At 60.2% G+C, this 90,716-nt stretch carries 73 protein-coding genes and 5 pseudogenes; 41 read left to right on the top strand and 37 right to left on the bottom strand.

Annotated features, from left to right (window positions below; genetic code table 11):
- Positions 1-37: 37 nt before the first annotated feature.
- Positions 38-1,224, bottom strand: a pseudogene (locus EIEH_RS05075) (ISL3 family transposase).
- A 1,118-nt stretch (positions 1,225-2,342) separates the two neighbouring features.
- Between EIEH_RS05075 and EIEH_RS05080 the strand changes: the two are divergent.
- Both EIEH_RS05080 and EIEH_RS19250 read left to right on the top strand, forming a co-directional pair.
- Positions 2,343-3,287, top strand: coding sequence for a LysR substrate-binding domain-containing protein (locus tag EIEH_RS05080; protein WP_015870546.1), 945 nt, complete (start codon positions 2,343-2,345; stop codon positions 3,285-3,287).
- Between the two features lie 197 nt (positions 3,288-3,484).
- Positions 3,485-3,625 carry a hypothetical protein gene (locus tag EIEH_RS19250; RefSeq protein ID WP_015870547.1) on the top strand — a complete coding sequence of 47 codons (141 nt, stop codon included), beginning with the start codon at positions 3,485-3,487 and terminating at the stop codon, positions 3,623-3,625.
- Between the two features lie 128 nt (positions 3,626-3,753).
- On the opposite strand, the gene trhP is transcribed toward EIEH_RS19250, so the two are convergent.
- From trhP to EIEH_RS05120, 7 genes are all read right to left on the bottom strand, one after another.
- Positions 3,754-5,121 (bottom strand): prephenate-dependent tRNA uridine(34) hydroxylase TrhP, encoded by a 1,368-nt coding sequence (gene trhP, locus EIEH_RS05085; protein WP_015870548.1) that lies wholly within the window; start codon positions 5,119-5,121, stop codon positions 3,754-3,756.
- Positions 5,122-5,342: 221 nt separating this feature from the next.
- Positions 5,343-5,684, bottom strand: coding sequence for a YegP family protein (locus tag EIEH_RS05090; RefSeq protein WP_015870549.1), 342 nt, complete (start codon positions 5,682-5,684; stop codon positions 5,343-5,345).
- Positions 5,685-5,830: 146 nt separating this feature from the next.
- Positions 5,831-6,535: an envelope stress response regulator BaeR gene (gene baeR / locus EIEH_RS05095; protein WP_172468379.1), complete on the bottom strand. Its 705-nt coding sequence runs from the start codon at positions 6,533-6,535 to the stop codon at positions 5,831-5,833.
- Positions 6,536-6,658: 123 nt separating this feature from the next.
- Positions 6,659-8,032 carry an envelope stress sensor histidine kinase BaeS gene (gene baeS / locus EIEH_RS05100; protein ID WP_015870551.1) on the bottom strand — a complete coding sequence of 458 codons (1,374 nt, stop codon included), beginning with the start codon at positions 8,030-8,032 and terminating at the stop codon, positions 6,659-6,661.
- Positions 8,033-8,351: 319 nt separating this feature from the next.
- Positions 8,352-11,432 (bottom strand): multidrug efflux RND transporter permease subunit MdtC, encoded by a 3,081-nt coding sequence (gene mdtC / locus EIEH_RS05110; protein ID WP_015870552.1) that lies wholly within the window; start codon positions 11,430-11,432, stop codon positions 8,352-8,354.
- Positions 11,429-14,557 carry an MdtB/MuxB family multidrug efflux RND transporter permease subunit gene (locus EIEH_RS05115; RefSeq protein WP_015870553.1) on the bottom strand — a complete coding sequence of 1,043 codons (3,129 nt, stop codon included), beginning with the start codon at positions 14,555-14,557 and terminating at the stop codon, positions 11,429-11,431. The genes mdtC and EIEH_RS05115 overlap by 4 nt, the downstream gene beginning before the upstream one ends.
- Positions 14,554-15,780, bottom strand: coding sequence for an MdtA/MuxA family multidrug efflux RND transporter periplasmic adaptor subunit (locus EIEH_RS05120; RefSeq protein WP_015870554.1), 1,227 nt, complete (start codon positions 15,778-15,780; stop codon positions 14,554-14,556). Before EIEH_RS05120 ends, EIEH_RS05115 begins: the two co-directional genes overlap by 4 nt.
- A gap of 300 nt (positions 15,781-16,080) precedes the next feature.
- Here EIEH_RS05120 and ppnP point away from each other — a divergent pair, with 300 nt between their 5' ends.
- Entirely contained in the window at positions 16,081-16,368 is a 288-nt protein-coding gene (gene ppnP, locus EIEH_RS05125) for a pyrimidine/purine nucleoside phosphorylase (protein WP_015870556.1), read from the top strand.
- Positions 16,369-16,487: 119 nt separating this feature from the next.
- Here the strand turns inward: ppnP and EIEH_RS05130 are convergent, their stop codons facing one another.
- Complete coding sequence (locus EIEH_RS05130; RefSeq protein WP_015870557.1) at positions 16,488-16,919, bottom strand: NUDIX hydrolase; 432 nt, start codon at positions 16,917-16,919, stop codon at positions 16,488-16,490.
- A gap of 16 nt (positions 16,920-16,935) precedes the next feature.
- Positions 16,936-17,847 (bottom strand): recombination-associated protein RdgC, encoded by a 912-nt coding sequence (rdgC, locus tag EIEH_RS05135; protein ID WP_015870558.1) that lies wholly within the window; start codon positions 17,845-17,847, stop codon positions 16,936-16,938.
- 120 nt (positions 17,848-17,967) lie between these two features.
- Here rdgC and mak point away from each other — a divergent pair.
- The 3 genes and pseudogenes from mak to EIEH_RS05150 all read left to right on the top strand — a co-directional run bounded on the left by mak (position 17,968) and on the right by EIEH_RS05150 (position 19,869).
- Positions 17,968-18,874, top strand: a pseudogene (gene mak / locus EIEH_RS05140) (fructokinase).
- Between the two features lie 73 nt (positions 18,875-18,947).
- Positions 18,948-19,415, top strand: coding sequence for a GyrI-like domain-containing protein (locus EIEH_RS05145; RefSeq protein WP_015870559.1), 468 nt, complete (start codon positions 18,948-18,950; stop codon positions 19,413-19,415).
- Between the two features lie 106 nt (positions 19,416-19,521).
- A complete protein-coding gene (locus EIEH_RS05150; protein ID WP_015870560.1) occupies positions 19,522-19,869 on the top strand; it encodes a DUF1294 domain-containing protein in 348 nt (115 codons plus the stop codon).
- Between the two features lie 12 nt (positions 19,870-19,881).
- Here EIEH_RS05150 and EIEH_RS05155 read toward each other — a convergent pair whose 3' ends face one another.
- Positions 19,882-23,583: an AAA family ATPase gene (locus EIEH_RS05155; RefSeq protein ID WP_015870561.1), complete on the bottom strand. Its 3,702-nt coding sequence runs from the start codon at positions 23,581-23,583 to the stop codon at positions 19,882-19,884.
- On the bottom strand, positions 23,580-24,812 hold the full coding sequence (gene sbcD / locus EIEH_RS05160; RefSeq protein ID WP_015870562.1) for an exonuclease subunit SbcD: 1,233 nt from the start codon (positions 24,810-24,812) through the stop codon (positions 23,580-23,582). Before sbcD ends, EIEH_RS05155 begins: the two co-directional genes overlap by 4 nt.
- A gap of 191 nt (positions 24,813-25,003) precedes the next feature.
- Here sbcD and phoB point away from each other — a divergent pair, with 191 nt between their 5' ends.
- Positions 25,004-25,693, top strand: coding sequence for a phosphate regulon transcriptional regulator PhoB (gene phoB, locus EIEH_RS05165; protein WP_015870564.1), 690 nt, complete (start codon positions 25,004-25,006; stop codon positions 25,691-25,693).
- A gap of 20 nt (positions 25,694-25,713) precedes the next feature.
- Positions 25,714-27,027, top strand: a complete 1,314-nt coding sequence (gene phoR, locus EIEH_RS05170; RefSeq protein ID WP_035608934.1) for a phosphate regulon sensor histidine kinase PhoR — start codon at positions 25,714-25,716, stop codon at positions 27,025-27,027.
- Between the two features lie 14 nt (positions 27,028-27,041).
- On the opposite strand, the gene ppx is transcribed toward phoR, so the two are convergent.
- The 5 genes from ppx to purM all read right to left on the bottom strand — a co-directional run bounded on the left by ppx (position 27,042) and on the right by purM (position 33,169).
- Positions 27,042-28,571 (bottom strand): exopolyphosphatase, encoded by a 1,530-nt coding sequence (gene ppx, locus EIEH_RS05175; protein ID WP_015870565.1) that lies wholly within the window; start codon positions 28,569-28,571, stop codon positions 27,042-27,044.
- A gap of 12 nt (positions 28,572-28,583) precedes the next feature.
- Entirely contained in the window at positions 28,584-30,689 is a 2,106-nt protein-coding gene (ppk1, locus tag EIEH_RS05180) for a polyphosphate kinase 1 (RefSeq protein ID WP_015870566.1), read from the bottom strand.
- A 134-nt stretch (positions 30,690-30,823) separates the two neighbouring features.
- Positions 30,824-31,366 (bottom strand): spermidine N1-acetyltransferase, encoded by a 543-nt coding sequence (speG, locus tag EIEH_RS05185; protein ID WP_015870567.1) that lies wholly within the window; start codon positions 31,364-31,366, stop codon positions 30,824-30,826.
- A gap of 110 nt (positions 31,367-31,476) precedes the next feature.
- Positions 31,477-32,115 carry a phosphoribosylglycinamide formyltransferase gene (gene purN / locus EIEH_RS05190; protein WP_015870568.1) on the bottom strand — a complete coding sequence of 213 codons (639 nt, stop codon included), beginning with the start codon at positions 32,113-32,115 and terminating at the stop codon, positions 31,477-31,479.
- A gap of 10 nt (positions 32,116-32,125) precedes the next feature.
- Positions 32,126-33,169, bottom strand: coding sequence for a phosphoribosylformylglycinamidine cyclo-ligase (purM, locus tag EIEH_RS05195; protein ID WP_015870569.1), 1,044 nt, complete (start codon positions 33,167-33,169; stop codon positions 32,126-32,128).
- Between the two features lie 271 nt (positions 33,170-33,440).
- Between purM and upp the strand changes: the two genes are divergently transcribed.
- The 3 genes from upp to hda all read left to right on the top strand — a co-directional run bounded on the left by upp (position 33,441) and on the right by hda (position 36,397).
- Positions 33,441-34,067, top strand: coding sequence for a uracil phosphoribosyltransferase (upp, locus tag EIEH_RS05200; protein ID WP_015870570.1), 627 nt, complete (start codon positions 33,441-33,443; stop codon positions 34,065-34,067).
- Positions 34,068-34,171: 104 nt separating this feature from the next.
- Positions 34,172-35,449, top strand: a complete 1,278-nt coding sequence (gene uraA / locus EIEH_RS05205) for a uracil permease (RefSeq protein WP_015870571.1) — start codon at positions 34,172-34,174, stop codon at positions 35,447-35,449.
- 231 nt (positions 35,450-35,680) lie between these two features.
- Entirely contained in the window at positions 35,681-36,397 is a 717-nt protein-coding gene (gene hda, locus EIEH_RS05210) for a DnaA inactivator Hda (RefSeq protein WP_015870572.1), read from the top strand.
- A gap of 50 nt (positions 36,398-36,447) precedes the next feature.
- Here the strand turns inward: hda and arsC are convergent, their stop codons facing one another.
- Together arsC and bepA are read right to left on the bottom strand one after the other, a co-directional pair.
- Positions 36,448-36,801 carry an arsenate reductase (glutaredoxin) gene (gene arsC, locus EIEH_RS05215; protein WP_015870573.1) on the bottom strand — a complete coding sequence of 118 codons (354 nt, stop codon included), beginning with the start codon at positions 36,799-36,801 and terminating at the stop codon, positions 36,448-36,450.
- Between the two features lie 61 nt (positions 36,802-36,862).
- On the bottom strand, positions 36,863-38,344 hold the full coding sequence (gene bepA / locus EIEH_RS05220; protein WP_015870574.1) for a beta-barrel assembly-enhancing protease: 1,482 nt from the start codon (positions 38,342-38,344) through the stop codon (positions 36,863-36,865).
- Positions 38,345-38,590: 246 nt separating this feature from the next.
- On the opposite strand from bepA, the gene EIEH_RS05225 reads away from it, so the two are divergent.
- The gene (locus EIEH_RS05225) at positions 38,591-39,670 is read left to right on the top strand and encodes an AI-2E family transporter (RefSeq protein ID WP_015870575.1); all 1,080 of its coding nucleotides are present in this window, start codon (positions 38,591-38,593) and stop codon (positions 39,668-39,670) included.
- Positions 39,671-39,713: 43 nt separating this feature from the next.
- Here the strand turns inward: EIEH_RS05225 and bcp are convergent, their stop codons facing one another.
- Together bcp and EIEH_RS05235 are read right to left on the bottom strand one after the other, a co-directional pair.
- Positions 39,714-40,184: a thioredoxin-dependent thiol peroxidase gene (bcp, locus tag EIEH_RS05230; protein ID WP_015870576.1), complete on the bottom strand. Its 471-nt coding sequence runs from the start codon at positions 40,182-40,184 to the stop codon at positions 39,714-39,716.
- A 17-nt stretch (positions 40,185-40,201) separates the two neighbouring features.
- A complete protein-coding gene (locus EIEH_RS05235; protein ID WP_015870577.1) occupies positions 40,202-40,759 on the bottom strand; it encodes a glycine cleavage system transcriptional repressor in 558 nt (185 codons plus the stop codon).
- Between the two features lie 146 nt (positions 40,760-40,905).
- On the opposite strand from EIEH_RS05235, the gene dapA reads away from it, so the two are divergent.
- From dapA to ypfH, 5 genes are all read left to right on the top strand, one after another.
- Positions 40,906-41,787 carry a 4-hydroxy-tetrahydrodipicolinate synthase gene (gene dapA, locus EIEH_RS05240; protein ID WP_015870578.1) on the top strand — a complete coding sequence of 294 codons (882 nt, stop codon included), beginning with the start codon at positions 40,906-40,908 and terminating at the stop codon, positions 41,785-41,787.
- Between the two features lie 16 nt (positions 41,788-41,803).
- Positions 41,804-42,844, top strand: coding sequence for an outer membrane protein assembly factor BamC (gene bamC / locus EIEH_RS05245; protein WP_015870579.1), 1,041 nt, complete (start codon positions 41,804-41,806; stop codon positions 42,842-42,844).
- Positions 42,845-42,992: 148 nt separating this feature from the next.
- The gene (gene purC / locus EIEH_RS05250) at positions 42,993-43,706 is read left to right on the top strand and encodes a phosphoribosylaminoimidazolesuccinocarboxamide synthase (protein WP_015870580.1); all 714 of its coding nucleotides are present in this window, start codon (positions 42,993-42,995) and stop codon (positions 43,704-43,706) included.
- A gap of 584 nt (positions 43,707-44,290) precedes the next feature.
- Positions 44,291-46,252 carry a tRNA(Met) cytidine acetyltransferase TmcA gene (locus tag EIEH_RS05255; RefSeq protein ID WP_015870581.1) on the top strand — a complete coding sequence of 654 codons (1,962 nt, stop codon included), beginning with the start codon at positions 44,291-44,293 and terminating at the stop codon, positions 46,250-46,252.
- A gap of 111 nt (positions 46,253-46,363) precedes the next feature.
- Positions 46,364-47,050 carry an esterase gene (ypfH, locus tag EIEH_RS05260; RefSeq protein WP_015870582.1) on the top strand — a complete coding sequence of 229 codons (687 nt, stop codon included), beginning with the start codon at positions 46,364-46,366 and terminating at the stop codon, positions 47,048-47,050.
- A gap of 13 nt (positions 47,051-47,063) precedes the next feature.
- Here the strand turns inward: ypfH and EIEH_RS05265 are convergent, their stop codons facing one another.
- The 4 genes from EIEH_RS05265 to EIEH_RS05280 are packed head-to-tail and all read right to left on the bottom strand — an operon-like array spanning position 47,064 to position 49,421.
- A complete protein-coding gene (locus EIEH_RS05265) occupies positions 47,064-47,261 on the bottom strand; it encodes a YpfN family protein (RefSeq protein WP_015870583.1) in 198 nt (65 codons plus the stop codon).
- Positions 47,258-47,935 carry a M15 family metallopeptidase gene (locus EIEH_RS05270; RefSeq protein WP_015870584.1) on the bottom strand — a complete coding sequence of 226 codons (678 nt, stop codon included), beginning with the start codon at positions 47,933-47,935 and terminating at the stop codon, positions 47,258-47,260. Before EIEH_RS05270 ends, EIEH_RS05265 begins: the two co-directional genes overlap by 4 nt.
- Positions 47,932-49,065, bottom strand: coding sequence for a succinyl-diaminopimelate desuccinylase (dapE, locus tag EIEH_RS05275; RefSeq protein ID WP_015870585.1), 1,134 nt, complete (start codon positions 49,063-49,065; stop codon positions 47,932-47,934). The genes EIEH_RS05270 and dapE overlap by 4 nt, the downstream gene beginning before the upstream one ends.
- A complete protein-coding gene (locus EIEH_RS05280) occupies positions 49,062-49,421 on the bottom strand; it encodes an ArsC family reductase (protein ID WP_165798039.1) in 360 nt (119 codons plus the stop codon). The genes dapE and EIEH_RS05280 overlap by 4 nt, the downstream gene beginning before the upstream one ends.
- A 304-nt stretch (positions 49,422-49,725) precedes the next feature.
- Between EIEH_RS05280 and EIEH_RS05285 the strand changes: the two genes are divergently transcribed.
- Positions 49,726-52,839: an autotransporter family protein gene (locus EIEH_RS05285; protein WP_015870587.1), complete on the top strand. Its 3,114-nt coding sequence runs from the start codon at positions 49,726-49,728 to the stop codon at positions 52,837-52,839.
- A 268-nt stretch (positions 52,840-53,107) separates the two neighbouring features.
- Here the strand turns inward: EIEH_RS05285 and acrD are convergent.
- Positions 53,108-56,223, bottom strand: a pseudogene (gene acrD, locus EIEH_RS05290) (multidrug efflux RND transporter permease AcrD).
- Between the two features lie 335 nt (positions 56,224-56,558).
- Here acrD and EIEH_RS05295 point away from each other — a divergent pair.
- Complete coding sequence (locus EIEH_RS05295; protein WP_015870588.1) at positions 56,559-56,867, top strand: winged helix-turn-helix domain-containing protein; 309 nt, start codon at positions 56,559-56,561, stop codon at positions 56,865-56,867.
- Between the two features lie 77 nt (positions 56,868-56,944).
- Here the strand turns inward: EIEH_RS05295 and narP are convergent, their stop codons facing one another.
- Together narP and narQ are read right to left on the bottom strand one after the other, a co-directional pair.
- A complete protein-coding gene (narP, locus tag EIEH_RS05300; RefSeq protein WP_015870589.1) occupies positions 56,945-57,592 on the bottom strand; it encodes a nitrate/nitrite response regulator protein NarP in 648 nt (215 codons plus the stop codon).
- Positions 57,593-57,647: 55 nt separating this feature from the next.
- On the bottom strand, positions 57,648-59,348 hold the full coding sequence (gene narQ / locus EIEH_RS05305; protein ID WP_015870590.1) for a nitrate/nitrite two-component system sensor histidine kinase NarQ: 1,701 nt from the start codon (positions 59,346-59,348) through the stop codon (positions 57,648-57,650).
- A gap of 333 nt (positions 59,349-59,681) precedes the next feature.
- On the opposite strand from narQ, the gene napF reads away from it, so the two are divergent.
- The 7 genes from napF to napC are packed head-to-tail and all read left to right on the top strand — an operon-like array spanning position 59,682 to position 65,661.
- Positions 59,682-60,200, top strand: coding sequence for a ferredoxin-type protein NapF (napF, locus tag EIEH_RS05310; protein ID WP_015870591.1), 519 nt, complete (start codon positions 59,682-59,684; stop codon positions 60,198-60,200).
- Positions 60,200-60,466, top strand: a complete 267-nt coding sequence (gene napD / locus EIEH_RS05315; protein WP_015870592.1) for a chaperone NapD — start codon at positions 60,200-60,202, stop codon at positions 60,464-60,466. Before napF ends, napD begins: the two co-directional genes overlap by 1 nt.
- A complete protein-coding gene (gene napA / locus EIEH_RS05320) occupies positions 60,463-62,952 on the top strand; it encodes a nitrate reductase catalytic subunit NapA (protein ID WP_015870593.1) in 2,490 nt (829 codons plus the stop codon). Before napD ends, napA begins: the two co-directional genes overlap by 4 nt.
- Positions 62,953-62,963: 11 nt before the next feature.
- Positions 62,964-63,716 (top strand): ferredoxin-type protein NapG, encoded by a 753-nt coding sequence (gene napG / locus EIEH_RS05325; RefSeq protein WP_015870594.1) that lies wholly within the window; start codon positions 62,964-62,966, stop codon positions 63,714-63,716.
- Entirely contained in the window at positions 63,716-64,582 is an 867-nt protein-coding gene (gene napH / locus EIEH_RS05330) for a quinol dehydrogenase ferredoxin subunit NapH (RefSeq protein ID WP_015870595.1), read from the top strand. Before napG ends, napH begins: the two co-directional genes overlap by 1 nt.
- Positions 64,579-65,031: a nitrate reductase cytochrome c-type subunit gene (napB, locus tag EIEH_RS05335; RefSeq protein ID WP_015870596.1), complete on the top strand. Its 453-nt coding sequence runs from the start codon at positions 64,579-64,581 to the stop codon at positions 65,029-65,031. Before napH ends, napB begins: the two co-directional genes overlap by 4 nt.
- A 9-nt stretch (positions 65,032-65,040) precedes the next feature.
- Entirely contained in the window at positions 65,041-65,661 is a 621-nt protein-coding gene (napC, locus tag EIEH_RS05340; RefSeq protein WP_034163536.1) for a cytochrome c-type protein NapC, read from the top strand.
- A 59-nt stretch (positions 65,662-65,720) separates the two neighbouring features.
- On the opposite strand, the gene rpiB is transcribed toward napC, so the two are convergent.
- Positions 65,721-66,212: a ribose 5-phosphate isomerase B gene (gene rpiB, locus EIEH_RS05345; protein WP_015870598.1), complete on the bottom strand. Its 492-nt coding sequence runs from the start codon at positions 66,210-66,212 to the stop codon at positions 65,721-65,723.
- Between the two features lie 303 nt (positions 66,213-66,515).
- On the opposite strand from rpiB, the gene EIEH_RS05350 reads away from it, so the two are divergent.
- The 9 genes and pseudogenes from EIEH_RS05350 (at position 66,516) to EIEH_RS05390 (ending at position 76,695) form a co-directional block, all read left to right on the top strand.
- Entirely contained in the window at positions 66,516-67,631 is a 1,116-nt protein-coding gene (locus EIEH_RS05350; protein WP_015870599.1) for an erythritol/L-threitol dehydrogenase, read from the top strand.
- 39 nt (positions 67,632-67,670) lie between these two features.
- Positions 67,671-68,927 carry an MFS transporter gene (locus tag EIEH_RS05355; protein ID WP_035608953.1) on the top strand — a complete coding sequence of 419 codons (1,257 nt, stop codon included), beginning with the start codon at positions 67,671-67,673 and terminating at the stop codon, positions 68,925-68,927.
- 19 nt (positions 68,928-68,946) lie between these two features.
- Complete coding sequence (locus tag EIEH_RS05360; RefSeq protein ID WP_107775176.1) at positions 68,947-69,711, top strand: GolD/DthD family dehydrogenase; 765 nt, start codon at positions 68,947-68,949, stop codon at positions 69,709-69,711.
- 37 nt (positions 69,712-69,748) lie between these two features.
- Positions 69,749-70,751: pseudogene (locus EIEH_RS05365) on the top strand (dihydroxyacetone kinase subunit DhaK).
- A gap of 5 nt (positions 70,752-70,756) precedes the next feature.
- Positions 70,757-71,410 (top strand): dihydroxyacetone kinase subunit DhaL, encoded by a 654-nt coding sequence (gene dhaL, locus EIEH_RS05370; RefSeq protein WP_015870605.1) that lies wholly within the window; start codon positions 70,757-70,759, stop codon positions 71,408-71,410.
- 105 nt (positions 71,411-71,515) lie between these two features.
- Positions 71,516-72,478, top strand: coding sequence for a sugar-binding transcriptional regulator (locus EIEH_RS05375; RefSeq protein ID WP_015870606.1), 963 nt, complete (start codon positions 71,516-71,518; stop codon positions 72,476-72,478).
- A gap of 239 nt (positions 72,479-72,717) precedes the next feature.
- Positions 72,718-73,305: a GDP-mannose pyrophosphatase NudK gene (nudK, locus tag EIEH_RS05380; protein ID WP_015870608.1), complete on the top strand. Its 588-nt coding sequence runs from the start codon at positions 72,718-72,720 to the stop codon at positions 73,303-73,305.
- Positions 73,306-73,492: 187 nt separating this feature from the next.
- Positions 73,493-75,772 (top strand): NADP-dependent oxaloacetate-decarboxylating malate dehydrogenase, encoded by a 2,280-nt coding sequence (gene maeB / locus EIEH_RS05385; protein ID WP_015870609.1) that lies wholly within the window; start codon positions 73,493-73,495, stop codon positions 75,770-75,772.
- 119 nt (positions 75,773-75,891) lie between these two features.
- Positions 75,892-76,695 (top strand): ChaN family lipoprotein, encoded by an 804-nt coding sequence (locus EIEH_RS05390; protein WP_035608941.1) that lies wholly within the window; start codon positions 75,892-75,894, stop codon positions 76,693-76,695.
- Here EIEH_RS05390 and EIEH_RS05395 read toward each other — a convergent pair.
- From EIEH_RS05395 to amiA, 3 genes and pseudogenes are all read right to left on the bottom strand, one after another.
- Complete coding sequence (locus EIEH_RS05395) at positions 76,681-77,133, bottom strand: YaiI/YqxD family protein (RefSeq protein WP_015870611.1); 453 nt, start codon at positions 77,131-77,133, stop codon at positions 76,681-76,683. The two genes, EIEH_RS05390 and EIEH_RS05395, sit on opposite strands and share 15 nt — an antisense overlap.
- Positions 77,130-77,902: pseudogene (gene hemF / locus EIEH_RS05400) on the bottom strand (oxygen-dependent coproporphyrinogen oxidase). The gene EIEH_RS05395 and the pseudogene hemF overlap by 4 nt, the downstream one beginning before the upstream one ends.
- A gap of 87 nt (positions 77,903-77,989) precedes the next feature.
- Positions 77,990-78,862, bottom strand: coding sequence for an N-acetylmuramoyl-L-alanine amidase AmiA (gene amiA / locus EIEH_RS05405; protein ID WP_015870613.1), 873 nt, complete (start codon positions 78,860-78,862; stop codon positions 77,990-77,992).
- A 337-nt stretch (positions 78,863-79,199) separates the two neighbouring features.
- Here amiA and EIEH_RS05410 point away from each other — a divergent pair, with 337 nt between their 5' ends.
- From EIEH_RS05410 to EIEH_RS05420, 3 genes are all read left to right on the top strand, one after another.
- Positions 79,200-79,625: a GNAT family acetyltransferase gene (locus EIEH_RS05410; RefSeq protein ID WP_012847991.1), complete on the top strand. Its 426-nt coding sequence runs from the start codon at positions 79,200-79,202 to the stop codon at positions 79,623-79,625.
- 190 nt (positions 79,626-79,815) lie between these two features.
- Complete coding sequence (locus EIEH_RS05415; RefSeq protein WP_015870615.1) at positions 79,816-80,394, top strand: RpoE-regulated lipoprotein; 579 nt, start codon at positions 79,816-79,818, stop codon at positions 80,392-80,394.
- A gap of 146 nt (positions 80,395-80,540) precedes the next feature.
- On the top strand, positions 80,541-81,440 hold the full coding sequence (locus EIEH_RS05420) for a Dyp-type peroxidase (RefSeq protein WP_015870616.1): 900 nt from the start codon (positions 80,541-80,543) through the stop codon (positions 81,438-81,440).
- Positions 81,441-81,547: 107 nt separating this feature from the next.
- On the opposite strand, the gene crr is transcribed toward EIEH_RS05420, so the two are convergent.
- The 5 genes from crr to cysZ form a co-directional block, all read right to left on the bottom strand.
- Complete coding sequence (crr, locus tag EIEH_RS05425) at positions 81,548-82,057, bottom strand: PTS glucose transporter subunit IIA (RefSeq protein ID WP_015870617.1); 510 nt, start codon at positions 82,055-82,057, stop codon at positions 81,548-81,550.
- Between the two features lie 48 nt (positions 82,058-82,105).
- Positions 82,106-83,833 (bottom strand): phosphoenolpyruvate-protein phosphotransferase PtsI, encoded by a 1,728-nt coding sequence (gene ptsI / locus EIEH_RS05430; RefSeq protein WP_015870618.1) that lies wholly within the window; start codon positions 83,831-83,833, stop codon positions 82,106-82,108.
- 53 nt (positions 83,834-83,886) lie between these two features.
- Positions 83,887-84,144, bottom strand: coding sequence for a phosphocarrier protein Hpr (ptsH, locus tag EIEH_RS05435; protein ID WP_015870619.1), 258 nt, complete (start codon positions 84,142-84,144; stop codon positions 83,887-83,889).
- A 375-nt stretch (positions 84,145-84,519) separates the two neighbouring features.
- Positions 84,520-85,479: a cysteine synthase A gene (gene cysK / locus EIEH_RS05440; protein WP_015870621.1), complete on the bottom strand. Its 960-nt coding sequence runs from the start codon at positions 85,477-85,479 to the stop codon at positions 84,520-84,522.
- 152 nt (positions 85,480-85,631) lie between these two features.
- Positions 85,632-86,411 carry a sulfate transporter CysZ gene (cysZ, locus tag EIEH_RS05445; RefSeq protein ID WP_015870622.1) on the bottom strand — a complete coding sequence of 260 codons (780 nt, stop codon included), beginning with the start codon at positions 86,409-86,411 and terminating at the stop codon, positions 85,632-85,634.
- Between the two features lie 274 nt (positions 86,412-86,685).
- On the opposite strand from cysZ, the gene zipA reads away from it, so the two are divergent.
- From zipA to EIEH_RS05460, 3 genes are all read left to right on the top strand, one after another.
- A complete protein-coding gene (gene zipA / locus EIEH_RS05450) occupies positions 86,686-87,603 on the top strand; it encodes a cell division protein ZipA (protein WP_035608944.1) in 918 nt (305 codons plus the stop codon).
- Between the two features lie 68 nt (positions 87,604-87,671).
- Entirely contained in the window at positions 87,672-89,699 is a 2,028-nt protein-coding gene (gene ligA / locus EIEH_RS05455; RefSeq protein WP_015870624.1) for an NAD-dependent DNA ligase LigA, read from the top strand.
- A gap of 141 nt (positions 89,700-89,840) precedes the next feature.
- Entirely contained in the window at positions 89,841-90,506 is a 666-nt protein-coding gene (locus tag EIEH_RS05460) for a 3-phytase (protein WP_015870625.1), read from the top strand.
- Positions 90,507-90,716 lie beyond the last annotated feature (210 nt).

Raw genomic sequence — 90,716 nt, forward strand, 5'->3', positions numbered from 1 at the left:
TCATAAATGCCTGGCCATGGGCCGGGCTTTTTTTGGTTCATCGCGCTTTACCGGGGAACGCTGCTTTTATCTTCAGGAAGAAGTCGTCGTTGTCCCGGTATCCATAAGCCATACGCTGTATTACCTTAATTTTATTATTCATCCCTTCGTATTCAGATGATGCTGCGCGCTGGCTATAATCCCGCTTACATACCCTTTCAGCTTGTCAGCGAACTGTTTTGGCACCTTTATGCCGCTTTCCTGTGATTGCCTGTACCATTCACTCCAGCGCTGTCTTGCTTCCTGCTCATCCGGGGCATACCACAGCTCTTTCTGGGCCGTCCTCATGACATAGACCGTATTTAACGGCCGGTGGGCCTCCAGCAACTCTGACAGCGTTACTTCATGCCCTTCCGGCTGGTTCTCCTGATTGCGCAACAACAGCCAGCGGCTGCGTTTGATGACCTGCCGGGCTTTCGGGTCACTTCGTCACTGGTTCGCTTGGTCGCCCCTCACACGGTCAATGACCTCACGGCCGAACTTCGCCACCACGTGGAACAGATCATAGACCCCCGTGCCTGCGGACAGTGCTCCCTGAACTCCAGATCGAAGGCGGTATTCATCTCCCTCGCCACCGATTCAATGGCGGCATACCCTTCCGGTCCCAGCCGGGTGAAGAAGGGGCGGAGAACTGCCCGGCTTCGCCCTTCTCCCACCCACAGCACCTGCTGTGTATCGCGGCATCGGCTACCACAGTCGCGTAACGGTGTCCCTTAAATAGGGCGAACTCATCTATCATGAGACGGCGGAGTGAATGTCGTTGCGGTTCGCGACCTTCCCGCTGCATACGCCGGTAATCGATGTTGTTTACAGTATGCCAGTGCAGCCCGATCAGTCTGGCTACGTGCTTAATAGGAAGCAAACGAACCCGCGACTCAACCCAAGTGGCTAACGCGGTGGTATCGCAGGTAGCCAATCGATTTTTTCGGTTGTGATGCCACAGAGCGGACAGCGTAAACGACGAACAGGAACATCCAACCAGACCTTCCAGTGAAGTCACTCCCGCACTCTGATACGGCGCAGGGAGGTATCGTGTATCCCGCAGGCCTCCCGGTTACAGCGTCGACAACAGGCAGGGTGTGAAGGCAGGTGTTCAAGACGAATTAGCAGAGTATCAGGGGCGATTTCAGAGTAGCATATGATGCTGAATCCTTTCCAGAAAAGCGAAGTCAGGTTAGCATTCATGGTGACGGCAGTTTTGGACGTTTGGGGTGTTTTTTGGCGAAGACAAACCTAAACGTTCTTACTGCCATTTTCTATTAGTTCACGCTAATCTGCGATGAACCTTTTTTGCATGCGCAAATCTCTACCAGTAGTGACGAGCCGTAAAAAGCCCATTTACCTTACCGCCGCGCAGTCTTATCTTCCTCCGTCCCATCGTGAGCCACGGTGTCGGCGCACCCTATCGGTAGAGATATGAGATGGCAGGAGCACGACGATGGCTACGGGGAGTTTTAGAACCTATCCCGTTAGGCTATTTGATTTGCCATTTTTTCCCTGGGCCGTGCTCACAATCCTCACGTGCTGCGTCCGCTCCGGTTGTTGCGCGCTGTCCGTGACCAAACTGGCTGCAACAATATATCCCTTCTGGGATAGGTTCTAAGGATAAATGGCGGGAGACGGTAATCTGGTAATATTCATTTGTGGATGCCATTAGTGTGATGCTGTATTCCTCTTTACGTCGAAATTATAACATAAGCCTTGCTGTATGGCTTTGATGGGATGATTCTGGTATGCCTCTTTCCATTGCGGGTAAAAAGGCGTCGGTATTTTTAACGGATTCATAGTGTGGCAGCACTTTATTTTTATCAAAATAGCTGATTTTTACGTTTGTACTGCTGCTCTGCATTTTAACCATATCGCCTACTTATTATAGGATTTATCCGTAAAAATAACGCATCAGGTATGTTAATCGACGTGCGAGGACATCAGTCGCTGGTCACAGCTTATCTCAGTTCGGGCTGTACGACGTACCTTCCGCAAAAAGGGGGACGGGCTATTCTCAACTGCCAGATGCATTGGAATTATCTTAATTTATTGCCTAATTCACGCCGCGCTCTGCTACCCGTACGCACTATTGCGTGCAGATAAGTTAGTCTGTTCTCTATAGAATGTATTCATAAAATAAATTATGTGTGATACATATACACTGTGCATGCATGTCGATACTATTTTAACGAGACGGATACAATTGATCTCACGGTGATAACTACACCTATTGAGTTATTAGTGTGAATGTATAAGCTGTCCTGAAATGGTTAATATGAATAAAATCGCTTAAAACATAAGGATGGTGTATTTATATGGAGCGTTCTAATCACAGTAATTTATTGCATTTAAAGGGGTTCGATCTCAATCTGCTGACTGTATTTGAGATGGTGTTTTTACACAATAGTGTTAGCCGCGCGGCGGCGGCGATGGGCACCACGCCATCGGCGGTGAGTCAGTCACTGCAAAAGCTGCGTCAGCACTTTGACGATCCGCTATTTATCCGCGCAGGCAAGGGGATTTCACCAACGGCGCTGGGCGTTTGCCTGCATGATCAGATCGCCCAGGGGCTGTCGCTGATTGAAAATACCCTCAATGCGACGCTTTCCGCCAAGCAGCGTCGCAAGTTTGTCGTTTTCGCCCCCTGCTGCGTGGCGCTACAGGTGCTGCCCGCTGCCGTGAGCGCCCTTGAGCGTCTTGGCGTCGGATATGAGCTGCTGCACTACAGTGAGTATGCGGATTATCATCCGCATACCATTGCTGAGCAGCTGCTGAATTTTCGCAAGGCCGACGTGGTGTTCAGCACGACGCCGGTGACGGCGCATGCGGTGCACTGCCTGCCGTTTGCGAACGAACCACTGGCGCTGGTATGCCGCGATGGGCATCCGCGCCTCGGGGAGGCGTGCAGCGAGGTTCAACTGAGCGGAGAGCGGTTTGTGATCCTGCAGCGCGCCCATAGCGACGGGGATCGCTTTGCATTTTTGCACGGTGGTCGGGTGGTACTGCGCTCGGACTCCTTTATCTCGATTCTGGGGGTGGTCAGCCACAGCGATCTGCTGACGGTTTTGCCGCGGGAGGTCGCACTGCGCTACGGTGCATCCTTTAAACTGCGGGTGGTGGAGACGGCATTTGCGATCCCGCCGATCTCACTCTATCTTACCTATAACAAGCTTTCCCTGCGCAACCCCGAGTTCCGTAATCTGCTTGACGTGCTGATGGACACCGTCTCCCTGGGGGGCATGGTGCCGCTGACGGCATGAGCCGACACGTTCCTCTCGCGGTGCCAGCCCGTGATGAGGAGCCTGCCCCGCAGGCCTATTTTTAGCTGAACGGATTCAGTTATTCCTGATTATTTCTGCGTTGTGGGATAAATAAGTAATTAGTAGTGAGTGTCTTTTTGATTTGATAAATGTGAAATACTGATGAATATATTTCGTCATGGAGTAAAGAAAATATAATGTTCATCATTCTGGCGTTGTCTTTAAATGTTTCGATTAAAAATCAGCAGGTTGTGATTGAATTTCCAGGTGATGTTTATTCTTTTAAAAAAAGAAAACCAGCCCAAGGGAGATTGGGCCGGCAAGGAGGTGGTTCCTAGTATTGCTGTTTCGTTATTGCTTTTTGTTTGACAATAATAACCATGAAGAGGTTACTTTAGTGTGATCGTCATCGGGTATTATCAAAAAAATAAAAAAAGCCGGAATGATTCCGGCTGAGGGCTGAACATTATTGGACGTGAGGGTTACGGGTGCTGGCGCCCGTAACCTGTAGGTTACGCATGAGCAGGGCATAGGCCAGATCGATCTCCGCCGGTAGCGGAATATAGACAGTATGTCCGTTGCCCGGCGCGACGTCGGTCGGCTGGCCCTGTCTGTCGCGCAGATCGTCCAGGGTGAACTGAATATTGCCCTGCGGCGTCATCAGCTCCAGACTGTCACCGCGGGAAAATTTGTTTTTCACCAGCACTTCAGCATAGCCATCGCGGCGTTCGCCGCTGAGCTCGCCGACAAACTGCTGGCGCTCGGAGACGGAGTAGCCATAGTCGTAATTCTGCTGATCTTCGTGTACGTGGCGACGCAGGAAACCCTCGGTATAGCCGCGGTGCGCCAGCGACTCCAGGGTGGTCAGCAGGCTGGGATCGAAATGCTTGCCGGCCACCGCGTCATCGATCGCTTTTCGGTAAACCTGCGCCGTGCGGGCGCAGTAGTAAAACGACTTGGTGCGCCCCTCAATTTTCAGCGAGTGCACCCCCATCTCCGTTAGACGCCCCACGTGCTGGATGGCGCGCAGATCTTTTGAATTCATAATGTAGGTGCCGTGCTCGTCCTCAAAGGCGCTCATATACTCGCCTGGACGCATGCTCTCCTCCAGCATGAAGACCCGCTCGGTCGGCGCGCCGATGCCCAGGGTGGGTTCCACCTGCTGCACCGGGATCGGCTGGTGCTGATGTACAATATTGCCGACCTCGTCCTCTTTGCCTTCCTGCACCTTGTATTCCCAGCGGCAGGCGTTGGTGCAGGTGCCCTGGTTGGGATCGCGCTTATTGATATAGCCTGACAGCAGGCAGCGTCCGGAATAGGCCATGCACAGCGCGCCGTGGACGAACACCTCCAGCTCCATCTGCGGCACCTGTGCGCGGATTTCGGTAATCTCCTCCAGTGACAGCTCGCGCGACAGGATCACGCGGGTCAGCCCCATCTGCTGCCAGAATTTTACCGTTGCCCAGTTGACTGCATTAGCCTGTACCGACAGATGAATGTCCATCTGCGGAAACGCTTCACGCACCATCGAGATCAGACCAGGGTCGGACATGATCAGGGCATCCGGCCCCATATCGATGACCGGTTTGAGATCGCGCAGAAAGGTTTTCAGCTTCGCGTTGTGCGGCGCAATATTGACTACCACGTAGAACTTTTTGCCCAGCGTATGGGCTTCCTGAATACCCAGTGCCAGGTTTTCATGGTTGAACTCGTTGTTGCGTACGCGCAGGCTATAGCGCGGCTGGCCAGCGTAAACCGCGTCAGCGCCATAGGCAAAGGCGTAACGCATGTTTTTCAGCGAACCGGCCGGGGACAGTAATTCCGGAGTAAACATAGATGGCTCTCTTGTTCTGATCACAGGTCAGGCTGCAGCGCAGGGTATATCTCATCGGACGTGAGCGCTGGCGTCACGTGCGGTGAGGGGCCCCTAGGGGCTTGCAGTAAAGGCGGGCATTATAGAGAGTTGGTGCGGGCAGTACAATCAAGGCCCCGTCGGCACGGAGCCTTGTCGATGCTGCGCCGCCCCCGGCAGAAAAGCGCTGGCGTGAGCTCCCGTCACTGCCCGTGACTCAGATCGCGGATATCGCGGGTCTGGGCATTTTTTTTAACGGACTGGATCCCTTTACGGGCGGCGCTTTCGGAACTGTAGTGCTCGCTGTGACCGATCACCTGATGGTTCTTGGCCTTGAGCAAAAAGTAAGGTTGTTCTCCCTCACCGCACAGCTCATATTGTGTCTCTTCGGCGGCGTTGCTCTGCACGCAGAGAATGCCGTTTTCGACCGAGGCGTGGGAGGCATACATTTCACTGCTGAGGATCACCTCGCCGTTACTGGCCTTGAGGTTGAAATGAAACCGCCCGTTGAGAGTGCGTTTGATCTCGTAATAGCCCATTGTCATGGGTATCTCCTTGCCTGTGTTACGATAACGAATCCGCCATCGCCATGTGGCGAATGGCGGATTATGGCGGGATACTGCCCAAGAGTAGTATAGCGTCCATCGGCGTGAGTGCTGAAATGGTACGTATCGCCACGGCGGGAGAGGCTTCAGGTGATGATGCGGCAGGGGGCCCCCTCCCAGCGGTAACCGACGCCATACACCGAGCGGATGAGTGGCTCGTCGCCCTCGACAGGCTCAAGCTTGCGCCGCAGATTTTTGATGTGGCTGTCGACGGTGCGATCGGTGACCACCCGGTAGTCGTCATACAGGTGGTTGAGCAGCTGTTCGCGGGAGAACACGCAGCCCGGCTGGGTTGCCAGGGTCTTCAGCAGACGGAACTCTGCCTGGGTCAGATCCAGTAGCTGCTGGCGGTAGCTGGCCTGAAAACGGCTTTCGTCGATGAGCAACGGCGTCGGCTCTGACAGGGTATCCTGTAGCATACAGCGGCGCAGAATCGTTTTTACCCGGGCGACCACCTCGCGCGGGCTATAGGGCTTGCAAATATAGTCATCGGCGCCGATCTCCAGCCCCAGCAGGCGATCTATCTCTTCGATCTTGGCGGTGACCATTACGATCGGCACCTCAGAGGTGCGTCGGATCTCGCGACATAGCGTCAGGCCGTCGACGCCAGGCAGCATCAGATCCAGCAAAATCAAATTGCAGAGATGCTCCTGCAGGTAGGGCAGCACCTCATCGCCCCGGCTCAGCCAATGGGGGCGATAACCGGCGGCGATCAGATAGTCGATCAGTAGCTGACCCAGCTTGGGCTCATCTTCAACGATCAGGACGCGTGCACCCTGCGGCTCGGGCATCAGCGGGGTGGTGGCAAGCATATTCATCGTTCTACTCCCGGTTAGGCATCATCAGGTTAAGGCTTGAACGGCGCTGGCGCACCGGGCGGGGACATCGCGGCGCCGACGGTGGCCGCACGGCTTTTACGGTGGCGCCTCCAGCGGCAGGGTTACGGTCATCGCGACGCCACCCAGTGGCGAGTGGCTGGCGCTCAGGCGGCCGCCGTGGGCAGCGACGATATTCTGGCAGATGGACAGCCCGAGCCCCGATCCCCCGCTGGAGCGGCTGCGTGAGCCCTCCGTGCGGTAAAAGCGCTCAAAGATATGCTGCAGCTGCTCTGTACTGACTCCCGGCGCGCTGTCCTGCCAGCATAGCGTCAGCGTATCGCTACTCTTCTGCCCCACGATCTGCAGTTCGCCGCCGCTGTCGGTGTAGCGTAGACTATTTTCCAGCAGGTTGTTAAACATCTGCAGCAGACGGTCGGGATCGCCGAACACCCGGGCCTCGTGCGGCAGCCGCAGGGTCAGACGGATCCCTTTGGCGGCCAGCCGATCGCGAAACGCGCCGGCGGCGGCCTGCACCAGAGCGCTCACCTCGATGGGGCTTTTACGGTAGGCCAGGGCGCCGGCGTCGGAGAGCGACAGCTGGTGCAGATCGTTGACCAGCTTGGTCAGGGTGCTGACCTCTGCCTGCAGCGAGGTCAGTGAGTCGGGGGTGAGGCGTCGCACCCCATCCTGCAGCGCCTCCAGCTCTCCGCGCAGCACCGCCAGTGGCGTACGCAGTTCGTGGGAGACGTCGGCCATCAGCGCCCGGCGGATCTGTTCGTTGCGCTCCAGCGTAGTGGCCAGCTGATTGAAGTCCTGCGCCAGTCGACCCAGTTCGTCGCGGCTGCTGACGTCGACGCGGGTGGCAAAATTACCGGCGGCCAGCTGGTGCATGGCGTCGATTAGCCGTTTGACCGGCGCCAGCATGCCGCGTGATAGCAGCAGGGTCACTGCCGCCGCCAGCAGGGTCGCCAGGGCGACGATAAACCAGCTGGTGCGGCGCTGCTGGCGATCAAAGTTGATATCGGTATTGCGCGTCAGGCGTTCGGGCGGGGTCGTCAGCACCCAGCCGACGTCGCGCCCCTGATAGCGTATCGCACTGCGGATACCGTCGTTCGGCAGGCTTCCCTGCGGGCCGACCAGGCGCCGTCCGTTGGCATCAATGACCCAAAACGGCGTGCGCCAGCCGTGGGGGGGCAGGCTGCCGTGCAGATTGCTGCTCTGTTCGATATCGCGCATGATTCTAAAGATCATCCGCTCATTGTGGCGCAAAAAGCTCCAGTTTCCTTCGCGGGCGTACAGGGTCTCCAGTTCGCTGGCCATCAGCTGCACCCGCTGCTCATTGCCGTGACGGATATAGTCGATAAAGCCGCGCTCAAAGCTGACGCGCACCCCCCAGTGCATGATGATCAGCACCAGAATGCAGGTGGACAGGATGGCCAGAAAGAGTTTGGCGGAAATACCCAGTCTCATGATTTCTCCTTAGGGGGACATCGGTGGTATCGGCGCCGATGGCCGTTTGCCGCCGGGGCCAAAAGCGGCGTGGGCCAGGCGATAATAACGGTGGTAACCCGATAGACCAAGATAAAGGCGCGCAGGACGATCGGTGCGCCTGCGGCGTGGAGGGCGCCCATCATCCGGGCTGCCCCCTGCCCCCGGTGGGGCTGACCGCAGGACACCCCGGCCGCCGGGCGATCACCGGCCGTGTGCCGAGCCCCGTCGGTGGCCGCGCGGGTCTGCCGTCCACGGGCAGATATGCGGCGCTCAGGCATCGCGACCCGCCTTTGTGGGCTCAGTACGCCAGCGGCGGCAGGGCTTTCTGCCGACTGAATCGGGCACGCAGCTTCTCCATATACAGGTAGACCACCGGGGTGGTATACAGCGTCAGGATCTGGCTGACCAGCAGGCCGCCAACAATGGTGATACCCAGCGGCTGACGCAGCTCGGCGCCGTCGCCGTAGCTGAAAGCCAGCGGCAGCGCGCCGAACAGGGCGGCCAGCGTGGTCATCAGAATCGGGCGAAAGCGCAGCAGGCAGGCCTGATAGATAGCGTCGCGGGCGCTCAGGTGCTGCTCACGCTCTGCCGTCAGGGCAAAGTCAACCAACAAAATGGCATTCTTTTTTACCAGTCCGATCAGCAGCATGATGCCGATCAGCGCGATCAGGCTAAAGGGCGCGTTGAACAGCATCAGCGCCAGCAGGGCGCCGACCCCGGCCGACGGCAGGGTCGACAGGATGGTCAGCGGATGGATATAGCTTTCATACAGAATGCCCAGCACGATATAGACCGTGGCGATGGCAGCCAGGATCAGGAGCAGCTGGCTGCTTTGCGCCTGCTGAAACAGCAGGGCGGTCCCGGCAAAGGTGCCGCGCAGAGAGGGCGGGGTGCCCAGGGCGGTCATGGCGTGCGCAATGGCGTCGCTGGCATCGGAAAGCGAGCCGCCCGGCGGCAGATTGAAGGAGATGGTGGCCGCGGCACTCAGCCCCTGGTGGTTAACTGACAGTGGCGCGTTGGCCGGCAGCCAGCTGGCGAACCCGGACAGCGGGATCGGCTGCCCGGCCTGATTGATGATAAACATCTTATCCAGCGCCCGCTCATCCTGGGCATAGCGCGGGTCGACCTCCATCACCACGTGGTATTGGTTAAGCGGCTGGTAGAGGGTGGAGATTTGGCGTTGACCAAAGGCATTGCTCAGCAGCGTGTTGACCTCGCTGACCTTGATCCCCAGCCGCGCCATGGCCGGGCGATCGTAGGTCAGCAGCATCTCTGTCCCTTTGTCCTGCTGATCGGTGCTGACATCGGTTAGCTGGGGCAGGGCGGCGAGCGCCTTGCGTACCTGTGGCTCCCAGTGGCGCAGGACGGCGAGATCGTCCGACAACAGGGTGTACTGATAGCTGGCGTTGCCCTGGCGCCCGCCCGCCCGGATATCCTGTACCGCCATCAGAAACAGGTTCGCGCCCGGTTCATGGGACAGCCTGGTACGTAGACGGGCGATGACCTGTTGGGCATCCTGTTTCCGCTCTCCCAGCGGCTTAAGGGCGATAAACATCATCCCGCTGTTGACACGGGTGCCGCCGGTGAAGCCGGTGACGTTGTCTACATCGGGATCGGCCCGCACAATGTGCATAAAGTCCTGCAGCTTACCGCGCATGGCCTGAAACGAGATGCTCTGATCGGCCTGAATAAAGCCCATCAACCGCCCGGTATCCTGCTGGGGGAAGAAGGTCTTGGGAATGCTGATATATAGCCAGATGTTTAACCCGATCACCGCCAGCAGCGTCAGCAAGACCCAGCGGGCGTGATCCAGCGTCCAGTTCAGGGAGAGGGCATAACCCCGCTGCAGCAGCGCTGACAGGCGGCGTAGGGCCGTCGGACGCATCCCGCCGTCGGTGTGGCGCGGACGCAGCAGGCGGGCGCACATCATCGGCGTCAGGGTCAGCGCGATCAGCAGTGAGATGGCGATGGAGGCCGACAGCGTGATGGCGAACTCATGAAACAGGCGTCCGGGAATGCCGCCCATAAACAGCAGCGGAATAAAGACGGCGGCCAGCGACAGACTGATGGAGAAGACGGTAAAGCCCACCTCACGTACGCCGGCCAGCGCAGCGCGGTGGGGGCTGAGGCCATCCTCAATGTGGCGGGCGATGTTTTCCAGGACCACGATGGCGTCATCCACCACGAACCCGCTGGCGATGGTCAGGGCCATCAGCGACAGGTTGTTCAGACTAAAGCCACACAGATAGATGGCGGCACAGGTACCGATAAGCGAAACCGGCACCGTGACTGCCGGGATCAGCGTGGCGCGGGCGGAGCGCAGAAACAGGAACACCACCAGGATCACCAGGGCGATGGCGATAGCCAGCGACTGTTCGACCTCGCGCAGGGAGGCGCGGATGGTCGGGGTTCGATCCTGGGCGATATCCAGGGAGACCCCACCGGGAAGCAGCGCTTGCAGCGCCGGGAGATCGCTGCGCAGCCGATCGACGGTTTCAATGATATTGGCATCGGCACTGCGGCGGATCATGATGAGGATCGCCGGCTGGCCGTTGCTCATCCCGGCGTTGCGGACATCCTCAACGCCGTCGCTGATCCGGGCGACATCCTGCAGCCTGAGCGGCGCGCCGTCGCGGTAGCGGATGATCAGCGGGCGGTACTCCTGTGCTGTCATCAGCGCATCGTTGCTCTGCACCTGCCAGCGGCGCCCGTCATCGGCGACAGCGCCCAGCGGGCGGCGGACGTTGGCGCTGGCGATGGCCTGACGCACCGTATCCAGCGAGGTTCCCTGATTGAACAGGGCGTCGGGATTGAGATCGATGCGCACCGCGGGCAGGGAGCTACCGCTGACCGAAACATCGCCGACGCCGTTGATTTGGGCGATTTTCTGCGCCAGACGGGTGGAGGCCAGATCGTAGAGATCCCCCTGGCTATACTGCGCCGAGGTCAGCGTCAGGATCGCGATGGGTGCGTCGGAAGGGTTGGCCTTGCGGTAGCTGGGGCGTGACGGCATGCCGGAGGGCAGCAGACTCTGGGCGGCGTTCAGCGCGGCCTGAACATCGCGCGCCGCGCCGTCGATATTCCTGTCGAGATTGAACTGTAAAATGATGCGGGTTGTGCCCAGACTGCTGCTGGAGGTCATCTCATTGACCCCGGCGATGCGTCCCAGCGCCCGCTCCAGCGGCATCGCGACCGAGGCGGCCATGGTCTCTGCCGAGGCGCCCGGCAGGGAGGCACTGACCATGATCACCGGAAAATCCACCTGTGGCAGCGGCGCGACCGGCAGCAGGCGTAGGCCGAGCAGTCCCACCAGGGTGATCGCCAGCGCCAGCAGGCTGGTGGCCACCGGGCGGTTGATAAACAGGGCGAAGCCGCTCATCGCGCAGGGACTCCCTGTGCCGGGCGGTGGGTGTTACGCGCCAGCCGATCGAAGGCCAGGTAGATGACCGGGGTGGTGAACAGGGTCAGGATCTGGCTGACGATCAGCCCGCCGACCATACAGATCCCCAAGGGTTGACGCAGCTCCGCTCCGACTCCCTGGCTGAACATCAGCGGCAGGGCGCCCAGCAGGGCGGCCAGGGTGGTCATCAAAATCGGACGAAAACGCAGCAGGCAGGCCTGATAGATGGCGTCGTGCGGTGTCATGCCCTGCGTGCGCTCCGCCGCCAGGGCGAAGTCGATCATCATGATGGCGTTCTTCTTTACGATGCCGATCAGCAGGATGATACCGATGATGGCGATCACATCCAGCGCCTGTCCACTTAACATCAGCGCCAGCAGGGCGCCGACCCCGGCCGACGGCAGGGTCGAGAGAATGGTGATCGGGTGAATAAAGCTTTCATACAGGATCCCCAGCACGATATACATCGCCACGATGGCCGCCAGGATCAGCCACAGGGTGCTGTCCAGCGCGCTCTGGAACGCCAGGGCCGCGCCCTGGAAGTGCAGCGTCATGTTGGCTGGCATCCCGATGGCGCGCCGGGCAGCGTCGATTTCGGCGATGGCCTGCTCCAGCGTGTAGCCGTCGGGGACGTTGAAGGAGAGGGTCGCCGAGGGAAACTGGTCGAGGTGGTTTATCGCCAGCATGCCGTGGCGTTGCTCAACGGTAGCGATGCTGGCCAGCGGAATGGCGCTGCCGTCGGCGGCGGTCAGGTAGATGCGCTGCAGCGCCGTCAGGCCATCCTGATGGGCGCGCGCCTGCTCCAGTACCACCCGGTACTGGTTGGACTGGGTATAGATGGTGGAGATCAGGCGCTGGCCAAAGGCGTTATACAGGGCATTGTCAACGTCCTGCATCGCGATACCAAGGCGGCTGGCGCTGTCGCGGTTGACGTTGACGTATGCCACCAATCCCTGATCCTGCCAGTCGCTGTTCACCTCTTTCAGCATCGGTGACCGGGCCAGCCGCGCCTGCAGGCGCGGCACCCAGGTCTGTAGCTCATCCAGCGACATGGCCTGCAGGGTGAAGGGATAGCGCGCGCGGCCCGGCAGGGTATCGATGGTCATGTCCTGTACCGGCTGCAGATACAGCGAGATGCCGCCGACCCGGGCCGCCAGCGCCTGCAGGCGGGGGATGATGCGATCGATGCGATCGCGGCGGTCAGCCAGCGGTTTTAAGACGATCTGCAGCCGCCCGCTGTTGAGGGCCGGATTGACGCCGTCGACGCCAACAAAGGCGCTGACGCTGGCCACGTCCGGATCGCGCAGTAATGCTTCGCTCAGCTGACGCTGGCGCTCGGCCATGGCACTGAAGGAGATCGATTGTGGGGCGTACACCGTGCCCTGGATCAGGCTGTTATCCTGCTGCGGGAAGAATCCCTTGGGAATGATGAGGTAGAGCAGCACCGTCAGCATCAGGGTGGCGACGGCGACGCCCAAGGTGAGCCGCGGATGGCGTAGGGCCAGGCGCAGCGCGCGGCCATAGCCCGCGATCAGGCGCTGGAACTGCCGCTCGCAGGCCAGTGAGAAGCGATTCTGACGCCGCAGGCTCTCCTGGCTCAGCAGACGGGCGCACATCATCGGCGTCAGGGTCAGGGAGACGACGGCGGAGATCAGGATCGCGACCGCCAGCGTGACGGCGAATTCGCGGAACAGTCGACCGATAATATCGCCCATAAACAGCAGCGGGATCAGTACGGCGATCAGGGAGAAGGTCAGCGAGATAATGGTGAAGCCGATTTCACCGGCGCCTTTCAGGGCGGCGCGCAGGGGAGGATCGCCGTTCTCCAGATGACGCTCGATGTTTTCGATCACCACGATGGCGTCGTCCACCACGAAGCCGGTGGCGATGGTCAACGCCATCAGCGTCAGGTTATTGATCGAAAACCCCAGAAAATACATTGCGGCGAAGGTGCCGATCAGCGACAGCGGCACGGCGACGCCGGGGATCAGGGTTGCGGGCAGGTTACGCAGGAACAGGTAGATCACCATCACCACCAGCGCGACGGCCAGTAACAGTTCGTGGAGAGTGTCGCTGACGGAGGCGCGAATGGTCTGGGTGCGGTCGTTCAGGACGCTGATGCTGACCGAGGCGGGCAGGCTTTCGCGCAGCTGCGGCAGCTGGGCCAGCACGGCATCGGCGGTGGCGATGACGTTGGCACCGGGCTGGCGCTGTACGTTGATGACGATGGCCGGATGATTATTGGCCCAGGCGGCCAGCTGAGTGTTTTCCGCCCCTTGCTCGACGCTGGCGATATCGCGCAGGTAGACCGGCGCGCCGTTACGGTAGGCGACGATCAGATGTTGGTACTCCTGTGCCGACCTCAGCTGATCGTTGGCGTTCAGGGTGATGGCTCGGGTTGGCCCGTCCAGGCTCCCCTTGGGAGAGTTTACGTTGGCGCTGGCGATAGCGCTGCGGACAGCCTCGCTGCTGAGGCCATAGGCCGCGGTGGCGGCGCCGTTCAGGCTGATGCGCACTGCCGGGCGCTGGCCGCCGGCCAGGGTAACCAGCCCAACGCCGCCGACCTGTGCGATCTTCTGGGATATTCGCGTCTCCACCAGATCTTCGACCTGCGGCAGGCTGAGGGCATCGGAGACCACCGCCAGCGTCAGGATCGGCGGATCGGCAGGGTTGACCTTACTGTAGATCGGCGGGTAGGGGAGATCGTTTGGCAGCAGATTGGTTGCGGCGTTGATCGCCGCCTGCACCTCTTGCTCCGCGACGTCCAGCGCCAGCGACAACTGGAACTGCAGCGTGATCACCGATGCGCCGCCGCTGCTCTGTGACGACATCTGCTGCAGGCCGGACATCTGGCCGAACTGGCGCTCCAGCGGGGCGGTGATTGCCGAGGCGGTTACGTCGGGGCTGGCGCCGGGATACAGGGTGACCACCTGAATGGTCGGGTAGTCGACCTGCGGTAGTGCCGACACCGGCAGGGCGCGGTAGGCGACCAGACCGGCCAGCAGTATGGCGATCATCAGCAGGGTTGTGGCGACCGGGCGAAGAATAAACAGACGCGAGGGGCCACCGCCGTGCGCAACGGGGGAAGAGGGCGTCTGGCTCATGGTTGTTGGGTATCCTCTTGGTCTGCCGCGGCGCCAGGGCGGCGCGCGGCGATGATATCGACCCGGGCGTCTTCTGTGAGCCGGTCGATACCGTCGGTGACCACCTTTTCACCCTCATCGACCCCCTGCAGCACCACCAGACTCTCTCCGTCGCGTGCGCCGACGCTGAGGCTGCGCTTATGCACCCGGTTCCCGGCGTCGACTACCCAGACAAAGCGCCCCTCGCGACCGGTCTGCACCGCCGCTGCAGGAATCAGCAGCACCGGCATCTGGCTGGCGACCTGCAGGCGCAGGTTGACGAACTGGTTGGGGAACAGACGATCGTCCTGATTCTCGAAGCGGGCCTTGATCTTCAGGGTCCCGGTCGCAGTGTCTATCTGGTTGTCCAGGCTGAGCAGATGGCCCGTCGCCAGGCGCTGGCGATCGCTGCGATCCCAGGCTTCGGCAACCAGTGTTCCCTGATGCTGCAGCGCCTGTTGCAGGCGGGGAATATCCCCCTCCGGCAGGGTGAACAGCACGTCGATGGGGTGGGTTTGGGTCAGCACCACCAAGCCATTGGTATCCGCGCTGCTGATATAGTTGCCTTCATCGACCTGACGGAGGCCGGCGCGACCATCGCCCGGTGCCCGGATACGGCTGTAGTCCAGCTGTAGCTGGGCGTTGTCCACGTTGGCGCGATCGCTGACCAGACTGGCCTGTGTCTGGGTGACCAGCGAAGCCTGGGTATCCAGCTCCTGGCGTGAGACCAAATTATCTTTGGCGAGACGCTGATAGCGCGCCAGATCGCGCCGGGCATTGTCCAGCAGTGCCGTATCGCGCGCCAGCGCCCCCTGAGCCTGCTGCAGCTGGATCAGGAACGGGCGTGGGTCGATTTCGGCCAGCAGATCGCCGGCCTTTACCTGCTCTCCCTCGCTGAAGTGCAGCTTCATCAGCTGGCCATCGACCCGGCTGCGCACGGTCACGGTATTGGAAGCGGTGACGGTGCCCAGCCCGCTGAGGTAGCTGTCCTGCTCGGCGCGGCGTACGGCCGCCGCCTGCACGGGGATGGCCTGTGTCATGCCGCGCCCCGGCTTGGCACCGCTCTGGCGTGCCGGGCTTCCACTTGCTCCAGAGGGGGGGGCTGCAGAAAAGCCCTGCCAGGCGACCGCGCCCAGTAGGAGCAGGATAATCAGCAGCCCGCAGAGTCTGGCGCGTCGGGAAGAGAGTGCGGATAGGAGGCTCATGTGACGGTAATTCTCCTGCAGGTGCCCGAGGGGCGGTATCCATGATGAAAAGAGGCTGACCGGGGAGTTGGGCGCAACCCCGCATCAGGCGTATGTGTATTGTAGCCTTTTGAGGTGGAGGCAAAATGGAGGAAATATGAAAATCGCGCGCCACAATGGAAAATTGCCGCGCATCGGTGCTTTTTTGGCCGATCGTCGCGCGCGCCCGCGCTGGCGATCGCACCCTGGAGAAACGGCGCGTGACAGCCCCCGTTTTTTTGACCAAGATGAGACGACCACTCACGTTAAAGAGGCCACACTATGCTGAATGTTAATGAGTATTTTGCAGGGAAAGTGAAGTCGATTGGCTATGACAGCGGCAGTATCGGCCGCGCCAGCGTGGGAGTGATGGAAAAGGGCGAGTATACCTTTACCACGGATCGGCCGGAGGAGATGACGGTGGTGACCGGCGCGCTGCGCGTGCTGATCCCCGGTGCCCCGGACTGGCAGGTGTTTACTCCGGGAGAGACCTTTTTTGTGCCGGAGCGCAGCGAATTCAACCTGCAAGTCGCGGAGCCCAGCGCCTACCTGTGCAAGTATCTGAGTTGATCATCTGACAAGCGGGGGCTCCGCCCTCAGCCCATTCGACTGACCCAGACGGCGATACCCGCCACTGGGTCCTATCCTATGCGCGCCAGCGCCGCTCACGGCCCGTTACGGCACCCGCCCTAGAATCCCATCTCGCCATAGTGACCGTGGCGGAACTCCGACAGCACCCGGCGTACGTAGGGCAGAGTCTCCTGCGGCAGCGCATCGGGGGCGAACCAGCTCAGCGCGTCGCACTTATGCGGCTCCCGGTTATCGATGACGGCGTCGTCGTCCGCCAGATAAAACCACTGGTCGACATAGGTGCGATCGGTGCTGCGGCGGTGCAGGGTATAAACATGCTGCAGTGCGGCGGGATCCCGTGTCAGCCCGATCTCCTCCTGCGCCTCGCGCGCCATCGCCTGGCTTGCTGACTCCCCCGCTTCGACGTGCCCGGCCGGCAGCGACCAACAGCCATCGGCGAAGCCGGTATTGGCGCGGCGGGCCAGCAGAAAGCGGCCGTCGCGCTCCAGGATCAGGTATACCGCATGGTAGATCATCGCATGTTCTGACACGGTGGGCTCCCGGTGCTTACTGCGCCGTCTCACCGCCCAGAGCGGTGATCAGTTCATCTATCAGTACCGCCAGTTCACCGGTCATCAGGGCGAAGTCGGCGTCAAAGCGCAGGGCGGCATCTTCACGATCGATATCTTCATTCTGATCGCGCAGGGTTTCCGAGAACTTCAGGCGTTTAATGGCACCGTCGTCGGCCAGCACCAGCTGAATGCGTTCGTGCCAGTCCAGCGCCAGCTTGGTCACCAGCTTTCCGGCCTCGATATGCACGGCGATCTCATCACACACCAGCGCCTGCTGTTTGCAGCGGATAACGCCGCCCTCTTCCAGGATGGCCTTCAGCTCGGCTTCGTCCTGCAGACAGAAGCCCGCCGGGGTGTTGCCGCTACGCACCCATTCGGTCAGGGTCATCTCGATGGGTTTATCCAGCGTCAGCGGTACGACGGGCAGGGAGCCCAGGCTCTTGCGCAGCAGCGCCAGCACATCTTCCGCCCGTTTGGCGCTGGCGGCGTCCAGCATGATCAGATTGTTGACGCTGTCGATCCACAGCCAGGTCTGGTTAAAACGGCTGAAGGCGCGCGGCAGCAGGCTGTGCAGCACCTCATCCTTCAGCGCGTCTTTTTCGGTTTTTTTCAGCTTGCGGTGCTGCTCACCCTCTAGCCTTTCGATTTTGGCCTGCAGCGCCTGCTTCAGCACCGGTGCCGGCAGGATCTTCTCCTCTTTGCGCGCGCACAGCAGGATCTGCCCGTTGGCGCAGTGGGTCAGCGCATCGCTGCCGCCACCGAGAGGGGGAACCCAGCCGGTGCGCGACATATCCTGACTGCCGCAGGGGGTAAATGCCATGGCGCTGAGCTGGGACTCCATCTCTTGCGCCACCAGCGGAATTTCACGGTTCAGACGGTAAATTAACAGGTTCTTAAACCAGAGCATGAGGCATTTTTCCGGAAAAAAGGTGGGAATTAGCAGCGTCAATGATAGCGAATTCTCCCCGTTTCTTCACGGAAAAACTCCGCTACTATGGGCGCCGGATGAGTGATACAGGAGAGGCGGATGCGTATCGGGATTGATTTGGGCGGCACCAAGATTGAGGTGCAGGCTTTGGGGGAGCGCGGGGAAACCCTGTTTCGGCGGCGGGTTGCCACTCCGCGCCATGACTATACGGCGACGCTGGCGGCGATAGCCCAGCTGGTGGTGGACGCCGAGGCGCACTGCGGTCAGTACGCCTCGGTCGGGGTCGGCATTCCCGGTACGCTGTCCCCCGTTTAGCGGGCGGGTAAAGAATGCCAACTCGACCTGGCTGAACGGCTCGACGCTGGACGCCGACCTCTCTGCCCTGCTGAAAAGGGAGGTGCGGTTGGCCAACGATGCAAACTGTCTGGCGGTATCGGAGGCGACCGACGGTGCGGCGGCCGGTGCCCGGGTAGTCTTTGCCGTGATTATCGGCACTGGCTGCGGCGCGGGGATTGCGCTGGATGGCCGGGTGCACGCCGGCGGTAACGGCATCGCCGGCGAGTGGGGGCATAACCCCTTGCCCTGGCAGGATGACGCCGAACGGGCGGCGTCAGCGACGGCGCCCTGCTACTGTGGCAAGCACGGCTGCATTGAAACCTTTGTCTCCGGCAGCGGATTCTGCGCCGACTACCGATGCCATGGCGGTGCGGTGCTTGACGGTGCCCGGATCATGGCGCTGGCCGACGCGGGCGATGTGGCGGCCCTGGCGGCCATCGCCCGCTATGAACAGCGTCTGGCGCGTGCGCTGGCGCAGACCATTAACACGCTGGATCCGGACGTGATCGTGCTGGGCGGCGGCATGAGCAACGTGAGCCGTCTGTATCGCACCCTGCCGGATCTGATCACCCCCTGGGTATTCGGCGGTGAGTGCCGTACCCCGATTCGTCCGGCGCAGCACGGCGACGCCAGCGGGGTACGCGGCGCCGCGTGGCTGTGGCCCGCGTAACGGCGGGATGCCCGGAAATTTGCCATACTGGCAGAGGCGCCGACATGGCGCGCGGGGAGGGGAGTCGAGGGTTATGCAGGTCAGGATCGTGAGTCTGGCGGCGCAGCCGCTGTTTGTCCTGCGTGTACAGGGGCCGTTTGCACAGTCGTTGGGGCCGGGATTTGAGCGGCTGATGGCGTGGTCGGCGCGCCATGGCCTGCGGGGGCAGTGGATGGCGCTGTACTATGACAACCCCCGCGAGGTCGCGCCAGATGCGCTGCGGGCGGACGTGGCCCTGACGACGGCGTCGGTGACGCTCCCATCGGATGGCGAGGCGTACGGGATCCGTCGGGGCGCGCTGGCCGGGGGGCTGTATGCGCTGGCACAGGTGCGGGTCACCGATAATGACTTTGCCACGCCGTGGATAGCCCTGTTTGACCAGGCGCTGCCCGCCTGTGGCTATCGTCCGGACGGCGGACCCTGCTTTGAGCGCTATCTGAGTGATGGACGGGGCAGCGGTGAGTGGTTGCTGGAGCTGGGGGTGCCGGTCAGAAAAAACTGAAAATGCCCCTTCGCCGTCGTCGGGGCGCCGGAGATATGCTCCGGCAATGGTGCTTTCGCCGGGGAGGCGCGGGTATGGCTAATTTGTCACAGTTTATTGCAAATAAATGAAACAGACTCTGATCTGCTATGCTGCATTGGCGTTGGCGATGCCGTTCTGCCTGCTGACGCCCCATCCGCTGTGGTGCTGGCTGGCGCTGGTGAACCTGTGGACCCTGCTGATGTATGGCTATGACAAGCTGGCAGCGCTGTACTCGCGCTGGCGTATCCCTGAGCACACGCTGCTGCTCGGCGGCGTCCTCGGGGGCTGGCCGGGCGGGCTGCTCGGCCAGGCGCTGTTTCAGCATAAAACCCGTAAGGTGGCGTTCCGCAACGCCTTCATGCTGTCGGTGGTGGCCAACCTGGCGCTGCTGCTGATCCTCTGGTACTGGCTGTACGGGCGCTGGCTGCTGTAGGCCTGTACCTGCTTATGGCTCCCCGTCGCCGCTGATGCGATAGCGACTGTCGAGTCGGCTGAAGCCCAACCCGTTGATTTTCTTCACCCGGATCTGCAGCGGAATCCGCTCTTTCATCGCCTCGACGTGGCTGATGACGCCGATGGTTTTGCCGCTGGCGTTCAGGGTATCCAGCGCGTCCAGCGCGGTATCCAGCGTTTCGGCATCCAGCGTGCCAAATCCCTCATCCAGAAACAGTGAGTCGATGCGGGTCTTGTGGCTGACCAGATCCGACAGCGCCAGAGCCAGAGACAGGCTGACCAGAAAGCTTTCGCCGCCGGAGAGGGTGCGGGTATCACGTCGCGCATCCGCCTGCCAGGTATCGACGACCTCCAGCTCCAGGGTGTCGCCCTCCCGGCGCAGCAGCTGATAGCGCCCATGCAGGCGCATCAGCTGGCGGTTGGCCAGATAGACCAGATGGTCCAGCGTCAGCCCCTGGGCAAACTTGCGGAACTTGTCGCCGCTGCTGGAACCGATCAGCTGATTGAGGTGGCTCCAGTCCTGATACGCCCGTTCGTGCTGGGCAATCTCGGCCAGCCAGCCCTGCTGGCTGTGGCGCCGCTGGGTATCGCTGTGCAGCTGTTGCTGCAGCTCGCCCTGCTGCAGGCTGTGCTGACGCAGTTGCTGCGTCAGCGCGCTACAGCGCTGCTCCAGCCACGGGTCATCGTCGTCGGTGTGCAATTCCTGCGGGCGGGCCGCCTCTCCCTGGGCAACGGCCTGCTGCGCCTGCTCCAGCAGGGCTACGCTTTGCTGGCGCTGGCGCTGGGCGTCGTCGCGCAGCGCTGTGAGTTGCTGCTGCTCCTCTTCCGTCAGCATCGCGGCCAGCAGTGCTGCATCGTCGCTAAACGGTGAATCGGCCAGTGCGGACTGCCAGCGCTGACGCAGCGGCAGCAAGCGCTGGGTCCGCGTCTGCTGTTGCTGGCGGGCGGCGTTCAGCTCGCCCTCCAGTCGCTCATACTGCTGCTGCCAGCGCTGACTCTCCGTCAGCGCAGCGCTCTGGCGCTGCTCCAGCGCCTGCTCCTGGCGCAGCAGCTCGGCCTGAACGTCTGCGATCGGGCGGCCGTCGAGCAGGGCGCGCCGCTGGGCCAGCAGCAGGAGCTGCTGTTCATCCAGCGTCTGGCGCTCGTGCGTCAGCGCCTCGTGGTGTCGCGTCTGTGTCGTCAGCTGCTGCAGCAGCAGGTGTACCTGCTGATCTACGCTGAGCGACTGGGTCTGCAGCGACTGGCGCTGCTCCTGCGCCTGCTGCCAACGCTGCCACTCGCTGCGCCGCGCCGCCAGCCAGTACTCGCTCTGTGCGGCGTCGGGCGCCATCAGTCCGCTGTCAGCCAGGTCGTCGTCTATCTGTCGGGTGAGCGCCTGCTGTGCCTGCTGCAGTTGCTGCAGCTGGTGTTCACTCTCACCGCGGCGGGTCTCCTGGGTTTGCAGCGTCTGCAGCAGCAGATTTTGCGCATGCTGCTCCTGGCTCAGTCGCCCACAGGCCTGGGTCAGGTCATCGCGTGCCAGCTGCAGGCGCTGTGCCAGAGTCTCACCCTGGGCCTGCAGAGTGTCCAGCTCGCGGCGCCGTTGGGCGCAGCGCTGCAGGTAGTCGGCGAGGGCCGTCTCATCCTCCAGCGTCAGGGCTAGCCCCAGCGCGTCACAGATCTGTTGCCAGCGCGCGCGCTGCTGGGTCAGCGTCTGCAGCAGCTGTTGGGCTTCGCTTTCCAGCTGGATGCACTGCGCCGTGGTTTGGGCGGCGCGCTCGTTCAGCGCGCCGCCTTCCCGTCCCAGGCGCTCGACCTCCTGGCTGAGGCGATCGCGGCGCCGTTGGCTGTCGCTGAGCGCCGGGGGCTGGTAGCTGGCCGCCAGCGGGTGATCGCGTGCGCCGCACAGCGGGCAGGGTTCGCCCTCGCGCAGGCTGGCGCGATCCGTTTCCAGGCTGATCAGTCGCATCTGCAGCGCTATCTGCTGCTCCAGATCCTGCAGGTGCTGGCGCTTGTCTGCGTACTGACGCCGCTTCTCCGCGAGCTGCTGCTCCAGGATCAGCCGCTCGCGCTGCAGCGCACCATCGCGCGCCTGCAGCGCCTGTATGCGGGCCATCTCCTGCAGGGCCAGCGGTTGCAGTGCGATCAGCTGCTGGCGATCGTCATCGCCTTGCTGCAGGGTCGTACGCGCCTGCGCGACCTGTTCGGCGGGGTGGCGGTGCTGCCACGCCCGCAGCTCGGCCTCCTGCGTCTCCAGCGCCTGACGCAGGCGTTGTTCGTCCTGCTGCAGGCCAAACAGAGTCTCCTGGCGTGCATCGCGCTGCTGTACCAGCAGCTGTATCTCCTGCTGCAGCCGCTCCCGCTCGGCGGTCAGCCGTCGTCCGTCGTCGCTGAGTACACCGTGGTGCTCCAGCAGCATTTGCCAGCGCGGCAGCCGTTCGCCCCACTGGGCGTGCTGCCGGTCGGCGTCCAGCTGCCGCTGCAGCGTGGCCTGCTGCTGTCGCTGGGCCGCCTGCTGAGCGCTGAGCTGCTGTAGCTGCGCCTGCAGATCCTGTAGCTGGCGCTGACTCTCCTGCCACTGCTGTGACAGCCGCTGCCCGGCCTCCTCCTGTTTGCCCAGCGCATTGTCCAGCGGCAGTACCTGTTCGGCGATCAGCGCCTGCGTTTCGTCACGGTGCTGGCGCAGCTGCTGCCAGGCGTGCTGGGCCTGCTGTAGCGCCTGCTGCAGCGGAGCCCGCTGGGCTGCCTCCGTCTGTAGACGCGCCTCCAGCAGCTGCTGTTGGGCGTCGGCCTGGCGCAGATCCTCCTCGGCCTGCGTCAGGCTTTGGTAATACGGCCGCAGCCGCAGCGCGGGTTCGGCGTGGGTCAGCCGCAGCAGCTGCGGCTGAAGGGCGATCCAGTGCTGCTCGGCCTGTGCGGCCTGCGTCTGCGCCAGGCTCAGCGCCTGGCGCCGCTCCTGCTGGCGTCGTAGCCAGGACTGCTGCTGCTGCGCCTGCGTCAGCTGATCGCGCAGCGCCTGCTCCTGCGCCCGGGCGTGGGTCAGGCTGGCTTGCAGCGCCTCCCGCTGGGCCTCGCTGAGCAGTTCAACGCCGGCGGCGCGTTCGCGCAGTGTATCCAGATCGCTCTTGGCCTGCTTAAAGCGGGCGAAGACCGCCTCGGAGAGGCGGCCGTAGATCTCGGTACCGGTCAGCTCTTCCAGCAGCTCGGCGCGTTTGCCCGCATCGGCGTTGAGAAACGCGGCGAACTGCCCCTGCGACAGCATCATCGACTTGGTAAAGCGGCCAAAGTCCAGACCGGTCAGCTCGGCGATGGTTTTTAGCTTATCGCTGATTTTATCGCACAGGATCGTACCGTCATCCAGTCGCGCCAGCTCGGCGCGTACCGCCTGCAGCTTGCCGTCGGGGCGGTTGTTGGCACGCCGCTGGCTCCAAAAGGCGCGGTAGCCTATCCCCTTGACCTCAAACTCCACCTCGGCCAGGGATTCGGCGGTGCCGCGGGTCATCAGCTCATTTTGGCTGGCGGAGATGGTGTCCAGACGTGGGGTCTGGTGGTACAACGCCAGGCAGATGGCGTCCAGCAGGGTGGTTTTTCCCGCGCCGGTGGCGCCGGTAATGGCGAACAGGCCGCTATCGCAGAAGGGGGGGGCGCTGAAGTCAATTTTCCACTCGCCGCGCAGCGAGTTGATGTTCTTAAAGCGTAGACTGAGGATCCTCATGCCTGCGTCTCCTCTGTATCAGGGTCCAGCGTTATCTCCTGCAGCACCTGCTGGAACAGCTGCTGCGCCCGCGCCTGTTGCTGGGGGTCGCTCTCCGGCTCCAGCGCCAGGCGTCGGCTAAATACGTCGTCGGGGGTCAGCTCGCTCAGTGTCTCGCCGGCCTGCATGGTCAGGGCGCGCTGGCGCTGCTCACGACTGCGCCGCAGCAGCAGGATCTCTACCGGAAGCGTCTCTGCCTGCTTCTGTAGCGCGCGCTCGCTTTCGCTGAGCCAGCCGTCGCTGTCGATTTCAATGTCCAGCCAGACCGGTTTATCCGTCGTCAGTGGGCGCAAGGCCTCCATGGCCGCACCAATTTCTGCCAGTGAGCCTTTAATCAGCCGCATCGGCTGGCTTTGTGGGACGGGCAGCAGACTGATCTGCGGCGTGCAGTCATACTCCAGCGTCACCAGACAGACGCTTTTGCTGCTGCCCAGCTCGTCAAAGCTCAGGGGTATCGGGGAGCCACTGTAGCGAATATGCTCCGCGTGACCGACCCGCTGTGGGCGGTGAATGTGTCCCAGGGCGATATAGTCTGCCGGGGGAAAGGCGCTGGCCGGCAGGGCATCCAGCGTGCCGATATAGATATCGCGCACCGATTCGGAGCCGCTGGCGCCGACGGTGGTCAGGTGGCCAGTGGCGACGATCGGCAATGGCTGATCCAGCGAGGCCTGCAGCGTCAGCGCCCGCTGGTACAGGGTGTGGTAGTGATCGCTGATGGCCTGCTGCAGCGCCAGCTGTTTCTCCGCGGCGGACTGGCCGGCGCGGCTTTGCAGCAGGTCACGCGGGCGCAGAAAGGGGACGGCGCACAGGATGGCGCCGGGGCTGCCGTCGCGCCGTCGCAGCAGCCGCGGTACATCGTCGGCGTGGGCGCCCGCGATCACCTGGGTATGCAGGCAGGCCAGCAGCTCGCGGGACTCGTTGAGGGTCGCCACCGAGTCGTGGTTACCCGCCAGGACGATCAGCTGACAGCCGCACCCCTGCAGCGCCACCACAAAGCGGTTGTACAGTTCGCGGGCATAGCTGGGGGGCGTTCCGGTATCGAACAGATCGCCGGCCACGATGATGGCGTCGGCCTGCTGCTGCCCGGCCTGCAGCAGCAGCCAGTCGAGAAACGCACGGTGTTCATCGGCGCGGCTTTTACCGTAGAAATGCTGGCCAAGGTGCCAGTCGGAGGTATGGATCAGACGCATGGTGTCCCTTGCTTGGCAACGGAGGGCGCGCCCGCGGTGGCGGGCGGAGGATATGGTGGACAGTATACCCGGCGCGGCAAAAGGGCGCCAACCCGCTGGCCGCCGCGGCTGGGGGGATCTCTTTTTTTTCATAAATCTGTCATAAAAATGACGCATAATTGCAGCGGATGACAATTAACCGGGAAGTCAGTATGACCATACGCATTTTAGTCGTAGAAGATGAAACGCCCATCAGGGATATGGTGAGTTTCGTTCTGGAGCAGAACGGCTATCAGCCGCTGGAGGCGGAGAGCTATGACGGTGCGTTAAGCCAGCTGTGCGAGCCTTACCCCGATCTGATTCTGCTGGACTGGATGCTGCCCGGCGGCTCGGGTATCCAGCTTATCAAGCAGCTGAAGCGGGAACCGGCGACCCGGGATATTCCGGTGATGATGCTGACGGCGCGCGGTGAAGAGGAGGATCGGGTGCGCGGTCTGGAGGTGGGCGCCGATGATTATATTACCAAGCCGTTTTCGCCCAAAGAGCTGGTGGCGCGGATCAAGGCAGTAATGCGGCGCATTTCGCCGATGGCGCTGGAGGAGAGCATTAGCCTGCAGGGGCTGAGCCTAGACCCTATCTCGCACCGGGTGACGGTCCACGATAGTGCGGTGGATATGGGTCCGACCGAATTTAAACTGCTGCACTTCTTTATGACTCATCCTGAGCGGGTTTACAGCCGCGAACAGTTGCTTAATCATGTCTGGGGCACTAACGTCTATGTGGAGGATCGTACCGTCGATGTTCACATTCGTCGTTTGCGCAAGGCGCTGGAGGGCAGCGGTCACGATCGCATGGTGCAGACCGTGCGTGGTACCGGCTACCGTTTCTCCGCCCGCTACTGATCGGCGATGGAGTGCTGACTGTGTTGGATAAACTCTCCTGGAAGACGCTGCTGTCTGAGCTGCTGTTGTGCTGCGTGCCGGCGCTGCTGCTCGGCACGCTGTTCGGCTATTTACCCTGGTTCTTACTGTCGGCGCTGTGCCTGCTGCTGATGTGGCACGGCTGGAATCAGCTGCGGCTCTCCCACTGGCTGTGGGTGGATCGCAGCATGACGCCGCCCAGCGGACGCGGCAGCTGGGAGCCGCTGTTTTACGGGTTGTATCAGATGCAGCAGCGTAATCGGCGGCGACGGCGTGAGCTGGCCTTGCTGATCAAACGGTTCCGCAGTGGGGCAGAGTCGCTGCCCGATGCCATTGTGATGCTGACCGATGAGGGCAATATCTTTTGGTGCAACCGTCTGGCGCAGCACCTGCTGGGGTTTCGCTGGCCCGAGGACAATGGACAGAATATCCGTAATCTGCTGCGTTATCCCGAATTTAGCCGCTATCTGGGCGACGCCGATTATACCCGGCCGCTGACACTGCACCTTAACAGCGGGCGCCATATGGAGTTTCGCCTGATGCCCTACAGCGAGGGGCAGATGCTGATGGTCGCGTGCGATGTGACCCAAAAGCGCCAGCTTGAGGGCGCGCGGCGCAACTTTTTTGCCAACGTCAGCCATGAGCTGCGTACGCCGCTGACGGTACTGCAGGGCTATCTGGAGATGTTTGGCGACGATGCGATGCCGGCGCCGCAGCGGGAGAAGGCGCTGTTGACCATGCAGGCACAGGCGCAGCGTATGGATGGACTGGTCCGGCAGCTGCTGGTGCTGTCGCGGATTGAGGCGGCGCCAGACATCGATCTCGGCGCGGTGGTTGATGTCCCGGCGATGCTGCATATGCTGGATCGGGAGGCCAACGCGTTGAGCGATGGTCAGCACAGGCTGCGTTTTAGCATTGATGACACCCTGCGGGTGCGCGGCAATGAGGAGCAGCTGCGCAGCGCTGTCTCCAATCTGGTGTATAACGCGATCAACCACACACCGGCGGGAACGCAGATTACGGTACGCTGGCAGCGCACCGCGCAGGGGGCCAGTTTTACCGTACAGGACGATGGACCGGGCATCGCCCGGGAGCACCTCGGTCATCTGACCGAACGCTTTTACCGGGTCGACCGCTCACGTTCCAGCAGCACCGGCGGCAGCGGGCTGGGACTGGCCATCGTCAAGCATGCGCTGCAGCATCATGAGGCGCATCTGGCTATCGAGAGCACTCTCGGACAGGGAACCCGCTTCGCGTTTACCCTGCCGTCCCACCTGGTGTTCAACGGTGCGCCGCCGGTCCGGGTGCCCGGCTAGCGTGCGCGTCTCCGTCACTCCTCCCGCTGCGTTTCGATCACCAGGCTCCAGCCATCGACGTTGCGCCAGTACTCCTGCTCCTTCTCCACGTCCAGCTGTACCAGGCTATTTTGCCGCAGGTAGCGGGGCGGGAAGCGCAGCACCCACTGAAAACCATCGGTTTCCAGCTGCAGCGTATCGGGCGGCGTGGTGGACTGGCGCTGATTGTTGAGCAGGGTGGCCAGGCGCAGGATCTGGATCAGCGGCAGATACTGTTTTTTCTTAAACAGGGTGAAACGCGGCAGTTCCTCCAGCCGCAGCGCCTTGCGCTGGCAGCGCACCAGCGTCGCCAGCATCAGCTGCTGCTCCTGGGTGAATCCGGGCAGATTGGTATTTTGCAGGATATAGGCCGAGTGCCGTTGCATGCCGCTGTGGTTGATGCTCAGTCCCACCTCGTGCAGCGCCGACGCCCAGTTGAGCAGCGCCTCCAGCTGCGGATGTACCAGACGTGAGTTTTGCGCCATCCACTGCGCGTATAGCTGCTGTGCACAGGTCTGCACGCGCTGGGCCTGCTCACGGTCAATATTGTAGTGGTCGGCCAGGCTGCGTGCGGTGCGGCTGCGGATATCCTGGTGGCGGAAACGTCCCTCCATCTCATACAGCACCCCTTCGCGCAGCGCGCCGTCCGACAGGCGCAGCTGCTTTATCGCCAGCGCGTCGAACACCCCGCACAGAATCGCCAGCCCCGGAACGAAGACCTGGCGGCGCTCTTCGGATAACCCCGGCAGACGCAGGCGATCGACATGGCTATAGCGTAGCGCCTCGTCGCACAGCATCGCCAGGCGCGCCGGGGTGAGCAGCCCATCTTTCTCGCCCATGGCGACCAGAACTTCATAGGCCGCCTTAATGGAGCCGGAGGCGCCCAGCGCGGCGTTCCAGCCCTGAATGCGGTACTGCCAGGCCATGTTCTCCAGCTTTTGCGCTGCAGCCAGGCGGGCGCGCTGAAAGCCGGTGGCGGTGATGACCCCGTCGGCAAAGAACTGCTGGGCAAAGCTGACGCAGCCCATGCGCCGACTCTCGACCAGAATCGGGTCAAAGTCCTCGCCGATCACCATCTCCGTGGAGCCGCCGCCGATATCGATCACCAGCTTGCGCCCCTTCTCTGGCTGGGTGTGGGCGACGCCCATAAAGATCAGGCGCGCCTCTTCATGGCCGGAGATGATCTCGATGGGGTAGGGGATTACCTTGGCGGCGCGCTTGAGAAACTCCTGGGCGTTATTGGCCTGGCGCAGGGTGTGGGTGCCGACGATACAGACGTTTTCCGCCGGAAAGCCCTGCAGGCGCTCGGCGAACAGGGCCAGGCAGGCCAGCCCGCGCGCCATGGACTCCTCGCTCAGGCGATGGTGCTGATCCAGGCCGTCGGCCAGGTGGACGCGCTGCTTTAGCCGTCCCAGCACCTGCAGCGCGCCGTTGACGACGCGTGCAATCACCATATGAAAACTGTTGGAGCCGAGATCGACGGCGGCGATCTCCTGCGGGCGGGGCGAAGTGGGAATCAGCGGCATAGGCAGTCCGGTTCAGTCATGGGTCGGCGGAGCGGGGAGTTCCTGCGCCTGCTGGGCGCCGGCGTGTTCCAGCGCCCGGATGTAATCATAGATGGCCAGCTGTGAGCGCACTTTGCGGCGGTTGCCGCGCGGCACATAGCGGTTGCTCAGCTCCCGATCGAGGTAGCGGGCCTTGACGGTATCGCTGAACTGCAGCTCCAGCAGCTCCAGCACCCGCTGGCGCAGCTGGGGATCGAGCAGGCTCACCGCCACCTCAATGCGATAGTCGATGTTGCGGGTCATCCAGTCAGCCGATGAGAGAAAGACCTGTGGATCGCCGTGGTTGTCAAAGGCATAGACCCGGGCATGCTCCAGGAAGCGATCGACGATGCTGATGGCGCTGATATTATCGCTGATCCCGGGTATTCCCGGCACCAGCGCACACATGCCACGCACCAGCAGACGGATTTTAACCCCGGCGCTGGAGGCCGCATACAGGCGGTCGACCAGCCCTTTATCCACCAGATTGTTGAGCTTGAGGGTGATCCCGCCGCTCAGCCCGGCCTGGGCATGGGTTATCTCCTGATCGATCAGCTGATACAGCATGCGGCGTGAGTTCTGCGGAGAGACCAGCAGATGCTCAAAGTTAACCGGACGATAGGGGTTTTCGATGAAGTTGAATACCCGGCGGACTTCGTTGGTGATGCGGGCATCGGCGGTCAGCAGTGAATAGTCGGTGTACAGCCGGGCGGTTTTTTCGTTGAAGTTACCGGTGCCAATATGGGCATAACGTACGATATTGTCTCCTTCACGGCGCGAGATGAGGAATAGCTTGGCGTGGATCTTCAGCCCCGGTGCCGAGAAGATCACATGTACACCGGCCTCCGTTAGGCGCTTGGCCCAGTGAATGTTGGCCTCTTCGTCAAAGCGCGCCTGCAGTTCCACCACCACAGTGACCTTCTTGCCGTTGTGGGCTGCATGGATCATCGATTCGATGATGCGGGAGTTCTTGGCGACCCGGTAGATGTTGATCTTAATCGCCAGTACGCTGGGGTCGAAGGAGGCCTGGCGCAGCAGTTCCAGCACGTGCTCGAAGGTGTGATAGGGGTAGTACAGCAGCACGTCGTGGTCGCGGATGGCGTCGAAGCCGTTACGGAAGCGATCGAACCAGACGTGGCGCAGGCGCGGCAGCGGGCGATTGAGCAGGTTGGCCTTACCAACGTTGGGAAACTTGATGAAATCCTTAAAGTTGTGGTAGCGCCCCCCGGCGATCACCGAATCGTAGGAGGAGATACCCAGCCGACGGGTCAACAGGCTGACCAGTTCGTCGGGCATATCCCGTTGGTACACAAAACGCACCGGCTCGGCGGTCAGGCGCTGCTTGAGGCTAGAGGACATCAGCTCCATCAGGCTGGACTCCATCTCCGTCACCAGATCGTATTCGGCGTCGCGGGTCATCTTCATCGAATAGGCATTCAGGGTGTGATAGTCGAAGAAGCCACAGAAGATGTCATCCAGGCAGTAACGCAGAATGTTGTCCACCAGAATCATTGGCTTGCGTCGACGCGGCGTCTCCGGCGGCAGCATGATGAAGCGCTCGACCTTATCGGAGGGGATCTCCAGCAGCGCATAGCGGGTCTGCTGGCCGCTGACGATCTCCACCGCCAGATAGGTGTAGTCATCCTTGAGGAAGGAGACCAGGTCGGTCTCCTCATCGAGCATGATCGGCGTGATATGCTGGCGCAGATGGTTGCGGTAGTACTGCCGTAGCCATGCCTGCTGGTTTTCGGAGAGCTGGCGCTCGTTGATCAGAAAGATCTGATTGCGCGCCATCTCCAGCAGCAGGTCATTGTACAGGGAGTCGAACTCCTGATCGGCCTTGAGTACCTTGGCCTGGATTTGCTGCAGTAGATGGCGTGAGCTGCCGTTATTCATGCCCTGCTCTTCGCTGATCAGTATGCGGCGTTTCAGCTCGGCGAAACGGACCTTATAGAATTCGTCCAGGTTGCTGGAGTAAATACCGAGAAACCGCATGCGTTCAATCAGCGGGTTGCTTTTATCGGCGGCCTCCTGCAGTACGCGCTCATTAAAGGATAGCCAGCTGAGCTCTTTGTCGATATAGCGCTTTTCCTGCCCCATTGTGACTCCAGTACCAAAGCAAAAACGATCCGTCCCGCGCTGCGCGGGGCGGCTGCCCGGCGGTGATACCGCCGTGGACGGAACATTGCCCTACCATTATGGCGAGTCAGTGGGGGGAAAGTCCAACCGCGGCGCTATACGCCCCGTGCCGTCGTGCGGTACATGGCCAGATAGCGGTGCTGGAACATGCACATGCGGATGGCGTTGCGGTACTCGCCGTTAATGAAAAACTCGTGGATCAGCTCCCCCTCGACCTCAAAGCCCAGCTTGCTATAGATATGGATAGCCTTGTGGTTCTCTTGGTCGACGATCAGGTACAGCTTATACAGATTGAGTACGGCAAAGGCGTGCTCCATGGCCAGCTGAGCCGCACGGTTGGCGTAGCCGTGTCCCTGGTGGGTGGGATCGATGATGATTTGAAACTCGGCGCGGCGGTGAATATGGTCGATTTCGACCAGCTCAACCAGCCCTATCTTGGTGCCGTTTTGCTCGACCACAAAGCGGCGTTCGCTCTGATCGTGAATATGCTTATCGTACAGTTCGGCCAGCTCGACAAAGGCAATGTAGGGCTCCTCGAACCAATAGCGCATCACGCTGGCGTTGTTATCAAGCTGATGGACAAACGGCAGGTCTTCCCGTTCCAGGGGATGTAGCCTGACGTCACTGTCACTGGACATAATCGTTCCTCTCGTCGCAGGGAATAGGCGGTCGGAACCGCCGGATAGGGAACGAGATTATAACCGCTGTTTATGAATAACTGCAGGGGGCGACGTCTGATATGCAGCGCCTAATCGCTGGCGTATCCCTGTGGCGGCAGTGCCTGCCCATCCAGCCAGGCCAGACCGTCGCGCTGCCGTAGACGGTCGCTGCAGAACCAGGCGACCGCCAACGGATAAATGGCGTGCTCCTGTACCTGCACCCGTGCGGCGATCCCGGCAACGCTGTCGTCGGCGAAGATCGGTACCCTGGCCTGTAGCACCACCGGGCCGCCGTCCAGCTTATCGCTGACAAAGTGCACGGAGGCGCCGTGTTGGGCATCGCCATTTTCCAGCGCCCGACGGTGGGTCTCCAGACCGGGGTAGCGCGGTAGCAGCGAGGGGTGAACGTTGAGTATACGCCCGGTGAAGCGCTGAACAAAGGGCGGCGAGAGGATGCGCATATAGCCGGCCAGCACCAGAAGATCGGGATGATAGGCGGCGATCTGGGCCGCCAGCGCCATATCGAAGGCCTGGCGGTCGGGGTAGTCATCTGTGCACAGAGCGCATGCGTCAATGCCGGACCGACGCGCGCGCACCAGTCCATGGGCATCGGCGCGGTTGCTGAAAACGGCGACGATCTGTCCCGGAATGCGCCTGGCGGTGCAGGCGTCGATCAGCGCCTGCAGGTTGCTGCCTTGGCCGGAGATCAGCACGACGATACGTTTCATGGCATCTCCCTCAGCGCAGGATCTCGACCTGCGGCCCGTCGCCCTGTGCCTCGGCGATATGGCCCAGCAGCCAGGCCTGTTCGCCGCGTTGGCTCAGGCGCGCCAGCGCGGAGTCGACCTGCGCAGGCGGCAGGGCGATAACCATTCCGACGCCGCAGTTAAAGGTGCGGTACATTTCGTGGCGGCTGACGTTGCCGGCCTGCTGCAGCCAGTCGAAGATGGCCGGCCACTGCCACCTGCCCTCGTCGATAACGGCCTTGACGCCGGCCGGCAGCACGCGTGGAATGTTCTCCCAGAAACCGCCGCCGGTGAGGTGGGCGAGGGCGTGTACCTCATGGCTGGCGATCAGGTCCAGGCAGGCGGCGACGTAGATACGGGTTGGCGCCAGCAGGTGGTCGGCCAGCGGACGCCCGGCCAGCATCGTCGTGCGCGGATCGCAGCCGCTGACCTCCAGGATCTTGCGGATCAGTGAGTAGCCGTTGGAGTGCGGACCGCTGGCGCCCAGGGCGATCAGGGCATCGCCGGGGCGAACCTGGCTGCCATCGATAATCTGGGACTTCTCTACCACGCCGACGCAGAATCCGGCCACGTCGTAGTCTTCGCCGTGGTACATGCCGGGCATTTCGGCAGTCTCCCCCCCCACCAGTGCACAGCCAGCCTGTTTACAGCCCGCCGCGATCCCGCTGATGACGCTCGCCGCGGTATCGACGTCGAGCTTGCCGGTGGCGTAGTAATCCAGAAAAAACAGCGGCTCGGCGCCCTGAACCACCAGATCGTTGACGCACATGGCCACCAGATCGATACCGATGCTGTCGTGGCGCTGCAGATCCATTGCCAGGCGCAGTTTGGTGCCGACGCCGTCGGTGCCGGAGACCAGCACCGGCTCACGGTATTTTTGCGGCAGCGCGCACAGTGCGCCGAAGCCGCCCAGGCCGCCCATCACTTCAGGTCGGCGGGTCTCTTTGACGACACCTTTAATGCGGTCAACCAAAGCATTGCCGGCATCAATGTCTACGCCGGCGTCTTTGTAACTGAGAGCGGTTTTGTCGGTCACTGCGTAAATCCCCATGGTGGTTAGGTGTGGTCCATCGGTGGCGCGATAAAGGCGTCCGTGAACCCTGCGGAAAAAGTCAGGCGGCGCAATTCTAGCAGTCAAAGCAAACGTTTGCTATCCCATTGTGACTGACGGTATCGTTTTCTTCAACCAGGTAACAGAATGTTTCTTTATTGATAGAGATCATGATTTTTCCTCTGAAAAGCGAGTGAAAGGGAGGTATAATCTCGCGATTTTTTTGGGCGCAGAACAGCTACATGGGAGAGAAAAAATGAAGATCGTTGAAGTGAAACACCCGCTTGTGAAACACAAACTGGGTTTGATGCGTGAAAATGACATCAGCACCAAACGATTCCGTGAACTGGCCTCTGAAGTGGGCAGTTTGCTGACCTATGAAGCGACCGCAGACCTCGAAACAGAAAAAGTAACCATTGATGGTTGGTGCGGCCCGGTCGAAGTTGAACAGATTAAAGGGAAAAAGATCACCGTGGTGCCGATCCTGCGCGCGGGGCTGGGCATGATGGAAGGGGTGCTGGAGCATGTGCCGAGCGCCCGTATCAGCGTGGTGGGGATCTACCGTAACGAAGAGACGCTGGAGCCGGTTCCCTATTTCCAGAAGCTGGTATCCCATATCGATGAGCGTATGGCGCTGGTCGTTGATCCAATGCTGGCCACGGGCGGCTCCATGATCGCCACTATCGATCTGCTGAAGAATGCCGGCTGTCGCGCGATCAAGGTGCTGGTGCTGGTGGCGGCACCGGAGGGTATCGCCGCGCTGGAGAAGGCGCACCCGGACGTGGAGCTGTACACCGCCTCCATCGATCAGGGCCTAAACGATAAGGGTTACATTATTCCGGGTCTGGGCGACGCCGGCGATAAAATATTTGGTACCAAGTAACCCATGAGCCGACTCGTTAGTCGGCTTTTTTTTGGCGTGACGCCGGGTGCGCCGCGCCCCTTTCAAACCCTAACACTATCGATTAACGAGAGAGGAAATACATCATGACCCGTCGCGTCATCGGCGTCAGCGAGCGTCCATCGCTTCTGCAAACGATTCCGTTGAGCTTTCAGCACCTGTTCGCCATGTTTGGTGCCACCGTGCTGGTTCCCATTCTGTTTAAGATTAACCCGGCGACGGTACTGCTGTTTAACGGCATCGGCACTCTGCTGTATCTGTTTATCTGTAAAGGCAAGATACCGGCCTATCTCGGCTCCAGCTTTGCCTTTATTTCACCGGTGATGTTGCTGCTGCCGCTAGGCTATGAGCTGGCGCTGGGCGGCTTTATCGTCTGCGGTGCACTGTTCTGTCTGGTGGCGCTGATTGTCAAAAAAGCCGGTACCGGCTGGCTGAATGTGATCTTTCCTCCGGCGGCAATGGGGGCGATTGTGGCGGTGATCGGCCTGGAGCTGGCTGGTGTGGCGGCCAATATGGCCGGTCTGCTGCCGGCCGACGGCACCCGGGCCGACGGCACCACCATCACCATCTCCATGGTGACGCTGGCGGTGACGGTACTGGGCTCGGTGCTGTTCCGTGGCTTTTTGGCTATCATCCCGATCCTGATCGGCGTACTGGTGGGCTACGGGCTCTCCTTCTTCATGGGCGTGGTGGATATTACGCCGATCAAAGAGGCCCACTGGTTTGCGCTGCCGACCTTCTATACGCCGCGCTTTGAGTGGTTCGCCATTTTGACCATCCTGCCGGCGGCGCTGGTGGTGATTGCCGAGCACGTCGGCCACCTGGTGGTGACCGCCAATATCGTGAAGAAGGATCTGATGCGCGATCCGGGGCTGCATCGCTCCATGTTTGCCAACGGCTTCTCCACCATGTTCTCCGGCTTTTTCGGCTCGACGCCGAATACCACCTACGGTGAAAATATCGGTGTGTTGGCCATCACCAAGGTCTACAGCACCTGGGTGATCGGCGGGGCGGCGGTGCTGGCGATCCTGCTCTCCTGCGTCGGTAAGCTGGCGGCGGCGATCCAGGTGATCCCGGTGCCGGTGATGGGGGGGGTCTCCCTGCTGCTGTATGGCGTGATTGGGGCGTCCGGGATCCGGGTGCTGATCGACTCCAAGGTCGACTATAACAAGGCTCAGAATCTGATCCTGACTTCGGTTATCCTGATCATCGGCGTCAGCGGTGCCAAGGTGCATATCGGCGCCGCGGAGTTGAAGGGGATGGCGCTGGCGACCATCGTCGGTATCGGGATGAGCCTGCTGTTCAAGCTGTTCAGCCTGATGCGCAAAGAAGAAGAGATTATCGAGCTACCGGAGGATATCTAACGCCTCCGAGGGGAGCTGGGCGGTATCCGGCTCCCTTTTCCACCCCGTATTATCCCCTGTTCTCCTCTCCCTGTGGGGATGCTAACCGCATGAGGGTGTGCCACTGCCGCGGGCTATTCTCTTGACTGTTACGGCGTGGGTAGCCTGGGCGTGGGTTTTTAGTGCAGCGGCGTGATTAGCGCATGCCTGTGCTCATTTCTGTGTTAAACTGAAAAAGTTTTTTGCAAGTTTATGTCTGAGGTGAATCTGAACACGCCCACCCAGCTTTCATTGCCGCTCTATCTGCCCGACGATGAAACCTTTTCCAGTTTCTACGCGGGGGAGAATGCCGCGCTGCTCGCTGCGTTGCAGAATGCGTTACGTCAAGAGCACGGATCCTATATCTATTTCTGGTCACGCGAGGGCGGCGGGCGCAGCCATCTGCTGCATGCGGCCTGCGCCGAGCTATCGCAGCGTGGTGAGGCGGTCGGGTTTGTGCCGCTCGATAAGCGGGCCTACTTTGTGCCTGAAGTCCTGGATGGCATGGAGCAACTGGCGCTGGTCTGTATTGATAATATTGAATGTATCGCCGGCGATGGGGCCTGGGAGATGGCCATCTTCAATCTGTATAACCGCATTCAGGAGAGCGGGCGCACCCGCCTGCTGATCACCGGCGATCGTCCGCCGCGTCAGCTCAATCTGCGTCTGCCCGATCTGGCCTCGCGCCTGGATTGGGGGCAGATTTATAAGCTGCAGCCGCTGGGAGATGAAGAGAAGCTGCAGGCACTGCAGCTGCGCGCCCGCCTACGAGGCTTTGAGCTGCCGGAGGACGTGGGGCGTTTCCTGCTGAAGCGTCTGGATCGTGAGATGCGCACCCTGTTTATGACCCTGGATCAGCTCGATCGGGCCTCTATCGCCGCCCAGCGTAAGCTGACCATCCCCTTCGTTAAAGAGACGCTGCTGCTGTAACCGTGCGGCGGTCTATGTTGCGCGCCGGGCTTGCCCGGCGCCAACGCCGTTTACAGAATCTCCAGCACTTGCTGTGGCGGGCGGCCCAGGCGCGCCCGTAGACCGTTGACTACGATGGGGCGTTCAATCAGCGAGGGGTGCGCGGCCAGCGCGGCGATAAGCGCGGCCTCGTCCAGCGCCGGGTTGTCCAGATCCAGCTGCTGATACAGATCGTCGCCCCGACGTATCAGCTGACGTGCGGAGTCAAAGCCCAGCGTGGCGATCAGGCCACGCAGCGCGTCGGCATCCGGCGGTGTCTCCAGATACAGCACGATCTCGGGGTGGATGCCGCGATCTTCCAGCAGCTGCAGCGTAGCGCGGCTCTTAGAGCAGCGAGGATTATGATAGATAACCACGGAGGACATAGGGACTCCTGTTGTAACGGAAATCCCCCGGCACCTGTGAACAGGCGCCGGGGAGTGGGCATCAGCGGCGCTGGTACTGTTTAAAACGCTCCTGCAGCTGGCGCAGCTGATCGATACGGGCGTCATAGCGAGCCTGTTTCAGGCTGCCGAGGGGCATCAGCGCGCTGGCGTTGCCCAACAGCCCGATAGCCTGCTGCAGTTCGCCGGTCAGCGCCAGCTGTTCTGCGCGGGCGGCCAGCTCCTCGTCGCGCAGCCCCTGTTCGGCGCTGGCCTGGGCCAGCAGATCCCAGCCGTTGACATCGTTAGGGTGGCTGTAGGTATAGCGATACAGCAGACGGGAGGCTAGGGGCGCCTTCCCGCCCTGGATATAGGCGTTGGCCAGATTGATCTGCAGAACGGGATCGCTGCGATTTTTTGTCAGCGCTGCCTCCAGACGGGCGATGGCCGCCGCCGCCTGCTTCTGGTTGAGGTCGATATCGGTCATCAGGTCGATATACCAGACGTTGTCCGGATCAGCCGTCAGCAGCGGCTGCAGGGTGTGGCGCGCATCGTCAAGCTTGTTGGCCTGTGAGAACAGAATGGCCCGTCCATAGCGCGACGCCTGTTGCTCGCGTACGCTGCCGCGCGCCAGCGTATCCAGCATGTCGCTGCTGAGATAGCCGCCGTCGAGGTCATTACCGCTGTACATGCCTAGGGTGCGTACCTTGGCCAGCAGATAGTCGAGAGAGGACTGAACCGGGTGGGGGCGCATCTGGTTGGCGCGGTTGCGGGTATCGGTCAGGCGGCTGTCCGGCAGGGGGTGGGTCAGCAGGATCTCCGGCGGCTTGGAGGAGTAGCGCGATTGGTCGGCCAGCTTTTGCAGAAAGTTGGGCATGGCCTGGGGATCGAATCCGGTTCGCTGCAGCACCTGAATACCGATGCGATCGGCCTCCTGCTCATTCTGTTGGGTAAAGCTGATGATCCCCTGCTGGGCGCCCGCCAGGGTGCCGGTCAGGGCCGCCATGCCCGCCTGCGGGCTGGCCATCGCCAGCAGGATGGATCCGAGGGCACCGACCCAGGTCAGCGGCGCAGTGCGCTGCTGCTCCTCCATCGCCCGTGCCAGGTGGCGCTGGGTGACGTGGGAGATCTCATGGGCCATCACTGAGGCCAGCTGACTCTCATTGTCGGTATAGCGGAACAGGGCGCTGTGCAGCACCACGTTACCGCCGAAGAAGGCAAAGGCGTTGATGTCGTCATTGCGAACCAGATAGAAGTGGAACGGTGTCCGTACGCCGTCGGCGTGGGAAACCAGGCTCTCTCCCAACCGATTGATATAGCCGTCGAGCAGGGGATCGTTAATCAGCGGCGCGCTGGCCCGCAGCTGGCGCACGTAAAAGTCCCCCATCGCCAGCTCCTGATTGATGCTGAGGATATTGCCGGCGGTGGTGCCGATATCCGGCAGCGACTGATCCTGTATGGTGGCGGCGTGCAGCGAGGGCGCTGCACCGGATAGCCCGCCCGCCAGCAGCAGGGCGATAAGCGATCTGTTGAACCGTAAAGTCATAAGTGACGCTTCCAAGGCAACGATAGACATTTGACGCCGATCCCGGCGAAGAGTTCTTCTTCCCGCCCCCGCTCTCTATTACACTAGGCCAGATAAAGGGCCGTGTCCTGCAATAACCTGACAGTTGTCCATTCTGCCACTATTGCCCAGCCGTGCCAAAACTTGTTGATTGTTATTTATTATGTTGTTATGTAAAGAAATTTATGGAGCAGTCGCGTTGCGGCGCAGAATGTAAGGAGTATAACCGTGCTTGAAATGCTGAGGCAGTGGTACCGGCGCCGCTTTACTGACCCCCAGGCGATCGCCCTGCTGACCATCCTGCTGGTGGGATTTTGCATTATCTATTTCTTTAACGGCATTCTGGCGCCGCTGCTGGTTGCCATTGTGTTGGCGTACCTGTTGGAGTGGCCGACCCATAAACTGCAGCTGGTCGGTTGTTCGCGGCTATGGGCGGTCTGCGTGGTGTTGCTGCTGTTTATCGGGATTGTGCTGCTGACGATGCTGGTAGTGATCCCGATCGCCTGGCAGCAGGGGCTGGCGCTGATGAGCGACATGCCGAAGATGGTGACCCGCTTTTATGAGTATGCCGCCACGCTGCCGCGCCGCTATCCGGCCTTGATGGATGCGGGCATCATCGATGTGGTGGTGGAGAACCTGCGCGCGCGCATGGCGTTGATGGGCGAGTCGGTGCTGAAGTTCTCCCTGGCGTCGCTGGTCGGGCTGGTCACGCTGGCTATCTATTTGGTGCTGGTGCCGCTGATGGTGTTCTTCCTGCTCAAGGATAAGGGGCAGATGCTCAATGCGCTGCGCCGGGTGCTGCCGCGCGAACGCGGCCTGGCCGGCCAGGTCTGGCTGGAGATGAACCAGCAGATCACCAACTATATCCGCGGTAAGGTGGTGGAGATGGTGGTGGTCGGAGTGGCGACCTATCTGGTGTTTCTGGTGTTGGGATTGAACTATGGCCTGCTGTTGTCGGTGCTGGTTGGTATCTCGGTACTGATCCCCTATATCGGCGCGGTGCTGGTGACCATTCCGGTGGTGCTGGTGGCGCTGTTTCAGTGGGGGATGGGGGCGGATTTCTGGTCGCTGTTTATCGCCTATCTGGTGGTACAGGGGCTGGATGGTAACGTCCTGGTGCCGCTGCTCTACTCTGAGGCGGTCAACCTGCATCCGCTGGTGATCATTCTGTCGGTGATCATCTTTGGTGGGCTATGGGGATTTTGGGGGGTTTTCTTCGCTATCCCGCTGGCGACCCTGGTGAAGGCGGTGATCCACGCCTGGCCGGATGACTTCTGTAATGACGCGCCGCCCGGCGCCAACGGGTAGCACCTAGACGGGCGCGGCGCCAGAGGGCGCCGCGCTGCGGGCGTTACGGGTGGCTGCGCAGGTACTCCAGTACCATGTCGCTGTGGTTACTGGTTTTAAACCCCTCGAATACGTGTTCAATGCGGCCGCTGCCGTCGATCAGAAAGCTGATACGGTGAATGCCGTCATAGGTTTTCCCCATAAAGGTTTTTTCTCCCCAAACACCAAACAGGGCGGCGACCCGGTGATCTTCATCAGACAGCAGGGTAAAGTTCAGCAGCTCCTTTTCCGCAAAGCGGGAGAGCTTTTCCGGTTTATCGGTACTGATCCCCAACACTTCCACGCCATACTGTTTCAGTTCATTCATGCTGTCGCGCAGCCCACAGGCCTGAACGGTGCAGCCTGGGGTCATGGCTTTGGGATAAAAGTAGACCAGAACTCTCTGGCCCTGGAAGTCGGCCAGACCGATCTGCTCACCGTCTTGATCCAATAAGGTAAACTGTGGCGCGATACTACCGGCTTGCAATGGACTCATTACGACTCTCTCCGTCTTTAACCGTCATGCTGAGAATAATTGACTACGTTGATGCTGCCCTGCGCATTGAGCTCAAGGCAGAGCTGGTTAAACGCGCGCTCGATCAGCGTGGGATCTTGGCTGGCCGGGCTATGGGCGGTGATTTGAATATAGAGCTGTTGCTCATCGGAGCCTTCGCGGGTCTGGGTCCGGGAGACCAGTTCGGCGATGTTCATGCGCTGTGAGTCAAACAGATCGGTAAAGCGTTCGATGATGTGTGGCGAGTCTTTGACTTCGACCTGCACCCAGACCGTGGCCGGCATGGTAGGGCGCTCGTGCCAGGTGGTGCGCTTCATTACGATCAGCAGGTCCATCTCTACGCCTTTCAGCGGCAGGGTGGACTCTATCAGGGTGATCGCGTTCCAGCTGCCGGAGAGCAGCATGATGAATGTGAACTCTTCGCCCAACATCGCCAGGCGGCTGTCTTCAATATTGCAGCCACAGCTACTGACGTGGCGGGTAATATTGTTGACAATGCCGGAGCGGTCCGCGCCAAGGGCGGTGATGACGAGATAGTGTTGATTGGGCTGTGGCAAAAGAGTTCTTCCTGTATCGATATTGGGTGTATCAAGGTAATCATAAAAAAAAGTATGCTACAAGCAATTAGCATTCAGATGTCTACTTGCGTTGACAATGCTTTAAAACGTACCATGAGACGCCTGTTTTTAGAGGGGAATGGACTATGTTCACGGGAAGTATTGTAGCGCTGGTAACGCCGATGGATGACAAGGGGAATGTCGATCGCGCGAGCCTGAGAAAGTTGGTTGATTACCATGTCGCCAGCGGGACGTCCGCCATTGTTGCCGTGGGCACCACCGGTGAGTCCGCCACGCTGAGCCATGACGAGCATGTCAACGTGGTTTTACAGACACTGGAGCTGGCAGATGGCCGGATTCCGGTGATCGCAGGGGCTGGCGCTAACGCCACCGCCGAGGCCATTGCGTTGACCGAGTGTTTTAATCACTGCGGAGTGGTGGGATGTCTGTCGGTCACGCCGTATTATAATAAGCCGACGCAGGAAGGGTTGTATCAGCACTTCCGTGCCATCGCCTCTTGTACCGATCTGCCGCAGATTCTGTATAACGTGCCGTCGCGCACCGGTTGCGATATGCTGCCAGAGACCGTGGCACGTTTGGCGCAGATTAACAATATTATCGCGATCAAAGAAGCGACCGGGAACTTAAGCCGCGTTGGGCAGATCCAAGATCTGGTCAACGACGATCGCTTTATCCTGCTCAGTGGTGATGATGCGTCGGCGCTGGACTTTATGTGTCTGGGCGGAAAAGGGGTTATCTCGGTAACTGCGAACGTGGCCGCGCGCCAGATGGCGGAAATGTGCCGCCTGACGCTGGCCGGGGATGTCCATGCCGCCCGCAGGTTAAACCAGAGCCTGATGCCGCTACATCGCGATCTGTTTATAGAAGCAAACCCGATACCGGTAAAATGGGCCACCAAGGTATTGGGACTGATAGCGACCGACACCCTGCGTCTGCCGCTGACACCACTGAGCGCCAGTGCGCGCCCGGCGGTTGAACGCGCACTGCAACATGCCGGTGTGCTGTAACTCTTAGGGAGATTGAATGGCTTACTCAGTACAAAAGTCGACGATTGCGACCCTGGTTGGCGTGTCGCTGGCGATGATGCTCTCTGCCTGCTCCAGTGATCAGCGCTATAAGCGCCAGGTCAGCGGGGACGAGGCCTACCTGGAAACACCGGCACTGCAGGAGTTGAAGGTGCCAGCGGGGATGATCCTGCCGCTGCAGAACAGCACCTACGATATTCAGATGAGTAGCGATAAGGGTGCCGTCGGCAAGGCGCTGGATATCCGTCCTCCGGCGCAGGCGCTGGCGCTGCTGAACGGTTCGCGCACCCAGTACACCAATGGCGCCGCGATCATGCTGGTGGAGAATTCTGCTGGGATGAGCGGGCTGTGGCAGCAGGTCGTGCGCTCGGTACAGGAAGATAACTTCCCGATCGCCAGCCGCCAGGATGCCAGCCAGTCGCTGACGACGGAGTGGATCGCGTTCAATCGCGCCGATGAAGATCAGCAGTATCGGGGCCGTTATCAGATCTCGGTTCAGCCGCAGGGATACCAGACGGCGATCGTGGTGAAATCCCTGGCGTTGGAGCAGAGCGGATCGCCGGTGACCTCGGGCAGTGAGATCCAGCGCTATGCGGTGAATGTGCTGAATGGCATCGTCGGCAATCTGGATAAAATCCAGAGCGATCAGGCGAACGCGCGCGCTGACCGGAGTCTGGGGCAGATCGATGTACAGAGCGGGGCCGACGATACCGGCCTGCCGTTGCTGATCGTCCGTGCGCCTTATGCACAGGTGTGGGAGCGTTTACCGTCCGTGTTGCCGCGTGTCGGTATGGTTATCAGCGACAGCAGCCGCTCGCAGGGTACGGTTTCTGTCAGTTATAAAGAGCCGAGCAGCAGCATCTGGGAAAGCCTGGGGGCCAGTGCACCGGATCTGGCCAATGGCGACTATAAGATCCAGGTCGGCGATCTGGACAACCGTACCAGCCTGCAGTTCCTGGACAGCAAGGGACAGCCGCTGACCCAGGCGCGTAACGACGCGCTGGTCAAGGTATTCCAGGCGGCGTTCGCCCGCCCGTAACCCGAACGGACATCGAGAAGGGGGCTAACGCCCCTTTTTTTGTATTTTTTTCTCTACGCAACCGTTTGGCTGGCCTATAATGGCCCGCATCCTGCGGCGCTGTCGCGCCCGAACGTTTCGGTTTGTTCTTAACCTATGGAGTATACAAATGCAAAAGCTCGCTGAGTTGTACCGCGGCAAGGCTAAAACAGTCTATACCACGGAGGATCCGGATCTGCTGATTCTGTCGTTCCGCAACGATACGTCAGCCCTGGATGGCCAGCGCATTGAGCAGTTTGATCGCAAAGGTATGGTGAACAACAAGTTTAATCACTTCATCATGAGCAAGCTGGAGGCGGCCGGGATCCCGACGCAGATGGAGCGCCTGCTGTCCGATACCGATGCGCTGGTGAAGAAGCTGGAGATGGTGCCGGTGGAGTGCGTGATCCGTAACCGCGCTGCTGGTTCGCTGGTGAAGCGTCTGGGCATTGAAGAGGGCATGCCGCTGAATCCGCCGCTGTTCGACCTGTTCCTGAAGAACGACGCCATGCACGATCCGATGGTCAATGAATCCTACTGCCGTACCTTTGGCTGGGTCAGTGACGAGCATCTGGCGCAGATGAAGGCGCTGAGCTACCGCGCCAACGAGGTGCTCAGCCAGCTGTTTGACGACGCCGGGCTGATCCTGGTGGACTTTAAGCTGGAGTTCGGTCTGTATAAGGGCCAAGTCGTTCTGGGCGATGAGTTTTCGCCGGACGGCAGTCGCCTGTGGGATAAGACGACGCTGGCGAAGATGGATAAGGATCGTTTCCGCCAGAATCTGGGCGGACTGATTGAGGCTTATGAAGAGGTGGCGCTCCGTCTGGGCGTGCCGCTCGACTGAGCTGCGATGCGGGGAGCCGTGAAGCAACGGGGGTGATCGGCCCCCGTTGGCGTTATGGCGCCAGCCCGGCCATGACACTCGTCTGTCCGCTGCCGGTGTCCGTGAGCCCAGGGCAACAGCAGCGGCAGCCTGTCCCTCCACGGGGTGCACGCCAAATCCTCTATGGTGCGATAATAAGTTTCTCGCCAGCACCCCGGCAGCCAGCCGCGTGCCTTCACGCCAAGATCGTTGCAGGGGGAGCCGATAGAGAGAAAAACCATGCCCGGCAGGTGTAGAAAGTGCTCAGCCAGATAACGGAATAGCGCGGGCTACAGGCAGAGGCCCGGCCCGATATTATCGGGGTTGCACCGGTGATGGGACTCAAATCGGCACGGCTTAATAACAGTTTTTTATCCTGAGTCTGTGGGAAAATATGGGGTGATATCCTTAAGGATAACGCTCTCGCGTGGCCATTTGGTACGGTGATCAACAGGATTTCATCCATAGATATTTTTGTGGCCGTTTGTTAATGACGGCGTGCGGCAGCGCTGACGGCGGCGATACTGGTATACTCTGTGATCCCCTTCTTCTGCCGTGGTGTCGCTATGCCGCTTTCTGTCTCTCTTCCTGCCATGTCCCGCGCCGGTGTGCGCCGCCTGCTGGTGATCAGCGGCGAGGCCGACTGGTGCCGACGGCGCGCCGCCCTTGCCATCGCCCCGCTGGGCGATGTGACCTGGTGCGGCAGCCCGGCGCCGACGGGATGTCAGATGCTGTCGCTGGCGCAGATCCGGACGGTGCTGGGACGTGAGTTGGGGCACTGCGTGCTGGATTGGCATCCGGGCTGTCACGCGGAGGTGCTGGCGGCGTTGGCCGGTACGCTGCGTGCCGGCAGCTGGCTGATCCTGCTGACGCCGCCGTGGTCTGCCTGGGCGAAGCGTCCCGATGATGACAGCCTGCGCTGGAGCGAGCGCGAACATCCCATCGCCACGGCGAATTTTGTTCACCATCTGCAGCGGACGCTGTCCGACGCCGACGGCGTCACGCTGTGGCGCCAGGGGGAGGTGTGCCCGGCGCCAATGCCGCTGGGGTGTTCGGCGTGGCGGGCACCGGATGGCGCGCCGACGGTGCAGCAGCAGGCGATACTGCGCGCACTGCGTACGCCGGCCGCCGTCAATGTGGTGCTGGGTCCCCGCGGGCGTGGCAAGTCAACCCTGAGCGGCATGCTGGCCGCCGAGCTGCGCGGTGACTGTCTGCTGACGGCGCCGGCCCGGGTCGCCGCCGAACGGGTACAGACGACGGCGGGCACGCTGCCGTTCGTGGCGCCCGATCTGCTGCTGCAGCGGATCGAGGCCGGGGAGGCGCTGCCCGGCTGGCTGCTGATCGATGAGGCGGCGGCGATTCCGGCGCCGCTGCTGCAGCGCCTGATTGTGGCGTTTCCCCATGTGCTGATGACCACCACGGTACAGGGCTACGAGGGGACCGGTCGCGGGTTTCTGCTCAAGTTCTGCGCAGCACTGCCCGATTGTCGTATCCATAGCCTCGATCGGCCGCTGCGCTGGGCCAGCGGCGATCCGCTGGAAGCATGGCTGAACGCCGCGCTGCTGTTCAGCGATACCTGTGGAGCGGTGGCGCCGGTCAGCGCGCTGCGCTGGCTGGATCAGCGTCAGTGGCAGACGGCACCGGTGCTGATGGCGGCCTTTTATGCCCTGCTGACCAGCGCCCACTACCGGACATCGCCGCTCGATCTGCGGCGCCTGATGGATGCGCCTGGTCAGCGTCTGTGCGCGGCGCTGGGCGAGGCACGGGTGCAGGGGGCGCTGTGGCTGGTGGAAGAGGGGGGACTGTCTGCTGCGCTGGCGCAGGCGGTATGGGCCGGTGAGCGTCGTCCGCGTGGTAGCCTGGTCGCCCAGTCGCTGGCGGCGCACGGCGGTGAGCCCTGCGCCCCACGGTTGCGATCCTGGCGCGTCAGCCGCATCGCCGTGATGCCGGCGCTGCGACGCCGTGGTGTGGCGTCAGCGTTGATAGCCGAGGCGCTGACGCAGGCGCGGGCGGGGGCGATGGACTTTGTTTCGGTCAGCTTTGGCTATACCGGTGCGCTCTGGGCGTTCTGGCAACGTTGCGGATTTACCCTGGTGCGCGTGGGGACTCAGAGAGAGGCCAGCAGCGGCTGCTATACGGCGATGGCACTCTGTCCGCTGACGGCGGCGGGAGAGGCACTGACCCGGCGTTTGGCCCGGCGTCTGGCGCGGGATGCCCGCTGGCTGATGGCGCAGACCGGGCTTACGCTCCCGCTGACGCCGCTGGTTGCGGCCGGGCCCGATGAGGCCGATCTGCGTGAGTTGGACGGTTTTGCCCATCATGCCCGTCCCTACGATAGCGCCTGTCCGGCGCTGCTGCGTTTTCTGACCTGCCGACGGACCTCTGCGCTGCCGCCGCTGCTGGCGCAGCTGTTGCAGGTGCAGGGCGATCTGGCACGGCTGCCGCCGCAGGGGGGCATCAGCGGACGGCGGGCCCTGATCGCCGCCCTGCGCCGGGCGCTGGCCGCCGCGCTGACGACGACGGCGTAACGCCGTCGGCACACCCGGCCGGGAGGCGCGCGGACAGCGTGGCTTTTCTCCTGGCGCAGCAGGCGTATAGTAGGAAACAAGAGCATCCGCATGAGTGATTAGGAGCTGCGTATGGAACATCATCATCACGTTGTGCAACAGCCGACAGGGACGGCGCAGCAGCTGATTCTGCTGTTTCACGCCGTAGGCGATAACCCGGTCGCCATGGGGCAGATTGGGGAATACTTCGCCCGGGCATTCCCACTGGCGCTGGTGGTCAGCGTCGGGTCGCCTGAGCCGTCGCCGGATGGCGCAGGGCTGCAGTGGTATGCGCAAGAGGGGGAGGATGACGAGAGCCGTCCCGGGCGTATTGCCGCCGCGTTGCCGCGGCTGATCGCGCTGGTGCGTCACTGGCAGCGGGTCAGTGGCGTCGGCTATGCCGCGACGGCGCTGGTGGGTTTCTCTCAGGGGGCGACGATGGCGCTGGAGGCGGTGCGCAGCGAGCCGGATCTGGCTGGCCGGGTGATCGCGTTCAGCGGGCGCTTTGCCACCCTGCCGCAGCATAAGCTGGGTAATACAGTGGTGCATTTGCTGCATGGCAGCGAGGATCCCCGGGTCAGTCTGGCGCACGCGCAGGAGGCCGAGCTCCGGCTGCGCAGCACCGGCACCGATGTCACGCTGGATATTGAGCCGGTGGGACATGCGATCAACGCGGCCCTGATGGAGGCGGCGCTGGAGCGGATGCGCACCTATATTCCGCAGCGTTACTGGGATGAGGCGCTCAGCGGCAAACGCGGCGAGATCGTCGCCTACCGCTGAGGGGGAAGGGGCGCTATTTGCGCGGCGCCTTGTCCTGTCGGGGCCAGTCATCGTCGTCCCACTGCGCATTGTTGTCGCGGTGCGGCGGCAGCGGCGGGCGATCGTCCAGATAGTGTTTGGGATTGACGCGCATCAGCGCCTTGATCCCGTTCCAGATCATGCCGATCAGGATCAGCAGGATCACCCACCAATAGTCAGCCAGCCAACTCATTCCTTGCTCTCCTGCGTATGGATATAGCGGGAAAAAATCGCCTCCAGATGGGACTCCAGCCAGTCGCGTCCGGCGATGTCGCGATCCTGCCATGCTTCCCGCAGCACCGCCGGTGTCAGCAGGGACTCGGCCTGCTGCGCCAGCGGACGATAGCTCAGGTGCCAGGGTTCGGCACCGACCCCTCCCTGCCCGCCGTTAAACGGGCGGTAAAAGCCGAACGCCGCCATGTGCGTATCCAGCCAGCGGGTAAGGGGGAACTGGCAGCCCGCGCTCTGATACTCCCACGGCTCCAGCTGGAGCCGTGTATCCGCGGGCAGCAGATCCGGATCGTAGACGTCGAGATCGCAGCCCCAGTGGTGTCGGCTGGCGCCGGGCAGGGCAGACCAGCGCAGGATGGCCTGACAGCGCTCGCCCGGCGTCAGGCCAGTCACCTGCAGCGGCTGGCTGTCGGCGTCCAGCAACGGACGCTTTCCGTTGAACTTGTCATTCCAGATGGCCTGCTGGCGCGCAAAGTCGCGAAAGCTGCTGGCAGGTTGCAGGTTAAGCCCATCGGCGCGTGCGCGCCGCTGCATGGCGCGAAACGCGTCGGCGGCCTGTGGTTGCAGGCGGTGGTTGCCGCCAATGGACACCAGGTGATCGGTGCTCAGACCGGTCAGCATCGCCGGAGTGATCATGCGATGAGTTGCTCCATAATCCGTTGGTACATGCGGCTGAGACTTTGCAGGTCGGCTGCGCTGACGCATTCATTGACTTTATGTATGGTGGCATTGAGCGGTCCCAGTTCGACCACCTGGGCGCCCATGCGGGCAATGAAACGCCCGTCGGATGTGCCGCCGGTGGTCAGCAGGCGCGGGGTCTGGCCACCGTAGCAGGCGACGGCGTTGACCACTGCGTCAACCAGTTCGCCGCCCGGCGTCAGGAACGGCAGGCCGGAGAGGGACCAGTTAAGGGTGTAGCGCAGGCCGTGGCGCTCCAGCAGTGCCGTGACGCGTTGCTGGATCGACTCAACGCTTGATTCGGTGCTGAAGCGCAGGTTGAACTGCACATCCAGATCGCCTGGGATCACATTATTGCTGCCGGTACCGGCGGCAATATTGGCGATTTGCAGACTGGTTGGTGGGAAGAAGTCGTTGCCGCGATCCCACTCGATAGCTATCAGCTCCGCCAGCATCGGCATGGCGCGGTGTACCGGGTTATCGGCCAGGTGAGGGTAGGCCACATGTCCCTGGGTGCCGTGTATGGTCAGATTGGCGGTGATGGAGCCGCGGCGGCCGTTTTTGACCACGTCACCCAGACAGCGCTCGCTGGAGGGCTCACCCACCAGGCAGTAGTCAAGACGTTCGCCGCGCGCCATCAGGGCCTCAACAACGCGGACGGTACCGTTGACCGCGCTGGCCTCTTCATCGGAGGTGATTAAAAAGGCCAGTCTCCCACGGTGCTCCGGTCTGGCGGAGACAAAGCGTTCGGCGGCGACCACCATGGCGGCCAGCGATCCCTTCATATCCGCCGCGCCGCGGCCGTACAGCATGCCGTCCTGCAGCGTCGGGCTAAACGGGGGATGGCGCCACTGGCGCTCATCGCCGGGCGGTACGACGTCGGTATGGCCGGCAAAGGCCAGCACCGGGCCATTGCCGCCGCGCCAGGCCCACAGATTGCGGGTATCGCCGCGCGGCATCTCTTCAATATGGAAGTCCAGCGCGCGCAGGCGGGCCAGCAGGATCTCCTGGCATCCGGCGTCGTTGGGGCTGATGGACGGGCAGCGGATCAGCTGCTGCGCCAGCGTGAGGACCGGACAGACACTCATTGTGCCTCCCCGGCGAAAAACTGCGCGTAGCGCTCTGGGGTGAACCCAAGCAGCAGTTGCTCTCCCCGCTGCAACAGCGGGCGCTTGATCAGCGCAGGATGTATCAGCATCAGCTGTGCCGCCGCCTCTGGCTGAGCGGCTTCGGCGCGGGTGGCCTCATCCAGGCCGCGCCAGGTGGTGCCGCGGGTATTCAACAGCGTGCCACCTCCCAGTTGTTGAATAAAGTGGTTTAACAGCGCGCTGTCCAGACCATCGCTGCGGTAGTCATGGAAGCGATACGGGATCTGCCGCTCATCCAGCCAATTACGGGCCTTCTTAATCGTATCGCAGTTTTTGATGCCATAGATCACCGGCACCGGGGAGGACGACAGAGTAGTCATGACGCTGTTACCTTTGTTATCGGGGGGCTTCCATAATGCGGTAAATCTGCCGTGGGATCTACCCTTGGCAAGCCGCGCCTGACCGACGTAGCTGCCGTTTGGCCGTGGAGAAAATGCCGTCCCCCGGAGGAGGCGTTATGCAAAGATTGATTGCAGTGATAAAAATATCAATCCTATAAAAACAAACGCAATATTTTCATCATATTATAATAAATCGCTGGCTTTATCGTCACATGACACCGCTATGTTCCCCGTACTTCTATTTTATCGGGGACATCTCATGCATAAATTCTCTTTTCCGGCATTATTGATGACGCTGGGGCTACTCCCGCTGCCGCCAGCAGACGCGCAGCAGGATAACGCGCTGCGGATACTGACCTATAACACCTATTTCGATCGCCTGGATGAGCCGGCCATCACGCTGCCTTTTTTTATCAATGCCAATTATGATCTGATGGGGTTTCAGGAGGTTGAAACCTTACAAAGTCTGGATAACCGAGGGCGGCGCTATCAGCGCCTGCTGGAGCAGGCGGGGCTTGGGCACTTTAGCGCATTGGGCGACAGTGCGGTACAAACGCCGCTGCCCGCCCGTTTTGGCAACCTGATGCTGGCCGATGGGACGCTGTACTACGATATTGATTTGCAACAGCGGGTTATCAGTGCACTTAACGGTATAACAGTGGACGATGGCGTACGTATCCTGCTGGCGTCGGTTATCCAGAATGGTGTTCCTCTGCCCGAGGCGCTGGGGCAACTGTTGGGCAAGCCGCGGGCGCTGGTTAATCTGATGAATGTGCTGTCAGCGCTGCGTACGCATCAGGTGCCTTTGGCCAATATCATGATGAACCTGCCCTATGCAGTGCTGGAGCATGGCGTGGTGGATACGCCATTGCTGTTCGGCAGCCCACACCTCAGTTCTCAGGATGATTCCTCTTTTCGCCTCAATCAGGTTCAACTGCTCAATGCGGTTGCGCGTGCAACACCGCTGCCGATTGTGCTGGCCGGTGACTTTAATGCCGGAGAATATGCGGAGCGCGGGCTGTTCAGCGTAGATGCGCAGGTGCAGCTGTTTAACCGCTATATACAGAACCCGGATGCATCGCCCGCCCGGTTTTACCGTACGCTGCTTGAGCAATATGCCCAAAACGGGGAGCTGTTGAACGTACTGATTGACCGCGGGCAGGCGTTGAATGACGCCGATGAAGCGTTGATCGCCGCACTGTTCCGCGCTGAAAACTACCCCGTGGATGGCAATCTGCCGCGGACCATGAATCTTTTGCGCCAGCGCTACCAACTGTTTATACATCACGAAGAACGGGAGCCGTTTGCGCCCCATACCCTGAATGATGGCAGTACGACCTGGCCGTCGGTCATGGATGACAATGCCCGCCTCGGCTGGGGAGCCTGGAGCCGTGGGCAGGTGGACTATATTGCCGTATCGCGCCCCTTTGCAAAATGGTTTTCCCTGGCAGACGACGCCAGCGATCCCTACAGCGGCATTATGCAGCTGGCGTTTAATCCCATGGATGCCACCTACCGTATCAATGATGCCTATTTTGCCATCGATGGCACGCCGATGAATGGGCAGCGTATTGTCGAGAAGGAGTATGTGTCTGCCTCTGACCACGCGCTGGTGGCCCATACGTTGCGCTATACCGGCCCTGCACTGCGCCTGGCAGACGATGGGCGGCTTACATTAATCTGGGGGCCGGAGGCGGCTAACTACACGCCACAGCGCCCGCTGTTTTTATTAACGCGTAACAACCAGCGTAATGATATGTACCTGGGCAATCTGGCCGACGCACAGGGGGAGCCGCTGCCGCTGTTGGCGCAGCTGCCGGAGGCCGTCAAACAGACGCCGCTCTCCTGCGTATGGCGTAATGATGCCCAGATTGGCGCGGCGGTGAGCCGCTATTGTCTTGATGATCACCGTATGATTGGCAACGTTCGTGTGACCGGAGATGCGGTGTTATTGGTGGATGACGGGGAGGCGATGGGGATACTGCCCAAGGTTGATCTTGCGCGCGGCAGTACGCTGGTGCTTGCCACCCCCACGCCTGACAATTTTCATCTGGCGGCGCTGAATCATGCCGGAAATCTGTGGTTGAGTGCCGCTGCGGCGGGAAATCAGCTGATCGTCGACGGCGATTACCAGAGTGGTGACGGTCTGTTGGGATTTGGGGTAAATGTGTCCGGGACTGATCTCCGCAGCGATAGCCTTACGCTGAACGGACCCAGTAGCGGCAATACACGCGTTGCCATTACCGGTCGTGAAGGGTTGGGGCAGAAGGCGGATGCCATCGCGCTTATTTCGCTGGCCGGGGAGAGTCAGGCAACGTTTGCGCTGGCGCAGCGGACCGTGGCGGCCGCTTATGATTACCGTTTGGCGGAGCAGGTGGATGATGGACAGGGAAGGCGCCGCTATTGGCTGACCAACCTGGCTGAGGGGGGGCATAGCACGCTGATTCGCCCGGAAAGCCAGGGGTATCTGGCCAATCTGGCGGCGGCCAATACCCTGTTTCTTCCCCGCTGGCAGGAGATGGTTTATCCGCACGCCACCCGGAGCGCGGCTTCCAGCATGTGGCTGCGCCAGAATGGGGGATATCGCTATTACCGCGATAGCAGCGGCCAGTTGGATACCCGGGGGCACCGTTATGCCGTGCAGTTGGGCGGAGAGGTTACCCAGTGGCAAGGCGATCACGGTGATTACCGGTTGGGGGTGATGGGCGGCTACGGAACATCGCGCAGTTCGAGCCGCAACCACGTAAGCCAACGGCAGGCTGAGGCCAGTCTGGACAGCTATACCGCGGGAGTATACGTCGCCTACAGCCACGATCCGTTGGGATTGCAGGGGCTTTATTTCAATGGCGCGTTGCAGTATGTCTGGGGCGATAACCGGGTACAGGGAGAGCAGTTAAGTGCGCAACGCTATAATAGTCGGGGTTTTCTGGCATCCATTGAAGGCGGGTATGCCTGGCGTTATGCCATCAATGCCACACATACGCTTTCGCTGACGCCCCAAATTCAGCTGGCCCATATGGGCGTGAGTGGGAAGGATGTCACGGAGGCGGCGGGCACCCGGGTTCGGGACGAGAGTAACGGCGGCATGTATGCCCGGGCGGGTATCCACGCTGCCTGGCAAATTGATATGGCCTCGGGCAGTACGCTGACGCCGTTTGCTGAGCTGGGTTATCAGCATCAGCCCGCCTTTGCGCTGATGATGGACAACGCCACGGTTGAGCAGGGAACGGTGAACAATACGCTACAGGTCAGTGTGGGCATCCGTGGACACATTGATGGTGATCTGAGCTTTTCGGCCCAGTTGAATGGACAGGCGGGAGAGCAGCGTTACCGCGACGGTGCGGTATCGCTGCAGATAGCATACCGCTTTTGATCATTGCCCTGTCATTGCTATCCCGGCCCGGCATTTTCCCGTCAGGGATAAAATTTATCCGCATAAACCTTCACCGCCGGTAAAGGACGCGTTATTATAAAATCGAATATAACTTCGACAACATAGAACTGATATTGCGATGATTGATAAAGAACTGGATACCTGGAAGTCATTTATTGAGTTTATTTTGAATCAGCAGGAACAGCAACAATAGGCCGGAAACGCCCCTGATGGGCACTGTCGGCGCAGTTTCTGACGTTATCCACCGTCAATTATGCCGTTTGGCTTTTCCGGGAAAGCGACGGCGAACCAGAATAAAGAACAGCGGAGCAAAGTAGATCGACAGCAGGGTCGCGGCGATCATGCCGCCGAGTACCCCGGTGCCGACCGCATGCTGGCTGCCGGAGCCTGCACCGTGGCTGAGGGTCAATGGGTGCACGCCGAAGATGCAGGCCAGCGAGGTCATCAGGATAGGGCGTAGCCGCAGGCGGCATGCTTCCAGCGTTGCGGTCAGCAGATCTTTGCCGCTGCGGTTGAGTTCGCTGACGAACTCAACGATCAGAATGGCATTTTTCGCCGATAGACCGATGATGGTCAGCAGCCCTACCTGGAAATAGACATCGTTCTCCAGTCCACGCAGCCCGGTGGCACAGACGGCGCCCAGTACGCCGAGCGGCACCACCAGTATCACCGAGAAGGGAATAGACCAGCTTTCATACAGCGCCGCCAGGCAGAGGAATACCACCAGCAGCGAGAGGATGTACAGCACCGGTCCTGGGCGCCGGAGAGGCGCTCCTGATAGGACATGCCGGTCCACTCCAGGCCAAAGCCGCTGGGCAGGTCGCTGACCAGCTGTTCCATGATCTCCATGGCCTGGCCGGTGCTGATCCTCTGAGCTGCCTCACCGACGATTTCGACTGCGGCTGCACCGTTATAGCGCTCCAGGCGCGGTGAGCCGTAGCTCCAGTGGGTGCTGGCAAAGGCGGAGAAGGGGACCATCTCTCCCTGGCCGTTGCGGACATACCATTTATTGATATCCTCCGGCAGCCTACGGTAGGCGGCTTCGCCCTGCACATAGACCTTCTTCACCCGTCCACGGTTGAGAAAGTCGTTAACGTAGGTTGAGCCCCAGGCGGTCTTCAGCGTGTTATTGATGTCGTCGATGCTGATGCCGAGCGCCTGCGCTTTGCGTTGATCGATGTCGACCTGCAGCTGTGGGCTGTCGTCCATCCCGTTATGGCGCACCCGGGTCAGCTCTGGCTGCCTGGCCGCGGCTGTCAGCAGTCGATCGCGGGCCTGCATCAGCGCATCGTGACCGAGACCGCCATGATCCTCCAGCTCCAGATCGAAGCCGGCGGAGCTGCCCAGTCCGGAAATGGCCGGTGGGCTGCTGGCAAAGACCCGCGCTTCGCGAATATTGGCGAAGGCCCGGCTGGTGCGCTCAATGATGGCGCCAGCGCTGTCGGCGTCGCCAGTGCGCTGCTCCCAAGGCTTGAAGCGTACGAACATCCGCACGACATTTTGGCCGTTGCCGCCCGGCCCAGCGCCGACGATGGAGAATACCGACTGCACGTTCTTGCCTTCGCCGACCAGCAGGTAGTTCTCCACCTTATCCACCACTTTCAGGGTCTCCTGTTGCGTTGCGCCGACCGGCAGCTGGATTTGGGTCATGAAGACCCCGCGATCCTCCTGCGGTAGAAAGGAGGTGGGCAGATGCAGGTACAGGGTGCCCAGGCCTCCGAGGATCAAAAGATAGAGCAGCATGCTGCGCCCGCTGTTGCGTACCACACGGGCCACGCCGTTCTCATAGCGCAGGGCGCTGCGCTCAAAGGTTCGGTTAAACCAGCCGAAGAAGCCTTTTTTGGCGTGTAGCTGCGTTTTGCTGACCGGTCGCAGCAGGGTTGCGCACAGGGCGGGAGTCAGGATCAGCGCCACCAGCACTGAGAGGGGCATGGCGAAGACAATGGTGATGGAGAACTGGCGATAAGTCACGCCGGTGGTGCCGCCAAATAAGGCCATCGGTACGAATACCGCAGACAGTACCAGGGCGATCCCCACCAGTGCCCCCTGGATCTGATCCATCGATTTACGCGTCGCTTCCCGCGGCGATAGCCCTTCTTCGCTCATCAGGCGCTCGACGTTTTCCACCACTACGATGGCATCGTTGACCAATAGCCCGATGGCCAGCACCATGGCGAACATGGTCAGGGTATTGATGCTGTATCCCATGGCAAACAGCACGGCAAAGGTCCCCAGCTGCACCACCGGTACGGCGATGGTCGGGATCAGGGTTGCGCGCAGGCTCTGCAGGAACAGGTACATCGCCAGAAACACCAGGGCGATGGCTTGAAACAGAGTTTTGACCGCATCTTGGATCGCCGCCTGGACAAACGGGGTGGTTTCGTAGGCGTACTCGACCTTCAGGCCGTGGGGAAAATAGGGCTCCAGCTGCGCCAGTTTGGCCTTGACCCGTGCATCGGTGGCCAGCTCATTGGCACCGGAGGCCAGCTTAATGCTCATGCCTGAGGCCGGTTTTCCGTTGACGCGCGACAGGTAGTCATACTTTTCGGCGCCCAGCTCGATGTTGGCCACGTCGCCCAGCGTTACCAGAGAGCCATCGCTGTTCACCCGCAGCGTTATCTCGCGGAACTGCTTTGGGGTCTGGAGCTGGGACTGTGCCATCAGAGTCGCATTGAGCGCCTGACCGGGAACCGCCAGGGTAGCGCCGATCTGACCGACGGCGATCTGACTGTTCTGACTTTTTATCGCGCTGATGACGTCCTGCGTCGTCAGGCGGAACTGGTTAAGCTTATTGGGATCAAGCCAGATACGCATGGCGTATTGGGAGCCAAATGCATCTATGCTGCCGACACCGTCGATTCGGCTGATCGGACCCTGCAGGTTACTGGCCACATAGTCGGCGATATCCTGGCGATCCATGCTGTCATCGGTGGAGACGAAGGCGATCGTCATCAGACTGCTGTCACCGGACTTGCTGACGCGTATCCCCTGCTGTTGAACCTCCTGCGGCAGTTTCCGGGTGGCGGCACTGAGCTGATTCTGGACCTGCTGCATCGCCTCATTGGGGTCGGTGCCGGACTGAAAGGTCAGCGTAATGGAGGCGCTGCCGCTGCTGCTGCTCTGAGAGGAGGTATATATCAGTCCATCCAGGCCGGTCATGTTCTGTTCGATGATCTGGGTAACGGTGTTCTCCAGGGTTTGGGCCGATGCGCCGGGATAGGAGGCGCTGATACGTACCGTTGGCGGCGCCAGATTAGGGTACTGCTCAATGGGGAGCTGGTGGATGGCCAGCAGCCCCGCCAGGCTAAAAAAGATGGCGATGACCCAGGCAAAAATGGGGCGATCGAGGAAAAATTCAGCTATGCAGCAACCCTGATTAATCTGATGCGAGGTGACGCGCGGCAGCAGGCAGTGCCTCTCCTGCACCGCATAGAGTGATGCTGCACTGTATCCTGCACTATGGGGAAAAAAGTGGAGAAAAAATGGAAAAACGTAAAAAATCGTGCGTTGGAGCATAGTCGCCTATCAGTTGCACAAAAAGCGCGCGGCACCGCGCCGTCCGGCGCATATTTGCCCAGGGCGGGGGGCAAGTTGTGCAATACTGGATCTGTCCTCTGCGCATGCTAACCCGCGTGAGGATCACCAACGTTATCGCACTGTGCCTGGGGTGTCCCTCATCGGCGTTTGAAGGAGAAGAGATGGAGATCAATCCGGTATTTGCCCGTCGGCTTTACCTGTGCTGGCTGCTGGCCCATAAAGATAAACCCAATGTACCCCGCCTGATGCAGCTGACCGGCTGGCCGCGGCGTACGCTGCAGGATGTGCTCAAGGCGCTGCCGGGGATGGGGGTCACCCTGTGTTTCGTTGAACAGGGAGTGCGCCATAATGACGGTTATTACACGTTGACAGACTGGGGACCACTGGATGCCGAATGGATAGCACAGCATGCCGACGGGCTGTTGGCATGCCTGGATCAGCCGGTGCATGCCGAGTTTGCGCGCCCTTAAGGGGCGCGATAGCATACCAAACGGGTGTTTCCGTAACGCAGGCGGTGGCCGGTATTTCCCTGGTTCTATCCCCTGTATCAGCTGTTTTTGTATTCCAGGTACAGCACCGTGGCGGCCACGCGGGAACGGACGTTGAGCTTGCGCAGCAGGTTGCGGATGTGCACCTTGACGGTCTCCTCCGAAATATGCAGCTGTGCGGCGATCTGTTTGTTGGACATGCCACGGACCACCTCCTGCAAGACATCCAGTTCGCGCTCGGTCAAATCGGCCAGCGGATCGGCGATTTCACTGCGGGTGCTGAGATAGGCGCTTACGGACTCGCTGAACACCGAGCGCCCCTCCGCCGCCTGGCGGATCTGGGCCAACAGCGCCTCAGGCTCGCTGTCCTTAAGCAGGTAGCTGTCGGCGCCGGCATCGACCAGCGCATACACATCGCTGCGGGCGTCGGAGACGGTCAGTATGATAATACGGGCGTCGATACCCTCACTGCGTAGGGCTTTCAGTGTATCCAGTCCCGATAATCCTTTCATATTGAGATCCAGCAGAATCAGGTCTGGCTGGCTGCGCCCGGCCAGCGCAATGGCTTCACTGCCGTTGCTGGCTTCGGCGACTACGCTGAAGACGCTGTCCAGCTCCAACAGCTGACGTACCCCGCGGCGCATCAGCGGGTGATCATCGACGATCATGACGCGGAAAGGGGCGGTAGTTGATGTTGGATGTTCCATAACGAGCTCCCTGAAGAGGGGCGGTCGCTGCCCGCCCGTAGTTTATTATTATAAATCAGATCCCGTCGCCGGAAGGGGGACGAAAGATCAAGGTTACCCGGGTTCCTCCATCGGGGCCCGGGGTGATATGCAGCTCGCCCCCAAGACGGGCAGCGCGCTCGGCCATGATGGTCAGACCATAGTGACCGGGCGGCTCCTCAGTGCTGGATAGGCCGATGCCGTCGTCGGTGACGCTGATCACGTTGGCTCCGTCGTCACGACAGCAGCAGCTCAGGGTAATGTGCTGCGCCTGAGCGTGCTTGATCGCGTTGAGCGTCGCTTCCCGGACAATTTGTAACACGTGAACCTGCTGCTGTGCATTCAGTGACTGAGAAGAGAGCGCACAGTTTAGCGTAATCCGCGCGTCAGTCTGTAATTTTAGCGGCGCCAGTAGCTGTTGCAACGCCTCGCGCAGGTCGGCCTCTTCGATAGTCAGCCGGAAGGTGGCCAACAGCTCGCGCAGCTGGCGATAGGCGTCGCTGAGCGCCTGATCGAAGTCGCGAATAATCGCCTGAGCAGGATGGTTTTCGGCGTCGGTTGTCCGCCGCAGTAAGGTTATCTGAATACGCAGGAAAGCCAGCGCCTGGGCCAGGGAGTCATGAAGCTCGCGGGCGATGGTGGCCCGCTCCTCCATCAGCAGCAGTTGAAGCTGTTGCTTTTGTGCCCGGTTGAAGTAGATCCCCCGGCTGAGCATGTTGGCGACGTTCTGCATCAGCTGCATCTGCGGAGACTGTCGTGCGGGCCAGCGCAGCGCACCGAGCGGTTGTCCGTCCAGCATCAGGGGCAGCTCCCGGGTGGGCTTGCGTTCATTCGCCGTGCCACTGGCGAGCAGCCAGCGTCCCTGACCACTGTCGATCACCTCCAACTGTAGGAAGTCGAGCGCCTCGCTGCTGCGTACGATATTCAGTACCTGCTCAAAACTGGGCTGGGTTATCTGGCTGACGGTCAGCGCCTGCGAGGCCTCAAACAGTACACCCAGTGTGCGATTGGCCTGGATAAGGCTTTCTGTTTTTTCTTGCACCTTATCTTCAAGGGAGCGGTAAAGTTTCTCCAATTCGCCGGACATACGGGTAAAGGCTTTGGAGAGCACCCCCATCTCATTGGGCAGGTTGATATCCAACCGGAGCGGGGTGAAGTGGCCGTTTTGCATGCGGATACTGGCGGAGACCAGCTTGTTGAGCGGCGCGACCACCTCGCGGCGGATGGTGCGGATGGAGAACCAGACCAGCCCCATCAGGGCCAGCAGTCCGACCAGACTTATCAGCACCACCTGCTTCATTTTCTGCTCGGCGTAATGTTGCAGCACCAGTACAAAATGGTCGATCTGATCGACATAGAGGGCGACACCGTGCAGGAAGGCCTGACTTTGTCCCTGGCGTAGCTGAATCTCCAGCTCCTGCCAGGTTTGCAACAACTGGATATATTCACTGCACACGGCGTCGGGAACATAGAATCGGGTGAGCTTTTGCAGCGCCGGGGCGCGCAGTGACTGACCATACTCATGCAAGTGGCGGGCGATATCCTGGGGCTGGCTGGTGAGATCGTAGGCCAGACGATAGCTCTGCATACGCAGCGAGCCGGCAATATTGACCGCCTCGGCATCGTTGATGCTGCTGGCAACCGTCAGCAGGGCGATCCCGGTCGACAGAACGGAGAGGATCACCATGGCGATCAGGGCGCGCGCCAGAGTACTGGTCACGGAGCGTTTTACCAACACGACTGTTTTCCTAATCAGGGTACAGCGCACGGCGACGTGCGGCAATGCGCTGTATATTTAAGTAAATAGCGAATGGCGCCGAGGGAGTGGATACAATGCGTGAAAGCGGCCAGAAAGGTTTGATCCTGCGCAATTATTCCCGCCATTTAACCCAAAAGAGGAATTATCAGCCGCAGTGGAAACCGGATACTTAACAACATAAGCCCCATAAACGCGAAGCCTTTACTAAAAAATAAATTAAGCGCGATAAACCGTTAAGCGCTTTTGTAAGCGCTTTTGGGCCCGCGGAGTCACTTTTTAGCTGATGGATGAGCAATGTCACAGGAGCGCGCGATGACTACCCTGTCCCGACGCCATTTGCTGCGCGGCCGCTGGCACCATGCCGCCACGCAGGTGCGCCCGCCGTGGTCTGTGAATGAGTCGGCCTTTGTTATCGGTTGTAGCCGTTGTCATGCCTGTATTTCCCAGTGTGAAAGCGGTGTGCTGGTCGTTGGTCAGGGCCACTTCCCCACCCTTGATTTTTCCCGGGCTGAATGCACTTTTTGTCGGCGATGCGCCGATGCCTGCCCAGAGGCACTGTTTCTCGACGCGGCAGAGGCGCCCTGGCACCTGCAGGCGGAGACAGACACACACTGCCTGACCCGGCGCGGTATTGAGTGCCGCAGCTGTCAGGATAGCTGTGAGCCGCGGGCGATAACGTTTGTTCCACAGCTGGGCGGCATCGCGGCTATCCACTTGGCATCCGAGTCGTGTAATGGCTGCGGTGCCTGTGTTGCTGCCTGCCCGGTGAACGCTATTCAAATAGTCGACCGAGGTGAGCCCATCGAGGTTATCGAGGTTAAGGACGCGTAATGAGCAGTGAGATATGGCATGTCTGCGGGCTGGTGGTTCAGGCCCGGCCACAGACCGTCGCAGAGGTGGCGCAGGCGCTGTCCGCGATGGCGGAGACCGAAGTCGCGGCCACTGAGCCGCAGCAGGGCAAGCTTGTGGTTGTCATGCAAAGCGAAGATTCAGGCAGGCTGCTGGATCGAATTGAGTCGGTGCGCAATGTAGCTGGCGTGCTGGCGGTGTCGCTGGTTTATCACCAGCAGGATGAGCAAGGTGAGGATACGCCATGAAACTCAGTCGTCGAGACTTCATGAAAGCTAACGCTGTTGCTGCCGCTGCCGCTGCAGCGGGGCTGACTATCCCGACCGTGGCACGCGCGGTGACGGATGCCGGATCGGATGGTATCACGTGGGATAAGGCGCCGTGCCGCTTTTGCGGTACCGGCTGCGGGGTGCTTGTCGGCACCCAGAATGGCCGCATCGTGGCCTCTCAGGGGGACCCGGATGCGCCGGTCAACCGTGGGCTGAACTGCATTAAAGGCTATTTCCTGCCCAAGATCATGTACGGTAAGGATCGTCTGACCCAGCCGCTGCTGCGGATGAAGGGAGGCCAGTATGACAAAGAGGGCGAGTTTACGCCGGTCAGCTGGGATCAGGCGTTTGATGTGATGGCCGCCAAGTTTAAGGGGACGCTGAAAGAGAAGGGGCCGGGTGCCGTCGGGATGTTTGGCTCCGGACAGTGGACGGTCTGGGAGGGGTACGCCGCTGCCAAGCTGTTCAAGGCCGGCTTCCGCTCCAATAACCTCGACCCCAACGCCCGCCACTGCATGGCCTCCGCGGTGGTCGGCTTTATGCGTACCTTCGGTATGGATGAGCCGATGGGCTGCTATGATGACATCGAGCAGGCCGATGCCTTTGTGCTGTGGGGCTCCAACATGGCGGAGATGCACCCGATCCTGTGGTCGCGTATCACCAACCGCCGTCTGAGCAACGATAAGGTGCAGGTCGCGGTGTTGTCCACCTTCGAGCAGCGTAGCTTTGAGCTGGCGGACAACCCGATTATCTTCACCCCGCAGTCCGATCTGGTCATCCTGAACTACATCGCTAACTACATTATCCAGAATAACGCCGTTGATCAGGCATTTATGGATAAGCATGTCAATATTCGCAAAGGGGCGACCGATATCGGCTACGGCCTGCGTCCGACCGATCCGCTGGAGAAGGCGGCGAAGAACCCGGGCAGCGATGCCTCTGAGCCGATGAGCTTCGACGACTATAAAGCCTTTGTGGCCGATTATACCCTGGAAAAAACCGCCAAGATGACCGGTGTGCCGCAGGATCAGCTGCTAGCGCTGGCCAAGCTGTATGCCGACCCAAATATCAAGGTAGTCTCTTACTGGACCATGGGCTTTAACCAGCATACCCGTGGGGTATGGGCCAATAACCTGTGCTACAACATTCACCTGCTGACCGGCAAGATCTCCAAGCCGGGCTGTGGGCCATTCTCCCTGACCGGCCAGCCGTCGGCCTGTGGCACCGCGCGTGAGGTCGGTACCTTTGCCCACCGTCTACCGGCGGATATGGTGGTAACCAACGAAAAACACCGTCAGATCGCCGAAACCCGCTGGAAGATCCCGGCCGGAACCATTCCGGACAAGGTGGGGCTGCATGCCGTCGCCCAGGACCGCGCCCTGAAAGACGGCAAGCTCAATGCCTATTGGGTGATGTGTAACAACAACATGCAGGCTGGTCCGAACATCAATGCGGATCGTATGCCGGGCTGGCGTGATCCGCGTAACTTTATTGTGGTCTCCGATCCCTACCCGACGGTGAGCGCACTCTCCGCCGACCTGATCCTGCCGACCGCCATGTGGGTGGAGAAAGAGGGGGCCTACGGCAACGCCGAGCGCCGCACCCAGTTCTGGCACCAGCAGGTGAAGGCGCCGGGGGAGGCCAAGTCGGATCTGTGGCAGCTGATGGAGTTCTCCAAGCGTTTCACCGTCGATGAGGTCTGGCCGGCGGCGCTGCTGGCGAAGATGCCGGCGCTGCAGGGAAAAACGCTGTATGAGGTGCTGTATGTCAACGGTAACGTCGACAGGTATCCGCTGGATGAGGTGCCGGCCGATCGCCTGAACGATGAGGCGCGCGCCTGTGGCTTCTACGTGCAGAAAGGGCTGTTTGAGGAGTACGCCGGTTTTGGCCGCGGCCACGGCCACGATCTGGCGCCGTTCGATGCCTATCACAAGGCACGCGGTATCCGCTGGCCGGTGGTTGACGGCAAAGAGACGCTGTGGCGCTACCGCGAAGGCTACGATCCGTTCGTCAAGAACGGGGAAGAGGTGCGCTTCTACGGCAAGCCGGATGGTAAGGCGGTGATCTTTGCGCTGCCCTATGAGCCGCCCGCCGAGAGTCCGGATCAGGAGTACGACCTGTGGCTGTCTACCGGCCGCGTTCTGGAGCACTGGCATACCGGTTCGATGACCCGACGGGTCCCGGAGCTGCACCGTGCGTTCCCTGAGGCGGTGCTGTTTATCCATCCGCTGGATGCCAAGGCGCGCGGCCTGCGCCGCGGCGACAAGGTTAAGGTGATGTCGCGCCGCGGCGAGCTGGTGTCCATTGTCGAGACCCGCGGCCGTAACCGCGTACCGCAGGGGTTGGTCTACATGCCGTTCTTCGATGCCGCCCAGCTGGTTAATGTGCTGACACTGGACGCCACCGATCCGCTGTCCAAAGAGGCCGATTTCAAGAAGTGCGCAGTGAAGATTGAGAAGGTGTAAGGACGGCGCAGATGACGGAACAACGGGATAAGGGACCGGCACGGCGGCGCTTCTTGCGCGATGCCGTGCGCGGTGCGGGTGGACTGGCGGCCGTGGCCCTGCTGCTGGGGCTACAGCAAAAGCAGTCCCAGGCCCGGGACGGGCTGGCGCTGCGCCCGCCCGGCGCCCTGGCCGATGGGCGCTTTGAGGCGGCCTGCATTCGCTGCGGGCAGTGCGTACAGGCCTGCCCATACGACACGCTGAAGCTGGCGACGCTGCTGTCGTCTTCGTCGGCGGGGACCCCCTATTTCATTGCCCGTCAGACGCCGTGCGAGATGTGCGACGACATCCCCTGCGTGGCGGCCTGCCCGAGCGGGGCGCTCGACCCGGCGCTGACCCACATCGATGACGCGCGGATGGGACTGGCGGTACTGCTCGATCATGAAAACTGCCTTAACTGGCAAGGGCTGCGCTGCGACGTGTGCTACCGCGTCTGCCCGGCGATCGACAGCGCCATCACCCTGGAGCTGCACCGCAATGAGCGCACCGGTAAACATGCCAGGTTCTTGCCCACCGTGCACAGCGACCACTGTACCGGCTGCGGCAAGTGTGAACAGGCCTGCGTGCTGGAGGAGTCGGCGATCAAAGTGCTGCCGCTGGCGCTGGCGCGCGGCGAGCTGGGGCATCATTACCGTCTTGGCTGGGTAGAGAAACAGAAGGCGGGTCATTCGCTGGTGCCCTCGGACACGCAGCTGCCGATCCGTCTGCCGCAGGGAGGTGAATGATGGCCAACCCGGTAACCCAGGCGGGCAAAGAGGCGCGCGTGCGCCTTGGCTGGTGGCGCAGTCACCGTTGGCTGCTGCTGCGGCGCGGCTGTCAGCTGGGCGTGCTATTGATGTTTCTCAGTGGCCCGCTGTTCGGGGTGTGGATACTGAAGGGCAACTACAGTGCCAGTCGCTTTCTGGATACGCTGCCGATGACCGATCCGCTGATGATGCTGGAGAGCCTGCTGGCCGGCCACTGGCCTGCGCTGACGGCACTGCTGGGGGCGCTGTTGGTGCTGGGGCTGTATGGCCTGATCGCCAGCCGGGCGTTCTGCGGCTGGGTATGTCCGCTGAATCCGGTGACCGATCTGGCGGCATGGCTGCGTCGTCGCCTGGGGATCCGTCAGTCGGCCACGCTGTCGCGTTCGCTGCGCTACGGTATTTTGCTGGCGATCCTGGTCGGCAGCGCGGTGAGTGGAACGCTGCTGTGGGAGTGGCTTAACCCGGTGGCACTGCTGGGGCGCAGCCTGATCTTCGGCGTCGGCGGCGGTCTTTGGTTGATCCTGGCAATTTTTCTGTTCGATCTGCTGGTGACCGAACACGGCTGGTGCGGCCACCTCTGTCCTCTGGGGGCCCTGTATGGTGCCATTGGCAGCAAAAGCCTAGTGCGCGTCAGTGCGGTGCGGCGCGATTGCTGCACCCGCTGTATGGATTGTTTCCACGTTTGTCCGGAGCCTCAGGTACTGCGCGAACCGGTTTTCAATCACAATCACAGCCCGCTGGTATTGAGCAAGGCGTGCATCAGCTGCGGGCGCTGCATGGACGTATGTGCTGAGCAGGTATTTGAATTTAAGACACGATTTCATCGTTCGGGAGATAAACAATGAAGAGCAATGTCCTGAAGAAGCGGTTCTCCCTGGGGGCACTGTTATTATCATTGGCGTTGTGCGGCGCGGCTTCGGCCGCCGACGATGCCGTTAATCTGGCGCAGTCACCGGAGGTGTCCGGTACGGCCGAAGGGCAGATCAGGATGCCAAAGCAGCAGGAGCGCATGGCACTGAACTATGTTAACCAGCCGCCGATGATCCCGCACAGCGTGGACGGCTACCAGATCACCAAAAATACCAACCGCTGCCTGCAGTGCCATGGGGTGGAGAATTACCGCACCACCGGGGCGATGCGCGTCAGCCCGACCCATTTCATCGACGCCAGCGGCAAGATGCTGGGACAGGTGGCGCCCAACCGCTACTTCTGCCTGCAGTGCCACGTACCGCAGACCGATGCACCGCCGATCGTCGGGAATACCTTTACCCCGTCCAGCGGCTTTGGTCAGTAAAAGGGGCCTATGATGAGCGAGCAACATAACGCCCCGACGGGCAACAAGCCGGGCCTGCTGCGCCGGGTGTGGCAGTGGTGGCGTCGTCCCAGTCGTCTGGCGATCGGCACGCTGCTGCTGCTGGGATTCGTCGCCGGTATCCTGTTCTGGAGCGGCTTCAACACCGGGCTGGAAAAGGCCAACACCGAGCAGTTCTGCCTCAGCTGTCATGAGATGCGCGACAACGTTTACCAGGAGTATCTGGAGACGGCGCATTACTCCAACCGCAGCGGCGTGCGCGCCACCTGCCCGGACTGCCATGTGCCCCATGAGTTTGTGCCGAAGATGATCCGCAAGATCAAGGCCAGCAAGGAGCTGTATGGCAAGGTGTTCGGGGTTATCGATACGCCACAGAAGTTTGAGGCACATCGTTTGCAGATGGCGGAAAACGAATGGGCGCGTATGAAGGCCAACAACTCCCAGGAGTGTCGTAACTGTCATAATTTCGACAATATGGACTTCAGCCAGCAGAAGACGGTGGCGGCGAAGATGCACGATCAGGCGATCCGCGATAACAAGACCTGCATCGACTGCCATAAGGGCATCGCCCATAAGCTGCCGGAGATGAAAGGGATCCCGACCGGTTATTAATCTACAGACGCTGTTGCGGTAAAAACATAATGCGCCGAGAGGCGCATTATGTTTATCCGCTATCGATGCGTGCTAGCGTTTATCCTCAGCTCGCCGCGGTATTTCTCACTAAATATTTGCTCATAATTGCCAATTTTAGCGACTTTTATCGTCGACCCTCCACCTTCAAATTCGGCTATCAGCCAGGCATCAACGATCGCTTTCGCCAGTTCGGGGCCGATGACGCGGGCACCCAGCGTAATGATGTGGGCATCGTTGCTCTTACGCGCTCGCTGGGCGGAATAGGTATCGTGGCACTGTGCTGCCCGGATCCCCGGCACCTTATTCGCCATAATGCTCATGCCAATGCCGGTACCGCATAGCAGGATCCCCCGCTGATGATGTGCTTCTCTGATTGCCTGAGCGACCCGGACGGCAATATCGGGGTAGTCGCTATCGCGGATTGCATCCGTGTAATCAGTAAAGGGAATATGACGCTGTTGTAGATAGGCGACAAGCGTCTCTTTAAGGGTGATAGCGGCATCATCGGCGCCAATGGCAATCGGTAGCATAGCTTCCTCCGGGGATCATCCCTAGTGAGCTGCTGCGGTATTGTCGTCTCGGTGAGAGGCTGCAGCGGCTGAACATTCATATGATCATATATAGAACTTATGTTCTTTATGTTGCCTGATTAATCTCGTTCTTTTTTTCGATTCAAATCACATAAAAATACTTAATTAGCATTAAATTGATTATTTTGTGATCAATTTTACTATTTTTGGCACGACCTCTGTTCAATATGCTCCTCGTCAACAGTGTGTATTTGTTCTTTATGTGAACAAATGAATCATGGGGAAACGAGAGGAGTGACGTTTATGAGCCAGTGTTGCGGAGCAAACGCGGTAACGGTGCGCGAGGGGATCCCAGCGACGATGCAAGCGGTGGTGGCATATGCCCCCCACGACTACCGTTTGGAGGAGGTCGCCGTTCCAACGATTGGTGAGGGTGAGATCTTGGTGAAGGTGGAGGCCTGCGGTATCTGCGCCGGTGACACGAAAGCCTTTGAAGGGGCGGCCAGCTTTTGGGGAGATGAGACTCAGCCGGCCTACATCAAAGCGCCCATGATCCCGGGTCATGAATTTATTGGTCATGTCGTTGGGTTCGGCGCTGGCGTGGTGGATTTTGCGCTAGGCGATCGGGTTATCGCGGAGCAGATCGTACCGTGCTGGTCATGCCGGTTTTGTCAGCGCGGTCAGTACTGGATGTGTGAGAAGCATGACCTGTATGGCTTTCAGAGCAACGTGAATGGCGGAATGGCGGAATATATGAAATTTACGCCGCAGTCCATCAATTATCGGATCCCCGACGATCTGCCGATGGAGAAAGCGATTCTGATTGAGCCCTACGCCTGTTCATTCCATGCGGTACAGCGCGCGAAGATCCAGCTGGGGGATACGGTGGTATTAGCGGGTGCCGGGACCCTGGGGCTGGGGATGATTGGCGCGATTAAAAAGTCAGGGGCGGGCAGACTGATTGTTCTGGACCTGTCAGACGAGCGTTTGGCCCTCGCGCAGAAATTTGGCGCCGATCGGGTACTCAATCCGGCCCGGGATGACGTCGTATCCATCGTTAAAACGATGACCGACGGGTATGGCTGCGATGTGTATATCGAGGCAACGGGAGCCGCGGCGTCGGTTGAACAAGGGCTACGGATGATCCGTAAGCTGGGGACATTCGTTGAGTTTTCGGTATTTAAGGAGCCGGTGAGCGTGGACTGGAGCATTATCAGCGATCGTAAAGAGCTGGATGTGCTGGGGTCACACCTTGGCCCCTATTGCTATCCGCTGGTGATCGAGGGAATTGCCAATGGCGATTTACCTACCGAGGGCGTAGTAACGCATGTCCTGCCGTTATCGCAGTTTGCCGAGGGATTTGCACTCATGCAGCGCGGCGTAGGCTCAATTAAGGTTGTGCTGAATCCAAATCTATAAGGTCTGGTGCGGCGTTACATCCATGTTATGGGGGGCAATATGTTAGAAAACGTTGTTCACCGCAGTGGTTTACCATCCCGACTGTGGTTCGGTTATGTCGGGGTATTGATCTTTATGATGGGGGAGGGGCTAGAGCAGGGATGGCTATCACCCTATGTAATCTCCCGGGGACTGAGCATCCAGGAGTCTGCGCTGCTGTTTAGTGTCTATGGCTTTGCCGCTGCGTTGGCTGCCTGGTTTTCCGGCGTATTGGTTGAGATGTTTGGGGCGCGTCGTGTGATGCTGGGCGGCGTCATTCTGTTTTTGATCGGCTCTCTCTTTTTTCTGCTGCTGGGGCTACCAAGCAATAGCCTGCCAATTATGATCCCAACCTATGCGCTGCGTGGCTTGGGATATCCGCTGTTTGCCTATGGCTTCCTGGTGTGGGTCGCCTATGAAGCGCCGCCCGCGCGGTTGGGCTCTGCGGTGGGTATTTTTTGGTTTGTCTACAGCGGTGGCCTGGGCGTGCTGGGGGTGTTGTACTCCAGCGTGATGCTCCCCCATCTGGGCGAAATGAACACGCTATGGAGTGCGTTGTTCTTCGTGATACTGGGCGCTGCGATTGCCCTGTGGCTCAATCGTGGCGGGAAGGAAACGACAGCGGCCGTGCGGAAAACTTCGCTGTGGTATGTCCTTAAAGGCGTTACGATCGCGTTTGAAAATCCGAAGATTGGTCTGGGGGGCATTGTTCGAACCATCAATACTTCCGCTGCCTATGGCTTTGTCGTGTTTATGCCGCTGTACATGATGGAGATGGGGTTTACCCGCACCCACTGGCTGCATATGTATACCGCACTGTGGACCGTCAATATCATTTTTAATCTTATCTTTGGCCTTATCAGTGACAGATTGGGCTGGCGTAACGTGGTGATGTGGTTCGGCTGCGTGGGCTGTGCGTTAACGACGCTGCTGTTCTATTACACGCCGCCGCTTTTTTCCTCCAGCTATGCTCTTACGCTGTGCGCCGCGGGTCTGTTTGGTGCCTGCTTAGCCGGGTTTGTTCCGCTGTCGGCCATTATGCCCTCGCTTGCGCCAAATAATAAGGGGGCTGCAATGTCGGTACTGAATCTGGGGGCGGGGCTCAGTACCTTTGTGGGGCCGGCGATCGTGGGGATGTTTATCGGTAGCTTAGGTGCCGGCGGTGTGATTTGGATCTTTACCGGTCTCTATCTGTTTAGCGGCGTACTCATGCGCTTTGTGACGCTGCCTGCAGCGGCGAACAATTGCGCCGTGCCCTTGGCTATTCGGCAGGAGTAAACCATGGAGGAGCTGCATCATGATGATTCATGAATGGCGTGCGCCGTTTTCTTTACGTGGGAAAGTGGCGGTGATTACCGGCGCCGCCACGGGCATAGGCCAGGCTATTGCTGCGTGCTACGTGCACAGTGGCGCGTGCGTAGTGCTACTGGATCGTGATCCGCGGGTCGTGGCGATAGCGCGGCAGCTTGATGCGCAGGACGCGCTAGGGCTGGAGGTGGATGTGTGCGATCGGGGGGGCCTGCAGTCGGCGGCAGCACAGGCACTGCGATATTTTGGCCATATCGACGTATTGGTCAATAGCGCCGGCATTGTCGCGCTGGCCCCGGCGGCGGTGCTGCCTGAAGCGGATTGGGCGGCGACGATGTCGATCAATGTGACGGGGACCTTTTTGGCGTGTCAGGTGATCGGCGCCTACCTGCTGCGCCAGCGGGCCGGCAGCATTATCAATCTGGCGTCGCAGGCCGGCGTGGTGGCGCTGCCGCACCATGCCGCGTATTGCGCGAGCAAGGCGGCGGTGATCGGTCTGACGCAGGTCCTCGCGTTGGAGTGGGGCGTGGATAACGTTCGGGTAAATGCGCTATCGCCGACCGTGGTGCTCACGGATCTTGGCCGGCGTGCCTGGTCCGGCGAAAAAGCCGAGCGAATGAAGGCCGCCATTCCGCTGCGCCGCTTTGCTGAGCCGGACGACGTCGCGGCCTGTGCCCTATTTTTAGCCAGCGATGCCGCCAGCATGGTTACCGGGGCTAATTTACGGGTTGACGGCGGCTACACCATCCAATAACGGGGATACCCGTTGCGAAATGACAGTGAGGTAGGTGATGAACAGAATGATTAACGATCCGAACCTCGTGGTTGAAGAGGCGATTCAAGGGTACCTGCGGGCCTATCCTGAGTATTACCGTCGGACGGAACATCCCCGGGTGCTGGCGCATCCGTCGGTGCCGATAGCGGGAAAAGTGGGGGTGGTCTCCGGCGGTGGATCTGGTCATGAGCCTGCATTTTTGGGCTACGTGGGTAAAAATTTACTGGATGCCGTCGCCATCGGTGAGATTTTTTCATCGCCGACCTCTGGCGCGTTTCTGGATGCCTTCCGAGCAGCGCACGGCGGTGAAGGGGTTGTCTGCCTATAATGGTAATTATGCCGGTGACAATATGAATGTTGCGTTGGCGATCAAAAAAGCGGCGGTCGAGGGGATCGTGGTTAAAACGGTGGTAGCCAATGACGATGTGGCCTCTGCGCCGGAGAGTGAGCGAGAAAAGCGTCGTGGCGTCGCGGGGGAAATATTTATGTGGAAGGTCGGCGCCGCCTCTGCGGCGCGCGGCGATGAGATGGATCGTGTGATCGCCTATGCGCAGCGGGCCATCGATCGCTGTCGCTCCATCGGCATTGGCTTGAGCGCGTGTACGCTCCCGGCATTGGGAAAGCCCAATTTCTCTATTGCGGATGGCTCGATGGAGGTGGGTATCGGCCATCACGGTGAGCCTGGGATCCGGGTCGAACCGCTGCGTCCCGCCGCGGAGATGGCGGAGACGATGCTGCACGCTGTCATGGCGGAGCTGGCGCTGGTCCCCGGGAGTGAGGTGGCGGTATTGGTCTCCGGGCTGGGGGCGACGCCGGTGATGGAACTGTATATCTACTATGATGCCGTAGCGCGTCGTCTGGAGGCGCAGGGGATAGCGATACACCGTTGCTACGTTGGAAACTATTTTACCTCGCTGGATATGATGGGGGTAACGCTGACGGTTATGGCGTTGGACGATGAGCTGAAATTATTACTCAATATGCCGGTGTCATCACCGGGATTGACGCAGGAGGGGTAATCACGATGGCTTATGCAGTCACCGTTTCCAACGGCGGAGAAATTGTCGCTGCGCTGGTCGCCGCGGTGGTCAGCCAGCGGACGTATCTCAGTGAAATTGACGGCGCCATCGGCGATGGTGATCACGGTGTAAATATGGCGAAGGGATTTATGCTGTGCGCTGACGCCATGGCTGGGCAACGGCTTTCCTTGCCGCAGGCATTGCGCTGCCTATCGGAGTCGCTGATGGAGGGAATTGGCGGCTCTATGGGGCCGCTGTACGGCAGCCTGTTTATGGGGATGGCGCAGGGCGCGCCGGAGAGCGCTACGCTGCGTCGTGAGGACGTGCTGTCTATGCTGCAGGGCGGACTGCGTGAGTTACAGACGGTCAGCAGCGCGCAGGTGGGAGATAAAACCATGATGGATGCCTATGTCCCGGCGGTGTCTGCCTTTGAGGCGGCTCTGCGGCAAGGCGATAGCCTAGAGCGGTCGCTCTGCATGATGACGCAAGCGGCGGCACGCGGACGTGACAGTACCTACGACCTCATCGCCCGAGTTGGCCGGGCTAGCCGTCTGGGGGAGCGTTCTCGGGGCGCGTTGGATGCCGGCGCCGTATCCTGTAGCCTGCTGCTGTCGGCGTTGGCGGATGCGTTACTTGCGTGTTCCAACGACGGTGAGTAGCGGTGTTTTTTGTCAGACCATGCGATCTGCGTCTATACGATGGGATCCCCACGTGGGCTATGCTTATAGCCCACGACGGCAGACGAGACAGGGTGTGTAGAGCAGATGGAGAGGCAAAATGGAACGCTGGATGAACAATTATTGACCGAGATCGCCGTCGCATACTATCAAAATGATATTACACAGCAGGAGATCGCGAAAAAATTTGGTATTTCACGGATTAAGGTCGGGCGGTTGCTGAAGCGAGCTAAAGAAGAGGGCATCGTAGAGATTTCAGTACGCTACCATCCGGTATTCAGCACCCGGCTTGAACAGCAGCTGAAGGCGCATTTCCCGATTACCCGTGCGTTAATTGCGCTGGATTGTCAGGATGAGGACGAGCAGCGGCGTCACGTTGCGGCGTTAGTCTTTAACCATCTCTCTACGGTACTCAGGGATGACATGGCGGTCGCCGTGGGGCAAGGCCGTAATGTGGCGGCCGTGGCTGGGCACGTCGGTAATGCCGCTGAGCGTCGCTGCCGTTTTATCTGTGGCATCGGTGGCAACCATCGGCCCGGCGATGCGTTGAATGCTGACCATATTAGCCGACGGTTGGCTAAAACGTTTGGGGGACGCAGTGAGACACTGTATGCGCCTGCGTATGTGGAAAACCGCACATTAAAAGAAGCATTTATGCAGAATGGCACCATTAAAGATACGCTGGATCGCGCGCGTCGGGCGGATATCGCCTTAGTTGGCATTGGTGACATGAATGAAGATAGCTATATGGTGAAGCTTGGTTGGTTTACGCCGCGCGAGATTGTCGATGCCAGTCTGAATCAGGGCGTGATCGGTGAAATTGGTGGCTATGATTTCTTTAACGCGCAGGGTATGCATGTGGATACCGTGATGAACGATCGCGTTATCGGCTTGAGTATTGATGAGTTACGTAATATTCCGTGCGTGATTGCCATAGCCGCAGAAAATAGCAAGGCCTTGGCTATTTTGGGCGCGCTGCGGACGGGAGCCATTGACATCATTGCGACCAGTGCAGCCAATATTCGTACGCTGCTCAGCGTACTTGCATAGGCGGTTATCCCGGGCACGGAGTCCCCCCATCTTGTTTCCCTGCATGTCGATGAATCAGCTCCGATAAAGCCATTTAATTTATATTTTTTATCCGGTTATTTGAGATAGCGCCATGAGGCGCGGGTGGTAATAGCGTAGACCACCACCACCCTGCACTGTGCCACCTTTGAGGATTGATATTGCTTTCTGTTAGTGGCTATCCTGCAACGGTATGTCGTGACATAAGGCAAAGAAAAGAAATGAACATCCAATTTATCCATGAGCGTTTACTCTCCGACGCCTGGCGACCGCTGCGCGAGTATGAGTATGAGCTGCCGCGCCGGGAGGGCGGGGTGGTGCGTCAGCGGCGCGAGGTCTATCTGCGCGGCAACGGCGCCACCGTGCTGCTGTATAACCTGTCGCGCCGCTGCGTACTGTTGATCCGCCAGTTTCGCCTGCCGACCTATCTCAACGGTAACCCGGACGGCATGCTGATCGAGACCTGCGCCGGTCTGCTGGACAGCGATGCGCCAGAGGCCTGCGTACGCCGGGAGGCGATGGAGGAGACCGGCTATGCCATCGGTGGGGTCAGGCGCCTGTTTTCCGCCTATATGTCGCCGGGCGGTGTGACCGAAATAGTGCATTTCTTTGCGGCGGAGTACCGCGAAAGCCTACGCTGCGGCTGCGGTGGCGGCATTGAGGATGAGGATATCGAACTGCTGGAGATCCCGTTTGACGACGCCTGGCAGATGGTCTGCGACGGGCGGATCTGCGATGGTAAGACCATCATGCTGCTGCAGCACGCCCGCCTGAGCAACTGGTTTTGCGATGCGCCCAAGGGCGAATAAATGCGCATCTGAGCGGCGGGCCGTGTTTTCTTTTCGGCTTTATGTCCTGCTTCATAGTTTCGGTGTGCTATGGCACTATACTCGTGATTTCACAAAACATTTACAGAGTGATAAAGAATCTAGCCCGGCGGCGTCGGGGACGATGGCGGCCGCGGCGCTCGGGGAATTAGCAAAAAGGAAACCAACGATGGATGAAAAATTAAAACAAAGTGCGCTTGAGTTTCATCAGTATCCCGTTGCGGGGAAAATCCAGGTTGTTCCCACCAAGCCGCTGGCGACCCAGCGCGATTTGGCGCTGGCCTATTCACCGGGCGTTGCCGCGCCCTGTCTGGAGATCGCTGACGATCCGTTAGCGGCCTATAAGTATACCGCGCGCGGAAATCTGGTAGGGGTCATCTCTAATGGTACCGCCGTGCTGGGGCTTGGCAACATCGGTGCCCTGGCAGGGAAGCCGGTGATGGAAGGTAAAGGGGTGTTGTTCAAGAAATTCGCCGGTATCGACGTGTTTGATATTGAGGTGGATGAGCACGATCCTGACAAGCTGATCGAGGTGATCGCCGCGCTGGAGCCCACCTTTGGCGGCATCAACCTTGAAGACATCAAGGCGCCGGAGTGTTTCTATATTGAAAAGAAGCTGCGCGAGCGGATGAAAATCCCGGTGTTCCACGACGATCAGCACGGCACGGCGATCATCTGTACCGCCGCCGTACTCAACGGCCTGCGGGTGGTCGACAAACCGATCGATCGGGTGCGGCTGGTGGTCTCCGGCGCCGGCGCATCGGCGATCGCCTGCCTGAACCTACTGGTGGCGTTGGGGCTGAAGCGTGAAAATATCACTGCCTGCGACTCCAAGGGGGTGATCTACCGCGGGCGCGACGCGCACCTGGTCGAGAGCAAGGCGGCCTATGCCATCGATGACAATGGCTGGCGTACGCTGGCGGATGCGATCCCCGGCGCGGATATTTTCCTGGGCTGCTCCGGCCCCGGGGTGCTGACGCAGGAGATGGTAAAAACCATGGCGCCGTCACCGCTGATCCTGGCGCTGGCCAACCCGGAGCCGGAGATCCTGCCGCCGCTGGCCAAGGCGGTTCGCCCCGATGCGATAATCTGTACCGGCCGATCTGACTTCCCCAACCAGGTGAACAACGTGCTGTGCTTTCCGTTTATCTTCCGCGGTGCGCTGGACGTCGGGGCGACCACCATCAATGAGGAGATGAAGCTGGCGGCGGTGCGCGCCATTGCCGATCTGGCGCTGGCGGAGCAGAGTGAGGTGGTCGCCTCTGCCTACGGTGATCAGTCGCTCTCCTTCGGGCCGGAGTACATTATTCCCAAGCCCTTCGATCCGCGGCTGATCGTGAAAATTGCGCCGGCGGTGGCGCAGGCGGCGATGGACTCCGGGGTGGCGACGCGTCCCATCGATGATATGGACGCCTATATCGAGCACCTGACCGAGTTTGTCTACAAGACCACCCTGTTTATGAAGCCGGTATTTTCCCAGGCGCGCCAGGATCCCAAGCGGGTCGTGCTGGCGGAGGGGGAGTCGGAGCGCGTGCTGCACGCCACCCAGGAGCTGGTGACGCTGGGGCTGGCCAAGCCGATCCTGATCGGGCGTCCGCAGGTCATCGCTCACCGGCTGGAGAAGCTCGGTCTGCACATCGAGATCGGCCGCGATGTCGAGGTGGTCAATAATGAATCCGACCCGCGTTATAACGACTATTGGCAAAGCTATTACGGGATCATGAAGCGGCGCGGGATCTCGCAGGCGCAGGCGCGCCGGGCGCTGATTGCCGATCCGACGGTGATCGCGGCGATCATGGTCAAGCGTGGCGAGGCCGACGCGATGATCTGCGGTACCGAGGGCAACTACCAGGATCACTACCGCGTGGTGCGCGAGGTGTTTGGCTACAGTGACGGATGCCATACGGCCGCTGCGATGAATGCCCTGCTACTGCCGAGTGGCAACACCTTTATTGCCGATACCTATGTTAACGAGGACCCGAGCGCCGAGCAGCTGGCTGAGATTGTGCTGATGTCTGCCGACGCGGTGCGTCGCTTCGGTATCGAGCCGAAGGTCGCGCTGCTCTCCCACTCCAACTTTGGCACGGCCGACTGCCCGTCATCGCGCAAAATGCGCCGGGTACTGGAGCTGGTACAGCAGGCAGCACCGGGGCTGGAGATCGACGGTGAGATGCACGGTGACGCGGCGCTGGTGGAGAGCACCCGTCTGAGGCAGATGCCGGACAGCCCGCTGAAGGGGGCGGCGAATATCCTGATCATGCCCAATATGGAGGCCGCACGCATCAGCTATAACCTGCTGCGGGTCTCCTCCTCGGAGGGGGTTACCGTCGGGCCGGTGCTGATGGGGATCAGCAAGCCGGTGCATATTCTGACGCCGATCGCCTCCGTGCGCCGTATCGTCAATATGGTGGCGCTGTCGGTGGTGGAGGCGCAGAGCAGGACGCTGTAGCCCCGTGATCATGCCGCCTGCGGGCGGCATTTTCGGGTCTCTTGAACCCCCCGGTATGTCGGGGGATATTTATTCTCTGCGCACCGGTACGACGGTGACGCGGCAGCGGGGGAGGATCGATGCGAACGATGATGTTGACCCTGGCACTGCTGGCGCTGAGCGGCTGTCAAATGTCGGCGCCGGTGGCGGAGCGGATTGTTTCACTGGCGGATGGTCAGACGCTGACGCCGGTGCAGCTGGCCCAGCGTCTGGCCTCATCGCCGCGGGTCATCGTCGGCGAGCGGCACGATAACCCGCGTCATCAGCAGATAGCGCGCTGGCTGCTGCTGCAGATGTCGTCCCTGCGACCGCAGGGCAGCGTGCTGCTGGAGATGCTGACGCCGGATCAGCAGGCTGGCGTGGCGGCGGCGCGTGAACCATCGCTGTCAGATGCGCAGGTGATGGCCCTGCTGCAGTGGCAGTCGGGCTGGCCGTGGGCGCAGTATGGCCCGCTGGTCCGCAGCGCACTGCGGGGCAGCTATCCGCTGCTGGCGGCGAACTTGGGGCGCGATGCGCTGGCGGAGATCCGCCGTCGGCCACAGTCACCGCCGGGGGCGCTCAGTACCCAGGATGCGGTGCAAATTGAGATTAGCGCCGCGTTGCGCGGCGCCCATGAGACGCTGGATAGCGCACAGCTGACGCAACGTCTGGCGGTGCAGCAGTGGCGCGATCGGCGTATGGCGCAGGCGCTGTTGGCGGCACCATTGCCGGCGCTGTTTATCACCGGCGCCTTTCACGCGCGTCGCGATCTCGGCGTGCCGCTGCATATTGAGGACGAGGAGCCGCTGACGGAGGTCTGCGTGCTGATCCTGGCGTCGCCCGGCGCCCTGGTTGGAGAGGTGCAGGCGGACTATGTCTGGTATACCGCGTCAGCGCGCCTGTAGCCACAGCTGTAGCTGATTGGCGAACATCTGGCGCTCGCGTGGCCCCAGAGGTGCCGGACCGCCGCTCTGGATGCCGCTGGCGCGCAGGGTCTCCATAAAGTCCCGCATCGTTAGACGGGACTTTATGGTCGCCGAATCGTAGCGTTCGCCGCGCGGGTTGAGGGCGCAGCCACCGCGCTCCAGTACGGCGGCTGCCAGGGGGATATCGGCGGTGACCACCAGATCGCCGGGGGCGACCCGGCGAACGATTTCGTTATCGGCGGCGTCCGGCGTCGCCGCGACGCACAGCATACGGGCCCGGCTGCCGGCGGGCAGGCGCTGCGGGCGGTTGGCGACCAGGGTAATATCCAGCGTGTTGCGTTCGGCGGCGCGCAGCAGCACCTCTTTAATCACGTTCGGGCAGGCGTCGGCGTCGATCCAAATTTGTCGTGTTGTCATATCGGCTCATTGGCCAGCCAATCGCGCGGGGTAAGAAAGTCGCGCCTCAGGCACGCATCCGGCGAGTCGGGTGGCGGTTGATAGTCATATTCTCAGCGGACCAGCGGCGGCATCGATATCAGAACCGATGTGCTGCGCCCGCCGCTTTGCAGGCCGAATAGAGTACCGCGATCCCACACCAGATTAAACTCCACATAGCGCCCGGTCGGTAAAGTTGAAATTGCCGCTCCCGCTCGCCCCAGGGCAGAATGCGTCGCCGCTCGGCGATGGAGAGATAGGTGGGTATAAAGCCTTCGCCGACGGCACGGCTAAAGGCGAGCGCTTGGCCAAAGCCGGGATCGTTGAGATCGTCGAAGAATACCCCTCCGATGCCTCGTGCCTCCTGGCGATGCGGCAGGTAGAAATAGCGATCGCACCACGCCTTATAGTGCGGGTAGCGCTGTTCGCCGAAGGGGCGGCACAGATCGCGGGTGCTGCGGTGCCACTGTATGACGTCGTCGTGGAAGGGGTAAAATGGCGTCAGGTCAAATCCGCCGCCGAACCACCACAGCGGTGCCGTGCCCGGGCGATCGGCGATGAAAAAGCGTACGTTGGCGTGGGCCGTGGGAACATAGGGGCTGTGCGGGTGTAACACCAGGGAGATGCCCATCGCCTGGAAGGGACAGCCCGCCAGCTCTGGACGTTTGGTCGTGGCGGCGGCGGGCGTCTGACACAGGTTGTCCTGCAGCCGCAGCAGAAAGCGCCGGACCGGTTCACTGTCTGGGATCATGGTAGCGCCCCCGGTTAAGTTAACGCTGTGCAGGATAACCGATGGCGCCCCGCATCGGCGTGCCGGGGCATCGGTTGTCCGCCCGCCTTATGATGGTCTGCGCCGCAGATGGGCTTCAAAGTCGTGCAGGTAGCGCATGATGCCACCGGCAATCGCTTCGGCGATGGTGGTGCGGAACGCGGGGGAGGTCAGCAGGCGCTCCTCATCGTGGTTGGTAATGAAGGCGGTCTCGACCAGTACGGAGGGAATGGCGGGAGACTTGAGTACGGCGAAGGCCGCCTGTTCCGTATGCTGGCAGTGCAGGTGGTGCACCGGACGGATCTGGCTCAGCAGATGGTGCCCCAGGATCAGGCTGTTTTTAATGGTATCGGTCTGTACCAGATCGAACAGCACCTGCTGTAGGTAGTTGTTGTCTTTGGAGGCGTAGCGCTTACCGGCCACTTTATCGGCATCGTTCTCCCGCTGGGAGAGGTATCTGGCCATGGCGCTGCTGGCGCCGCGGTTGGATAGGGCAAAGACGGATGCGCCGGAGGCTTCCGGGCTGGTGAAGCCATCGGCATGGATGGAGACAAACAGATCGGCCTGATGCTGCGCGGCGATTGCTACCCGCTTATACAGGGGAATAAAGTCGTCATCTTCACGGGTCAGTTTAACCACCAGATTGTTCTGATGGCGCAGGATATTGCGCACCCGGTGGGCGATATCCAGCACGACGTGTTTCTCTTTCGAGCCTTGGTGCCCGATTGCGCCAGGATCGATGCCGCCGTGTCCCGGATCGATCATCACCAGGCGCGGTGCATCTGCCGGTTTACACCGGGTGTTTAGGTGGCTGGAGGTCTGTGCTGCTTTGGCGGCGGATGGCAGCAGACCGGCTCCCAGCAGCATGGCCAACCCGGAGCACAGAAAGCGCCGGCGAGAGGAGGGATGTGGGAGCGGGCGAAAATCGGAAAATTTCTTCATGGTGCAATCTATTCCGTCAGACAGTAACGCAAGCAATACTGAGGGCTCTCCCATGGGACCGTGCGCGTTGACAACGCGCCTGGTGATGGGATTCTCCCTTATCCTAACGCGATGAAAATACATGGATCGAGCGGATAACTATGTCTATTTGTTGCCTGAATCGGCGTCGGGAAGACAGGCGAAGGCGAATAATGGGTGATTTGTCTCCGTCGGTTGCGATATTTCCATTGCGAATCTGGGGATTGCAGCGATAATTAGGCTGCGTCCGGTCCTTGCTATACCGGTATGGTCCGAGGCCGACGCCCGGGCATCATTATAATCTATTATGGTCGATATCATGGAAATTCGCGTTTTTAATCAATCCGACTTTGATGAGGTGATTACGCTGTGGGAGCGCTGCGATCTGCTGCACCCCTGGAACGATCCTGAAACGGATATTGAGCGCAAGATGAATCACGATGCCGATCTGTTTCTGGTCGCACAGGTGGGTGGCGAAATCGTCGGAACTCTGATGGGCGGCTATGATGGTCATCGCGGATCAGCTTACTATCTGTGCGTGCATCCGGACTTTCGCGGCCGCGGTATCGCCAATGCGCTGGCCAGCCGTCTGGAGAAAAAGCTGCTGGCTCGCGGCTGCCCGCAGGTACGAATCATGATCGATGCGGATAACGACGCGGCGATCAGCATGTATGAGAAGCTGGAGTATGAGACGCAGGACGTGCTGTGTCTGGGTAAGCGACTGATCATCGATCAGGAGTATTAACAGCGCATTTTGCGTATCCCATGCGACGCCGTCGCCCGTCCGGTGCGGTGGTCTGCGCTCTGTTTTGTCCGCTCCGGCGGCGTGCGGTGCGGCGCTTTCCCCTCATCGCGGCAACTTTTTACCATTTCACCACTCCAATCTCCAGGTATTCTGTCATACGGCGACTGCCGTACTCGCAAGGAGTTAACCGATGTTTTTTCGTTTCTGGATCGTCGTGGCGCCGCTGATGCTGGGTGGCTGCTCGACGCTGAGTTCATTTTCCTGGTCTATGCTGTCGCCCTTTAACTGGTTTTCATCGGGTCTGTATATCGATAGCAATGGCGTGGGTGGCGTGTCGGCCAGTACGCCGATGCAGCAGGAGGTCATCAGCCAGGGGTTGGACGGGGTGTATACGCTACGCAGCGGGATGGGGATCGACAACGGGCAGGTAACGCACTTTTTCCAGGCCATGGCGCAGGATAAGGTGGCGATGACAATCGCCGGTGGCGTGACAGTGAGGCGTATTACGGTGGAGAGTGCTGAGCTTGCCACCGCTTGGGGGACACGGGTCGGGACGCCTTTTGCCGCGCTGTATACACGGGCCTATGACGGAGAGTGTCGGCGGGTGGCGGCAGAGGAGGTGACAGTGGTCTGCCGGGCGCCACAGAGTCCGCGGGTCAGTTACCAGTTCCGCGGGGAGTGGGGTGGTCCGGCAGGGCTGATGCCGCCGGATGATGTGCTGAAATCATGGACGGTAAGCCAGATTGTCTGGCAGGCGGATGCGCAGTAATGCGCCCTATTTTTTGTTTTATAGCAAAGGAATGCTTAAGGTATGGCGTAAGATATGCATGGTCTGGCGTAGCCGGGCCACTGTTGCCCGGTGGCAGCGTAGCAGAAAACACCGATTATTTAGACTGTACAGTAATGGAGAGCTTCATGTCTCAGCCTCAAAGCGGCATTCTGCCGGAGCACTGCCGCTTCGGTATTTTTATCGAAGCCATGGCGCAAGGCGATCTGGATGGATTGCGTCAGGGATGTAAACGGTTTATTACCCAGCTGCAGGCGCTGCAACAGCGTTATCCCGATGCGCATCTGGGGGCGGTAGTGGCCTTTGGCCATTCACTGTGGCGTGAAATGACGGCCGATGAAGAGGAGGGGGCGGCGCTGAAACCCTTCGAGCCGCTGGGCAGGGGGTTGGCACCGGCGACGCAGCGCGACCTGCTGATCCATATTCAGTCATTGCGTCATGACGTGAACTTTTCTTTGGCACAGGCGGCGCTGGCTGCTTTTGGCGATGCCATTGAAGTCGTGGAAGAGATCCACGGTTTCCGCTGGGTTGATGAGCGTGATCTGAGCGGCTTTATCGATGGCACCGAGAATCCGGCCGGTGATGCCCGTCTGGCCGTCGGCGTGATCGCCGACGGTGTGGATGCCGGCGGCAGCTATGTGTTGGTGCAGCGCTGGGAGCATAACCTGCGTCAGTGGTCTCACTTCAGCGTCGATCAGCAGCAACAGATTATCGGCCGTACCAAGCAGGACAGTGAAGAGCTGGATCCCAGCGAGCGCCCGGAGACCTCACATGTTAGCCGCGTCGATCTGAAAGAGAATGGCAAAGGGCTGAAGATCATCCGTCAGAGCCTGCCCTACGGTACTGCCAGCGGGAAGCATGGCCTGATGTTTATCGCCTACTGCGCGCAGCTGCATAATATTGAGAAGCAGTTGCTGAGCATGTTCGGTGAGCTGGACGGCAAGCACGATCAGCTGCTGCGTTTTAGCAAACCGGTTAGCGGCAGCTATTACTTTGCGCCGTCTGCGGCGCGTTTGCTGACGCTGTGATAACTGTGGGCTATCGGCCCACTCTGGCTTTGCGCGGCGCATGTGCCGCGCGGCAGGGATAAAAAACGGCGCCGTGGGCGCCGTTTCTGCTTTGCTGCTCAGTGTGATTACTTCTTGATGCGGATCACCGGCGTTTCGCCAACGATAACGTCGCCAGACAGCTTAATCAGTTCTTTGATCTCATCCATGTTGGAGATAACGACCGGCGTCAGGGTAGACTTGGCCTTCTCTTCCAGCAGCGGCAGATTGAACTCGATGACGACATCGCCCTTCTTTACGCGCTGACCTTCTTCGGCGATGCGTTTGAAGCCTTCGCCTTTCAGTTCAACAGTATCGATGCCGAAGTGTACAAACAACTCTACACCGCTGTCGGACTCGATAGAGAAAGCATGGTTAGTTTCAAAGATTTTACCGATGGTGCCATCAACCGGCGCAACCATTTTGTCACCGGTCGGCTTGATTGCGATACCATCACCAACGATCTTTTCTGCAAAGACGACGTCAGGCACATCTTCAATATTGACGATCTCGCCAGACAGGGGCGCAAAAATCTCAATGCTGCCCATTTCTTTCTTGTCGTCTGAAACCAGTGATTTCAGTTTATCGAACAAACCCATGATCTTCTCCTAAGCAAGTAATATTGGGCGGCGTTCCAGCTTTCGCCATCAGCAAAGGGTCTTTTCTTCGATAAACGTATTGATCACGCTCATCAAATCGTCAGCCGTCGGCTGACGTAACGCCTCTTCTGCCAATGCCTTCACATCTTCAAAGTTCGCATTGCGAATGATTTTTTTGATGCGCGGAATTGAGATTGAACTCATGCTGAACTCATCAAGCCCCATGCCCAACAGAAGCAGTGTAGCACGCTCATCGCCAGCCAGTTCACCGCACATGCCGGTCCACTTGCCGTGCGCGTGAGATGCATCGATCACCTGTTTAATCAGGGTCAACACTGACGGCGCCATCGGGTTATAGAGATGAGATATCAGCTCATTGCCACGATCTACCGCTAGAGTATACTGGGTTAAGTCATTTGTCCCAATACTAAAGAAGTCAACTTCCTTCGCCAGATGGTGGGCGACGGTGGCGGCGGCCGGTGTTTCGACCATTACGCCGACTTCGATAGTTTCATCGAATACTTTACCTTCTTCGCGCAGCTGCGCTTTCAATAGCTCCAGTTCCGTTTTCAGCATGCGCACTTCTTCGACCGAGATGATCATCGGGAACATGATGCGCAGCTTGCCAAAGGCTGAGGCGCGTAGGATGGCACGCAGCTGAGAATGTAAGATTTCTTTACGATCCAGGCAGATACGTATTGCACGCCAGCCCAGGAATGGGTTTTCCTCTTTTGGCAGGTCCATGTAGGGCAGATCTTTGTCCCCGCCGATGTCCATGGTACGGACGATCACTGCCTGCGAGCCCATGGCTTCAGCAACGGCCTTATATGCCTGGAACTGCTCTTCTTCCGTCGGCAGAGCATCGCGATCCATGAACAGGAACTCGGTACGGTACAGGCCAACGCCCTCTGCGCCGTTGCGTTCGGCGCCGGCGACGTCACGCACGGTACCGATGTTGGCGCAGACTTCAACCTGATGACCATCCAGCGTGATCGCCGGCAGATCCTTCAGCTTGGCCAGTTCGTTTTTCTCATTGATATACTGCGTCTGGACGGCTTTCAGCGCGTCGATCGTCTCGGCGGTGGGGTTCAGGTAGATCTTGTTGTTGACCGCGTCCAGAATCAGATAGTCGCCGTTTTTCACCTGCTGAGTCACATCGCTGGTGCCGACGATCGCCGGCAGCTCCAGGGAGCGGGCCATGATGGAGGTGTGAGAGGTACGGCCACCCAGATCGGTAATGAAGCCCAGCACCTTGTCCAGGTTCAGCTGCGCGGTTTCAGACGGCGTCAGGTCAGTCGCGACCAGAATGACTTCGTCCTGAATCGCGCCCAGATCGATGATGGCCATGCCGAGAATGTTTTTCAGCAGACGTTTACCGATGTCGCGTACGTCGGCGGCACGCTCTTTCAGGTATTCATCGTCCAGCTCTTCCAGGGCGGTGGCCTGGCCTTCGATAATTTCACGGGCAGCCGCTTCGGCGCTCATGGCATTATCTTTAATCAGGGCTATGATTTCCTGTTCAAGCTCTTCATCTTCCAGCAACATGATGTGCCCTTCGAAGATCGCCGCTTTCTCTTCCCCGAGGGTTTCGCTGGCTTTCTGGCGAATGGCTTCCAGTTGTTGGGCGGCCTTGTCGCGGCCGTCCTTGAAGCGGGCAATCTCCTGCCCGACTTCGTCGGCAGTGATTTTCTTGCGGCTGATGACAATTTCATCTTCTTTCAGAAGAAGTGCCTTACCAAAAGCGATGCCCGGTGATACTAAGATACCTGAAATCATAACCCTACCTTTGACGTTAGACTGGTTTTACCTGGAATGCTGAGCTAGCTGACTTACTCGAGCTCGGCCATCAGTTTTACCAGATGATCAACGGCTTTCTGCTCGTCGTCACCCTCTGCGGAGATGGTGACGACGGTACCCTGGGTCAGCCCCAGCGTCTGCAGTTTGAACAGGCTTTTGGCGCTGGCGCTCTTACCGTTGGAGGTGACGGTGATATCAGAAGCGAATGCTTTGGCTTCTTTCACAAACTGAGCGGCAGGGCGGGTATGCAGACCATTCGGAGCGGTGATAGTAACTTCTTGCTGGAACATAGGTTTCCCCAACTATTTTATGTTGAATGTTGTGGAGCTAAAGTTTAGCGCAATCGCTTGTCTTTAGCCTGCCTTTAGGTGCGTATCCGGTACGCTGGCGCCGTGGGTCTTCCCACGGACGGGATAAAGTGGCTCTCCCTCTCCTGACGGTGCTCAGCTTACCCTGGTTAAGGCCGCCGTCTGTATCGTTAAATCGATTCAGCGGCCTTTTCATACAAAGCGCGAATAATTTTGCGCTTCAAAATAATGGTCTGGTTAAATACTAGACCCCAGCGATAAAAGCAAGGAGAGGGGGTGGTAAAATTTGAACTGCTCCACAAAAAAAGCACCCAAATAGGTGCTCCTTTGAACAATTCATGCCATCACATCCGACGCTCATTCTGGCTCGGGAAATAGGCCGGCAAACAGGCCGGTGCTCAGATAACGTTCGCCCGAGGAGGGCAGGATCACCACGATGGTTTTCTCCTGGAACGCGGGCATACTGGCCAGCCGTTCTGCTGCGACGACGGCGGCACCGGAGGAGATCCCGGCGAGGATCCCCTCTTCACGCATCAGGCGGCGTGCCATGGCGATGGACTCATCGTTGCCGATGCGCTCTACGCGATCGACCAGCGTTAAATCGAGGTTTTCGGGAATAAAACCGGCGCCGATGCCCTGGATTTTGTGCGGCCCGGGGATAATGGGCTCTCCGGCGAGCGTCTGGGTGATCACCGGAGAGTCTTCCGGCTCGACGGCCACAATGCTGACATTTTTAGCGCGATCCTGTTTTAGATAGCGGGCAGTGCCGGTCAGGGTGCCGCCGGTGCCGACGCCGGCGATGAAGACATCCACCTGACCGTCAGTATCCTGCCAGATTTCCGGCCCGGTAGTCTGGCGGTGGATCTCGGGGTTGGCCGGGTTGCTGAACTGCTGCAGCATGACATAGCGCAGCGGATCGCTGGCAACAATCGATTCGGCTTTGCCGATAGCCCCCTTCATCCCCAGGGCGCCGTCGGTCAGGATTAGCTCGGCTCCCAGCCCCTTAAGCAGCTTACGCCGCTCCAGGCTCATGGTCTCGGGCATGGTCAGGGTCAGCTTGTAGCCGCGGGCCGCGGCGACAAAGGCCAGGGCGATGCCGGTGTTGCCGCTGGTCGGCTCAACCAGCTCGACGCCGGGTTTCAGAATACCGCGCTTTTCGGCATCCCAGATCATGTTGGCACCGATGCGATCTTTAACGCTGAAGCTGGGATTGCGCGACTCCACTTTGGCCAGGATACGTCCGTTACCGATATGATTAAGGCGTACCAGCGGGGTATGCCCGATGGTATGGGAGTTATCTTGATAGATTTTGCTCATGGCCGCTCCTCTACAGTCGTTTTTTATCCATCATACTGCCAGCAGCATACGCAATAACCGGTTAATAGGAAGTAAATAAAGATTATATCGTTATGAGGGATAACGATAACGATGCAGGCGGCGCACCCGCTGAGGAGTGCGCCGTTACAGAATTAGCGATTGATAGCCAGCTCGGTACGATAGCGATCGACCCACATGGCCGTGGCGCCGCAGATGGCGACCGGCATGATCACCAGATTGACGAAGGGGATCATGGTAAACAGGCTGACCAGTGCGCCAAACTGCAGATTGTCGACCTTGTCAGCGCGCAGGGTATCGCGCATGCGCGGGAAGCTAACCTTATGGTTATCAAAGGGATAATCGCAGTATTGCACCGCCATCATCCACGCGCTGAACAGAAACCATAGCACGGGGGCCAGGGTCTGGCCGACGCCGGGGATCAGGTACAGTAGCAGCAGCACCAAGGCTCGGGGCAGGTAATAGGCCAGCTTAATCCATTCGCGCTTCAGAATACGTGGCAGATCCTTCATTACGCTCCATAACCCGCTGTCCGGCAGCGGCTTGCCGGTCAGCTGCCCTTCAAGCTGCTCTGCCAGCAGGCCGTTAAAGGGGGCTGCAATCCAGTTGGCCAGGGTACTGAAAAAATAGCTGAACACCAGCAGAACCGAGACGATAACCAAGGGCCACAGCAGGTAGCTCAGCCACTGCAGCCAATCGGGAACATAGCTCATCAGCGCCGGAATCCAGCGTCCGAGACGATCGAATAGCCACCAGAACGCCAATCCCATCAGGATGATGTTGACCAGCAGAGGCATCAGTACGTAGCGCTTGATGCCGGGTAGGCGGATTAGGCGCCAGCCCTGGGAAAAATAGTATACGCCGTTGGCGTTGGTCGGAGACGGCGCGCCGCCGGCCTGGGATATCGTGTTCATTTAACTCCATCTTATGCCGTTACCGTGGTTGACCGGGACTGCGCCGCGCTCCGCGGTGTGACGGCGGCTATTGGCGCGGCCCGGTGGTTTATGATATCGGCGGATGCTGTGGGTTACCAGTTATGACATGACTAAAAAAAGAGCAAAATAGAAGTAAAAATCATCTTTATTAACAGAAAGTTTAGTCCAGACTTGCACTTGTTCCAACACCCCAATACATTTATAGATTGAGGGGTTGCCAAAATGGCAATGTAATAAAACAACAGAGATTGCGATGATGCAGGATTTGCGTCTGATATTAATTGTTGTTGGCGCGGTTGCCATAATAGCGTTGTTGCTGCACGGCCTATGGACCAGCCGTAAGGAACGCTCTGCGCTGTTTCGCGATCGTCCGAACAAACGTCAAAAACCGCAGCGCGACGAGAAACCGCTCTCTGAAATGGATGAAGGGGTCGGTGAAGTGCGCGTGCAGCGCGGAAGCAGCCCGCCTTCCCATCCGGTAGAGCCGGCCATGGGCTCATTGGGTGAAGTGAGCGAAGCGCGCCCCGATCCGCTGGATCTGAGGGAGAGCGAAGGTCATCCGATAGCGTCACCGACGCTGCGCTGCGACGAGACGGTTGATCCCCTGCTGGGCGATCCGCTGTTAGCTGCCAAGCCTGAGAGTGAGGCGCCGCTGGCGGTGCCGTCTGCTGTAGCCGTGGAGGACGGGGCGCCTGTGGAGCCCAGCGCTATGGCGCCGACGGCGGTCGATGATGGCAAGGTGCGGGAGACGGTACTGGTGATGCACGTTGCGGCACATCAGGGCAGCAGCATTGGCGGCGAGGTTTTGCTGCAAAGCGTGCTGCAGGCCGGTTTCCAGTATGGTGCGATGAAAATCTTCCATCGCCACCTTAACCCGGCTGGCAGTGGGCCGGTGCTGTTCAGCATGGCCAACATGGTGAAGCCGGGCACCTTCGACGTCGAAAATATGGCGGATTTCTCTACGCCGGGCGTATCGATCTTTATGATGGTGCCCTCGTATGGCGATGCCAGCCAGAACTTTAAGCTGATGCTGCAGTCTGCGCAGCGCATTGCCGACGACGTCGGCGGCGTGGTGCTGGATGATGAGCGGCGGATGATGACCCCGCAAAAGCTAGAAACCTATAAGGCGCGTATTCGTACGGTGCTGGAGAACTTGGGCCGGACCGCGTGACGTGATCGTGCCAGCGTCTTACCAAAACCCCCGCCCGTCGGGGGTTTTTTATCATTAAATGGTGGCTTATGACTCCCATGATTGAACAACAACTCGAACAGCTGCGTGATGCGCTGCGCCATCATGAGTATCAATACTACGTTTTGGACGATCCGCAGATTACCGATGCAGAGTACGATCGCCTGATGATGCAGCTTAAGCAGCTGGAGGCCGTGCACCCGGCGCTGGTGACGGTGGATTCCCCGAGCCAGCGCGTCGGTGGCGCACCGCTGGCAGCCTTTGGCCAGGTGCACCATGAGGTGCCGATGCTCTCGTTGGATAACGTATTTGATGAGGAAAGTTATCAGGCGTTTGATAAGCGCCTGCATGAGCGGCTGAAAAGTGACGAACCGCTGACCTTCTGCTGTGAGCCAAAGCTGGACGGATTGGCGGTAAGCCTGCTGTATGAGCAGGGGGTACTGGTACGCGCGGCGACGCGCGGTGATGGGACAACCGGCGAAGATATTACCAGTAATGTGAAAACCATTCGCGCCATCCCACTGCGTTTGCAGGGAGAGGCTATCCCTGCACGCATTGAGGTTCGTGGCGAGGTCTTCATGCCGCAGGATGGCTTTGAGGCGATGAATGAGGAGGCGCGCCGGCGCGGCGCGAAAATTTTTGCCAATCCGCGCAACGCCGCTGCCGGATCGCTGCGACAGCTTGACCCGCGCATCACCGCGCAGCGCCCGCTGACCTTCTACTGCTACGGCACAGGCCAGCTGGAGGGGGGCGCGCTGCCGGACAGTCACTATCAGTGCCTGCAGCGCTTTAAGTCCTGGGGACTGCCGGTCAGCGAACGGGTGAGGCTGTGCTGCGGTAGCGCAGAGGTGCTGGCCTACTATCGCCAGATCGGGCAGGCGCGACCGACGTTAGGCTTTGATATCGACGGCGTGGTGATCAAGGTGGACGATATCGCCATCCAGGAGCGGCTGGGCTTTGTCGCCCGCGCGCCGCGCTGGGCGACGGCGTTCAAGTTTCCGGCACAGGAGCAGATGACGCGGCTGAACGGGGTTGAGTTTCAGGTCGGTCGCACCGGGGCCATCACGCCGGTCGCGCGCCTGGAGCCGGTGCTGGTGGCCGGGGTGACCGTCAGCAACGCGACGCTGCACAATGCGGATGAAATTGAGCGTCTGGATCTGCGGATCGGCGATACGGTGATCGTCCGCCGCGCCGGTGACGTGATCCCGCAGGTGGTTGGGGTGGTGGAGGCGATGCGTCCGCGCGATGCCCACGAGATCGGCTTTCCGACCCACTGTCCGGTATGTGGCTCTGAGGTGGAGCGGACGGAGGGCGAGGCGGTGGCACGCTGCAGCGGTGGCCTGATCTGTGCCGCGCAGCGCAAGGAGTCGCTGAAGCATTTTGTATCGCGCCGCGCGATGGATGTCGAGGGGATGGGCGATAAGGTCATTGAACAGCTGGTGGATAAAGAGTATGTCGCTACGCCCGCCGATCTGTACCGCCTGAGCGCCGGTAAGCTGACCGGCCTGGAGCGGATGGGGCCCAAGTCGGCCACCAAGCTTATTGCTGCCCTCGATCGCTCGCGGGAAACCACGCTGGCCCGTTTTCTCTTTGCGCTGGGCATCCGCGAGGTGGGGGAGGCGACGGCGGCCAATCTGGCCAGCCACTTTGGTTCACTGCAGGCGCTGCGCGCGGCGGATCTGGAGAGCCTCAAGCGCGTTCCCGAGGTGGGTGAGGTGGTTGCCAGCCATATCGTCCACTTTTTGAGCGAGGAACATAACCGCCAGGTGATCGATGAGCTGATCTCCGACGAAGTTGGCATCCGCTGGCCGGAGGGGGCACCGGCGCAGTCTGCGCCCGCAGTCGACAGCCCGTTTGCCGGAAAGACCGTGGTATTGACCGGCTCACTGAGCGTACTGTCGCGCGATGAGGCGAAGGATCGTTTGACAGCATTGGGCGCCCGGGTCAGCGGCAGCGTATCGAAGAAGACCGATCTGGTGATCGCCGGCGATGCGGCGGGCTCCAAGTTGGCGAAGGCCAATATTCTGGGCATCGAGGTGATCGATGAGGCGCAGATGCTGCGCATGCTGGGGGCATAATGGCTCCCGTCACCAACCATAGGGCACCGCGCGCTGTTTCTGTGAGCAGACAGAGGGCTGCGTTGATGGGATAGGTTAAAGTTGACGTGCATTTGCGCCGTTATATATCCCGATAGGGCAGCAATCAGTGGAGAGGAACGTATGGCATTGGGGCCGATAGATATGGCGGGCGGTTTGTCGTCGCAGGCGCACAGCGGTGGACAGCTGAGCGTAGAGTTGTTGGATGCGCGCATCGAACGGCTGCTGCAGGTGTTAAACCGAGGCGATTTAACCCCGTCACAGCGTGAAAATACGCTGCGTGCCCTGACGGCGCTGCAGCGTGAGCGTACGCTGCTGCAAGCATTTAGCCAGGGCGAGCCGAGCCCGGCCGCCGCCGCGGGACGGGAGTCTCCGCAGGCCACCGCCCACCGGGGAACCGCGGCGTCGATGGGACAGCCGGTATCGTGGGTCACCCTGGGAGAGCACAGTCGCATGCTATCGGAGAGGGCCAACGTCGAACGGGCACTGGAGGTCAAAGAGGGGGCTGATAAGCTGTTTTCATCCCTGGACAAGTCGACGCTGCAGACCGAGCCGCTGCGTTCACCGCTGGAAAATCAGGTGATCGTTGCCAGCCAGCTGGCTGTACCGCCCGAAGGGACCGAAGACGATCCGCTGCCGGTGACATCGGTGCTCAATCCCCAGCCGGTCTTTGGCTTTATCCCGGCGCAGTGGATCCCGGGAAGTGTTCGCGCGCAGGCCCGCTCACCGGCTACGTTGCTACTGATCGGGATTGTGATGCTGCTCATGGTGATCCTGCTGACATGGTAGCAAAGCGATACTGCACGGCGCGGCGGGCGGCGATAGCCTGTTGCGCAGGATTGCATACAGAGCACACGCGTAACGTTTGCAGTGGATAAAGATCAAGGAAGAGCGATGTATGGATGGGTAGAGGAAATCAGGAATGGATGAAAATAAAAAACGAACAGATTGGTGGGTGATGACGGGATCGAACCGCCGACCCCCTCCTTGTAAGGGAGG

Origin of the sequence: Edwardsiella ictaluri ATCC 33202, assembly GCF_000264785.1 — a bacterium.
GTDB lineage: Bacteria > Pseudomonadota > Gammaproteobacteria > Enterobacterales > Enterobacteriaceae > Edwardsiella > Edwardsiella ictaluri.

Bases quoted from the DNA above. Each gene is read 5' to 3' on its own strand.
- EIEH_RS05080 (WP_015870546.1), top strand. From the start codon at position 2,343: ATGGAGCGTTCTAATCACAGTAATTTATTGCATTTAAAGGGGTTCGAT.
- EIEH_RS05265 (WP_015870583.1), bottom strand. From the start codon at position 47,261: ATGAGTTGGCTGGCTGACTATTGGTGGGTGATCCTGCTGATCCTGATC.
- amiA (WP_015870613.1), bottom strand. From the start codon at position 78,862: ATGAAGAAATTTTCCGATTTTCGCCCGCTCCCACATCCCTCCTCTCGC.
- napH (WP_015870595.1), top strand. From the start codon at position 63,716: ATGGCCAACCCGGTAACCCAGGCGGGCAAAGAGGCGCGCGTGCGCCTT.
- EIEH_RS05295 (WP_015870588.1), top strand. From the start codon at position 56,559: ATGGAGATCAATCCGGTATTTGCCCGTCGGCTTTACCTGTGCTGGCTG.
- dhaL (WP_015870605.1), top strand. From the start codon at position 70,757: ATGGCTTATGCAGTCACCGTTTCCAACGGCGGAGAAATTGTCGCTGCG.
- purN (WP_015870568.1), bottom strand. From the start codon at position 32,115: ATGAAACGTATCGTCGTGCTGATCTCCGGCCAAGGCAGCAACCTGCAG.
- EIEH_RS05355 (WP_035608953.1), top strand. From the start codon at position 67,671: ATGTTAGAAAACGTTGTTCACCGCAGTGGTTTACCATCCCGACTGTGG.
- bepA (WP_015870574.1), bottom strand. From the start codon at position 38,344: ATGACTTTACGGTTCAACAGATCGCTTATCGCCCTGCTGCTGGCGGGC.
- ppx (WP_015870565.1), bottom strand. From the start codon at position 28,571: ATGCCGCTGATTCCCACTTCGCCCCGCCCGCAGGAGATCGCCGCCGTC.
- phoB (WP_015870564.1), top strand. From the start codon at position 25,004: ATGACCATACGCATTTTAGTCGTAGAAGATGAAACGCCCATCAGGGAT.
- EIEH_RS05390 (WP_035608941.1), top strand. From the start codon at position 75,892: ATGCGAACGATGATGTTGACCCTGGCACTGCTGGCGCTGAGCGGCTGT.
- purC (WP_015870580.1), top strand. From the start codon at position 42,993: ATGCAAAAGCTCGCTGAGTTGTACCGCGGCAAGGCTAAAACAGTCTAT.
- napF (WP_015870591.1), top strand. From the start codon at position 59,682: ATGACTACCCTGTCCCGACGCCATTTGCTGCGCGGCCGCTGGCACCAT.
- EIEH_RS05115 (WP_015870553.1), bottom strand. From the start codon at position 14,557: ATGAGCCAGACGCCCTCTTCCCCCGTTGCGCACGGCGGTGGCCCCTCG.
- mdtC (WP_015870552.1), bottom strand. From the start codon at position 11,432: ATGAGCGGCTTCGCCCTGTTTATCAACCGCCCGGTGGCCACCAGCCTG.
- ppnP (WP_015870556.1), top strand. From the start codon at position 16,081: ATGCTGAATGTTAATGAGTATTTTGCAGGGAAAGTGAAGTCGATTGGC.
- dapA (WP_015870578.1), top strand. From the start codon at position 40,906: ATGTTCACGGGAAGTATTGTAGCGCTGGTAACGCCGATGGATGACAAG.
- EIEH_RS05375 (WP_015870606.1), top strand. From the start codon at position 71,516: ATGGAGAGGCAAAATGGAACGCTGGATGAACAATTATTGACCGAGATC.
- uraA (WP_015870571.1), top strand. From the start codon at position 34,172: ATGACCCGTCGCGTCATCGGCGTCAGCGAGCGTCCATCGCTTCTGCAA.
- rdgC (WP_015870558.1), bottom strand. From the start codon at position 17,847: ATGCTCTGGTTTAAGAACCTGTTAATTTACCGTCTGAACCGTGAAATT.
- napG (WP_015870594.1), top strand. From the start codon at position 62,964: ATGACGGAACAACGGGATAAGGGACCGGCACGGCGGCGCTTCTTGCGC.
- EIEH_RS05395 (WP_015870611.1), bottom strand. From the start codon at position 77,133: ATGACAACACGACAAATTTGGATCGACGCCGACGCCTGCCCGAACGTG.
- ptsH (WP_015870619.1), bottom strand. From the start codon at position 84,144: ATGTTCCAGCAAGAAGTTACTATCACCGCTCCGAATGGTCTGCATACC.
- hda (WP_015870572.1), top strand. From the start codon at position 35,681: ATGTCTGAGGTGAATCTGAACACGCCCACCCAGCTTTCATTGCCGCTC.
- nudK (WP_015870608.1), top strand. From the start codon at position 72,718: ATGAACATCCAATTTATCCATGAGCGTTTACTCTCCGACGCCTGGCGA.
- EIEH_RS05285 (WP_015870587.1), top strand. From the start codon at position 49,726: ATGCATAAATTCTCTTTTCCGGCATTATTGATGACGCTGGGGCTACTC.
- cysZ (WP_015870622.1), bottom strand. From the start codon at position 86,411: ATGAACACGATATCCCAGGCCGGCGGCGCGCCGTCTCCGACCAACGCC.
- ypfH (WP_015870582.1), top strand. From the start codon at position 46,364: ATGGAACATCATCATCACGTTGTGCAACAGCCGACAGGGACGGCGCAG.
- speG (WP_015870567.1), bottom strand. From the start codon at position 31,366: ATGTCCAGTGACAGTGACGTCAGGCTACATCCCCTGGAACGGGAAGAC.
- trhP (WP_015870548.1), bottom strand. From the start codon at position 5,121: ATGTTTACTCCGGAATTACTGTCCCCGGCCGGTTCGCTGAAAAACATG.
- bamC (WP_015870579.1), top strand. From the start codon at position 41,804: ATGGCTTACTCAGTACAAAAGTCGACGATTGCGACCCTGGTTGGCGTG.
- napC (WP_034163536.1), top strand. From the start codon at position 65,041: ATGATGAGCGAGCAACATAACGCCCCGACGGGCAACAAGCCGGGCCTG.
- rpiB (WP_015870598.1), bottom strand. From the start codon at position 66,212: ATGCTACCGATTGCCATTGGCGCCGATGATGCCGCTATCACCCTTAAA.
- crr (WP_015870617.1), bottom strand. From the start codon at position 82,057: ATGGGTTTGTTCGATAAACTGAAATCACTGGTTTCAGACGACAAGAAA.
- napA (WP_015870593.1), top strand. From the start codon at position 60,463: ATGAAACTCAGTCGTCGAGACTTCATGAAAGCTAACGCTGTTGCTGCC.
- narP (WP_015870589.1), bottom strand. From the start codon at position 57,592: ATGGAACATCCAACATCAACTACCGCCCCTTTCCGCGTCATGATCGTC.
- baeR (WP_172468379.1), bottom strand. From the start codon at position 6,535: ATGCCCGAGCCGCAGGGTGCACGCGTCCTGATCGTTGAAGATGAGCCC.
- maeB (WP_015870609.1), top strand. From the start codon at position 73,493: ATGGATGAAAAATTAAAACAAAGTGCGCTTGAGTTTCATCAGTATCCC.
- EIEH_RS05270 (WP_015870584.1), bottom strand. From the start codon at position 47,935: ATGATCACTCCGGCGATGCTGACCGGTCTGAGCACCGATCACCTGGTG.
- ptsI (WP_015870618.1), bottom strand. From the start codon at position 83,833: ATGATTTCAGGTATCTTAGTATCACCGGGCATCGCTTTTGGTAAGGCA.
- EIEH_RS05420 (WP_015870616.1), top strand. From the start codon at position 80,541: ATGTCTCAGCCTCAAAGCGGCATTCTGCCGGAGCACTGCCGCTTCGGT.
- napB (WP_015870596.1), top strand. From the start codon at position 64,579: ATGAAGAGCAATGTCCTGAAGAAGCGGTTCTCCCTGGGGGCACTGTTA.
- cysK (WP_015870621.1), bottom strand. From the start codon at position 85,479: ATGAGCAAAATCTATCAAGATAACTCCCATACCATCGGGCATACCCCG.
- EIEH_RS05415 (WP_015870615.1), top strand. From the start codon at position 79,816: ATGTTTTTTCGTTTCTGGATCGTCGTGGCGCCGCTGATGCTGGGTGGC.
- sbcD (WP_015870562.1), bottom strand. From the start codon at position 24,812: ATGCGTCTGATCCATACCTCCGACTGGCACCTTGGCCAGCATTTCTAC.
- EIEH_RS05350 (WP_015870599.1), top strand. From the start codon at position 66,516: ATGAGCCAGTGTTGCGGAGCAAACGCGGTAACGGTGCGCGAGGGGATC.
- EIEH_RS05090 (WP_015870549.1), bottom strand. From the start codon at position 5,684: ATGACAATGGGCTATTACGAGATCAAACGCACTCTCAACGGGCGGTTT.
- EIEH_RS19250 (WP_015870547.1), top strand. From the start codon at position 3,485: ATGTTCATCATTCTGGCGTTGTCTTTAAATGTTTCGATTAAAAATCAG.
- EIEH_RS05145 (WP_015870559.1), top strand. From the start codon at position 18,948: ATGCAGGTCAGGATCGTGAGTCTGGCGGCGCAGCCGCTGTTTGTCCTG.
- zipA (WP_035608944.1), top strand. From the start codon at position 86,686: ATGATGCAGGATTTGCGTCTGATATTAATTGTTGTTGGCGCGGTTGCC.
- EIEH_RS05155 (WP_015870561.1), bottom strand. From the start codon at position 23,583: ATGAGGATCCTCAGTCTACGCTTTAAGAACATCAACTCGCTGCGCGGC.
- arsC (WP_015870573.1), bottom strand. From the start codon at position 36,801: ATGTCCTCCGTGGTTATCTATCATAATCCTCGCTGCTCTAAGAGCCGC.
- ppk1 (WP_015870566.1), bottom strand. From the start codon at position 30,689: ATGGGGCAGGAAAAGCGCTATATCGACAAAGAGCTCAGCTGGCTATCC.
- ligA (WP_015870624.1), top strand. From the start codon at position 87,672: ATGACTCCCATGATTGAACAACAACTCGAACAGCTGCGTGATGCGCTG.
- EIEH_RS05410 (WP_012847991.1), top strand. From the start codon at position 79,200: ATGGAAATTCGCGTTTTTAATCAATCCGACTTTGATGAGGTGATTACG.
- upp (WP_015870570.1), top strand. From the start codon at position 33,441: ATGAAGATCGTTGAAGTGAAACACCCGCTTGTGAAACACAAACTGGGT.
- EIEH_RS05255 (WP_015870581.1), top strand. From the start codon at position 44,291: ATGCCGCTTTCTGTCTCTCTTCCTGCCATGTCCCGCGCCGGTGTGCGC.
- dapE (WP_015870585.1), bottom strand. From the start codon at position 49,065: ATGAGTGTCTGTCCGGTCCTCACGCTGGCGCAGCAGCTGATCCGCTGC.
- EIEH_RS05120 (WP_015870554.1), bottom strand. From the start codon at position 15,780: ATGAGCCTCCTATCCGCACTCTCTTCCCGACGCGCCAGACTCTGCGGG.
- EIEH_RS05460 (WP_015870625.1), top strand. From the start codon at position 89,841: ATGGCATTGGGGCCGATAGATATGGCGGGCGGTTTGTCGTCGCAGGCG.
- baeS (WP_015870551.1), bottom strand. From the start codon at position 8,032: ATGAGACTGGGTATTTCCGCCAAACTCTTTCTGGCCATCCTGTCCACC.
- EIEH_RS05360 (WP_107775176.1), top strand. From the start codon at position 68,947: ATGATGATTCATGAATGGCGTGCGCCGTTTTCTTTACGTGGGAAAGTG.
- napD (WP_015870592.1), top strand. From the start codon at position 60,200: ATGAGCAGTGAGATATGGCATGTCTGCGGGCTGGTGGTTCAGGCCCGG.
- EIEH_RS05150 (WP_015870560.1), top strand. From the start codon at position 19,522: ATGAAACAGACTCTGATCTGCTATGCTGCATTGGCGTTGGCGATGCCG.
- bcp (WP_015870576.1), bottom strand. From the start codon at position 40,184: ATGAGTCCATTGCAAGCCGGTAGTATCGCGCCACAGTTTACCTTATTG.